99 protein-coding genes and 1 pseudogene (2 of these 100 only partly in view) are annotated in these 115343 nt (G+C 64.7%); 44 read left to right on the top strand and 56 right to left on the bottom strand.

The features are described 5' to 3' along the window. A protein-coding gene (locus J8F10_RS23445; RefSeq protein ID WP_210657986.1) for a sugar phosphate isomerase/epimerase family protein crosses the window boundary here: on the bottom strand, positions 1-450 show its 5' portion. The gene continues 432 nt to the left of window position 1, outside the view; 450 of the gene's 882 nt are visible here — the first part of the coding sequence; its start codon is at positions 448-450; its stop codon lies off the left edge, out of view. A 295-nt stretch (positions 451-745) separates the two neighbouring features. Beyond that, positions 746-2023 (bottom strand): nickel-dependent lactate racemase, encoded by a 1278-nt coding sequence (larA, locus tag J8F10_RS23440; RefSeq protein WP_210657983.1) that lies wholly within the window; start codon positions 2021-2023, stop codon positions 746-748. A 144-nt stretch (positions 2024-2167) separates the two neighbouring features. Here larA and J8F10_RS23435 point away from each other — a divergent pair, with 144 nt between their 5' ends. The 3 genes from J8F10_RS23435 (at position 2168) to J8F10_RS23425 (ending at position 4566) form a co-directional block, all read left to right on the top strand. Then, positions 2168-2407 (top strand): small basic protein, encoded by a 240-nt coding sequence (locus J8F10_RS23435; protein ID WP_210657981.1) that lies wholly within the window; start codon positions 2168-2170, stop codon positions 2405-2407. Positions 2408-2455: 48 nt separating this feature from the next. Continuing rightward, positions 2456-3802, top strand: a complete 1347-nt coding sequence (gene folK / locus J8F10_RS23430; RefSeq protein WP_315854152.1) for a 2-amino-4-hydroxy-6-hydroxymethyldihydropteridine diphosphokinase — start codon at positions 2456-2458, stop codon at positions 3800-3802. Positions 3803-4065: 263 nt separating this feature from the next. Continuing rightward, positions 4066-4566 carry a hypothetical protein gene (locus J8F10_RS23425; RefSeq protein WP_210657979.1) on the top strand — a complete coding sequence of 167 codons (501 nt, stop codon included), beginning with the start codon at positions 4066-4068 and terminating at the stop codon, positions 4564-4566. Positions 4567-4671: 105 nt separating this feature from the next. On the opposite strand, the gene J8F10_RS23420 is transcribed toward J8F10_RS23425, so the two are convergent. Continuing rightward, positions 4672-4854, bottom strand: coding sequence for a hypothetical protein (locus tag J8F10_RS23420; protein WP_210657977.1), 183 nt, complete (start codon positions 4852-4854; stop codon positions 4672-4674). Between the two features lie 45 nt (positions 4855-4899). Continuing rightward, complete coding sequence (locus J8F10_RS23415) at positions 4900-5865, bottom strand: DUF1559 family PulG-like putative transporter (RefSeq protein ID WP_210657975.1); 966 nt, start codon at positions 5863-5865, stop codon at positions 4900-4902. A 406-nt stretch (positions 5866-6271) separates the two neighbouring features. Here J8F10_RS23415 and J8F10_RS23410 point away from each other — a divergent pair. Next, a pseudogene (locus J8F10_RS23410) lies at positions 6272-6463 on the top strand (SDR family oxidoreductase); the annotation flags it as partial. Between the two features lie 65 nt (positions 6464-6528). Here the strand turns inward: J8F10_RS23410 and J8F10_RS23405 are convergent. From J8F10_RS23405 to J8F10_RS23380, 6 genes are all read right to left on the bottom strand, one after another. Further along, positions 6529-6732 (bottom strand): hypothetical protein, encoded by a 204-nt coding sequence (locus J8F10_RS23405; protein ID WP_210657973.1) that lies wholly within the window; start codon positions 6730-6732, stop codon positions 6529-6531. A gap of 50 nt (positions 6733-6782) precedes the next feature. Next, positions 6783-7751 carry a DUF1559 family PulG-like putative transporter gene (locus J8F10_RS23400; protein ID WP_210657971.1) on the bottom strand — a complete coding sequence of 323 codons (969 nt, stop codon included), beginning with the start codon at positions 7749-7751 and terminating at the stop codon, positions 6783-6785. A 316-nt stretch (positions 7752-8067) separates the two neighbouring features. Then, positions 8068-8583 (bottom strand): CBS domain-containing protein, encoded by a 516-nt coding sequence (locus J8F10_RS23395; RefSeq protein WP_210657969.1) that lies wholly within the window; start codon positions 8581-8583, stop codon positions 8068-8070. A 166-nt stretch (positions 8584-8749) separates the two neighbouring features. Further along, entirely contained in the window at positions 8750-9784 is a 1035-nt protein-coding gene (locus tag J8F10_RS23390) for a 2-oxoacid:ferredoxin oxidoreductase subunit beta (protein WP_210657966.1), read from the bottom strand. A 96-nt stretch (positions 9785-9880) separates the two neighbouring features. Continuing rightward, a complete protein-coding gene (locus J8F10_RS23385; protein ID WP_210657963.1) occupies positions 9881-11857 on the bottom strand; it encodes a 2-oxoacid:acceptor oxidoreductase subunit alpha in 1977 nt (658 codons plus the stop codon). Between the two features lie 293 nt (positions 11858-12150). Continuing rightward, a complete protein-coding gene (locus J8F10_RS23380) occupies positions 12151-12678 on the bottom strand; it encodes a CBS domain-containing protein (protein WP_246523533.1) in 528 nt (175 codons plus the stop codon). Between the two features lie 228 nt (positions 12679-12906). Here J8F10_RS23380 and J8F10_RS23375 point away from each other — a divergent pair, with 228 nt between their 5' ends. The 4 genes from J8F10_RS23375 to rplT all read left to right on the top strand — a co-directional run bounded on the left by J8F10_RS23375 (position 12907) and on the right by rplT (position 15493). After that, on the top strand, positions 12907-13755 hold the full coding sequence (locus J8F10_RS23375; RefSeq protein ID WP_315854151.1) for a metallophosphoesterase: 849 nt from the start codon (positions 12907-12909) through the stop codon (positions 13753-13755). Positions 13756-13856: 101 nt separating this feature from the next. Continuing rightward, entirely contained in the window at positions 13857-14561 is a 705-nt protein-coding gene (locus J8F10_RS23370; RefSeq protein ID WP_210657961.1) for a class I SAM-dependent methyltransferase, read from the top strand. 264 nt (positions 14562-14825) lie between these two features. Beyond that, positions 14826-15032, top strand: coding sequence for a 50S ribosomal protein L35 (gene rpmI / locus J8F10_RS23365; protein WP_162666221.1), 207 nt, complete (start codon positions 14826-14828; stop codon positions 15030-15032). Positions 15033-15115: 83 nt separating this feature from the next. Next, positions 15116-15493 carry a 50S ribosomal protein L20 gene (rplT, locus tag J8F10_RS23360; RefSeq protein ID WP_210657959.1) on the top strand — a complete coding sequence of 126 codons (378 nt, stop codon included), beginning with the start codon at positions 15116-15118 and terminating at the stop codon, positions 15491-15493. 83 nt (positions 15494-15576) lie between these two features. Here the strand turns inward: rplT and J8F10_RS23355 are convergent, their stop codons facing one another. The 3 genes from J8F10_RS23355 to J8F10_RS23345 form a co-directional block, all read right to left on the bottom strand. Then, complete coding sequence (locus J8F10_RS23355) at positions 15577-16182, bottom strand: Maf family protein (protein WP_210657957.1); 606 nt, start codon at positions 16180-16182, stop codon at positions 15577-15579. Then, the gene (locus tag J8F10_RS23350) at positions 16149-17198 is read right to left on the bottom strand and encodes a glycosyltransferase family 9 protein (RefSeq protein ID WP_246523531.1); all 1050 of its coding nucleotides are present in this window, start codon (positions 17196-17198) and stop codon (positions 16149-16151) included. Before J8F10_RS23350 ends, J8F10_RS23355 begins: the two co-directional genes overlap by 34 nt. 192 nt (positions 17199-17390) lie before the next feature. Next, entirely contained in the window at positions 17391-18722 is a 1332-nt protein-coding gene (locus J8F10_RS23345) for an MFS transporter (RefSeq protein WP_210657955.1), read from the bottom strand. A gap of 301 nt (positions 18723-19023) precedes the next feature. Here J8F10_RS23345 and J8F10_RS23340 point away from each other — a divergent pair, with 301 nt between their 5' ends. Next, entirely contained in the window at positions 19024-19803 is a 780-nt protein-coding gene (locus J8F10_RS23340) for a hypothetical protein (RefSeq protein ID WP_210657953.1), read from the top strand. Between the two features lie 161 nt (positions 19804-19964). On the opposite strand, the gene J8F10_RS23335 is transcribed toward J8F10_RS23340, so the two are convergent. The 7 genes from J8F10_RS23335 to J8F10_RS23305 form a co-directional block, all read right to left on the bottom strand. After that, the gene (locus J8F10_RS23335) at positions 19965-20579 is read right to left on the bottom strand and encodes an alpha/beta hydrolase (RefSeq protein WP_210662357.1); all 615 of its coding nucleotides are present in this window, start codon (positions 20577-20579) and stop codon (positions 19965-19967) included. Next, on the bottom strand, positions 20468-21502 hold the full coding sequence (locus J8F10_RS23330) for a carboxylesterase family protein (protein WP_210657950.1): 1035 nt from the start codon (positions 21500-21502) through the stop codon (positions 20468-20470). The genes J8F10_RS23335 and J8F10_RS23330 overlap by 112 nt, the downstream gene beginning before the upstream one ends. Before the next feature lie 8 nt (positions 21503-21510). Further along, entirely contained in the window at positions 21511-21981 is a 471-nt protein-coding gene (locus J8F10_RS23325) for a MarR family winged helix-turn-helix transcriptional regulator (protein WP_210657948.1), read from the bottom strand. 124 nt (positions 21982-22105) lie between these two features. Continuing rightward, positions 22106-22912 carry an ATP-grasp domain-containing protein gene (locus tag J8F10_RS23320; RefSeq protein WP_210657946.1) on the bottom strand — a complete coding sequence of 269 codons (807 nt, stop codon included), beginning with the start codon at positions 22910-22912 and terminating at the stop codon, positions 22106-22108. Further along, positions 22909-23379, bottom strand: coding sequence for a hypothetical protein (locus J8F10_RS23315; protein ID WP_210657943.1), 471 nt, complete (start codon positions 23377-23379; stop codon positions 22909-22911). Before J8F10_RS23315 ends, J8F10_RS23320 begins: the two co-directional genes overlap by 4 nt. A 126-nt stretch (positions 23380-23505) precedes the next feature. Further along, on the bottom strand, positions 23506-24021 hold the full coding sequence (locus tag J8F10_RS23310) for a hypothetical protein (protein WP_210657941.1): 516 nt from the start codon (positions 24019-24021) through the stop codon (positions 23506-23508). A gap of 29 nt (positions 24022-24050) precedes the next feature. Next, the gene (locus tag J8F10_RS23305; RefSeq protein ID WP_210657939.1) at positions 24051-25907 is read right to left on the bottom strand and encodes an Hsp70 family protein; all 1857 of its coding nucleotides are present in this window, start codon (positions 25905-25907) and stop codon (positions 24051-24053) included. 285 nt (positions 25908-26192) lie between these two features. Here J8F10_RS23305 and J8F10_RS23300 point away from each other — a divergent pair, with 285 nt between their 5' ends. Continuing rightward, positions 26193-28721 (top strand): fused MFS/spermidine synthase, encoded by a 2529-nt coding sequence (locus tag J8F10_RS23300; protein WP_210657937.1) that lies wholly within the window; start codon positions 26193-26195, stop codon positions 28719-28721. Between the two features lie 134 nt (positions 28722-28855). Here J8F10_RS23300 and J8F10_RS23295 read toward each other — a convergent pair whose 3' ends face one another. Beyond that, complete coding sequence (locus J8F10_RS23295) at positions 28856-30043, bottom strand: class I SAM-dependent rRNA methyltransferase (protein WP_210657935.1); 1188 nt, start codon at positions 30041-30043, stop codon at positions 28856-28858. A 210-nt stretch (positions 30044-30253) separates the two neighbouring features. Continuing rightward, the gene (locus J8F10_RS23290; RefSeq protein ID WP_210657933.1) at positions 30254-30682 is read right to left on the bottom strand and encodes a response regulator; all 429 of its coding nucleotides are present in this window, start codon (positions 30680-30682) and stop codon (positions 30254-30256) included. Positions 30683-30866: 184 nt separating this feature from the next. On the opposite strand from J8F10_RS23290, the gene J8F10_RS23285 reads away from it, so the two are divergent. Both J8F10_RS23285 and J8F10_RS23280 read left to right on the top strand, forming a co-directional pair. Continuing rightward, positions 30867-31892, top strand: coding sequence for a histone deacetylase family protein (locus tag J8F10_RS23285; RefSeq protein WP_210657932.1), 1026 nt, complete (start codon positions 30867-30869; stop codon positions 31890-31892). Between the two features lie 17 nt (positions 31893-31909). Then, a complete protein-coding gene (locus tag J8F10_RS23280; protein ID WP_210657930.1) occupies positions 31910-32821 on the top strand; it encodes a hypothetical protein in 912 nt (303 codons plus the stop codon). A 77-nt stretch (positions 32822-32898) separates the two neighbouring features. Here the strand turns inward: J8F10_RS23280 and J8F10_RS23275 are convergent, their stop codons facing one another. Continuing rightward, on the bottom strand, positions 32899-33249 hold the full coding sequence (locus J8F10_RS23275; protein ID WP_210657928.1) for an HU family DNA-binding protein: 351 nt from the start codon (positions 33247-33249) through the stop codon (positions 32899-32901). 299 nt (positions 33250-33548) lie between these two features. On the opposite strand from J8F10_RS23275, the gene J8F10_RS23270 reads away from it, so the two are divergent. Further along, positions 33549-34706 carry a WD40 repeat domain-containing protein gene (locus J8F10_RS23270; protein WP_210657927.1) on the top strand — a complete coding sequence of 386 codons (1158 nt, stop codon included), beginning with the start codon at positions 33549-33551 and terminating at the stop codon, positions 34704-34706. 161 nt (positions 34707-34867) lie between these two features. Beyond that, entirely contained in the window at positions 34868-36919 is a 2052-nt protein-coding gene (tkt, locus tag J8F10_RS23265; protein WP_210657925.1) for a transketolase, read from the top strand. A 56-nt stretch (positions 36920-36975) separates the two neighbouring features. Here tkt and J8F10_RS23260 read toward each other — a convergent pair whose 3' ends face one another. The 5 genes from J8F10_RS23260 to J8F10_RS23240 all read right to left on the bottom strand — a co-directional run bounded on the left by J8F10_RS23260 (position 36976) and on the right by J8F10_RS23240 (position 43105). Further along, a complete protein-coding gene (locus tag J8F10_RS23260) occupies positions 36976-37704 on the bottom strand; it encodes an ABC transporter ATP-binding protein (protein ID WP_210657923.1) in 729 nt (242 codons plus the stop codon). Positions 37705-37907: 203 nt separating this feature from the next. Beyond that, complete coding sequence (locus J8F10_RS23255; protein WP_210657922.1) at positions 37908-38675, bottom strand: hypothetical protein; 768 nt, start codon at positions 38673-38675, stop codon at positions 37908-37910. Positions 38676-38764: 89 nt separating this feature from the next. Continuing rightward, positions 38765-39910, bottom strand: coding sequence for a cyclic dehypoxanthinyl futalosine synthase (gene mqnC / locus J8F10_RS23250; protein WP_246523529.1), 1146 nt, complete (start codon positions 39908-39910; stop codon positions 38765-38767). Positions 39911-39923: 13 nt separating this feature from the next. Then, positions 39924-40763: a menaquinone biosynthetic enzyme MqnA/MqnD family protein gene (locus J8F10_RS23245; protein WP_210657920.1), complete on the bottom strand. Its 840-nt coding sequence runs from the start codon at positions 40761-40763 to the stop codon at positions 39924-39926. A 377-nt stretch (positions 40764-41140) separates the two neighbouring features. Continuing rightward, on the bottom strand, positions 41141-43105 hold the full coding sequence (locus J8F10_RS23240) for a hypothetical protein (RefSeq protein ID WP_210657918.1): 1965 nt from the start codon (positions 43103-43105) through the stop codon (positions 41141-41143). A gap of 367 nt (positions 43106-43472) precedes the next feature. Here J8F10_RS23240 and J8F10_RS23235 point away from each other — a divergent pair, with 367 nt between their 5' ends. From J8F10_RS23235 to J8F10_RS23220, 4 genes are all read left to right on the top strand, one after another. Next, entirely contained in the window at positions 43473-44327 is an 855-nt protein-coding gene (locus J8F10_RS23235) for a hypothetical protein (protein ID WP_210657916.1), read from the top strand. Between the two features lie 142 nt (positions 44328-44469). After that, complete coding sequence (locus J8F10_RS39215; RefSeq protein WP_246523527.1) at positions 44470-45144, top strand: hypothetical protein; 675 nt, start codon at positions 44470-44472, stop codon at positions 45142-45144. Positions 45145-45269: 125 nt separating this feature from the next. Next, positions 45270-45830: a thioredoxin family protein gene (locus tag J8F10_RS23225; protein ID WP_210657913.1), complete on the top strand. Its 561-nt coding sequence runs from the start codon at positions 45270-45272 to the stop codon at positions 45828-45830. A gap of 134 nt (positions 45831-45964) precedes the next feature. Beyond that, positions 45965-47788, top strand: a complete 1824-nt coding sequence (locus J8F10_RS23220) for a hypothetical protein (protein ID WP_210657911.1) — start codon at positions 45965-45967, stop codon at positions 47786-47788. A 335-nt stretch (positions 47789-48123) separates the two neighbouring features. Here J8F10_RS23220 and J8F10_RS23215 read toward each other — a convergent pair whose 3' ends face one another. Continuing rightward, entirely contained in the window at positions 48124-48609 is a 486-nt protein-coding gene (locus J8F10_RS23215) for a MarR family winged helix-turn-helix transcriptional regulator (protein ID WP_210657909.1), read from the bottom strand. A gap of 108 nt (positions 48610-48717) precedes the next feature. Between J8F10_RS23215 and J8F10_RS23210 the strand changes: the two genes are divergently transcribed. Beyond that, positions 48718-50493 (top strand): outer membrane protein assembly factor BamB family protein, encoded by a 1776-nt coding sequence (locus J8F10_RS23210; RefSeq protein ID WP_210657907.1) that lies wholly within the window; start codon positions 48718-48720, stop codon positions 50491-50493. Positions 50494-50796: 303 nt separating this feature from the next. Continuing rightward, a complete protein-coding gene (locus J8F10_RS23205; protein ID WP_210657905.1) occupies positions 50797-51177 on the top strand; it encodes a hypothetical protein in 381 nt (126 codons plus the stop codon). A gap of 482 nt (positions 51178-51659) precedes the next feature. On the opposite strand, the gene J8F10_RS23200 is transcribed toward J8F10_RS23205, so the two are convergent. Next, positions 51660-54026, bottom strand: a complete 2367-nt coding sequence (locus J8F10_RS23200) for a peptidylprolyl isomerase (protein ID WP_210657902.1) — start codon at positions 54024-54026, stop codon at positions 51660-51662. 1060 nt (positions 54027-55086) lie between these two features. Here J8F10_RS23200 and J8F10_RS23195 point away from each other — a divergent pair. Beyond that, positions 55087-55533 (top strand): hypothetical protein, encoded by a 447-nt coding sequence (locus tag J8F10_RS23195; protein ID WP_210657900.1) that lies wholly within the window; start codon positions 55087-55089, stop codon positions 55531-55533. A 135-nt stretch (positions 55534-55668) separates the two neighbouring features. Next, positions 55669-56622 (top strand): TIGR01777 family oxidoreductase, encoded by a 954-nt coding sequence (locus J8F10_RS23190; RefSeq protein WP_210657898.1) that lies wholly within the window; start codon positions 55669-55671, stop codon positions 56620-56622. A gap of 70 nt (positions 56623-56692) precedes the next feature. Here the strand turns inward: J8F10_RS23190 and J8F10_RS23185 are convergent, their stop codons facing one another. The 4 genes from J8F10_RS23185 to J8F10_RS23170 form a co-directional block, all read right to left on the bottom strand. Next, on the bottom strand, positions 56693-57109 hold the full coding sequence (locus tag J8F10_RS23185) for a response regulator transcription factor (protein ID WP_210657896.1): 417 nt from the start codon (positions 57107-57109) through the stop codon (positions 56693-56695). Between the two features lie 116 nt (positions 57110-57225). Beyond that, a complete protein-coding gene (locus tag J8F10_RS23180) occupies positions 57226-63216 on the bottom strand; it encodes a hypothetical protein (RefSeq protein ID WP_210657894.1) in 5991 nt (1996 codons plus the stop codon). Positions 63217-63332: 116 nt separating this feature from the next. Continuing rightward, the gene (locus J8F10_RS23175; RefSeq protein WP_210657893.1) at positions 63333-63761 is read right to left on the bottom strand and encodes a hypothetical protein; all 429 of its coding nucleotides are present in this window, start codon (positions 63759-63761) and stop codon (positions 63333-63335) included. Positions 63762-64496: 735 nt separating this feature from the next. Then, entirely contained in the window at positions 64497-65054 is a 558-nt protein-coding gene (locus J8F10_RS23170; RefSeq protein WP_210657891.1) for a hypothetical protein, read from the bottom strand. Between the two features lie 533 nt (positions 65055-65587). On the opposite strand from J8F10_RS23170, the gene J8F10_RS23165 reads away from it, so the two are divergent. Next, positions 65588-66388, top strand: a complete 801-nt coding sequence (locus J8F10_RS23165) for an SDR family NAD(P)-dependent oxidoreductase (RefSeq protein WP_210657889.1) — start codon at positions 65588-65590, stop codon at positions 66386-66388. A 76-nt stretch (positions 66389-66464) separates the two neighbouring features. Then, a complete protein-coding gene (locus J8F10_RS23160; protein WP_210657887.1) occupies positions 66465-66878 on the top strand; it encodes a hypothetical protein in 414 nt (137 codons plus the stop codon). A 273-nt stretch (positions 66879-67151) separates the two neighbouring features. On the opposite strand, the gene J8F10_RS23155 is transcribed toward J8F10_RS23160, so the two are convergent. Together J8F10_RS23155 and J8F10_RS23150 are read right to left on the bottom strand one after the other, a co-directional pair. Next, on the bottom strand, positions 67152-69494 hold the full coding sequence (locus J8F10_RS23155) for a WD40 repeat domain-containing serine/threonine protein kinase (RefSeq protein WP_210657885.1): 2343 nt from the start codon (positions 69492-69494) through the stop codon (positions 67152-67154). 100 nt (positions 69495-69594) lie between these two features. Further along, the gene (locus J8F10_RS23150) at positions 69595-70206 is read right to left on the bottom strand and encodes an RNA polymerase sigma factor (RefSeq protein ID WP_210657883.1); all 612 of its coding nucleotides are present in this window, start codon (positions 70204-70206) and stop codon (positions 69595-69597) included. A gap of 202 nt (positions 70207-70408) precedes the next feature. On the opposite strand from J8F10_RS23150, the gene J8F10_RS23145 reads away from it, so the two are divergent. Beyond that, positions 70409-70861, top strand: coding sequence for a hypothetical protein (locus J8F10_RS23145; RefSeq protein WP_210657881.1), 453 nt, complete (start codon positions 70409-70411; stop codon positions 70859-70861). Positions 70862-71296: 435 nt separating this feature from the next. Here J8F10_RS23145 and J8F10_RS23140 read toward each other — a convergent pair whose 3' ends face one another. Continuing rightward, entirely contained in the window at positions 71297-72448 is a 1152-nt protein-coding gene (locus J8F10_RS23140) for an AAA family ATPase (RefSeq protein ID WP_210657879.1), read from the bottom strand. A gap of 139 nt (positions 72449-72587) precedes the next feature. On the opposite strand from J8F10_RS23140, the gene J8F10_RS23135 reads away from it, so the two are divergent. Continuing rightward, on the top strand, positions 72588-73220 hold the full coding sequence (locus J8F10_RS23135) for an ATP-binding cassette domain-containing protein (RefSeq protein WP_210657877.1): 633 nt from the start codon (positions 72588-72590) through the stop codon (positions 73218-73220). Between the two features lie 156 nt (positions 73221-73376). On the opposite strand, the gene J8F10_RS23130 is transcribed toward J8F10_RS23135, so the two are convergent. Continuing rightward, positions 73377-74633 (bottom strand): tetratricopeptide repeat protein, encoded by a 1257-nt coding sequence (locus tag J8F10_RS23130; RefSeq protein WP_210657875.1) that lies wholly within the window; start codon positions 74631-74633, stop codon positions 73377-73379. A 361-nt stretch (positions 74634-74994) separates the two neighbouring features. Here J8F10_RS23130 and nagB point away from each other — a divergent pair, with 361 nt between their 5' ends. Then, positions 74995-76929, top strand: a complete 1935-nt coding sequence (gene nagB / locus J8F10_RS23125; protein WP_210657873.1) for a glucosamine-6-phosphate deaminase — start codon at positions 74995-74997, stop codon at positions 76927-76929. Between the two features lie 311 nt (positions 76930-77240). Here the strand turns inward: nagB and J8F10_RS23120 are convergent, their stop codons facing one another. The 3 genes from J8F10_RS23120 to J8F10_RS23110 all read right to left on the bottom strand — a co-directional run bounded on the left by J8F10_RS23120 (position 77241) and on the right by J8F10_RS23110 (position 81056). Continuing rightward, on the bottom strand, positions 77241-78824 hold the full coding sequence (locus J8F10_RS23120) for a vWA domain-containing protein (protein WP_246524426.1): 1584 nt from the start codon (positions 78822-78824) through the stop codon (positions 77241-77243). 333 nt (positions 78825-79157) lie between these two features. Beyond that, positions 79158-79961, bottom strand: coding sequence for an ABC transporter permease (locus tag J8F10_RS23115; RefSeq protein ID WP_210657868.1), 804 nt, complete (start codon positions 79959-79961; stop codon positions 79158-79160). Between the two features lie 57 nt (positions 79962-80018). Further along, positions 80019-81056: an ABC transporter ATP-binding protein gene (locus J8F10_RS23110; RefSeq protein WP_246523526.1), complete on the bottom strand. Its 1038-nt coding sequence runs from the start codon at positions 81054-81056 to the stop codon at positions 80019-80021. Between the two features lie 281 nt (positions 81057-81337). Between J8F10_RS23110 and J8F10_RS23105 the strand changes: the two genes are divergently transcribed. Both J8F10_RS23105 and J8F10_RS23100 read left to right on the top strand, forming a co-directional pair. Next, entirely contained in the window at positions 81338-83746 is a 2409-nt protein-coding gene (locus J8F10_RS23105) for an FG-GAP repeat domain-containing protein (RefSeq protein ID WP_210657866.1), read from the top strand. 122 nt (positions 83747-83868) lie between these two features. Further along, positions 83869-86934: a PQQ-dependent sugar dehydrogenase gene (locus J8F10_RS23100; RefSeq protein ID WP_246523525.1), complete on the top strand. Its 3066-nt coding sequence runs from the start codon at positions 83869-83871 to the stop codon at positions 86932-86934. Positions 86935-87007: 73 nt separating this feature from the next. On the opposite strand, the gene J8F10_RS23095 is transcribed toward J8F10_RS23100, so the two are convergent. Together J8F10_RS23095 and J8F10_RS23090 are read right to left on the bottom strand one after the other, a co-directional pair. Then, positions 87008-89038, bottom strand: coding sequence for a bifunctional serine/threonine-protein kinase/formylglycine-generating enzyme family protein (locus J8F10_RS23095; protein ID WP_210657864.1), 2031 nt, complete (start codon positions 89036-89038; stop codon positions 87008-87010). A gap of 34 nt (positions 89039-89072) precedes the next feature. Beyond that, a complete protein-coding gene (locus J8F10_RS23090; RefSeq protein ID WP_210657862.1) occupies positions 89073-89708 on the bottom strand; it encodes an RNA polymerase sigma factor in 636 nt (211 codons plus the stop codon). A gap of 333 nt (positions 89709-90041) precedes the next feature. Between J8F10_RS23090 and J8F10_RS23085 the strand changes: the two genes are divergently transcribed. Further along, complete coding sequence (locus J8F10_RS23085; protein WP_210657860.1) at positions 90042-91631, top strand: hypothetical protein; 1590 nt, start codon at positions 90042-90044, stop codon at positions 91629-91631. A gap of 91 nt (positions 91632-91722) precedes the next feature. Here J8F10_RS23085 and J8F10_RS23080 read toward each other — a convergent pair whose 3' ends face one another. Beyond that, positions 91723-91935 (bottom strand): hypothetical protein, encoded by a 213-nt coding sequence (locus J8F10_RS23080; RefSeq protein WP_210657859.1) that lies wholly within the window; start codon positions 91933-91935, stop codon positions 91723-91725. 21 nt (positions 91936-91956) lie between these two features. Between J8F10_RS23080 and J8F10_RS23075 the strand changes: the two genes are divergently transcribed. From J8F10_RS23075 to J8F10_RS23065, 3 genes are all read left to right on the top strand, one after another. Further along, positions 91957-92157 carry a hypothetical protein gene (locus J8F10_RS23075; protein ID WP_210657857.1) on the top strand — a complete coding sequence of 67 codons (201 nt, stop codon included), beginning with the start codon at positions 91957-91959 and terminating at the stop codon, positions 92155-92157. 207 nt (positions 92158-92364) lie between these two features. Continuing rightward, positions 92365-94467: a S9 family peptidase gene (locus J8F10_RS23070; RefSeq protein WP_246524424.1), complete on the top strand. Its 2103-nt coding sequence runs from the start codon at positions 92365-92367 to the stop codon at positions 94465-94467. A gap of 297 nt (positions 94468-94764) precedes the next feature. Next, a complete protein-coding gene (locus tag J8F10_RS23065; protein ID WP_210657852.1) occupies positions 94765-95661 on the top strand; it encodes a DUF1559 domain-containing protein in 897 nt (298 codons plus the stop codon). 115 nt (positions 95662-95776) lie between these two features. Here the strand turns inward: J8F10_RS23065 and J8F10_RS23060 are convergent, their stop codons facing one another. Next, positions 95777-96742 (bottom strand): hypothetical protein, encoded by a 966-nt coding sequence (locus tag J8F10_RS23060; protein WP_210657850.1) that lies wholly within the window; start codon positions 96740-96742, stop codon positions 95777-95779. Positions 96743-96806: 64 nt separating this feature from the next. Continuing rightward, positions 96807-97157, bottom strand: coding sequence for a YceK/YidQ family lipoprotein (locus tag J8F10_RS23055; protein WP_210657848.1), 351 nt, complete (start codon positions 97155-97157; stop codon positions 96807-96809). Positions 97158-97235: 78 nt separating this feature from the next. Between J8F10_RS23055 and J8F10_RS23050 the strand changes: the two genes are divergently transcribed. Together J8F10_RS23050 and J8F10_RS23045 are read left to right on the top strand one after the other, a co-directional pair. Beyond that, positions 97236-98900, top strand: coding sequence for an amidase (locus J8F10_RS23050; protein WP_210657846.1), 1665 nt, complete (start codon positions 97236-97238; stop codon positions 98898-98900). A 170-nt stretch (positions 98901-99070) separates the two neighbouring features. Beyond that, positions 99071-99616, top strand: coding sequence for a hypothetical protein (locus tag J8F10_RS23045; RefSeq protein ID WP_210657844.1), 546 nt, complete (start codon positions 99071-99073; stop codon positions 99614-99616). A gap of 3 nt (positions 99617-99619) precedes the next feature. On the opposite strand, the gene J8F10_RS23040 is transcribed toward J8F10_RS23045, so the two are convergent. From J8F10_RS23040 to J8F10_RS23030, 3 genes are all read right to left on the bottom strand, one after another. Next, on the bottom strand, positions 99620-100432 hold the full coding sequence (locus J8F10_RS23040) for an ABC transporter permease (RefSeq protein ID WP_210657842.1): 813 nt from the start codon (positions 100430-100432) through the stop codon (positions 99620-99622). 94 nt (positions 100433-100526) lie between these two features. Further along, positions 100527-101531, bottom strand: a complete 1005-nt coding sequence (locus J8F10_RS23035; RefSeq protein ID WP_052561085.1) for an ABC transporter ATP-binding protein — start codon at positions 101529-101531, stop codon at positions 100527-100529. Positions 101532-101924: 393 nt separating this feature from the next. After that, positions 101925-102281 carry a 2Fe-2S iron-sulfur cluster-binding protein gene (locus J8F10_RS23030; RefSeq protein WP_210657840.1) on the bottom strand — a complete coding sequence of 119 codons (357 nt, stop codon included), beginning with the start codon at positions 102279-102281 and terminating at the stop codon, positions 101925-101927. Between the two features lie 140 nt (positions 102282-102421). Here J8F10_RS23030 and J8F10_RS23025 point away from each other — a divergent pair, with 140 nt between their 5' ends. Together J8F10_RS23025 and J8F10_RS23020 are read left to right on the top strand one after the other, a co-directional pair. Continuing rightward, on the top strand, positions 102422-103393 hold the full coding sequence (locus J8F10_RS23025) for an ABC transporter ATP-binding protein (RefSeq protein ID WP_210657838.1): 972 nt from the start codon (positions 102422-102424) through the stop codon (positions 103391-103393). A 3-nt stretch (positions 103394-103396) separates the two neighbouring features. Then, positions 103397-104800 (top strand): ABC transporter permease, encoded by a 1404-nt coding sequence (locus tag J8F10_RS23020; protein WP_210657836.1) that lies wholly within the window; start codon positions 103397-103399, stop codon positions 104798-104800. A 55-nt stretch (positions 104801-104855) separates the two neighbouring features. On the opposite strand, the gene J8F10_RS23015 is transcribed toward J8F10_RS23020, so the two are convergent. Next, the gene (locus J8F10_RS23015) at positions 104856-105539 is read right to left on the bottom strand and encodes a 5-oxoprolinase subunit B family protein (RefSeq protein WP_210657834.1); all 684 of its coding nucleotides are present in this window, start codon (positions 105537-105539) and stop codon (positions 104856-104858) included. A 107-nt stretch (positions 105540-105646) separates the two neighbouring features. Next, positions 105647-106852, bottom strand: a complete 1206-nt coding sequence (locus J8F10_RS23010; protein WP_210657832.1) for a DUF6807 family protein — start codon at positions 106850-106852, stop codon at positions 105647-105649. Positions 106853-106934: 82 nt separating this feature from the next. On the opposite strand from J8F10_RS23010, the gene J8F10_RS23005 reads away from it, so the two are divergent. Both J8F10_RS23005 and pyrE read left to right on the top strand, forming a co-directional pair. Further along, on the top strand, positions 106935-107282 hold the full coding sequence (locus J8F10_RS23005) for a 4a-hydroxytetrahydrobiopterin dehydratase (RefSeq protein WP_210657830.1): 348 nt from the start codon (positions 106935-106937) through the stop codon (positions 107280-107282). A 25-nt stretch (positions 107283-107307) separates the two neighbouring features. After that, positions 107308-107856: an orotate phosphoribosyltransferase gene (gene pyrE / locus J8F10_RS23000; RefSeq protein WP_210657828.1), complete on the top strand. Its 549-nt coding sequence runs from the start codon at positions 107308-107310 to the stop codon at positions 107854-107856. Between the two features lie 378 nt (positions 107857-108234). Here the strand turns inward: pyrE and J8F10_RS22995 are convergent, their stop codons facing one another. Further along, the gene (locus J8F10_RS22995; protein WP_210657826.1) at positions 108235-109458 is read right to left on the bottom strand and encodes a DUF697 domain-containing protein; all 1224 of its coding nucleotides are present in this window, start codon (positions 109456-109458) and stop codon (positions 108235-108237) included. A 123-nt stretch (positions 109459-109581) separates the two neighbouring features. Between J8F10_RS22995 and J8F10_RS22990 the strand changes: the two genes are divergently transcribed. The 4 genes from J8F10_RS22990 to J8F10_RS22975 are packed head-to-tail and all read left to right on the top strand — an operon-like array spanning position 109582 to position 111701. Beyond that, the gene (locus J8F10_RS22990) at positions 109582-110211 is read left to right on the top strand and encodes a DUF6580 family putative transport protein (RefSeq protein ID WP_210657824.1); all 630 of its coding nucleotides are present in this window, start codon (positions 109582-109584) and stop codon (positions 110209-110211) included. Continuing rightward, the gene (locus J8F10_RS22985; protein WP_210657822.1) at positions 110208-110498 is read left to right on the top strand and encodes a YciI family protein; all 291 of its coding nucleotides are present in this window, start codon (positions 110208-110210) and stop codon (positions 110496-110498) included. The genes J8F10_RS22990 and J8F10_RS22985 overlap by 4 nt, the downstream gene beginning before the upstream one ends. Positions 110499-110555: 57 nt before the next feature. After that, the gene (locus tag J8F10_RS39210) at positions 110556-111350 is read left to right on the top strand and encodes a hypothetical protein (RefSeq protein WP_246523524.1); all 795 of its coding nucleotides are present in this window, start codon (positions 110556-110558) and stop codon (positions 111348-111350) included. A gap of 3 nt (positions 111351-111353) precedes the next feature. After that, positions 111354-111701 (top strand): hypothetical protein, encoded by a 348-nt coding sequence (locus tag J8F10_RS22975; protein WP_210657820.1) that lies wholly within the window; start codon positions 111354-111356, stop codon positions 111699-111701. A gap of 133 nt (positions 111702-111834) precedes the next feature. Here J8F10_RS22975 and dps read toward each other — a convergent pair whose 3' ends face one another. Together dps and J8F10_RS22965 are read right to left on the bottom strand one after the other, a co-directional pair. After that, positions 111835-112353, bottom strand: coding sequence for a DNA starvation/stationary phase protection protein Dps (gene dps, locus J8F10_RS22970; protein ID WP_210657818.1), 519 nt, complete (start codon positions 112351-112353; stop codon positions 111835-111837). 129 nt (positions 112354-112482) lie between these two features. Further along, the gene (locus J8F10_RS22965; RefSeq protein ID WP_210657816.1) at positions 112483-113406 is read right to left on the bottom strand and encodes a hypothetical protein; all 924 of its coding nucleotides are present in this window, start codon (positions 113404-113406) and stop codon (positions 112483-112485) included. Between the two features lie 369 nt (positions 113407-113775). On the opposite strand from J8F10_RS22965, the gene J8F10_RS22960 reads away from it, so the two are divergent. Then, positions 113776-114129 carry a hypothetical protein gene (locus J8F10_RS22960; protein WP_210657814.1) on the top strand — a complete coding sequence of 118 codons (354 nt, stop codon included), beginning with the start codon at positions 113776-113778 and terminating at the stop codon, positions 114127-114129. A gap of 83 nt (positions 114130-114212) precedes the next feature. Here J8F10_RS22960 and J8F10_RS22955 read toward each other — a convergent pair whose 3' ends face one another. Both J8F10_RS22955 and J8F10_RS22950 read right to left on the bottom strand, forming a co-directional pair. Continuing rightward, entirely contained in the window at positions 114213-114773 is a 561-nt protein-coding gene (locus tag J8F10_RS22955) for a hypothetical protein (protein WP_210657812.1), read from the bottom strand. 79 nt (positions 114774-114852) lie between these two features. After that, positions 114853-115343 carry the 3' portion of a PQQ-binding-like beta-propeller repeat protein gene (locus J8F10_RS22950; protein ID WP_210657810.1) on the bottom strand. The gene runs 730 nt beyond the window's last position, so the window shows 491 of its 1221 coding nt (coding positions 731-1221); its start codon lies beyond the right edge, outside the window; it ends in the stop codon at positions 114853-114855.

Raw genomic sequence — 115343 nt, 5'->3', positions numbered from 1 at the left:
TTTTTCGAGCGCGCCGGCGAAGATGCGCACGGTCGTTGCGCCCACCTTCGCCGCTAGCACGGTCCAGTCCTTCACCTTCTGAATTTCCAGCTTGTACTTGGCCTCGTCCCGCACGCAGAAATTGTTGCCAACCGGTACACCCGAGATCGCGAGTTTCTTTTTGGTCGCGTGTGCTTTCAGTTTCTCGGCATAAGCGTCGGTCGTTTCCGCCCAGTAGTAGGACGTGAGTTCGATCGCGTCGAGCGGCAGGTCGGCCGCGAGGTCGATAAACTCGAACAGGGTCATCGTCGGCTTTTTCAGGTCGAGGAACTGCCTCATGCTGTACGCGGCCAGTGCCAGTTTCAGGTCCGGCTTGTCACCGGGACGCTTGATCGGATCGATGGCGGCACCAAAGCCCGCGGACGCGACGGTGGCGGACGCGGCAAGAAACTGGCGGCGGGAAAGCGACATTGTGAACCTCCTGAGTAACGAGCCGGCGCCGCCAGTTTACACGCACGCGGAACTCAAGGTGTCATCCGTTTCGCCCTTCATCTTCAGGGAGACGCCGGTGCTACGGTTCTGTCTTGTGCGGGTGCTCGCGGTGGTCGCACTCGGCACGGCCACTGAATAAGCGCGGGCGATTTACTTGCGGGTCGAAACTGAAAAAGTGTCGGTCGAGCGGCTCGCGAAGACGTGAGTGGCCCAATGTCTTCGCGCGAATCCCTTCAATGGCGCCGGTCTTGTGAACCGGTGCCCTCGAATCCGGTCACACCGACGCGACGACGGGCAGCACATACGGCCCCTTTGGGATGACGGCGAGCGTCGCGTCGGGGCCGTACTCCGCCAGTGAATCGGCGACGGCTCGCTCCACGGATTCCACCGGTTCCACGCGGCAGCGGCGCAGCACATCGGCCGGGATTCCGCCACTGACCACTTTCACGCGGCAGTGCGAGAGCACCTTCTTCAGCATCACCAACTGCCATTCGTCCATCTCGCACGTTTCGGACGCCGACGGCCGATCGTATTCACCGTTGGCTTCGTAGCGCTCCAACTGTTCACGGAACTCGTGGCTCCCCAGTCCTTCCGTGAGGCTCGCGGCGAGAACAATCGTGCCGCCCTTGCGCACGATGGGTAGCGCACCGGTCAGCCCCTTCACCGCTTGGTACCACGTCGTATCGAGCGGGTAGCCGGCGCAGCTCGTCACCACCACGTCGACCGGCTCGGGCACGCCCGCGCGCACCACGTCGCGACAGAAGCGCACCCCCTCTTCCCAGGCCGCGATCATGTCGCCGGCCCACAAGCCCGTGACGCGGCGCTGACCGTCGATGCACACGTTCACGATGAAGTCGCACCCGGCCATGAGCGCGATTCGGGTGTTCTCCTCGTGGACCGGGTTCCCCTCGACACTGCCGCAATCGGCGCGCGGGTGTTCGAGGAACTTCGGGCCGTGCCACACCCTCACCGTTTCGAGCGCCGCGATACCCGGGCAGATGAGTTTCCGCCCGCCGCTGTAGCCCGCCATGAGGTGCGGCTCGATCAAGCCCGTGGTGATCTTGAGTTCCGCGCGCGTGTAGCGGTGGTCGATCCAGGCGGGCACGCCCTTTGGCGTGGTGCCCAAGTAGTCGTGCTCGTCCTTCACCTTGCCGTGGTGGTTCTCGCACCGATAGTTGGTGGCGACGAATTCCCCCACGAGTTCGACCAATTCCTCGCCCTCGTTCGGCCGGTGCAGACCGGTCGCCACGAGAACCGTGATGCCGCTTCGCGGAACGCCCGCCGCCTCGAGCGTGCGCAGGAGCGGCGGGAGAATGAGCTTGTTCGGTACCGGTCGGGTGATGTCGCACACCACGACGCACGCGGTCTTCTTCCCCCAGGCCAGTTCCGCCAGCGGGCGCGTGCCGATCGGGTTCGCGAGCGCCGTTTCGAGGGCCGCAGCCGGGTCCGGGAGCGGGGCCGCGGGCTTGATCGCCAGCGGCGGTGCAACGAGCCGGTTGTCCGGGAGCGTGACGGGAAGGCCGGTTTTGCCGTAGTCGAGTGTCAGTTGCATGGGCAGTGTTCGGGCCGGGGCCGCGGGAAGACGGAGAGGTTGGCTTGCCGTCTGAATGTAGGGGTTATAGTATCACATTTCGCGGTGGTCGATGGCCCTGTCGCCCCGACCCCGAACATTGAACACCGAGCACCGAACACGACAATGTCCATCGACAAGAGCTTGAAGCGCAAAGCCGGCATGTCCCGTCAGCGGTGCGTCCTGACCCGCGCCGAGCGCATCGCGAAGATGTTGGAGAACGGCCAATTCGGTTCCGACCGCAGCCCATACGGACTGCCGAAGACCCGCGTTCAGAAGGTCGCACTGAAAAAGAAGGTCAAGAAGGAAGCGGCCGAAGGCGACGCCGCCCCCGCAGCCGGTGCGAAAGCGGGCGGGAAGAAGTAGTTGCCGTTCCGGGGCGCCGGTTCCAGTTAAGGTACTACAAGGGCTCAAGTGCCCTTGTGGACCGTGTACCGACACTGGCACCCGCGAACTATGGCACTCGCACACATTGCGCTCGGCTCCAATCTCGGCGACCGCTGGGCCACACTCTCCGCCGCCGTTCAGCGCCTCCGTGCTGAACCGGGCTTGCGCGTGGTCGCGCGGTCCGAGTTTTACGAAACCGCACCCGTAAACTGCCCGCCTGGGTCCGGCGAGTTCCTGAACGCGGTCGCTATTGTCGAGACGGACCGTTCCCCTCAAGATTTGCTCCAGCTCCTGCACCGCATCGAACGACAGTTCGGCCGCGTGCGCGCGGAAACGAATTCTCCTCGTACACTCGATCTCGACCTCATCCTGTACGATAGTGCCGTTATCGACACCCCGGAACTGATCGTCCCGCACCCGCGGATGCACGAGCGCGCGTTCGTGTTGGTGCCGCTCGCGGAGATCGCGCCGGACGTGGTTCACCCGATATCAAAGAAGACGGTCCGGGAACTCGCGTCCGCGGTCGCGCGCGACGACATCCGCGTACTGGCGGCCCCGCGCGGGTCGGCGTCGCGCGAGCTGTCCGGGCTCCGCGCGCTCGTTACCGGGTCCACGTCCGGCATCGGCCGGGCGATTGCAACTGCGTTCGCGGATCACGGCGCCGACGTGGTCCTGCACGGGCGCGGGTTCATTCCGCCGTCACTCGACGAACACGAGAGCGACGTAATCGCATTTGGGACGGCTACGGACGCGGTGCTGCGTTCGTACCGCGACAAGGGTGTCCGGGTTACGGGCGTGGGCGAAGACCTGAGTACCCCGGGCGCAGTGGAGAGACTCGCGAACCGCGCCTGGGACGCCTTTGGCGGCTTGGATATCCTCGTGTGCAACGCGGGCGCGGACACACTCACCGGCGACGCGGCGAAATGGTCCTTCGACGAAAAATTGGACGCCCTGCTCGCCATCGACCTGAAAGCCACGATGCACCTCTCCCGGGACATCGGCGCGCGCATGAAAGAGCGCGGGCGCGGGTGCATCATTACCATCGGGTGGGATCAGGCCGAAACGGGTATGGAAGGCGACAGCGGGCAGTTGTTCGCGGCCGTAAAGGGAGCGGTAACGTGCTTCACGCGCAGCCTCTCACTTTCCCTCGCGCCGGAGGTTCGCGTGAACTGCATCGCGCCGGGGTGGATTCGCACCGCGTGGGGCGAAACGGCTTCTCCGGTGTGGCAGGACCGTGTGCGGGAGGAAACGCCGCTGGGGGTATGGGGGTTGCCCGAAGACGTGGCGGCGACTGCACGGTGGCTGGCGAGCCCGGGCGCCGCGTTCGTCACCGGTCAGACGATCCGCGTCAACGGCGGCGCCGTCCGGGCGTGATTGTAAAAGAAATGGCGAATGGCTCACACTTTAAATCTTATTCAGATAACGCTTGCCGGGACTACCTATTCGGGCTTGATTTGCACAAGTAGCGGCAGGAAAATTTATGAGTCGCCAGTTTTGATGAACCTCACCAAAACCAGTGACTGGGCGTGTTTGAAAGGCGCTCCGAGCACGAGTTGCGAAAAGATCATTTTCGGAGCGGCGAATACCAGCCTGATTGCTTTCACCACGCCTGTGGGCATTCCGATGCGGGGCCGAACATGCGGTTACAGCGATTGGCACACCGAAGTTCCGCTATTATCTTCGGCGTACTCACCACGGCGTTCGTCGTGTGGGTATGGGAGGGCTCTAGCGACGGTCAGCCGCAAATTGTCGGCCCCCGTCCGCCCGCGCTGGGCGTAGCCGGGGCGACACTGACGACGGACGAAGACACCGTCGCCCCGGTCGGCCACGAGGCGAAACCCGCCCCACAGGGTACGACCCAAATGTTATTCAAACTCAAGCCCGGAATGCTGCGAACCGAGGTCGAGTGGTTGGTCGGGGTGCCCGCTCCGCAGTGCGTACATCCAGCCACGATCACGGCCGGTCGGGTGACCTACCACACGAGTTACGAGGCGGACCTGACACCGCTCTCGACGGTGCGCCCGCCGGCAGGGCATGTTCCATTTACGCAGGAGCAAACGCGGGTGCGATTGGAGTTCGATGCCACGAAAATCGGCCACCCATTGCTCGATATTTACTACCCTGATCCTCTCTTTTGACCCATCGCGACCAATTATTTCAGTGATAGCCGGTAACGGGAAATGGAACCGGCGCGATTTTCGGCGCGCCGGTTCCATTTTTGTTTAACCGTGGCAGCCATGTCCTCAATCACTTTTGCCCTTCGGAGCAGATTTTCCAGCACCGGCAGGAGTTTTCATCTCCAGTTTCGGGGCATCTGCCGGTGCTTTGGGGTTCACTTCCTTGCCATCACTTCCGCAGCCCACGGTACTCATTACCAGCGCCAGGAGAAAACCACTCACCGTCACCCGTACCACACTGCGCTTCATGATTATTGATCCTGTTAGGCACCCTCGAACGGGAGCGAGGGAAAATCAGTTCTGGGGGACGACGACGCCATCGTTCATACCGCTGAGATAGACCCACGTGCTGAAATCGATGCTCGGGCTGAGGGAGCGCACGGAGCCGTCGCCGTAACAGATGTGGAGCCGGCCACCGGTGTGGGCCCCGCTAAAGACCCCCCACGCGCCTGCTGCACGATAATCTGCAGCCGGGCTGCCGAACCCGGTGTAATTGAACCCGCACGACCATGCCGCACCCATAATGCCGTCCGGGATGCCGCCGCTACCGCCCCACGCGTTGTACCCACCGGCGTACTCCGCGAACATCATCGTGTTGCTCGAACCGTCACCGATGGTCTCGATCTTGGTCTTCGACTTGAAAGTGAAGATGCCCGCCAGAGTCGGGTTGCCGGGGTAATAGCCGGCGACACCGAGGTAGTTCGAGTGCCCAAGCACCAACCGACCGGGGGCGGACGAGAAAACGTGACCGCCGTTAGAGCCGGCGTAGTCAGTTCCGGACGTCCCGTAGTTGACGGCCATGAGAACCGTCGTGACGCTGTCCGGGGTGGCCGGGCAGATCAGCGATTTAATTTTCGCTTGGGTTCCGTACATGGGCAGGGGGCTCGGCGGCGGCGGGATCGTGTCGGTCCCGGTGGAGGGGGGGCGGTTAGCCGGGTCGTTCCAATAGTTCGTGTAGGACGCCGGTTGGAACGAGAACAGCTTGAACGCGTTATCCTGTTCGAGATACGGCAGGAGGTACACAACGCACCCAGCGTTCTGGACATCGGCTCCCGGGGGCAGGACGCCGTTACCGCTCTGGTAATTGTGTGCCGCCAGACCGAGCTGTTTGATGTTGTTCGAGCAACTCATCCGCGCGGCCGCTTCGCGCACCTTCTGGACGGCGGGCAGGAGCAGCCCAATGAGGATCGCGATAATCGCGATTACAACGAGGAGCTCGATCAGCGTGAAGCCGACGCGGCTCCGAACGAGACGGAACATAGCGAGTCTCCAAAACGGGGCGCACGTCCGGCCGGAAGGGAATAATCGCAATCAATTCCCGCGCGACAGTGCGCTCCCATTGTCGGTCGAACCGACGGGACAAAAGAATGGAACAAAAAACGCCGGAAGAGTGGCGCGGGGTGGGAGAAGGAAGTTGACGGTAGAAATGGTGGTTGCGAGTACCACCGCATGCGAGTCGTCAACCTAGGGGTCCGCCCCGGGTAACGCACATCATTGCTAAATTCTCGCGAACGTCAATCCTATTTTTTCACATTTTCCACACACATGCGAGTTCGCGCAAGGAACCTATCGCACATGAACTCGTGGTGAGGTGGCGAAGAGTCTCGCAGACCAAAATGACTCGCACTGACTCACTTCACGCACGGTCTGTCCCGCCCTCGCGCCGGGGTGGATTCGCACCGCGTGGGGCGAAACGGCTTCTCCGGTGTGGCAGGACCGTGTGCGGGAGGAAACGCCGCTGGGCGTATGGGGATTGCCCGAGGACGTGGCAGCGGCCGTTCAGTGGCTGGCGAGCCCGGGCGCCGCGTTCGTCACCGGTCAGACGATCCGGGTCAACGGCGGCGCCGTCCGGGCGTAAAGCGAGCCCGAGTAACTCACTCTTAAGTGTGTTGCTCGGGCTTCAACGAACCGCCTTCGCGGAAGTTATTTTGGCGGCGGCGGGGGCGGTGGAGCCGGGGTCGCTGGGCCGCCGGTGCCAGCACCGCCGGCTTGTGGCTTCATATCTGGGCCGGGCGGCGGGATGAACTGCTTCGGTGGTTCGGCCTTGTCGCTCTTTCCGCACCCCTGAGCAGCAGCGAGTACGGTTGCGACGAGACAGCACACCTTGAGGACGCGAGAATATTTCACGAATTCACTTTCGTCTGAGGGTTTAGCGGCGGGTACTCGCGGCTAAGGGTTTACGGCCGGAAGGGGTTGCTGTTGGCCTTAACGTCGCCCTCGGCCCGCCCGCCCATCTGGTTGAACCCGTCCCACGGGCTCCCGCCGGCCCGCCGGAGCGACAGCACCGAGCCATCAAGGAGGGCACAGTTTACGATTCCAGTGTGCTTGCTCCCCGCGGTCCACCAGTTCAGCGAGGCGTCGTCGCTCGGGAGCCCCCAAGCGGTCGGGAGCCCGCCCACCGCGATCCAGGCGAAGGTAAAGTTCCGCGGGCGCGGGTTGCCGCCGAGCGTTTCAATAAAGGCGATCGTGTTCGACGTGCCGTCGGAAACGCTCACCAGCTTAACTTTCGAGCGATTGTGAAACGCCCCCGCGTAGGCGTTCCAGCCGCCTTCCGCGTTACCCATACCGCCCCCGCAGGAGACGTAGTTCGTCTTCCCGATCGACGCGTTGCCCTCCCACGTCCCGAAGCTGCCCACGGTCATGCTCCCGCTGCCGCCCGAGCCGTAGGCGTGAAGCGCGATCGCACAGGCGTTGCTGCCCGCCTCGTCTGGATTGTCGGAGGGGCAGAGGAACGTCTTGACCTTGTACTGTGCCGCGGACCAGGCGCCCGTGTTCCACCAGTTCGTGGTCGACGTCGAGTCCGGGTTCCAATCAATTCCGGTCATGAGTTTGAACAGGTTATCCTGTTCGACGAACGGGGCCAAGTACGCGAGCGTTCCCACGTATTGCCCGCTCCACGAGAAGCCGGTGTTGGTCGTCGGCCCGTGGTAGCCGGGCGGGAGGACGCCGTTGGCGCTCTCGTAGTTGTGCGCGGCGAGCGCGATCTGCTTGAGGTTGTTGCTGCACGACATGCGCGCGGCGGCCTCGCGCACCTTCTGCACGGCCGGCAGTAGCAGCCCGATCAAAATGGCGATGATGGCTATCACCACGAGCAATTCAATAAGCGTGAACGCGGTGCGGGCGCGCCCCAAGCGAGCATGGGACATCTTGCCTCCGAATTGGGACGCGCGTTTCGGCCGGAGAGAATGAACGAAATCGGTTCCGGCGAACCCGTGCGGTCCCGAGGTAATGCCGACATTGTCGGCGGTACAAAGAAAGAGAACGCAGCGCCAGAGAGTGGCGAACGCTTGTGGGGGTGGGAGAAGAAGGGTTAGTTTAAAGTCGGTGGGTATTGCGAGAGAGCCACCGACGCGAGTTACCAACCAGGATTGATCCAGCCCCATGTCATTGTCGTCAGACCGGTCCGGGTGGCCACCTTATTTTTTCACAGTTTTCACATGTTGCACCGGCGGGCCGTGGGCGCTAACCATCGGAGCAGAACGCGGTGAGGTGCCGGAGAACGTCGCGGACCGAGATGACGCCCACGGGGCGTCCCGCGTCCACGACGGGGAGGTGGCGGTAGCCGCCCGCGTCCATCTTGCCCAGTGCGAACGCGAGCACGTCCGCGGGCGCGACTGTTTCCGGGTTCGGGGTCATGAATTCAGCGATCGGAAGGGTCTCGAATCCCGGCGCGCCGGCGATCTTCGCCAGGAAGTCGCGCTCGGTGAGAATGCCGACCAGTTCGCCGCCCGCGCCGGTCACGAGAACGGCCCCGACGCGGTCCGTAATCATCCGCCGCACCGCGTCCCCGAGGGTCGCGTCGGCGGGAACGGTCAGCGGCGGGCGCGGGTCGAGGATCGACACCGGGTCGTTCATCAGACTGGTTTCGACCGGTCCGTTCGGTGCCGGTACGGACAAGTGCGCGAGCGCCAGTTCGCAGTTCGCGCACTTGTCCGCACCGGGCGGGTTCTTGTCGTGGCCGCAGGCGGGACAGTACATCGCTCGATCCGTTCGCGCGGCGTGCGCCGCGGTCAAAAGTCGCAAGGCTGAAGGTCGAAGGTCGTAAGGTCGAAATACAGAAAGCCGCGACCGCCGGGAAGCAGGGCCAGTGGCTTGCCTTCCGGCGGTCGCGACTTTACGACTTTCGACCGCGGCGCACGCCGCATTAAGAGACGGTCCACACGTCTTCGGCCTTGAAGAGATCCTCGATCTTGCCCGGCCCCTTCTTTTCGGTCGCGGTCTTGATGCGGGTGTCGAGTTGCTCTTCGTAGGTGGGCTTCTTGATGCTGCGGAACACGCCGACCGGTTCGGGGAACGGGTTCGGAACCCCGGCCTTCTGGTCGTGAACGAACCGGCTCAGGAGGTACGCCAGTGTCGGTTCCTCGCTGTGCTCGTCGTGCGTCAGCAGGTCGTCGAGCTGGCAGTCCTTGCCGATCGTGACCACTTCCGGCTTCAGCCCGTTCAGGCGAATGCCCTTGGACTTGTCCTTACCGAACACCATCGGCTTGCCGTGTTCGAGGTACAGGATGTTGTCGGCCTTCACCGCCTTGTCGGTCGCGTACTTGTACACGTCGTCGTTGAAGATCACGCAGTTCTGGTAGATTTCGACGAACGCGCTGCCCTTGTGCGCCGCGGCCTTCTGGAGCGTGGACACGAGGTGCTGCACGTCCACGTCGATGGTCCGCGCGACGAACGTGGCCTCCGCCGCGAGCGCGAGCGACAGCGGGCGCACGGGCGTCTCGAACGACCCGCCGGGGCTGGTCTTGCTCGGCGTCCCCATGCGGCTCGCCGGGGAGTACTGGCCCTTCGTGAGCCCGTAGATCTCGTTGTTGAACAGGAGCACCTTGAGGTCCACGTTTCGGCGCAGCGCGTGGATCAGGTGGTTCCCGCCGATGGAGAGCCCGTCGCCGTCGCCGGTGACGACCCACACTTGCAGGTCGGGGTTGGCCAACCGCAACCCGGTCGCGAAGGTCGGCGCGCGGCCGTGGATCGTGTGGAACCCGTAGGTGTTCATGTAGTACGGGAACCGGCTGGAGCAGCCGATCCCGGACACGAACGCGAGCTTCTCGCGCGGCACGCCCACCGTGGTGAGCGCCTTCTTCATTTGCGCGAGGATGGAGTAGTCCCCGCAACCGGGGCACCACCGGACTTCCTGGTCGGTGGTGAGTTCTTTCGCCGTGAGTGGGAGAGCAGTAGCCATTGGTATTTGTGGTGTTTGGTATTGAGTGTTGGGTTTTGGTGTTTCGTCTTCTCGCGTACCGGGAGCGGGGATCACTCCCGGTACGTCATGACGGCGTCAGGCGACGGGCGACAGCCCCAGCACCTTTTCGATCGCCGCTTCGATTTCGGAAACCAGGAACGGCTTACCCTGCACCTTGTTCAACCCCTCGGCGGGCACCAGGTACTTCGCGCGGAGCAGCCAGCAGAGCTGACCGGTGTTGAGTTCGGGTACCAGGATCTTCTTGTACCGCTTCAACACGGCTTCGGTGTTCTTCGGCATCGGGTTCAGGTAGCGGAAGTGCGCCTGCGCGATTTTCAGCCCCTTGCGCCGGGCGCGCTCCACCGCGGTCGTGATGCTGCCGAAGGTGCCGCCCCACCCCACGACCAGCAGGTCCGCGTCCGCGTCGCCGGTCACCGCGAGCTCCGGGATCGTTTCCGCGATGTTCTCGATCTTCTTCCAGCGCGTGTTGGTCATGTGCTCGTGGTTCGCCGGCTCGTAATTGATGTTGCCGGTGATGTCCTGCTTCTCGATGCCGCCGATGCGGTGCTCGAGGCCCGGGGTGCCCGGGATCGCCCACGGCCGGGACAGGTATTCGTCGCGCTTGTAGGGCAGGAACTTACTCGCCGCGCCTTCGCCGACTTCGTGAACGAGTCCCGTGCCCTCGCTGTTGTGCTCGGTCGGGTGCGTGATTTCGATTTTGGGGAGGCTCTCGACGCTGGGGATCTTCCACGGCTCGGAGCCGTTCGCGATGTACCCGTCCGACAGGTAGAACACCGGGCACATGAACCGCGTCGCGATGCGCACGGCCTCGACCGCCATGTCGAAGCAGTCCACCGGCGATTGCGGGGCGACGATCGCGACCGGGCTGTCCCCGTTGCGGCCGAACATCGCTTGCAGCAGGTCGGACTGTTCCGTCTTCGTGGGCAGGCCGGTGCTGGGGCCGCCGCGCTGCACGTCCACGATGATGAGCGGCAGTTCCGTCATCACCGCGAGGTTAATGGCCTCGCTCTTGAGGCACACCCCGGGGCCGCTGGTCCCGGTGACGCCGATCGCGCCGCCGTAACTGGCGCCCATCGCGACCCCGGCGGCCGCGATCTCGTCTTCCGCCTGGAACGTCTTCACCCCGAACCGCCGCAACTCGGTCAGCCCTTCGAGGATCGAACTGGCGGGCGTGATCGGGTAGCCCGCGTACACGATCGTCTTCTTCGCGAGCTGACCGGCCACGGCGAGGCCCAGGACCGCGGCCTCGTTTCCGGTGATCTTGCGGTAGGTGCCGGGCGCAATCTGGGCCTTCGCGACCTGGTACTGCACCGGGAGGATTTCGACCGTTTCGCCGTAGTTGTAGCCGGCTTTGAGCGCCTGTGTGTTGGCCTTCAGGACGGGCAGGTGCTCGGGCTTCTTGCCGAACTTCTCCTTGATCCACTTCAGAGTGGCTTCGAGCGGGCGCTCGTACATCCAGTACACGAGCCCGAGCGCGAAGAAGTTCTTGCACCGGTCCTGTTCGCGCGGCGTGAGCCCGCAATCCTTCACCGCTTCGATGGTGAGCTTCGCGACCGACACGCGGATCACGCGATAGCCCTTCAGCGAGCCGTCGTCGAGCGGGTTGACCTTGTAGTTGGCCTTCTTCAGGTCGCTCGTCTCGAAGCCGTCGGTGTTGACGACGAGGATCCCGCCGGGCTGTAAGTCTTTGACGTTCGTTTTGAGCGCCGCGGCGTTCATCACGACGAGCGTGTCGAGGTCGTCGCCGGGCGTGTGGATGTCGGTGCTGGAGAAGTGGACCTGGAACCCGGACACCCCGGCGAGCGTGCCGGCGGGCGCGCGAATTTCGGCGGGGAAGTCGGGGAAGGTGGCGATGTCGTTGCCGAGCAGGGCCGAGGTGTCGGTGAACCGGGTGCCCGCGAGCTGCATCCCGTCACCGGAGTCGCCGGCGAATCGGATGGTAATCGACTCGCGTATTTCGGTCTTTCGCGGGTGGCCGTTCACGTGGCCGTTGGTGCCGTTCGCGCCCGTTGTGGGCTGCGCTTCGGCGGGAGAGGCGTTCTCGGAACTCATCGCCCGATCCTTTGAATATTGGGAGGAGAGTTTTTGCGGGTAGCCCGGTGCGGTTGAATTTATCTTACACAGAGCGCCGAAAACGGGGACGGAACTTCGGCGCCGGACGCCCGACCATTTAAAAAGGAATACGCGGCACGAGGGGTGTGTTTGACGGGGAAACGGCGCGTGCGCTGGGGCTCAGAACGACCGAGCGGAAGCGCAGTAGATCGGGCTGTGCCCGACGCAACCTTCATAATGCCACAGATGTCGGGCACAGCCCGACCCGCGAACAGTAGATTCGTCCCGGGTCATTACGCCCCTTCGGGCGATTCGGGGTAGCGGTCCGGTTCGGGCGGGAGATTGAAAACCAGCCCCGGGAAGTGTTCGACGAGGTAGTGAACGACGCGCCGGGCCGAGAGCATCCCGACCGGGCGCCCGGACTCGTCCACCACGGGCAGGTGCCGGTACCCGCCCTTCTGCATCCGCTTCACGGCAGTGCGAACCGAATCTTTGGGGGCCACCGTGACCGGTGGCGCGGTCATGACCGCACGGATCGAGGCTTCGAGCGATCGACCGGAGGCGAGCACCCGCGTCAGCAGGTCGCGCTCGGTGAAGATGCCGACCACGCGCCCGCGCTCGGTGATGAGCAGGCAGCCGACGTTCCCGCTCCGCATCTCCTCGACCGCGTCGGCGACGGTCCCGGTCGCGTCGATGGCGCGCGGCGGCGCCGGGTCCAATCTGGACACGCTGTCCACTTTCAGATTGCGGGACAGCTCCATCGGGTACAGGCCGAGCGACGGGGCGAGCGGACGGCGACGCGGATTCGGTGCGAAACTCATTCGGCATTCCGGCGGGCGAAAGCGACGACCTCTCGCGCCGTGCGAGAAGCGAGGGGCACCGCCCCGGAGAGTAGTTGAATGCACTGCGAAGAACATTCTCCGAAAGTGAACTACTCGGACAAGAGCAAGTGTCCCAATGTTACGTCACGTTACTCTTCCGCGCCGGACTGATTTCGCACACGGCCGCGTGGTACAATGTGGGAATCACGCTCCAGCCGAGGACCGTTCGTGCCCGCGCCCGATCGCATGTTGACGCACCTCCGCCAGGCGGTCGCGCTGGTCCGCGCCACACCCGGGCGGCGCGGGCACACCGTGGCCCTGGAGGGGTGTACCGAGGTGCTCGTCGCCGGAGACCTGCACGGGCACGTCGCGCACTTCCAGACGATGCTGAAGTACGCGGACCTCGCGAACCATCCCACGCGGCACTTCGTTCTGCAGGAGATCATTCACGGGAAGTTCCGCTACCCGAAGGGCGGGGACAAGTCGCACCAGCTCGTCGATCTGTTCAGCGCGCTGAAGGGCCAGTTCCCGAAGCAGGTCCACTACCTGCCGGGCAACCACGAACTGGCGCAGTGGACGAACCGGCCGGTCATCAAAGCGGATGAGAACCAGAACGCGCTGTTCCAGGAGGGCGTGAGCGAGGCTTACGGCCCCGCGTTCGGGCCGAAGATCTACGCCGCGTACCTCGAACTCTTCCAGGCGCTCCCGGTTGCGCTCCGCGCGCCGAACGGCGTGCTGATTTCGCACAGCTTACCGGCCGCGCGGTTCCTGCCGCTGTTTGACCCCGCGCGACTCGATCGCGAGGCGTACCAAGACGAAGACCTGCAACCGGGCGGCTCGGTCCACAGTCTGCTCTGGGGGCGCGACACCAGCGCCGATGCCGTCGCAAACTTTCTCCGCAAAATGGGCTGCGACTTGCTCGTGAGCGGGCACATTGCCAGCGACACCGGGTTCGCGGCCCCGAACGACCGGCAACTGATCCTGGACTGCGCCGAGACGCCCGCCGGGTTCGTACTGTTCCCGGCCGATCGCAAACTCACGCACGCCGAACTGGTCGGGTGCGTGAAAACGATCTGAGCCGGCGTGTTCGGCGCTCGGTGTTTCGTAAGACTACGGCATGGTGAGCGTGCTGCACGAAGCGCGCTCATTCGGACACCGGAAACCAAGTACAACGCGCAATGCCACCACGCTTTCACTGCACGCCGCCCGAAGCGGTCGCCGAGACCGTTCGCGAAACGGTGTTCGTCGGCGATTACACCTTCCTCATCGATCGGCCCATCGACTCCGACAAGTTGCTCGATCTCCCGTGGTGCCGGTCCGCGTATGTCGCGGACGAGTACGTCCCGTACTGGCCGACGCTCTGGCCGAGCGCGCGGATGCTCGCGAAGGCGGTGGTGCGCGAACCGTGGGGGAACTACGCGCACCCGGTCGAGGTGCTGGAAGTCGGGTGCGGGCTGGGGCTCGCCGGGGTCGCGTGCCTCGCGCGCGGGCTGCGCGTGACCTTCTCCGATGTGGACGAAACCGCACTCACCTTCGCCGCGGCCAACGCCCGCCTCAACGGTTACGCGCACGGCTTCCGAACGCGGCCCATCGACTTCCGATGTCCGCCGGACGACGTGAAGTACCCCGTGGTGATCGGGTCCGATCTGATGTACGAGGAGCGGCTCGTCGGCCCGCTCGTAAACCTGCTCGAAGCCGTTCTCGCGCCCGACGGCGTGTGCCTGATCGCGGACCCGGACCGCCTGCCGGCGCGCGTCTTCCGGTGGAAGCTCGAAGAGGCCGGGTACAGCGTCACGCCCGACTTCGCCCGCGCCGGCGAACCCGGCGGCGAGCGCACGAAGGGCACCATCTACCGCATTAAAAGGAACGTCGAACGAGAGTGATCCCGTCCCAATCGGCCCACAGTGGCGCGAATCGGGGAACGGCTTCGGATCTCCGCTCGCGCCCCCAATCTACCCCTTCCCGGCCGTTCTCACGGTTCCTATAATCACGTTTCCGAGTTTTTTACCGGTCGCACCAGGCGCCCGGTTCCGCGAACCGCCACTCGGACCTTCGGGCGTTCCCGGAGGGGCGGTTCTAACCCCAGTGCCACGGGGAACCTAAGACGGAGGCTCGACCTCCGCTCCCCCGCACGGAGCATTCGGATCATGGCCACCAAGAACAAGACGAATAAGAGCGTCAAAAAGCGGGTCCGCGTGACCGCCACCGGCAAGCTGAAGTACGGCAAGGTCGGTCGGCGCCACTTGAACGCCCACATGAAGGCCAAGCGGAAGCGCCAGCTCCGTCGGGCCGGCATCATCGGCGACCGCCCCAAGGTGCAGAAGAAGTACAAGATCGCCCTCGGCGTTCTCTAAACTCGCACCGTCCGGCTCTCACTTCGCTGAGGAGAGCGCCAAACACTCTTATTCATCAACATTCTTCATAAGGGATCACGGTCATGGTTCGCGCTCGTAGTAAGGCAACAACGGCGGCCCGTAAGAAGCGGACGCGCAAACTCACCAAGGGCTTCCGCCTCGGTCGGCACAACCTGTTCCGGATGGCGATGACCACGCTCATCCGGTCGCGCGTGTACGCGTTCCGCGACCGCAAGACGAAGAAGCGCCAGTACCGCCGCATCTGGATCGTCCGCATCAACGCGGCGTGCCGCATGCGCGGGCTGCGGTACAGCGAGTTCATTCACGGGCTGCAACTGGCCAACGTGATGCTCGACCGCAAGTCGCTGTCGGAAACGGCCATCCACGACCCGGCCGCGTTCGATAAGCTGGTCGAACTCGTGAAGGCGACCCTCGCCGAACACGCGCCCAAGACGGCGTAAGTTGAAAACGACGAACCGGGGGCGCCCATCGCCCCCGGTTGTTTGCTCACTTCCCGACCGATAATCATTCAGCAACCAGCACTTTACCCCGCGCCGCGAATCGTGCGCATCCACTCCAGCGCCAGCCCCAGCGATTCCATCGGCAAGCCGACCACGTTACTCACGCTGCCGTCTTCAATTGTCAGGTACGGATCGTGCGGGAACTCGATCGAGTACGCCCCGCTGCACCCCTCCCACTTCCGCGTCTTCAGGTAGGCATCGATCTCGGCCCCGGAGAGCGCCTTCATGCGCACGAGGCTCCGCTCCTGCCAACAGATTTGTCGGTCGCCGGGGCGGAGCCAGAGGCACACGCCGGTCCAGAGTTCGTGAACGGTCCCGGCTAGCGCCGTGATGATGCGCCGGGCGTCGGCCTCGTCTTCCGGCTTGCCGATCACTTTGCCGTGCAGCCAGCCCACCGTGTCGGCCGCGATGATTAACCCATCGGGCTCGGCGAGCGCAACGGCTTCGGCCTTCAGCCACGCGAGTTCGCCGACGTAGTGCCGGCAGTCACCCAACCGGGCTTCCGTCGGTTCGTCGATGTTGGACGGTTTAACTTCAAAGGGGTAACCGGCCTGCTCCATGAGCCACTTGCGGCCCCACGAGCCGCTCGCGAGGATCAGGCGGAACGGGAACTGTGTGTTCGTTGCCATGTATCCAGTGTCTCCGCCAGGCGGGGCCAGAGCCGGTCCGCGGTGAGCTCCGGCATGCAGATCATGTTACCGCATTTCTTGAGGTAGCTCCCACCGCACGCGACGGTTGTTTCCACACAGTTCGCGGCTTGCTGGTACGGCCCGTGTCGCACCACCCGCGTACAGGTGTACGGCGCGACGCACGGGCGCCCGAGCGCCGCACCGAGGTGCAGCGGACCGGTGTCGTTCCCAACCATCACGTCCGCGAGTGACAGCGTTGCCGCAAGCCGCGGGAGCGAAGTCTTCCCGGCCAGATTCAGTGCCGGTCCGCGTAGGCTCGCGATCACCTCTTGCGAGAGCGCGATATCGTCACTCGCTCCTACGAATACCGCGGACCCGCCAAAGTGCGCCTGTGCGCGCGTGAGAAGCTCGGCGAAATGTGCCACGGGCCAGCGCTTCGTAAGCCACTTCGCTCCCACAGCGACCGCGATCCACGGCCGCGGCAGCGACGCGAGTTCGTTCCGTGCAGCGATCAGTTCCCCCGGCTGAAGGGGAACCCGGAACGTTTTCGACAGGTGCCCGACGCCGAATGCCTCCGCGACGGCCCACATCCGATCGACCGCGTGCGCCCGGGGCGAGGCCAGTTTGTGCGTGTACATGTACCGACTGCCTTCGCGGGCGTTGCGGAACCCGACCCGCACCGGTGCGCCGCTTGCCCACGCCATCAAACCGCTTCGCAAAAGCCCCTGCATGTCGATCACGAGATCGAACCGCCGCCGGCGCAACTCGGCCGCGAACGACCACGCGGTCGCGAACGCGCGCCGGCCCTTGAACGCGCCGCGATCAAAGGGGAGCGTGTCTGTCAGGTCGGGGTGGCCGGTGAGGAGCGACTCGTAGCCCGAGTTCACGACCCAGGTGATGCGGGCCGCGGGGAACCGCGTGCGCAGCGCGGTCAGCACCGGGAGCGAATGAACGATGTCGCCCAGTGCGCTCGGCTTGATGATCGCGATCCGTCGCGCATCGATCCGGTCCAGCATCAGAACCCTTCCGAAATGCCGGCAGAAGAAGAGCCGCGGATAAACGCCGATGAAGACACGATCAGACAAGAAAAGAGTTTTTGACAGGATCAACGGGATAGACAGGATTGAAAACTATGTTTCTCTTGATCCTGTCTATCCCGTTGATCCTGTCAAAAACTCTTCGCGATTTTGTCCTTTGCCTTCATCGCGTTATTTATCGGCGTTTATCTGCGGCTCTTCCTTCGCTTTCAACCGCGGGAGCAGCGCTGCGACGACGAACAGCGTGAGTACCGCGCCCAAGTACGGTAGTGTGCGCGAGGCGTGGGCGTCGAACAAGACCGATCCGAGGAACGGCCCGAGGATGCGCCCGAGCGACGCGAACGACTGGTTCACGCCCAGTACCTCGCCTTGCCGCGTCGGGTCCGACCGCTTCGACACCAGCGCCGATACCGACGGGTTCACGAACGCGAACCCGACCACTGCGACGGACATCGCGACGTAGAACAGGGGCTTCGCAATGTCGCTCGTGCTTCCCCCCGGAGCCAGCACGAGGTACGCCACGACCCCGATCCCGGCGAGACCGATCGTCATCGCCCCGACGCCGAACTTGAGCAGCCCGACTTCGGACCGCTTCTTCACCATCGGCCGGTACGAGCCGCCCGCGACCATCAGCACCGCGCCGACGAACGCGAACACCAGGAAGTTGTCGTCGTCTTTGAGCCCGAACACTTTGTCCGTGAACTGCGCGAGCGTGGCCTCAAAAGTACCGAACGCGAAGATCGCGAGGAAGTAGATGAGCACCAGCGTGCCCACGGTCGGCATCGCCAGCACCTCGCGCGTCTTCGCGAGACTGAAAAACTCCTTGGCCGCTTTGTTGTTCGAGTTGCGCGTTTCCTTAAAGATCGCCACTGCAACGAGTAACGCGATCAGCGACAACCCGGACGCGAGAGCCCCCACGCCCCACGGCTCCCGTGCGAACAGCGCCAACCCGAAGTACGCGATGAGCGGCCCGAGCGTGAACCCGGCCCCGAACGCGATCCCGATCAGCGCCATGCCCTTTGCCCGCTTATCGGGCGTGGTGCAGTCCGCAATAACGGCCGCTGCGGTGCCCACACTCGCCCCCGCAATACCGGCCCCGATGCGCGCGAACAGCATCAGACCGAGCGCGAGTTCCGCCTGACCCGCCGGCAGCGAGACCGCGAAGCCGTAAAGCGCGTAGAAGACGACCGAACCGAGCAAACTGATGAACAGAACCGGGCGCCGACCGATTCGGTCCGACACGCGCCCCCACATCGGCGAAAACACGAACTGCATCAGCGAGAACACCGAGAACAGCACGCCGATCACGGCCCCGCGAGAGACGTCCGAGAGCGCGAGCGCATCGAGGTACGGCTTCGCCTGGCGCGGGAGCACGGGCAGAACGATGCCGAACCCGAGCAGGTCGATAAATACGACCAACCACACGATCAGGAGTGCGGATTTCTTGGGCGCGTGGGGGGCGGGAGGCGCGGCACCGCCCGGTGGCAATTCGGTGGGATTCATGACGTGAGATTACGGCTTGTCGCGCCGCCCGACCACCAAGGCGGGCAATCGGTGCTCCCCCTCCGCCCGCTCACTATTTCCACCCGGAACCAACACGGCGCAGGATCGCCGGCCCGCGCCCGATCTTTCAACCCGTCGCGCCGATCCGCGCTGCGCCGTCCGCACAGTCCGCGCCGCCGGCGCCGGCGATATAAGTGGCGCGGGGACGTTGAGCCGGTAGCGGGGTTTGAGTCGGTTGGAGTTGACCACAATCCCTGTTTTGCCGACATTGCTAGATGAACCGCTGTTTAGGTGCCAACGCATGCCCCTCGCCGAAACGAATACGCGCCCGGTGTCCGCGGACACCGGGACCCGGACCGCGTTCCTTGTGGTGAACAGCGCGAGCGCTCCGGACGGGCGGTTACTCGCGGCCGTCAAATACCCCGGCGAGAATCTCTCGCCGGACGACGCGATCGCGCGCGCCCGTGAACCGGGCGATCCCCTGCCGGTAACCTTCCAGGTGCCGGTGTGCGTGTGCGTCCTCCGCGTGGGGCCAGATTTTGGCCTGCTCAACTTCAAGTGCCTCGACGAACCGCACTTCCGGCCGCGCGAGATCGTTAATCAGTTCTGGTTCGGGGTGACGCACTACAAGGCCCGGCTCGTGACCTTTAACGGGCGCGGGTTCGACCTGCCCCTTTTGGAACTGGCGGCATTTCGTTACGGCATCCAGGCCCGCGATTACTACCTCGCACGCGACCGCTACCGCGGTCCCATTGACTTGACCGACTGGTTCACGAACTTCGGCGCGTGCCGCTTGCCCGGCGGCCTCGACGTCCTCGCGAAACTCCTCGGCAAACCGGGCACGTCGGTGGAGCAAGGACCGACGGAGGGCACGGTTCAGGAGATCAACGACCGGTGCTTGTGTGACGCGCTCGATACCTACTTCGTGTTCCTCCGCACGCGGGTGCTGACCGGCGATTTGAGCACGGAGCAGGAAGCAGAGCTCGTTTCCAACGCGAAGACCCTGCTTCGCGACAAGGCGGCAGAAACGCCGGCCCTCCGGGGTTACCTCGATAATTGGACCGATTTTGCATCAATGTGAGCGCGCGTGCCGGGGGAACTTCTTCCGCCCCCGGCTTGCGCCCCCTGTTACCCGAGCGGTACCGGCTGGTGGCCGGACGAGTCCGGGTCAGGGAGTGGGAGTAACGGAGAGGGCTCGCCCGGCAACGCAATTCCACTCGGGAGTTGGGCAATTCGTTTTTGTCACCGCGTCTCGCGGAAGAGTTTCGGGGCGAAGTAGTACAGGTCCACCTTCCACACCGGCCACTCGTGCTTGCCCTCACTCAAATGCCACTCGTGCGGCACCTTGAGTTCGTCCAGGCTCGCGTGGACTCGCTTGCTCACATCAAGGATGAAGTCGGCGTCGCCACACGATACCCACAGGAGCTTGAGCTTCTTCGTGGTTTCGGACGGGCTCTTGACTAGGTCACCAATCGGCTTCGTATTCGGAGCCGAGGCGAACCCACCGACCCACGCGAACGTGTCCAGGTTCGTCAGCCCGAAGTTGAGTGACTGCCCGCCGCCCATCGAGAGCCCGGCCAGCGCCCGACTTTCGCGGTCGGACTTCACCGAGTAGTTCTTCTCGACGAAGGGAATCAGGTCTTTGAGCAGATCCTTCTCGAACGCCTCAAATGCCGGCCCCTGCTTGTCCCAGGGGGTTCGTTGGGTGACGTCCTTCGCGGCCCGGCCGTTGGGCATCACGACGATCATCGGAACCAGTTTCTTGTCGGCGAACAGGTTGTCGAGGACGACGTCGGCCGCGCCCAGTTTCGTCCACCCCGTTTCGATATCGCCGATGCCGTGCAGCAAGTAGAGCACGGGGTACTTCTTGTCCTTGGAATAGCCGGGCGGCGTGTAGACCACGCGTTCCGCTTGATGCCGACGGTCGTCGAATCGTACTCAACGGTCTCGGCCTTCCCGCGCTCGATCCCATCACGTTTCGCGTCGAACCCCTTCGGCGGGGCCGCGAGCCGCTCATCTTTTGCGGACACTTTTTCGTCCCTTCCTGCCGGCTTCGCGACCCGTTTCTGTTTGAGGAGCCACTCGAAGAGTTTCTGGTCTTCGTAGGTTTCGGTCCACGAGTCGTGTCCGGCCTCCGGGTACACCTTGAGTTCCGCGTCCACCGCACCGGCGTCCTTGAGCGCTTTAATCATCGCTTCGGCCGTTTGCAGGCGCACGATCGGGTCTTTGCCGCCCTGGAAGATGCGGATGGGCAGATCCTTGATCTTCTTCGCGTCGGTCGGGTTCCCGCCCCCGCAGATGGGGACGATCGCGGCGAACCGGTCAGGGCGCGACGCGGCCAGCGCCCATGTACCCATGCCGCCCATGCTCATCCCGGTGACGTAAATGCGGTCCTTGTCCACTTTGTGCTTGGTCGTGATTTCGTCGAGTAGCGCGTGGAGCGTGTCCGGGTCCCAACCGAACCGCCGCGTTTGGGGCGAAACGAGGATGAACGGGAACTCCTTGCCGGCCGCGACCAGTTTGGGCGGCCCGTGGATCTTGACCTTCTCCAGATCAGTGCCCGTTTCCCCGCCCCCGTGGAGGAACAGCACGAGCGGCCAGTCCTTGTCACCCTTCTCGTACCCCTTTGGCAGGTACAGCAAGTAATCCATCTCGACCTTGATCTTCACCTCGCGCTCGAACTTTTTGGGTACGAGCTTCTCCGGTTCCTTGTCTCGCGCCGCGACCGGGGCCGCCGCGCAGCCGAGGAGCACCGCCCAAGCCAAAAAGTGTCCGTGCATGGCTCACCTCACATCGGGGATGAAACTGTGCTCGTTACGAGTTCTGTTTTGTCGTCCGAACGGCCGATCTCGCGCGAAACGCGCCCGAGGAGCGCGAGTACGAGGGCCGCGTTCTGCTCGCCAATGGTCGCCAGCAACTGTTCTCGGATTCGTTCACTCGCGGCCCACAACTGCTCGTACACACGACGCCCCTTCGCGGTGAGGGCGACGGTGCGGGCGCGGGCGTCGGTCGGGTGCGGTGCCCGCGCCACGAGTTTCCGTCTCTCTAGAAGCAGGAGCATCGCCCGGACCGTGTTCGGGTCGGACGCGGCGCGCCGGGCGAGTTCGCGCTGCGTGGTCGCCTCGCCGCGCGCCAGCGCCGACATCAGAACAAACTGATCGGCGGTGATATCGTGCTGCGCGAGTACCGCGTCCGTGCCCCGGTGCATCGCCAGGTACGCGCTCCGAAGGGCCATCGCGAGATCGTGTCCGGTCGTCATGTGATCCCAGTGAATTTCATACGTATACGTTCAATGCGCGACTGAGTGTAGCCGCGAACGTGCGTGGGGACTAATGAGAAGGAGATGAGAGTGGGTTTTGGAAGCAAGCCCGCACCGAAGGCAGTTACCCGATGTGGGCTTCGATCGCGCACCGCGACGCGGCGCGGACAACGAGTTCAACGTCGCACGCATAAAGCCACGAGCAACTGAAGCTGTTCAGTTCGACGAGTCGCAACCCATCGACCGATTCGCACACATCGAGCATGAAAACATTATCCGGGCGCCATTCCACCGCGTCGAGCATCGCGCGTGCGAACGCGAGTACCTCGTCCGGGCACCCGGCCGCGACAGACTTCGCGCCGGCTTCCGCGTACCGGCTCGCGGCAACCACGTCACCATTCGCAATGACCAAGCGCCACTCCGAGCCGAGTTCGCGCGGTTCCGCAATGACGACCTTTGTTTCGGGGTCGTACCGCGTTGGCGCCAGTGCGGTCTCGAAATCGTCTTCCGCGATGAGCCGACCAACGAACAATTTGTGAACGCTCGTCGGCCGCGCGAACACGCACCCATTGTGGCCGAACGTATGAAACAGTCGCTTCTTCTCGCGGACCGCGTCCGCGCCCGTAATGATTTCGTGCCGCTGATTGAGCAAGAAATCAGCGAAGTGTGGGTAATACGTGGCGCAATCGAGATTCTCCGGTGAGCACCACCCGCCCGGAGTCCAGCCGAGTCGGAGCATCGCGTGCCGCACGGTGGGGTACGTGCCGTAGGTGATCGCGCAGGAACCGGGCGGTAGCGGAGTCGGCCCCTTCACGATCTCGCGGTACGCGACGAACCGGCACTCCATTCCCTGTCGCCGAACTTCGGCCGCGAGCGGCTCGATCTCGGAACCGTACACAGCGGACTCGATGAGCCATATGGGAAGAGTCATGGTATTGCCGACGGTAGTACGGGGTCTGCCCCGGCAATCGGTGGTGGTGGAGGCAAGATGAGTTCGAGGAACCTGCGGAGCCGATCGTGAGCGGTCCTGGGTTCGACTTTCGGAAGCACCTTCCCGCGCCGTCCGTGGGAAATCCAGTTGCGGTAGCGCCGAACTTGTCGAACTTGCTCGGCGATGTCGGCGTGACCGCCTTGCGAGTAAGACTTCAGAATTTCGGCGAACGATCGATGCTCTGCCGCCTCGACCGCATTTCTTGCCGCCGCTTTCAGCATCGGATGCGTTAAACTAACGGAAACAGCTCGGACCTGTTCGGCAATCAGAGTGCGAACGATTCCCTCGAAGATCGAGAACAGTTCGATAATCGCCAAATCATCGAGTCGGGATTCGGCGCTATTCGCGTCGGCTGAAACCGTTTCTCGTTCGAGTTGACCGAGGAGATTATCCCGTTCCAGTGCCACTTCGCCTTGCCAGGGCAGATCGTTCCAGTATTTCCGGGCCAGTCGGTCGAGCCGGCGCAGACTCGCACGAGCCGCTTGGTACCACTTCCACCCGTTATCGAGTTCGTCGAGGGGTGTCATGTGGGGTCACGTCACGATGCGCAGGATCGCGGCTTCAAATCCGTCTCGGTCGAGTTCCTCAACGCTACTGTCGCTGGGGTCGGCATTCCAGCGCGCCACGCTCTGAATGTACCAGTGATCTCCGTCTACTTCCCTCAGCCGAAAGAGGTAATAGTCGGCCATGTTGCCGTCCCGAAGTTCGATCATTCCGTCTGCGCGCTGGGGTTCTTTCCCCGGTGGTTTGATCGTTGCGATCACGTGTCGCGCGCGGGGTCTGATCTCGGCCCGGCGGCTGCTCGCAACGGCAATTTGGAGGCACTCCAGTTCGTACACGCCCAGGCGCGGTTCTTGGAACGTGGCGCGCGGCGCCCGCACAACCTTCAGGAGGCCCGCGCCCCCGTCGGCGTCTTTGACCCATTGTTCAATTTGACCGTACAATTTATAGATAGATGACGTCCACTCTCGTACCGATTCTTCGCGTTTGTAGATCTCCTTCCGCAGTTGCTCCGCTTCCTTCCGCACGTATTCACTCAGCACACCCATGATCGTACCTCCTCGGGTTGTCCCCCATTCTACTTCCCCTCGCGGGCGTTAAACTCCAGTTTCCAGCGGTTCTTGCCGTCGCGCGATTGGAGCCACAGTTCCAGTTGCCCCACCGCGGTTACCTTGCTGTGAAGGTGGACCGGTACCACCTGTCCGCCGGCTGCCGCGCCCTTCGCCTCCAGGGTGGTCTTCACCGGGGAGAGTTCGTCGACCTGGCCCTCCCACTCTTCGACAACCACGCCGGCGGCGTCGCGGCGCACCGTTGAACCGAGGAACCGGAACTCCGCCTCCGTACCCACGCGCACGCCGACTTCGTAGCTCGGGATGTCGGCTTCGGTGCCCTCTTCCATGCCGAACGGCGCGACGCAGATCGCCTTGATCGGTGGCGCGAACCCCGGAACCGCGGGCATGTTCGTTTCCACGCCGATGTAGTACGCGCGGGCCGTTCCCCCGCGGATGCGCACGCCCTTTCCGCGCTTCACCAAGCCGTAGTAGGCCGCCCCGCGGGCGACCGCGAGGTCGAGGTCCGCACCGGGGAGTTCGCGGGTCGCATCGGTCTTGGCGGATTTGGCCCAGGCCCCCAACACGCCCAGCAACCGTGTGCGGAGCACGTCGCCCTTGAACACGCCGCCGTTGAAGAGAATCGCGCCAGGGATACTGGCCGCGTCCGAAGTGGCTTTCTTCTTCTTGTTCGCGGCGGCCGGTGCTTCGCGGTTCGCAAGCGCTTCGGCTTGACGCGAGAGGAACGAGGCGAGGTGTTTAGTGATACCCGCATCTGCGACGTAGGGCAGGCCGAGTTCCTGAAGGCCCGAACTGCGACCCAAGCCCGGCGTTGCGTCACGTGCGCAGTCCGGGAAGAAGCCGTCGACCAGCACCTTCTCGACGTCGGCGCGCGAGAGTTCGTGCTTGATCGTGCCGCCGACGATGGACCGCCCCTTGCCCAGTACCGTTACTGGCGCGCTCTGGAGCTTGGGGCGCGCGAAGAGTTCTTCCTTCGCGTTGCGGCAGGCGTAAGTCAGTTGCACCATCTGGCCCGCGTCGAGCTTCGTGCCCTTCGCGGCCAGCGTTTGGGCCGCGTGGTGGGCGAGCGTGAGGTCCATGTTGTCGCCGCCGAGCAACAGGTGATCGCCGACCGCGAGGCGCGTGAGCGCGAGATTGCCGTCTTCCTCGCCGACTTCGATGAGCGTGAAGTCGGTCGTTCCGCCGCCCACGTCCGCGACCAGCACCAGTTCGCCGACGGCCACCTGTTTGCGCCACTCGTCGCCGGTGCGGTCGAGCCACGCATAGAACGCGGCTTGTGGTTCTTCCAGAAGTGTGAGGTGCTCGAACCCCGCAGCGCGGGCGGCTTCCACTGTGAGTTCGCGCGCTCCTGCATCAAACGACGCGGGTACGGTCAGCACGATGTCCTGGGCTTCGAGTCGGTTCGTCGCAACGTCTTTCGCGATAACGTGGTTCCACGCTTCCGCGATGTGCTTCAGGTAGCGCGTCGTGGCATCGACCGGCGACACCTTTCGCGCGCCGGTATCTGGGGCGCGGTGCGGAAGGATTTGGGCTTTGCGATCTACGCCGGGGTGACATAACCACGACTTCGCGGACGCGACCAACCGCGTCGGCACCTGCGACCCGAATACGCGGGCGAACTCGCCGACGCAGTAATCGCGCTTGGCGTCCCAGGGGAGCTTCATCGCGCCGGCCGGCTGTTCCCCGTCGCCGGGCAGGTACAGAAACGATGGCAGCAGCGGCCGGTCCTCGACCGAGCCTTGCGCAACGACTTGCGGGACGGGGAAGGGCGTCACCTTCGCGTCCTTGCCCGCGCCGGTGTCCACGTAGGCCAGTGCGCTGTTGGTGGTGCCCAGGTCGATACCGACGACGAAGCGGGAAGACATGGGTGTCCTCAGTGTTTGGTGCTCGGTGTTTAGGACTTGGTGCTGAATGGTAGGGCGCTCGTATTCTTTGGTCGCTCATCCGCCGGCGTGGGGGCCGGCGGGCGACAGGAGAGGCGCTGCGACATTGGAGCGCCGCAACGAGAAACAACACGAAACACACCACTAAACACCAATCACTACCCCAACATTCTACCGTTCCGCCGGAACCTAATGGCCGTTCGGTGGTTCCAAACGTAGCTTTGCGTGCAACATACCACCCGCACTACCGGACTTTGAATAACCCCTATGAGTAGCGCACCCGCTCCGGTCCGCGCCTCGATCTCACTGCCGGTCGGCCGGCTCGTGGGTGTCGGGGCGGTCGTCTTTTTTGCGAATGCCGCTCTCCTCGTGCTCCAGTTGGTCGCGGGGCGCTTGCTTAGCAAGTTCTTCGGTTCCAGTTTGGAAACATGGACGTCCATCATCGGCGTGTTCCTTGCCGGTATCGCTATGGGGAACGCCTTCGGCGGCCGACTCGCGGACCGTTACCCGACCCCGAAGGCGCTCGCGGTGCTACTCGGCGTCGGCGCGGTCGCGGCATTGTGGATCTACTTTTTCCCGCAAATACTAGTGTCCACAGAGATTTATAAGTCGATCCCGCTCGGGCCGCGAATCCCGATCCTTGCCGCCGTTTTGTGCTTGCCTGCGAGTTTGGTTCTCAGTCTTCTTACTCCACTCGCAATTAAGCTCGGGTTGCCGGACGTGGCTCACACTGGGCGCGTCGCGGGGTTGATCTTCGCACTCAGCACGCTGGGCAGCCTTCTCGGTAACTACGTCACTGGCTTCTATCTGATCCCCACGTTCACTCTCAACATGCTCATATTGGTCTCCGCCGGTTCGCTTCTGGTATTGGCAGTGGTGGCGCTGGTCGTGGTGAAACCTCCTCCCCCGTCCCCCCTCCCTGAAGGGAAGGGGGAGCTGGCGCGCCCATCCGCTGTGCAAGCGGCGTCCGCGCCCGATGATTCTTTCTCCCCCATTCCTTCAGCGAGGGATGCGGGGGTAGGTTCTTCCAACCCCCATGCGTTCCCCGACATCCGCCAGGCGTACCTGATCGTCTTCCTCGCGAGCTTCTGCGGGATGACGCTCGAACTCACCGCGTCGCGGGTGCTCGCGCAGTACCTCGGCGTGTCGCTGTTCACCTGGACCGGGATCATCGGGGTGATGCTGGCCGGTACCGCGCTGGGGAACTTTACCGGCGGGCAGATCGCCGACCGCGCGGCGCGGCCCGAGGCCAAACTCAGCCCGCGCTTCTTTCTCGCGACCACGCTGATCGTCGCCGCGGCCGTAACCGTCCTCCTGTTGGTGACGATGGCCCTCGTGTCGCGCTACGAGGTGTTCGAGGGCTGGGACCCGATCTCGCAGGTGATGGGCTGGACGTTCAGCATGTTCTTCCTGCCCATGTTCATGCTCGGGCTGGTGTCCCCGCAGGTGATCCGGCTCGCGGTCCCCAACGTGGCGCACGTCGGCGAAGTCGCCGGGCGCGTGTACGCCTGGAGCACCGCGGGGGCGATCGTCGGCACGTTCGCCGCGGGGTACGTTCTGCTCTCCACGCTCGGCATGTACCGCACGGTCCTCTGTACGGCCCTCGTGCTCGCGTGTACCAGCTTCCTCGTCGTGAACATCTGGAAGGACACCCAGAGCGCGATCCGCGCGGACGACAAGACGATCGCGTACAACTCCGCCGGGGCCGGTTCGCTGCTCTACCTGTTCAGCATCGTTCTCGGCGGGATCTTCGGCGGGTTCATCCTCACCTCGCGCCCCAACCGGGACGAGGGGTTCGTGGCGCAGGTGGAGTCGAACTACTACACGATCAAGGTGAACCGCGAGAGCCCGGACAGCCCGCGGTTGAAGCTCACCCTCGACCACCTCGTTCACTCCAGCGTCGACCCTTACGACCCCGAGTACCTGTACTACCGGCACGAGCACACCCAGATGGAGTTTCTGCGACTCGCCCGCACCGGAGCCGCTGAACCCAAAGCGCTGGTCATCGGCGGCGGCGGGTACACGTTCCCGCGGTACGCGGTAGAAATGATGCCCGAGGCCCGGGTGGATGTTGTGGAGATCGACCCGAAGGTGACTCAGGTGGCCCGCGACTACCTCGGGCTGAAGGACTACCCCGGCCTTCAAGCGATTCACATGGACGGGCGCCAGTTCGTGGCGGAGAAGGCGCAACCCGGTTCCTACGACTTGGTCATTCAGGACGCGGTGAACGACCTCTCGGTGCCGGCGCACCTGATGACGAAGGAGTACAACGACGCGGTGAAGGCGTCGCTGAAGCCGGGGGGCGCGTACCTGCTCACCATCATCGACTCGATCGCCTACGGCAAGCTGTGGAAAGCGGCGATGGCGACCCTGACCAAAACGTTCCCGGCGGAGAACGTCGTGCTGCTCACCGCCGAAGAACCGGAACCGGCCGGCACCCCCGCCGGGACCGCATGGGACCGGACCCGTCGGGTGCTGGTAATTTACGCCTCTGACAAACCCTTCAATCTCGACGCGGTTCGCGACGCGGTCGTGAATCAGGCGTCGTTCGAGCGGCGCATGAAGTGGACGGGGGCATCCGTCGCGATCGGCGCGTCCGGACTCCAACCCGACGAGGACGACGGCCCGCCGCCGAAATTGGGGATCGCACGGTACCTGCACACGGTGTACACGATCGAGGTGCCGGCCGCGCGCCTCAAGCCGTACACCGACCGTGAACCGGGCGTCATTCTCACCGATCAGTTCTGCCCCATCGACAACCTCATGGCCGAAGTTTTCCGCCAGCGCTACAAGTAGCCGGGTGGTAAAGCAGCAGAAGCGCCGCAGATGACGCGGATAAAGACACGATCAGATAAGAAGAATTGAATTAAAACAATCTTCGGTTCTGATCCGCGTTCATCCGCGTCATCTGTGGCGCTTTCTGAATCCTTCTACAGTACGCGACTGATGAGGCACTTGAGGTACCCGGATTCGCGGCACGTCACCGCGACCGGGTGGTCCGCGGCCGGTCCGCGGCGCTCGATGATTTGCAGATCACGTCTCGCTTCGACCGATACCTGCGCGAGCAACTCTTCCAGGTCCGCCATCGCGATCAGTCCGGTACAGCAGCACGAGACGAGGAGCCCGTCTTTCGCGAGTAGCTTCATCGCGAGTTGGTGCAGCCGGCGGTACCCTTTGAGCGCTTCTGGGACCGCGGCGCGGTTGCGCGCGAACTTCGGCGGATCGAGAACCACCACGTCGAACTGGCGCCCCGCAGCGACCAATTCGCTCAGGTGCTTAAATACATCGGCGTTGGCGAAGGTGATGTTGCTCAGTTCGTTGGCGGCGGCGTTCCGACGGGCCAGTTCCAGCGCCGGTTCGGATGCGTCCACACCGAGGACTTCGCTCGCGCCGGCCTTCGCCGCGTACAGCCCGAACCCGCCGGAGTAGCAGAACGCATCCAGAACGCGCTTCCCGCTACACAGTCGTGCGACCGCGGCGCGGTTGTCGCGCTGGTCGAGGTAGTAGCCCGTCTTCTGGCCCTCGGTGAGGTTCACGAGGAACCGCATTCCGTTTTCCGCGATGCTCAAATCTGCGGGCGGCGGTTCGCCCCAGAGCAGTTGGTCGTGCAGCTCGACGCCTTCAAGTTTGCCGATGCCCTTTTCGGTGCGGAGGTAGATCCCTTTTGGGTTCAGCAGTTCGCGCAGCACGTCAATAATGATCTCGCGCCGCTTCGCCAGACCCAGCGCGGTGAACTGCACCGTGAGCCAGTCGCCGTAACGGTCCACCACCATGCCCGAGAGATAGTCCGATTCACTGAAACAGACGCGGTACCCGGCTCCCGGAGCGTTGAGTTTCAGGACGTCGTGGCGGAGCTGGACCGCGCGCGAGATCCGGCTGTGAAAGAACGCCCGGTCGAGCGGGACGTCGGCCTCCCAGCAGTAGAGGCGCACGTTGATTTTGGATTGCGAGTTGTACAGCCCACGGGCAACGAAGTTCCCCCCATGCGAGACGAGTTCGACTTCGTCGCCGTCCGCGGGGGCGCCCTCGACGCGCTCGATCGCGCCCGCGAACACCCACGGGTGTCGCCCGAAGAACGGCTGGGCGCGCTTGGCTTTGAGAATGACTTTGGCAGACATGGTGGTCCTGGCGAACGGCCGGTGTGAGCCGGCCGGTAACGCATTTGGAGTTGAGACTGTTGCGGAGTTTGGTCGAAACGTCTTCTCGCCGGTCGGTGCGCCGGGCGCTCGCCGAGTCCTTGTGACGAGCCGCGACCGCAAGGGAGCGGTGACGCCTCCCGCTCCCTTGCGGTCGCGGCTCGTCAGGCCCGCTACGATCACGAAACGAGTCTAAAGGCCCTGTTGCACCCGCCCGATGTACGCGAGCGCGCGGTCGGTGGTCGTTGGCTCGTGGCGGCTGGCGAGCATGGCGTTCACGCGGAGCACCAGCTCGCGCCCGCTGATCGGCTTCGTGATGAAGTCGTCGGTGCCCGCGTCCACGGCGGCTTCCACGTCGTTGGCCTGATCGAGCGCGGTGACCATCAGCACGGAGACGTCGCGCGTCGCGGGGTCGGCGCGGAGCCGGCGGCACACCTCGAACCCGCTCATCTTCGGCATCATGACGTCGAGGAGGATGAGGTCCGGCTTCCAATCGCTCGCCGCGGCGAGTGCGTCCACGCCGTTGTAAACGAGCTTCGTCTCGAACCCGGTGCCGTCGAGGTGGGCGTCGAACAGGTCCGCGTTGGACGGGTTGTCGTCGGCAATCAGAATCCGCGGCATGATGCCCTCTTGTGTACCTTTTGCTTGATGAGCATTATACGGAAGCCCCGCGCCGCCGGTCGGCGGAGTTTCGGGTTCCGCGTTGGCAGTCAACGAGTATTGACGTAGTGGGCTACTGGCTCGGCTTCGATTAACTTGGAACGCAGAACACGGAACTTGGAACGAATTGAGCCGGAGGCGGTTGATGCGAGTGATTCTGAACCCGAAACACGCGGAGCACGTCCCGCCCGGTGAAGTGGAGGGCGGCGCGGTCATCCCCTCTTACGAGGCGCCGGCGCGGTTCGAGGTGATCCGCGCCGCGCTGGAGGCCGCGGGCGGGTTCCGCTTCGAGGAGCCGCCGAAGCCGAACGAGGAGTGCGTCACCGCGATCCACCACGCGGCGTACATCGCTTACTTGCGCGAGGCGAGCGCGGAGGCAAGGCGCGCACGCGACCCGGCCGCGAAACAGCTCTGGCCCACGGTGTTTCCGTTCGGCCCGAACCCCCGCGCGACCGGCGCGCGCGCCCTCCGCGGGCAGTTCTGCTTCGACACCTACACGCCGATCCTGCCGAACACGTTCGCCGTGGCCCTCGGTGGCGCGAACGCGGCCGCGCGCGCCGCGGACCTGATCGCGGACGGGGTCGAGCGGCATGTGTACGTGCTGACGCGCCCGCCCGGGCACCACGCCGAACATGATCGCTGCGGCGGTTACTGCTACTTCAACAACGCCGCGGTCGCGGCCGAGCGCTTCTCGAAACGCGGACCGGTCGCGGTGCTCGATCTCGACGTTCACCACGGGAACGGCACGCAGCACATCTTTTACTCGCGCGCGGACGTGCTCACGGTTTCTGTCCACGGCGACCCGGCCGGGCTGTACCCGTTCTTTAGCGGATTCGCGGACGAGACCGGGACCGGGGCGGGGCTCGGGGCGAATGTGAACGTGCCGCTCCCACCCGGTACCGGCGTCAAGGAGTACCGGCCGGCGCTCGCCGCCGCGATCGAAGTGGTCCGCCGGTTCAAACCCGCGTTCCTGGTATTCGCCTTCGGAGCGGACGCGCACGAATCCGATCCCATCGGGGGATTCAAGTTGCCCACGAAGTTCTTCGCGGAGATGGGCGCGGCCGTGCGCGAGCTGGGTTTGCCGACTGTGATCGTACAAGAAGGCGGTTACAATCTCACAACACTCGGCGCGTGCGCGGCCGAAGTGCTGAAAGCGATCGACGCGACCTGACCGGCGACGGGGGTACGATGGCGTTCCAGTTCAACTGTCCGACGTGCGGAACCGGGATGATCGGGACCGCCGATCGGGTCGGGCGCGACGTCCGGTGCCCGAGTTGCCTCAACACCTTTCCGACCCCGGAACCGCCGCAGTTCGACCGGCACGAGCCGGCCCCCGAGGACGATCGGCGATTCGACCGCGAGCCGCCGCGCGAGCCCCGGCGCCGGGAACCGCGTGGCGACTACGAGCCCGATTACGATCGGAACCACGACGACCGTCGTGAATACGACCGCGATTACGACGAGGAGCCGCGCCCGCGTCGGCGCCGCCGGCCCCCACCCCCTCCGCCCGGGCGCGGGCCGCTGTTCTGGATCGTCATCATTTTCGGCGTTCTTTTGCTCGGAACTTGCGCGTGTTGTGGGGGCGGGTTCCTGCTCCTGCCGGGCGAGAAGTGGCACAAGCACCAATCGCCCGAAGGCGGCTTCGCGGTCGATCTACCCGTTCCCGCGAAAAAGGGTTCGCCGATTCCGGGAATGAAGCTGGAGCCGGGCCAGCAGGCCGAGGGAGCGGTTCTCTGGAAGCGCGGGGAGGTCTATTTGATTTCTTACGTGCCCGTTCCCCCGGTCGGTCAACGGGCGGCGACCGAAGAGGCGCTGCTCGATCAGGCCGTGCAGGAGATGAAAAACGATCGGAATATTAAGCGCGTCGTGCGGAACGAGCGAGTCGCCGTGTCCGGGTTCCCGGGGCGCGAGGTCGAGTACCTTTACGAAGACAACGGAACGTATGTGGGGCGCATCATCATCTCCAACCGGAGGCTTTACATCGTCGTCGCGGGCGGGCGGTTCGTGAGTCCCGGCAACGCCAATGTCCGCCGGTTCCTCGACTCGTTTGAAATCACCGATCCGGCCCCTCAACCGAAGGGTAAGTTCGGGCGGCCGTAAGGGAATGCACCGGCAGTACAAACGCCGACGCCCGGCTCTCGCCGGGCGTGAGTGGTCGTTGCGCGGGCTCCGGTGCCTTACGCGAGGGCGCTCTTGATCGCCTTGATCGGGCGGATGTTCACCTTGTTGAACGCGGGGCGCGACTTCGTGGTGTACTCCTTGCCGTTGAGCGGGTTCTTCTTCACTTCGCCGCCCGGCCGCGCCTTGACTTGCGTCAGCGACATGCGGGCCAGACCGGGGAACACGAACTTCTTCGGCCCGCCCGAACCGAGCTGCTCCGTGACCGCGTCGACGATCGCGGTCAGCACGGTCTCGATCTGCTTCTTGGTCAGTTCCGTCTTTTCCGCGAGCTGGCCGACGAGTTGCGACTTCGTCAGTGCCTTCTTCGCAACGGCCTTTTTCGGCGCGGCCTTCGCAGCCTTTGCCATGACAACACTCCAACACGGGTAGAGGGGAAAATCTGAAACTGCTTGAAAACTAAGTGCTTTTGCAGTGTGTTGTCAACAAGACAACGCAAATTCCCTAGAAATATCCAGCATTTCCCATCATCGGACCCTTACGGGGGCGATTTTCGCCAGGATTTTCAGGCTTCCGCGACGCTACATGCGCTATTCGCGCCACTCCTGGACCCGCCGAACACGAACCGCCGGCCCCCGGCCCGCGTCACCATTCGGGGGAACCGCGCGTGCGGTTGTTCCGGTTATTTGGATTGTGCGGAGTGCGCCGGATGAACCTGATTTCGCGCGTGTCGCTGTTGGCGCTCGGCCCACTGGCCGCGGCCGCGTGCCGGGCCGCGGGTGCCGCCGCGGTTTCGGACGGCGTGTCCGCCGTTGCGCGGGTGCTCACGGAGCGCCTGACGGACCAGAGCCGGCGCGTCACGGACGCCCTCGGCGCCGCGTCGGACCGGGCGTGGCGCGCGCTGGAACTCGCGCTCGCGGGCGACTCGGTTCTCGCGCTCGCGGACCGCGCCGATGACCGGGCGTTCCGCGAGCAGGTGCGCCTGTTCCTTCTGAGCGCGCAATTCGACGGCCGGGCCGCACGCGATTCCGACTTCGCCGCGCGCTGCCTGGACGAACTGCGCACGGCGCGCATGTCGGGGGCGTTCGGGGGCGAAGCGGACCCGAACGCGCTCGCGGCGCGCCTCGGCGACCTCACGCACTTCAGCGACCCCGCAGCACTCGTGCGCGGGCAGTGGGCGCTGGCCGATGAAATTGGGGCCGAACTCCGCGCCCGTGGGTTCGGTACGCTCGCGGCGTTCCTGGTGCTCCGCCCGGCGGCGGACCCGAACGCGGACCCGCTGCTGGCGGTCGCGGTGCGGTACTACTTTCGCCGCGCGGTGGAAGACGACCCGCGGCTCTTCCAGGGGCTCGCGTTCTCGCAGTTGGAGCGCATCGGGCGGGCACAGGAGGACGCCGCGAGCGCCCTGGTGGGAGTGATGACGCGCCTCGACGCGCTGCACGCGACGCTGCGCGATCAGGATCTACCGCTGGCCGAGGAGTTCGTGGAGGTACCGGTGCCGTCGGTCGCGGATCGGTTCCGCGACCAGACGAACGGCGTGCTCGCAGTGTCGCCGGACCAGTCGCGCGTGCTCGGCGGCTCACTTTACGATGGCAAGTTGCGCCTGTTCGATGCACGCACGGGCAAGGAACTCCGGCGCTTACCGGGGCACGCGGGCTGGGTGACGTGCGTGGCGTTCGTGCCCGATGGTTCGCGCGCGCTGTCCGGCGGCGAGGACGGCGCGGTGAAGTTGTGGGACGTGACGAGCGGGAAACTGCTCCGCACGTGGCCGCAAAAGGGCACGAAGCCGAACGCCATCGCGTTCACGACCGACGGGCGCGCCCAGATCCGCGGGGCGGACGGAGCCGTGTTCGTGTGGAAGGTGTGAAACTGACAGTTCGGAGTTTTCGGCGGGGTAATCGGATGAACGGGATCGGACGGGCTGATTGCGTTTATCCCGTTATCCTGTTGAAAACTCTTTTGCTTGCGCCGCGGGTCACCTCGTATCATCCTCGGTAGCGCTATTCCCCCCCATCACGAGAGACTCCCATGAGCCAATTCACCGCGCTCGATGTGACCGCCATCAACACCATTCGCACGCTCGCGATGGACGCGGTGCAGAAGGCCAACTCCGGGCACCCCGGTGCGCCGATGGGCCTGGCCCCGGTCGCGTACACACTGTGGAACAAGTTTCTTAGCTACGATCCGGCCGACCCGATGTGGCCGAACCGCGACCGGTTCGTGCTCTCCAACGGGCACGCCTCGATGCTCATTTACTCGCTCATTCACCTCGCGGGTATCAAGAACGTCGATCACCACGGCAAGGTGCTGGACGAGCCCTCGCTGCCGCTGGACCAACTCAAGCAGTTCCGCCAACTGAACAGCAAGACGCCGGGCCACCCGGAGAACGAGTACACCGCCGGTGTGGAGACCACCACCGGGCCGCTCGGCCAGGGCGTGGGCAATGCGGTCGGAATGGCGATCGCGCAGAAGTGGCGCGCGGCGCACTACGGCCGCCCCGGGTTCGAGGCGCTGTTCGAGCACCGCGTTTACGCGATCTGCGGCGACGGCTGCATGATGGAGGGCGTCGCCAGCGAAGCGGCCTCGCTCGCCGGGCACCTGAAGCTCAACAACCTCACGCTCATCTACGACGACAACGGCATCACCATCGACGGGCACACGCACCTCGCGTTCAGCGAAGACGTGCCGGCGCGGTTCGCGGCTTACGGCTGGAACGTGCTCCGCGTCACCGACGGCAACGACCTCGACGGCATGGCGAAGGCGATCGAGGCCTCGAAGTCGGCCGACCGGCCCACCCTCATCGCGCTGAAGACCGTCATCGGGTACGGCTCGCCGAACAAGGCAGACACCCACGCGGCCCACGGCGAGCCGCTCGGCCCCGACGAGATCAAGCTCACCAAGAAGGCCTACGGCTGGCCGGAAGACTCGTCCTTCCTGGTGCCGGACGGCGTGTACGACCGCTTCAAGGACGGCATCGGGAAGCGCGGCGCGGAAGCCCGGGCCGCGTGGCAGAAGCTGTTCACGGACTACAAGTCGAAGTTCCCCAAAGAAGCGGCGGAACTCGAAACGATGGAGGCGCGCGACCTGCCCGCCGGGTGGGACAAGGACATCCCGGTGTTTCCGGCCGACGCGAAGGGCCTCGCCACCCGCGAGAGCTCGGGCACGGTGCTGAACGCGATCGCGAAGCACGTGCCCTGGATCGTCGGCGGGTCGGCGGACCTGAACCCTTCGACCAAGACGTTCATGAAGTTCCCGGACGCGGGCGTGTTCACGTCGAAGACCCCGGGCGGGCGCAACGTTCACTTCGGCGTGCGTGAGCACGGCATGGGCGCCGTTATGAACGGTATGGCGCTCTCGAAGCTGCGCTCCTACGGCTCCGGGTTCCTCATCTTCTCCGACTACGGGCGCCCGCCGATCCGCCTCGCCGCGATCATGGGCCTGCCGGTGGTGTACGTGTTCACGCACGACTCGATCGGCGTCGGCGAGGACGGCCCCACGCACCAGCCGATCGAACAGATCATGTCGCTGCGGGCGATCCCCAAACTGATCCTGATCCGCCCCGGCGACGCGAACGAAGTGGCCGAGGCGTACAAGATCGCGTTCCGGGAAAAGCACCACCCCGTGATCCTCGCGATGACGCGGCAGGCGCTGCCCACCCTCGATCGCACGAAGTACGCGCCGGCGTCCGGTCTCGCAAAGGGCGGCTACGCGCTGAATGATGTGCCGAGCCCCGACGTGCTGCTCATCGGTACGGGTAGCGAGCTCTCGATGTGTGTGGACGCGGCCGAGAAGCTCGCGGCCGAGGGCATCAAGGCCCGCGTCGTCAGCCTGCCGTCGTGGGAGCTGTTCGAGAAGCAGGACCAGGCGTACCGCGACAGCGTGATCCCGCCGGCGGTGACCGCCCGCGTGTGCGTGGAGATGGGCGGCGCGTTCGGGTGGGAGCGGTTCGCGGGGAGCACCGGCGCGATCATCGGGATGCGGTCGTTCGGCGCCTCGGCCCCGCTCAAGGATTTGCTCAAGCACTTCGGCTTCACCGTGGAAGCCGTCGTGAAGGCGGCGAAGGGACAGGTCGGGAAGTAGGGGCGACTTTTCCCCGGGACCGCGGGCGGGTTGTCCGCGGTCCCGGGGAAGATCGGTCAGGACACCAGATCGAAGAACAGTTCTTCCAGATCGTCTTGCTTGTACATCTCGCGCAGCTCGTTGAGCGTTCCACAGACGATGACCCGGCCCTTCGCCATCACCGCGACGCGGTCGCACAGCTTCTCCACCTCGCGCATGATGTGCGTGGAGAAGATGATCGTTTTTCCGCGCTCGCGGAGCTGCTTGATGTTGCTCAGCACCGCCCGCTGAACGAGCACGTCCAGGCCCGCAGTCGGTTCGTCGAAGATCAGCACGGGCGGGTCGTTCACCAGCGCCCGGGCGATCGACAGCTTCTGCTTCATGCCCGTGCTGAGCTTGCCGCCGCGCACGTCGCGGAAGTTCGTCATCTGGAGCGTAGTGAAGAGTTCTTCCATCCGCGGGTACAGCTCGTCGGGCGGCACCTGGTGCAACCGGCCGTAGTACTCGACCAGTTCCCACGCGGTCATGCGGTCGTACACGCCGGTGTTCGCGGAGAGGAACCCGACGTGGCGCCGGACCTCACCGGGCTCCGTGACCACGTCGTGCCCCGCGACGGTCGCGGTCCCGTCCGAGGGCCTGAGCACGGTGCAGAGCATCCGCAGCGTGGTCGTTTTGCCGGCCCCGTTGGGACCGAGCAGCCCGAACACCTCGCCCGGGTGAACCGAGAACCGCACGGCATCGACGGCGGTGACGCGCTGACCGTTCGGCCCGCGGAACCACTTCGACAGGTCGCGTACTTCGATCATGGGTGCCTTGTAGTGCCTTGTAGGGTGGGTCCAGGCTTTGCGCAGGCCCACCAGCCGGCCTTCGGCAGCCGGGTTGGTCGGTGGGCCGTGTGCGGTTTTCGTTCGCGCTCACGTTACCCGGGGAGTTGGTGGGCCTGCGCAAAGCCTGGACCCACCCTACAAGAATTCCAAGTGCCTTGATCCGACAAGAATTCCGAGCGCAATCACGCCGGGTGCGGGGCAGCGAATTCGGCCATCCAGCGCGCGTAGTTCGACCAGCTCGCGTCGTCGAGGGTGAACTCCGGGTACGCTTCACCGTAGATGCGGAGCAGCGCCTTTCGGCGCCCGCCCCCGCGGTCACTTTTCTCGCGCACGAGCGTGAAGTCGTCCGGCCCCGCGACCCACACCGCGCTCCCGTTGTTCGCCACGAAGAAGGCCGTGCTGCCGAGCAGTTTCACCCGCCAGTGAGGGGTCGTCGGCAAATCGAGGGCGAGCGGGTCCGCGTGCGGGTCGGACGTCAGGATGTCGTGTACCAGCTCGTCGAACCACGCGATGTGTTCCGGCGCGGGGCGCTCCGCGAACAGCCGGCGCAGGTTCGTGTAAGCTTTGAACCGATTGAACGCCCCGAACAGCATGTACAAGCCGAAAAATATAAAGGCCGGGTTCGGTCGGCCCCCGCCGACCGCGATAAGGCCCTCCCAGCCGAGGTTCCACCCGGCGAACAACAGCAGGACGATCGCGTCGAGCAGTACCCCCTCGGCCGATGGCGCGGCCCACTTGATTAACCCGACGAGCAGCTCCCCCGCGGCAAGAAGGCTGTAGAGCAGGATCGCGAGCCAAAAGGCGCCGGCGGTGTGACTGAAGTACGCGAGGCCGAACATAATGAGCGCGAACACGACGTTCTCGCGCCCGCTTCTTTGCACGCTGCGGCGCAGCTCGCGGTAGGCGGCCACGGTTTGGAGCCGCAGCCGCATGGTGGCTTCTTCGGTCATTCACGTCTCAGAATGGCACGAGGGGACCCGCGCCGCGCGCTCTTGCCCTTCAGCGCGAGGGCGCGGCGGAACACACCCATTGTGCCGACTCAGTTCAGTACCGGCAATGACGTGTGTGGAACTTGGGCGCTGCCCCCGGTCGGGCGCGGTTCGCTGTGCGGAACGGACCCCTCGTCGATCAGTTGGTAGAAGACGTTCCGCTGGCGCGGTTCCCAGCCGGCCTCGCGGATGCTGCGCTTGATCTCTTCGAGCGTGAGGTAGTGGACCGTCCCGGCCGACGCGACCACGTTCTCCTCGATCATGAGTGAGCCCATGTCGTTGGCGCCGAAGAAGAGCGCGACCTGCCCGATCTTCCCGCCCTGCGTGACCCACGACGACTGAATGTTCGGGATGTTATCGAGGTACAGCCGGCTGATGGCCTGGGTGCGGAGGTACTCGAACGCGCCCATTTCGGGGAAGTCGGCCATCTTGTGCCCCGGCTGCATGGTCCAGCAGATGAACGCCGTGAACCCACCGGTTTCGTCCTGGAGGTCGCGGAGCCGCGTCAGGTGCTCGACGCGCTCGGCCTCCGTCTCGATGTGGCCGAACATCATCGTGCAGGTGCCCTTCCCGCCGAGCGTGTGCCACACGCGGCACACGTCGAGCCACTCGGACGCGAGCGCCTTGCCCTTCGTGAGTTCCTTCCGCACGCGATCAACGAGGATCTCGCCGCCACCGCCAGGCAGCGAGCCGAGCCCCGCGTCCTTCAGGCGCTTCAGCACGGTTTCGAGCGGCAGCTTGTTGATCTTGTGGAAGTGCCAGATTTCCGGCGGGCTGAAGGCGTGCAGGTTCACGGTCGGGAACCGGGCCTTCAGGTCGCGGAGCAACTCTTCGTACCATTCGAGCTTGAGCGACGGGTGCATCCCCCCCTGCATGAGCACCTGATCGCCGCCCAAAGCGATGGTCTCCTCGATTTTCTTGTACAGCTCCTCGCGCGACAAAACGTAGGCGTCGGAATCGGCCGACTTGCGGTAGAACGCGCAGAAGTCGCACACCGCCGCGCACACGTTGGTGTAGTTGATGTTCCGATCAATGTTGAACGTGCGGTACGGCTCCGGGTGCAACCGCGTCGTGACCGCGTGCGCGGCCCGACCGAGCTTGTGCAGATCGCGACACGCGAAGAGCGCCAGGCCCTCGTCGGGCGTCAGGCGCGTGCCCTCAACGGCTTTCGCGAGGATGTGGTCGATGGTGTTCATGGGGTGCCCTTGTCTAGCGAACCCCGGCCGCAAGGCCGGGGGTGCGGCGTTGGAGGCTATCAGCGCCTCCGACCTTACGGTCGGGGTTCGCCAAAACACCAACCCCTTCGGCCAATTCGCGGTACTTCTGCATCCCGGCCAGTTCCACGGGGCCGAGATCGTAACGAAGCACGTTACTCATGTACCGGCGGCAGAAGCCCGGATCGAGTCCGAGTGCCGGCGCCTCGCGCTGAGCGATTAAGCCCGCGTTCGCGAGACCGTATTCTTTTGCTTTGTGAAAAGCGAGTTCTGCTTCGCCCAGATCGACGCCGCTGCGAACCGCCCACACCGCGAACACCATTGGCAGGCCGGTCCACGCGGTCCACTCTTCGCCGAGGTCGTAGGCGAAGCGGTAGCCCGGTAAACACGCCCGCATCGCGCGATCGCCGATGAGTAAAACCGCGTCCGTGGTGAGATCGTCCGCCGGGGTGTCGATGGGGAGTTGCTGAATGACGGGTTCGATGCCGTACCGCTTTTCGAGGATGATCCGCGTGAGGGCCGCACTCGTGCGCGAGCCCTCATCCAGTGCGACGGTGCGAATCTCTTCCCAGGGCACTTTGCTGAACAGCGTGACACTCAGCACGGGGCCGCGCGAACCGATCGCGATGTTCGGGACGAAGGTGTAGTTGTCGCCGCGAAAGAATTCGACTACGGGAATCAGCCCGACGTCGAGGTCGCCCGCGGCGAGTTGGTCCGCGAGCCGACTCGGGAGATCGAGCGACAACTCGATCCCGGGCGCAAAGTCCGTGAGCCGCTCGATTAGCGGCTTGGTGTTCAGGTAATTGACCGCGCCGACGCGGAGTGTGGTGGACATCGGCCCTCGCGTTTCCGACGGCGTTTGCAGCCGTCGTTATAAGAACCGCGAAGGGGCGGGCAAAGGCAACAGCGGCCGGTGCGGGGCCGTCTAACACGTGGATGTGGCCACTTCCTCAAGAACTAATCTCGTTTCGAGATCCACATAACGTCCGAACGAGCCGCGACCGCAAGGGAGCGGGGCTTCCGGTGCGTGGAACCGCGACGATAAACGGGGGCGCCTCCGCTCCCTTGCGGTCGCGGCTCGTTACAAAGAAACGGAAACGGGACTGAACGACTCTGCGCACGGGGCGGGGGCGATACTGCGACGTGAAACGACTCGCGCAAAATAAAAACACCCCCGGCACTGCGGGGGTGTTGAGTGGTTGACTCGATCGCTTACGGGCACGGGTTGCACGTCGGGACGCACACCGGCACGTAGCGCTTCACGCAGTAGCTCACCGTATACGGTTCCATCTGGCAGGTAGTGTGCGGCACCATCTTGCAGTGCGTTTCGGGGATCACCTTGCAGGTGGTGTGCGGCACGCAGCGGACGCGCTCCTCGCACACGTAGTTCACGCGGCACTGGCGAACCACTTGCTGCCGCTCTTCGCACACCATGCGGCAGGTGGTCACGGGAATGTGACGCACGCACACTTCGGGCACCTTCTCGACCACGCACCGCGTTTCGTACCGCACGTGATCTTCCTTCACGAGCCGGCACGTCGTGTAGCACACCTGCCGCGTCACCGTTTCGGGGATCATGGTGCATTGACGGCGGGTCACGTAGCGCACGTGCTCTTCCTTTTCCCACCGGCAGGTCTTGTACGGGATCTCGCACGTCTTCACTTCGGGTACCGTGTAGCACCGGGTGCGGTTCACCATCTTCACGTGCTGCTCGGGGACCATGCGGCAGGTGGTGTAGCACACCTGGCGGACGTGGTGCTCGGGCACCGTGTAGCAGCGGTACCGGGTTTCGGTGCGGGTGTGCTGCTCGGGGACCATGCGGCAGGTGGTGTAACACACCTGACGGACGTGGTGCTCGGGCACCTTGTAGCAGTTCGTGCGGGTCTCGTACCGCACGTGTTGTTCCTTCACGAGCCGGCAGGTGGTCCGGGTGCAGGCCTTCATTTCGGTCTGAGCGACCTTCCGGCACACCGGCACTTGCACCGTGGTGCAGACCGGCTTGCACACCATCCGGCAGTCCTTCACCACGCGGCACTCTTCGTGCGGCACCCACACCTTCTTGCACACGGTCCGGCCCGGGCACTGCACGGTTTGCTGCGTCAGGCAGCCCGGAACGTAGCGGCTCGTGCAGGTGCAGGGGTCGAAGACGCACGAGCCCGGCGTGCGGACCGCGCGGGTCACAACGGGACCGGGGATGTACTCGGTCACCGTTTCGTACCGGCCGCTGCACACCTTCTCGACGCGCTCCGTGACCACCGGCTCGGTGACGTAGCTCACGCGCTGCTGCGTGACGTAATCCACTTCCGTGCGGTAGGTGGTAACCGGCGTGTAGTAGGTCTGCGTCTCGTACTCCGGGCGCACCGTGCAGTACGGGATCGCGACCTGGTACTGCTGCGTCTCGGTGCGGTAGGTCGTGTACGGGATGTCCTTGACGTGCTGCTCGTACACCGGCTTCATCACGCAGTACGGGATCTCCACGCAGTACGGCTCGCGCACTGCGCGGTAGGTCGTGTACGGGATGTCCTTGACGTGCTGCTCGTACACCGGACGGTTCACACAGTACGTGACCGCCTCCTGGTAGTTCTCGACCACCGGGCGGTTCACGACGTAAGTGTGTGTGCGGACGTGCTGTTCGACCACGGGGCGCATCGTGCAGTACGGCACCGCGACCTGGTACTCTTCGACGTGCGGCCGCATGACCGTGTGCGACACGTCCTTGACGTGCTGTTCGTACACCGGGCGGGTGGTGCAGTACGGGATCGCCACCTGGAAGGTGCGCGTGACCGGCTTCATCACCGTGTACTGCTGCTCTTGCAGGTGCGTTTCGTACACCGGGCGGTTCACGGTGTAGTTGCGAACGGTGTCGAAGTGCTCGACGACCGGGCGCTGCACCGTGTACTTCTCGGTGGTGTAGTTCGTTTCCTGGACGGTGCGGTACGTGGTGTACGACTCCGCACGGTATTCCGTCTTGTAGACGGGTCGGTAGCACACCTGTTGGTGCTGTTCGATTACGGGCTGGTACTGAACGGTGCTGGTCACGACGGGCGTCACGCACTGGTCGGGCGTGACGCACCCGCGCGGGTAGCGGCAGATCCCGCAGTGCCCGGCGAGGGCCGGCTCCGCCAACCCCATCAGTCCGCCGAACGCGAGTAACCACAATCCGAGTTGGTTTCTCATTGGCTGCGTGCTCTTGTCTCGGTGCAAATCATGGTGACGCGGAACCGCGAACGGCCCCGCGTTATGAGAAATGTGCGCGACGGAGGGGCACTGTAACAGCCGGCTTACGCGGATCACCCCAACCTTCTGTCACCCGGAACCCGCGGGACCGATTCAAAGGCGCTAATCGGCTCGAATCTCGCAGTCGGCACCACCGGGATAATCCGGCGAGACGCGCTAGCCCCACCAGATTTAGGAGGAATGAAGGCCCGTGAGGGGCGTTGTGGTAACGAAGGTGGGTAAAAGAATTCTCGTTCCGCCTTCATCACTTCGGGGCGAAAGCAGGACGTACCACACAACACTTCACCACAACGTTACACTGAAACCCATGAGCACCGCGACCATCCTCGACCGCGAAGAGTACATCGAGCAGGCGTACCTGTTCCGCACCGTGCGCGAGCGGGTCGCGGACAACCAGCCGGCGCAAGAAGTGTTCCAGCGGGTCGGCGAGGAGCTGCTGTCCAGCACGCGCCTGCCGTATGCGGTGCAGTTCGTGGCGTCCGAATTGAAGCACACGGGGCTGGTCGCGAACGGGTTCGCGAAGCTGCCGCACTACTTCACCGCGTTCCAGGCGTTCGTCGTGCGCCAGGCCGAGAGCGAGAAGTCCCGGCTCCCGATGCCCACGGCGTTCCTCATCCTGGAGCGCGAGGCCACGTATCGGGCGAACAACCCCACGAAGCCGGGGCTGTTCGTCTACCAGTTCGAGACGATCTCGCGCAACCGGCTCGGCTACCTCGACGGCCTCGAAGCGCTCGCGCTCGACCCGTTCTACGACGCCAACTGGCACGCCTACTTCGACGATTTGCGGAAACAGGTCGGCGAGATCGACTTCAGCGACCTCGTGTACTTGAGGTCCGAGCTGTACGTGATCGAGGAGCGCCGGCGGAACCCGGCGTTCGAGCCGGGCCTTCCCCCAATCTTCGGCGAGAAAGAGGGCAAGATCGCGAAGGCCAGCCGCAAGCGCGACCCGTTGTACCTGTTCGCCGCGCTCCAGCGGCAGTTGGGCTATCCCGAGGTGCCGCGCTACCACGTCCGCAACGACGCGACGACGAAGCTGGAGCAGATCCAGACGAAGCTCCGCGAACTGGAACTGCGGATCAAGCTCACCGAGGGCGAGTTGCGCGGAAGCGTGGACCTCAGTCAGTTCGGCAAGCCGGACCTGCTAAAAGATGATGACGATTAATTGCGGAAGTACCGACATCGAAGAGGCCGAAGCAGAAGCCCGCCAATCGCAATAGGACGCTCGCCACGGGCCGAACGGCGTCCGGTAGTTTGCACCGTGGCCGAGGACCGGTCATGCTGGGAGCGGTTCCAGGGGGCGACCGATGACCGAAGCGGAGTGGCAGGAGGGTCGCGACCTTCACCCGATGCTGTTGTTCACGGCTGAACGACTGACTGGGCGGAAACTCCGGCTGTACACGGTCGGGTGTTGCCGCCGACACTGGGAGTTATTCAACCGGGACGAGGCGAAGCGACTCGTCTCTGATGCGGAGCAACTTGCCGACGGCATCGGAGACGAAGACGCGGTGCGGCAACTCGCTTGGGACGCCCTCCGGACCTACCTCGACCTCACGCTCCCCTGGGTCCAGCGAACGCTGACGCAGGCGGCTCGGGGATGTGTGACTTGCTCCCCGCCGGATTACTGGGGCCATGCGTGGTCGGCGCTACACAACCTGGTCGATGTCGTCGCATTCCTCCGAGGAGGGGTTCGGGACGAGGCCTTCCGTGAACCGGAGCGGGACGCGCATCGACAACTGTTCCGGGACGTCGTCGGCAACCCCTTCCGCCCCGTCACCTTCTCCCCCTCCTGGCGCACCTCCACCGCGGCTTCGCTCGCGTCCCAGATGTACGACTCCCGTGACTTCAGTGCGATGCCGATTCTGGCCGACGCGCTCCAGGACGCCGGGTGTGACAGCGCCGACGTGCTCGACCACTGCCGCGGACCGGGGCCGCACGTGCGCGGGTGCTGGGTCGTGGATCTGGTGTTGGGCAAGGAGTAGCGCCCACGTCCACTCTGGATCACTGACCCTGAAGAGGCCGTAAGTCAGAGCTGCTAAAAGACGACGACGAGTAGGGCGGTATCCCTCAATAGCCCCGTTTGAAACTGAGACCGGAACGAGCACCAATGAACCTCTTTTCCAAGTTCGAGGCCGGGTTACCCATCGCGGAATTCCTCGCGAAGTACGGCAACGAATCGCACCGCGCCCGGTGGCAGTCCGCGACCGCGCAAACGCTTCTTACCGACGAGCAGCAGAAGTTGCTCCGCACGTTCACGCGCCGCACAAACGTGCTCGTGCTCGCCGGGGCGTGGTGCGGGGATTGCTCGTCACAATGTCCCATTTTCGAGCGAATCGCGGAAATTGCGCCCGTCGTCGTGACGCGGTACCTCGACCGCGATGAACACGCCGACGTGCAGGCCGCGCTGCAGATCAACGGCGGGAACCGCGTGCCGGTCGCGGTGTTCTTTTCCGAGGACGGCCAGGAGGTCGCCCGGTACGGCGAGCGCACGCTCGCGCGCTATCGTCAACTGGTGTCGCAACTTACGGGCGAGGGGTGCGCGACCGGCTTCGTGAAGGGCACGGACCCGGTTCAACAAGCGGTCGTTCAAGAGTGGATCGATCAGTTCGAGCGCGTGCAGTGGATTCTGCGCCTGTCCCCGCGACTTCGCCGGTTGCACAACGATTGAGCCCTGAATTCGTGGGCGATTTGGGGACGAGTTTTCGCTTGAGTTGTGGTACTTCGAGCCTGAGCATAAGCTAGGATTGGTCTCGGACGAACGCCCGACCAATGCCAGTGCCGTGCGCCCGCCCGGAGTTGTCGATGATTCGGTACCGCTGCCCGCACTGCGCCGCACTGACCGTCGCTCACGAGCGCCGGGCCGGTCAGTCGAGCGTGTGCAAAGCGTGCCTGAAACCACACCAAATCCCCGCCGATACCGCACTCTGGCTGACGGAAACGGGCGAATTGCTGAACCCGCCCGCGCCCGCGATACCGGTCGAAGTTCGCTCCGCATCGTTTCCCGAAATCGAATTACCGCTCACCCCACACGAAGACGCGCCCGCAGAAGTCGAAGTCGCGCCTGTGGAGGAGCCGATTGCTCCACCGACGGAGCCGATTTACCAGGATGTCGCGCATCCGGCCGAAATTGAGCCGGTGCGGGAACTGGTCGCGTCGGCTCCCGTTGTGGACGAACCGAACGAACTCCCGCAAATCCCCGATCTTCACATGCACGGGCTGACCCCCGTGGATGTCGAGCACGAGCCGGATGGGGCTCCCGAAGAACCGCCGGCTCCCGTACCGGTCGTATTCGATCCCGAACCCGTTGCACCGCGAATCGCGCGCCCCGCTCCGCGGCTGCTACAGAGTGAGCCCGAACCGGTTCACGAACCCGAGCCGGAGCCCACCACCGCGATCGCGATCGCGACCCCGCCGCCGCAACCGGCCCGCAACGTACCCTCCGCGCCCGCGCCAACTCCGCGTGCCCCTGAGCGGCCCGCTCCCCCAGCTCCCGTCGCACGTGCGGTCGATGCCCCGTCGCGCGCCCCACGCGCTGAACCGGTGCGGTTGCAAACACAGGTTGACATTGCTGTTGCACTCACCGCCGCGCTCAGCAGCCGGATGCGGCCGCCGCCCGCGCCGCGGCGCGACTTGCGCCCGTCAACGGCCGCGTGGATGTTACTCACCGGCATCGGTGTCGCGTGCGTACTGGTCACGCTGTTCACCGACCCGAGTTTGTGGGTGTCGGGGTTGGTGGTCGGAGTTTTGCAGATCGTCATCGGGTACGCATGGATCGTCTTCTTGACGTACATGCGCGACCCGCAGCGCGGACTCGTGTGTGCGATCCCACCGATTACGCTCTACTATCTCACGCAGTACAAGTACGCGAAGTTTCGCCCCCTCCGGTTCGTGCTTACCGGTGTTGTGCTCGTGGGGCTGGCTTTCGCAGCAGCAGCTTTCGCGACCGTCGCGCAGTCGTTTTTGGCGAAAAACGATCAGAAGGCCGCACCGGACCCGGTCGCGGAGTCGAAGCTCGCGCAACTGCGCACGTTCCGGGACCAGCGCGCCTACGATTCGCTCATCAAGCTCCTGGAAATCCTTGCGAAGACCGACCCGATTCGGTCCGCGGACGCCAACGACCGCACGGAACTGGCGGCCGAATTAAAAGCGTTGTGCGCACACCAGTTAACCGATGTGCGGGTCGCGGCGATGGCTGCGCTCACGCAGTGGGACCCGGACCCGAACGCGGCGAGCGCGCGGGCGGCGTGCCTCGCGGCGATCCGGTCGCCGACCCAGGAGGAGCGCGTCCGCGCGCTGCGGTTACTGCCGCGGTGGAAGGACCCTGAGTCCGCGCGCGCGGTCCAGTCGCTCATCGGGCGGGCCGGCGAGGAAACGAATCAGGCGAAGATGTCGCTCCGGGAAATCGGCGGCGCGCCGGCGGAACAGGCCGCGCTCGCGCTCCTGAAGCGCGCCGACGACCAGACCACGCGGTTGACCGCGATCGGCATTCTGGAGGCCGTTGGAGGGGGCGAGTCGGCGGAGGAGTTACGCACCTACGCGATGGCGACGGACGACCCCGTGGTGCGCACCCGTGCCCTGGCTGCTGTCACCGTGATCGAGGCCCGCGTGCGCAAATCGTCCCCGTGAAGTGGTGCCGGTGTCATGCCGCTTGCCTGGGCGATTTTCTGTAACTGCCCTGTCACACAACGGATTGCAAACTTGGGCTTTAGTCGGCTTCGGATTTTTGCCCTCTCCCCTTGCGGGAGAGGGTGGTGAGGCTTTGCGAACCGGGTGAGGGGTAACCTCCTGTATCGGGAAGCAACCCCTCACCCCGCCGCGAAGCGCGGCGACCCTCTCCCGCAAGGGGAGAGGGCACAACCAATACCCCGCTCACGGCCCAGCGCTATCCGCGTTTGCAATTGGTTGACAGAGGCCGGCTACGGACAGGTAGCTTTTCCATGCGATTAGATGCCGTTCACCAGTCACTCGGTGGCGGTCACGGGGCCGCCCGTGAAGCCACGCTGGGCGAGTAAGCCCTGAAGCTTCGTGACAATCGAAAGCATTTGGCCCTGTTCCTCTTCCGTCAGATCGCGGAACAGGGCCGCGATCATCTCCAGGTGCGCGCCGCCCGCCATCAGGCACCCGTGCCGGGCGCCGGTTTCCGTCAGTTCGACCACGGTCGCGCGCCGATCGGTCGCGTGTGGTACCCGGCGAACGAGCCCGTCCCCTTCCAGTGCGTCTACCAGTGCCGTCACGTTGCGCGCTGTGACCCCGAGTTCGTCACTCAGGCTGCTCATGATTTGCGGCCCCAACTTGTGGAGCACAGCGAGCAATCGCATGCGCGCAAAGCTGACGCCGCACGCAGCGAATTGACTTTGGACCCACTTGAAGTAAGCGGGGCCGAAGTTGGCGAACGCACGGGCCAGTCGCAGCGCGCCGTCCCCCGACAGCGCAGTCTCACTTGACATTGCTGAACCTATACAATATCCGTAATTACAGAATCGAGTCCGATCGCAGATCGTTCGCTGTCACATTGTTGCATCCCGTCGCCCGAACTCAATGCCAATGAGGGAGCTATGGCTGATCCAACCGACTGGGCGCCCGAGCCCGCACCGGTCCGGGCCGGGTGGCGGCGGGCGCTGGTGGTGGCGATCGTCTTCGGGGCCAGCATGTACGGCCTGGGCCGGCTGGCGGGACGGAACGACTCCATCCCGATCCCTTCGCAAATGATGATGCTGATGGTGATGCTCGGCCCGGTCGTGGCGCTGCTCGGGTTCGCGCTGTGGTGGGTGGCACTCGGCGACGGAAAATTCGGGCGGCGCGTTCTCGGGGTACTGGTAGTGGCGGCGGGTATCGCGATTGCGGTCGTTGGCGCGGACTCAAAGATGCGCCCGTTCGCGGGCATCTGGGGGATTCCGCTGACCGCGGCGATCACCGGTTCGGTGCTCGCCGTTGTCCCCGCCGCCCGGCGGTGGCCGGCGGCCGGACTGATCTCGCTGGCGGCGGTGTCGCCGTGGTTGGCGCTCCGGCTCGACGGGGTGACGGGGACGTTCGAGATGGACACGTCGTACCGGTGGGTGCCGTCGGTTGCCGAGAGCGCGGCCGAACAACTCGCGGACCGTGCGACCGTGGTTCCGACCGGTACGGTTGCGGAGTTGGTTCCCGTGTCACCGTTGGATTGGCCCGGGTTCCGGGGCGCGCACCGCGACGGTGCGGTGGCGGCGGCAGCGGTGCGTGGATGGGACGGGACCGCGCCGCGCGAACTCTGGCGAAACACAACGGTCGGGCCGGCGTGGTCCTCGTTCAGCGAGGTCGGCGGGTTCATCTACACGCAGGAGCAGCGGGGCGATTCCGAATCCGTTGTGTGCTACCGGGCCGATACCGGTGATGTGGTCTGGGCGCGCGGCGAGCCGGGCAAGCACGCCGATGCGCCGAGCGGCGTCGGCCCGCGCGCGACTCCGACGTATGCGAACGGGCGCGTGTTCGCCGCCACCGCGAGCGGCGCAATCATGTGCCTCCGCGCGACCGACGGTGAGCCGGTCTGGGTCGTGAATTTGGCCGACCGGTTCGGAGCAACGAAGCCGACGTTCGGGCACTCCGCGTCGCCACTTGTGGTCGGTGATCGGGTCATCGTTCACCCGGCGTCCAAAACCGGTCCGCGCCTCGCCGCACTCGATGCCGCGACCGGGGCGACGCAGTGGGCGGTGGAGGCCCAGGGGACGGAAGGCTATTCGTCCCCGCACCCGGCAACGATCGCGGGCGCGTCTCAGGTGCTGATCTTCAACGGTGCCGGGCTGTTCGGCCACGACTCGGAAACCGGTCGGGAGTTGTGGAAGTACGACTGGGTGACGGCCCAGAACGAGCCGACCACGGTTCAGCCGCTCGTGCTCCCGGACGGGCGGATCGTGATCGGCGGCGGGAACGTCGGGATCGGTACGCGGTGCGTGAAGGTGAAGAACGAGGGGGGCAACTGGTCCGCGTCGGAGGTGTGGAAGGCGTCCAAGTTCACCCCGAAGTTTAACGACGTCGTGCGCGTGGGCGAGCACCTTTACGGTTTGGACAGCGGGTGCCTCGTGTGCCTCAAACTGGCGGACGGCTCGCGCGCGTGGAAGGACGGCCAGTACGGGGCGGGGCAAGTGCTCCTGGTCGGCGACAACTTGCTCGTCGTGTCCGAAACGGGGCAGTTGGCGTGCGTCGCGGCCAAACCGGACGAGTTCGAGGAACTGTGGAAGGTCGACGCGGTGAAGGGAAAGACCTGGAACCACCCGATCGTCGCCCGCGGGCGGTTGTACCTCCGCAACGCCACGGTGATGGTCGCGTTCGACCGGCCCGGGTGGACCGCGGGTAAGTGATACGAGCGACTGAAGACCGTTTGTTTTGAATGTGGCCCGCTCGCTCCGTGCGCGGGCTTTGTTGTTTGGCCGAATCGTGAACACTGTTAAGGGTTACGAGCGACTTTCTGATCCCGCTCGTGGAGCGCGCGGACCACACTTTCTAAGCTCTTCTCGCGCGATTATCTGGCCCGAATATTGAGGCTCGATCTCGCGCTAAAGTGGCGGTAGCATATCCGGCACAGCGCCCGACCCGTGAGTCATTTCTGTGAGCGCGTAATTCGCTCACACGGGGCGGCGAATTCGATCGCGAGGCGGTCTTCGATGAACGTTCAAATCCCCTGCGGGTGCGGGCAACACGTCGCGGCCGATTCGTCGCAAGCGGGGCTCGCGGTGCGGTGCCCGTGCGGGCGCGAGGTCGAGGTTCCCGCCTGGCGAAGACCGCCCGGGGGCGATGATCGCGAGCGCGCCGGTTCGAGGCCGTCGCGTTTAACGGAACTCGGTTGGGTGTTTGTGATTCTCGCCGTTGTTGTCGTTCTCGTTACGGGTGCCGCAGCGGGCTCGGTCTGCGAGTTTATCGGGTTGCAAGGCACTCGGGACGCGAAGAACTTCCGGGTGATTATGAGCGGCGGCGCGCTGGTCCTCGTGTGCGCGGCGGGTGCCGTTCTCCGCGTCGTGTTCGGTGTGCGCTTCTACCGGGAGTAGAACGGGGCACGGGGTATTCATCGTCGGTGGGCGCGGCGCGCGGTTCGTGTGATTTCACCCCACTCCGGTGGCGGAGATTTTTTCGCGTTGTGCTTCGCGCGGCGCGGAGATTGGGTATAATGTATTCAAGTTCACTAGTGGCGGGCCGCGGCATTCGTCCGGTGTTTTGTGCGCTCTCGTGCTGTTGTGGGTTAAAAGCGGCGTGGACCCGGGCGGGAGCCCGAAAATGTTAGCGAATGTTAGTCGCGCTCGCCCCCCAGAGGAGAAAAGTCCAGCAATATCGCAGAATTGACCCGGTCCGCGACCGGCTCCGCTCGACGAAAAAGCCGTTCGCAGAGGTGGGAATGTTAGTGATTGTTAGTAATCAGTGACCCGCGTCGATGTGCTGGGCATCGATTGATCCGAGAAACGGCTTGAGCCCGCACCGCAATGAACGGTACGGGCTCGATTGTGTTCACTGTAACAACAAGTTCGGCTGCAGATTAGGGCACGGTCACCGTGAACTGGATCTGGGTGGCCGAGCCATCGAGGTCGGTTGCGGTCACGGTGATCGTCGTCGTACCGCTCGCGACCGCGTGGATCGTCAGTTGGCCCATTGGGTTTACGCTGGCCGTCGCGACACCCGGGGCCGAACTCGTGGGCACGAAGCCCATCCGATCGACCGCGGCCAGTTCGCGCACGGTGGTCACAATCGCGATATCGGTCGCGTTGACGTTGGCCGGGAAGTTGGTCGTGTCCGCTCCGCTCCGAATCGGGAACGGCGAGGCTTCCGCCCCCGCGCCCGGGGAATTGAGGCTCCGGAAGACGGAGAGCCCGGCGATGGCGTCCACCACCTGTTGACCGCCGTGCATGACCTGCCCGAACACCGTGAACCCGCTGTTCTGGGCGTCGAGGTTGCCCGAGTTGTCGCCCAGGTTGAAGAAGAACTGGTTGGTCGCACTGTTGGGATCGCTACCGAGTTTGGCCATCGCGATCGTGCCGCGCGTGTTCGAGACGTTCGGTTCGTTCACAACGGGCGGGGACGTAGTGATCGGCGGGAACGCCGTGGCCGTGGTCGTTCCGCTGTCGTTGAACGTGAACCCGCCGCCCTGAAGGACGAAGTTCGGTTCCAGTCGGTGGAAGACCGTACCGTCGTAGTTGTACGACAGGAAGTTCGCCACGGTCGCGGGCGCGGCGCTCGCGAACAGATTGATGTCGATCGCCCCGGTCTGGCCGGTCGGGTAGGTGGTCGTCATCCGGACGACCCGCTCCGCGTCGGCGAACCTGGTGGTGAGATCGAACATCAGGTCGGGCGCGCCGACGCCCACCGTTTGCGGGGCGATCGGAGAGGTAACGGTCGGCGCGGTGTTCCGCGTGAAGGTCTGGGCGAGTGCCGTACTGGTGTTACCAAAGCTGTCCACGGCGCGAACGGCCAAACTGTTGGGGCCGACGTTGAGCGCCACGTTGGTGAAGCTGTACGTTCCGTTCCCCGCGGCCGTTACCTCTCCGATCTGTGTACCGATACCCGATACACCGGAAGCAATGCGGTACAGGCGGACGATTGTTCCGGCCGGGGCCGTGCCGGTGAGGGTGACCGTGCTCGCATCGGTGCGGAGGTCCCCAACCGTCCCACTGTCGGACGCGGCGGCGAGATCGAACGTCGAAACGGCGGCCGGTGCCGTTGCGTCCAGTACCAAGCCCGTGGGGGATGCGGCCGTGCCGATGTTCCCGGCCGTGTCGGTGGCCGTCGCAGCGACCGGGTAGGTGTTATCGGCGAGCGCGTCGGTCACGGTCGCGCTCCAGGTCGTCCCCGTCACGGTCGCGGTGTACGTCCGGTTGTTGACCGTTATCCGCACGATCGCCGTCGGATCGTCCACGGTGCCCGTCAGGGTCGGGGTCGTGTCGTTGGTCGACAGGGTGTTGATCGTGATCGCCGGGGCCACGTCGTCGAACGTGAGGACCACCGTGTTCGACGCCAGGTTCCCGTTACCCGCCGCGTCGCTCGCGCCGTTCGCGTCGACCGTCACGGTGATGGGCCCTTGTCCCGCGGGGGTGACCTGGACCGAGTACGTTCGCGCGTCCTGCGCCGTCACCGACGCGACCGTGCCGTTGGTCACGATCAGGTCCGCTGCGTCGAACCCGGTCACGTCCTCGTCGAAGGAGACCGTCAGCGCGATCGGGTTCGTGTTGGTTCGGGCCGAAGCCGTGGTCGTAACGGTGGCGGTCGGCGCGGTCGTGTCCGGGGCAGGGGCGGGGCCGTTGGTGACCGTACCGACCGTTACCGGGCGCGTGATGGTGGAATTCTGGTTGTCGAAGAAGTCGTTACCCGACGGGTTGAGCATCCCGAAGTTGATGACGCCGATGCGCGAGGCCGTCACGCTGTCGTCCCCGGCCCCGGTGTCGAGGAACAGGTACTTGCGGAAGATGGACCCGTTCAGGATCACGTTGTCGTTGCCGGCCCCGGTGTGCAGGATCGTCGCGCCCCGTTGCCCCGCGTCGGAGACGCCCAGGATGTCGTTCCCGTCGCCCGTATCGACGTCGAGCGTGCCCCGGTTGCGCATCCCGGTGACGAGCAGTTGGTCGTCGCCGCCGTACAGCCGAACGTAGAGGTCGTGCCTGATCCCGCCCACAGAGATGGGGCCGGCCTGCCCGTTGATCGTGGTCGTCGCGTCGAGCGCGCGGATCGTGGCCCGGTCGCTGCCCGCGCCCGCGATCCAGATCTTGTTGCCCTGATCGTCGCCCGCGACGTAAAGGGTGCCGTCGAACACGGTGACTCGCACGTTCCCCGCCGGGACCGTGCGGTCCTCAAGTCCCTCCACGCGGGGCACGAACTGGCGGGGGTTGGGGGGCGTGCTTCGGCGCGAACTCATGGCACTACCTTCAATTCAAGAACGCGCAATCGCGCAGTTGGATCGACCGCAGTTGTGAGGGATCAACTACTATGGTCGGCCAGAATTATCGTAGAGAGTCGGTGATATAACTTCGGCAATCGTACTTGTTGGTTCGAGATACCGACTATACGGGGGCTTAAGTCGCAGTGCAAGAAATTGCACCGGAACGGTTCGTGGTGGGCTTACAAACAGGGCGCGTTTTGTGCTCAACGAATCGATTATCCGGTTTGTGCGGCCTGATCTGTGTGTGGAAACGAAACTGCCCGCGTCGAGCGGTGGGCGAACGGGCGCTCGACGCGGGCAGCGTTCCGAGGGCGAACCGGAACGGAATATTGATAGTGTGGGTGTCCAAATGAAACCCGGCCGTGGGCGTGCGGCCGGGTTATCGCTGGGCGAGGGCGACGCTCGTGGGCGGGCGAACTTTGGGCGAACCAGGGCGATGGTGGGCGACTACCGGCGGGCTGGGCGAACCAAGTTTGGGCGAAATTGGGCGATTCTTTTTGGGCGATCCTGGGCGACGCGGTGATGCAAAGCACGACTCGTACCACGAACGGGAAATTTCCGGATGATTGGTGCAAAGTAATAGTAATAAACGATTTGTGATCGACGAATTTGTTCGGCACCACTACTGGGGGCGCTGCTTGAGTCGTCGTGTAATCCGACACGTGCGGAAAATGAGTCCGACTTTCCGCCGCCCGAAGTTGACCAACTGTGGAACGCGGAGTAAAGATAGAAGAAGACCGGCCGCGAGTTTTGAACTGAATGGGCGACAGTTCAGGACATCGCGGCCGGTTCTTTCATTTCTGCTCATCAACTCCCACACTTAATCAACTTCCACACGACACTCCGTCCGACCTCATCACGATCGGCACGCCGGAATACATTGGTCGCGGGGCGGTCGAAGTTCATTCGCGACATCCGGTCTGTGTCGTCCCGAACATACGACAGCGGTTCACCGTCGGGTGTCGCAATTGTGAGTTCGGGCTACACGGCCGGGGTACAATTCAAGACGTGTCCCTACCCGTTCCCGAGGTGACCCGTGTCCAGCCCCGTTCCCGATCTGCCGCCGATCAAAGAGTACAAATCGCAGCAGTACGAGTTCAACGACGAACACAACCGCGAGATATCCGCTCTCGCGGACGCCATGCGGGTCACGTCCGGGCTCATGCTGTTGGTCGGGCTGGCGTTCGTGGTGCTGGCCGCGCTGACGACCATGCAAACGGTGAACTCCGGGGGGAACTACGGTCCCGCGATCGGCCTCGGGTCCGCGGCGCTGTTGTGCCTGTGCATCGGGTTCTGGACCGGCGGCGCGGCCACGTCGTTCCGCAAGGTCGTGGAAACGAAGAACGAGGACATCTGGCACCTGATGAACGCGCTCGGCTCGCTGCGGTCGATGTACGGCTTGCTTCGCACGCTGATCTTCGGTGCGCTCGTGCTCACGGTGATCGGCCTGGGCTTGGCCGCTTTCGCGCTAATCGGTAAGTGAAACGCTTTTCGATGGAACGAGGCTCCTACTTGGCGTTCGGGCGCATGGCATCAAGCGGCTGGCGCAATTTCTGTTGCCGGCTTCTACCTCTCGCGGTTGATACCCCGGAGCGATTCTCCTCCGGGGCATTTCCCAATGAAGATCGTTATTCCCGGTGGATCCGGGCAGGTGGGCACGATCCTCGCGCGGCACTTCCACGCAACGGGGCACGAGGTCGTTGTCCTGAGCCGCAAGCCGGCCCCGACCGCGTGGCGCACCGTACCGTGGGACGCGCGAACGATGGGGTCGTGGGCGGACGAACTCGAAGGCGCGGACGCGGTCATTAATCTCGTCGGGCGCAGCGTGAACTGTCGCTACACGCCCGCGAACCGGCGCGAGATCGTCGAATCGCGCGTGCGGTCCGTGCAGCTCGTCGGGGACGCGATCGGGAAGTGTAATCGCCCGCCCCGCGTGTGGCTGCAATCGAGCACCGCGACCATCTACGCGCACCGCTTCGACGCGCCGAACGATGAAACCACGGGCACCATTGGGGGCACCGAGCCGAACGCGCCCGACACGTGGACGTTCAGTATCGATGTGGCCACTTCGTGGGAAAAGGCACTCGATTCGGTCCAAACGCCGCACACGCGAAAGGTCGCGATGCGCTCGGCGATAACCCTGAGCCCGGACCGCGGGGGCGTCTTCGATGTGCTCCTGGGACTGGTGCGCCGGCGCCTCGGCGGGCGCGCGGGCGACGGTCGGCAGTTCGTGTCGTGGGTCCACGAGCACGATTTCATCGCGTCGGTCGAGTTCCTCATTCAGAACGACACGATGCGCGGGCCGGTAAACATTGCCGCACCGGAACCTCTGCCGAACGCGGAGTTCATGCGGGCGCTCCGCGAAGCGTGGGGCGTGCGGTTCGGGCTGCCCGCCGCGAAGTGGATGGTGGAACTCGGCGCGTGGGCGCTGAGAACGGAATCGGAACTGGTGCTGAAGAGTCGGCGCGTCGTACCGGGGAAGTTACTGGAGGCGGGGTTCGCGTTCCGGTTCCCGTCGTGGCCGGAGGCCGCACGCGATCTCTGTACCCGGTGGCGCCAGCGGGTGCGATAGTTCCGGCACTTCACTGCTCGTGCGCGGTTCGCCAATTGTGAGGCGAACCGCGCACGAGCGGACAAGGCACTCACTCGGCTTTTGGCTTCTCTTCTTCCTTCTTTTCTTCTTTCGGCTTACCCGTGCCCAGAGCCCTGTTTACCGTATCGAGCAGGCGCTCCATCGCGAACGGCTTGCGGATGTAGTCGATGACGCCGAGGTACTCCGCGTACACTTTGTGCCGGCTGCCCTCGTTGGCCGTGACCATGATGATCGGCGGCGCGTCGCCCTTGTCCTTGAAGTGCTCGAGGACCGGGTAGCCGCCCATACGCGGCATCATCATGTCCAGGATCACGAGGTCGGGCCGCGCGTTGTAGATCGCCTGCTTACCCTGGTGCCCGTCGTGGGCCTGGATCACTTTGAAGCCCTGGCGCTCCAGGACCGCGCGCATCGCGTCCACCAGCTCGCGGTCGTCGTCCACCACCAGGATCAGCTTTTGCTCGGCCATGTCCGGCCCTCTTCTTTCGGTCGCGGTTTTGCAACGTCCACAATACCAATTGCGCTGCGCGGTCACAAGCAGCGTGGGCGTCTCAGGGGTGCCGGCGCTCGGGCGCGCCGGCGGGATCACTTGACCCAGGGGGCGATGCGCTGCCAAACGGCCCAGAGTTTCGCCGTGAGCGCGCTGGCCTCGCCCGCCACGCACGACACCACGCGGCGGTACGCGCGGGCCGCCCCCGCGGGCACGTCCTTCGCTGCACACGCGGCCGCGGCCACGCGCAGCGTGTCCTTCGCTTCCTTGAAGGCCCCGGCCTTGCCGTCCGGCCCGGCCTGCTTCACCATGACCACCGCTTGCGCCATCGCCAGAATCAGGCGCGTGCTGTCGGGCACCGTGACGGGGTCGATCTTCGCCGTGTGCGCGGTGGCTTCCGCTGTTTGGCCGCTGAGCGCCAGATCGAGCGCGAGCCACGCGCGGAAGTCCGCGAGTACGTCTTCGGTGCCGCCGAGCTTCACCGCGGCGCGGCACACATCGGCCGCGCGCTCGTCCTGGTCCAGCAGGCGGAACGCCATTGCAAGCGGGCGCAGCATCCACGCTTCCACGTTCGGGCGGTCGCGCCAGTCGGCCAGCCACGCGGACGCCATGCCGTGGTGCCCGGCCGCGACCAGTGCGGCGCCCGTTCGTGCCCAAGCGGTATCGTCGGCGCGCAGGATTTCATTGTGTTTTTGAACGGTGCCCTGCACCGGCTTGCCGGCCTCGGCGAGTGCCCACAGGTACGCGAGTACGACCTCGCGTCCGGCCGTCGGATTCTGCACGAGCAGGTCCGGGAGGCGCTCGGAAACCGCGTCCGACGTGCCCGCCGCGACCGCGCGGTCGGCCCACAGTCCGGCCACGTCCGCGTTCACATCTGCGGTGAACGCGAGTTCTTTGAGTTCATCGGTGAGTTTCGCGCCCCACCCCTCGCTGTCGAACGCGAGGACGGCTTCGCGGAGCGTGCCGCGCGTCACCTCCGGGTCGGACGCGAGTTCGCGGAACTGGGACACCGCGAGTTCGAGTGCCCCCTGGCGACACGCGACCTGAATCCCGCGCAGGCGCACGAGCGGGCCGCTCGCGTGCTCCTGGAGCGCGGCCAGCGTGCGCGCTGCGGAATCCGTATCGCCCGCGGCGAGTTGCTCGGTGATGAGGTTCAGGCCCGCCGCTTCAAACGTCGGGTCGAGGTCGAACGCCTTCTGGAAGTCGGCCAGCGCGCCGCGCCGGTCCGCGACGCTGCGCCGCGCCTCACCGCGATAGATGTACGCGAGCGGGTTGGCCGGTTCGAGCTTCACGAACTGCTCGCTCGCTTCGAGGCAGTCGCGGGGCCGCCCGGTCGCGTCGAACCACGCGGCGAGTTGCCGCCAGCCCAGAACGAAGTGCGGGTGCTCGGACACCAGTTGCCGCATGATAGAAATGGCCTTCGCCCGGTCCCCGCGGCGCGCCTCGATCCAGGCGCCGCGCCCGCGCAGTTCCGCCGGTAACGGGTCGCCCATCTCGGCGGGCTTGCACGCGGCGAGCGCCTCTTCGTACCGCCCTGCGAGTGCGAGTTGCTCGGCCTTGCAGTCGTGCCCGGGCATGAACTTCGGGTACGCCTTAATGACCGCCTCGGCCGCGCGGAGCCGGTCGCCGGGGTCCGCGTCCTGGCCCTCGGGCGAATCGATCCAGAAGATCGGTACCCACGGGTGGAACGGCCCGCCGCTCTGCCACGCCTCGCGCAGCACGCGGTGCGCGCGGTCCTCCCAGCCCGACCCGCGCAGTTCATTGAGCGCGGCCTGAATGGGGAACGCGGACGTTCCCGGCCCCTCGCAGATTTCGCCGAACGCGCGCGTGGCAGTTTCCGCGTCGTCGGTGCGGCACGCGAGCTGGATCTGTTTCACCGCGACTTCCGGCCCGCCCGCGTGCTCCTGGAGCACGGCCAGCGCGACCCGAGCTTCGCGGAACTCTTCGTCCGCCAGGTGCGCATCGAACAGGATGGCGGCCGCCGGCGAGTAGGTCGCGCTGATCTTCAGCGCCTCGCGCAGGTCGCTCTTGCCCCCCTCGCGCTCGCCGGTCTGGAGCTTCGCCTCGCCGCGCATGGTCCAGCCGGTCGGGTGGTGAGGTTGGAGCCGGACCAGTTCGGACGCGGCCTCGAGGTAGTTCTCCGGGCGCCCGGTCTCGTTGTACCAGTCGGCCAGTTGGTGCCAGCCCCACACATACGACGGGTCGACCGCGACGAGCGCCTGCATGGGCGGGATCGCGGCGGCGTAGTTCCCGCGGCGCGCCTGGACCCACGCCTCGCGGCCCTGCAGGATGATCGGCCGGTCCTCGGCGAACTGCACCGGTTGCGCGGCCTCGAGTGCGGCGTCGAATTTACCCATCTCCGCGAGCCGCTCGGCCTTCAGGTCGTGTGCTTCCACGTTTTTCGGATCGAGCGCGATGGCGCGGTCGAGCGCGGACAGCACCTCGTCGTTGTGCCGCGGGTGCCCGAGCATGCGCGCGAGCCGCAGCCACACGCGCGGGTCGCCGGCCCGGTCGCGCGCGAGTTCGCGCGTGAGGTCCGCCGGCTCGTCGGGCTCGTCCAGCCGGTCGGCCCACATCTGGACCGCGTGCCAGGCCCAGTCGTAGCCCGGTTCCAGGCGCACCGCGGTCTTCGCGCGGTCGAGCGCCTCGCGCGACCGGCCCTCGTCCCAGAGCCGCTCGGCCAGGAACCCGTGGGCGAGCGCGTCGAGCGGGTTGCGCACGGTCGCGCGCTCGAGCACGGTAATGGCTTCCCCGCGCAGCTCGGCGTCGTCGAGCGCGTCGGCCAGTTCGCGCGCTGCCAGCGACCACCCCGGCGACACCGCGACCGCTTGCCGCAGCGCTTCGAGGCGCCCCTCGGCGTTGCCCATCGCGTGGCACACCTGGGCGAGATCGAGCCACAGTTTGCCGAGTAGGGGGAAGCGCTCGGTCGCTTCCAGGGCAAGGGAATGGGCCTCGTCCAGGCGCCCCATCCCGGCCATTTGCTGGGCGACGACGGACCAAGCGTGCCAGAGATCGGGCCGGTCGTCGAGGACGTGCTCGAGGGTTTCGAGTAAGCGGGCGTGGTCGTCCGCGTCGCCGTTGCTCTGCAGCACGTGGTGCGAGGTGCCGACGAACGCCATCAGCCCCTCGCCCGTGTGCGGTTGCCGGCGCAGTTCGGTCTCGATGAACTCGAGGGCCTCGCGCTTCTCCCGGCGCCCGCGGCTGAGTTGCACGAACTCCGTGATTAGCGGCTCCTGGTCGATGTTGCGCCGCAGCCCGTCGCGGATCGCGGCGAGCGCGTCGGCGGTGCGGTCCGCGCGCTTGTAGACCTGTGCGAGTACCGAAAAGTACCACGGGTGGTTGGGCTCGATTTCGCCCGCGCGCGTGACGTCCTGAAGGGCCTCGTCGGTCCGCTTGCGGTCCGCGAGCACGAGAGCACGCTGGCGGAGCGCCCAGGCGTCGTTCGGGTACTCCGTGAGCACGTCCACGAGCGCGCGGTCCGCGTCGCCGTCGGTATCGCCCGACAGGAACTCGGCCCGGAGCTTCAGGAGCGGGTAGTGGTGCGGGAACCGCTGGCACACTTGCGCGAGGTGCGTGCGCGCCGCAGCGCGCCCGTCGGTGTCGGCGAGCAGAGCCGTGAGCGTGCGGTGCGCGTCCATTGAAAGCGGTTCGAGTTTAACCGCTTCGAGGTAGTGCGCGCCGGCGCTGGCGATGTCGGGCTTGGTGCGCGCGACGCGGGCGGCCGCCTTGTGCCACGCAACGGGCGGAACGAGCGGCTTCGCGGCCGTGAGGTCGGCATCGGCCTCCGCGAACCGGTCCGCGGAGGCGTGGCACTCCGCGCGGAAGAGGAGCAGTTCGCCGAGTGCCTGGGAGCGTTCGGAAGAACCTACCCCCCCGGCCCCCCTCCCTGAAGGGAGGGGGGAGAAAGAACCGGCGCGATCTACCGGCGCAGTTCCTGTTACGGAGGTTTCGCGCGCCGGCTCCCCTTTCCCTTCAGGGAGGGCCGGGGGAGGTTCCTGCAACTTGCGGATCGCCTGGTCGACGGCGGCTGCGGCCTGCTGCGGCTCGTCGCGGTCCATGAGCGCCTGGAAGAGCGCGCGCGTCGCGGCGGGCACCGGGACCGCGGCGCGGCCCGCGCGCTGTTGGAACAGCCGGAGCGCTTCGGGCACCTGCTCTGTTGCGCGGGCCGCACGGAAGTAGGCGTCCGCGAACTGGTCCTCGCGCTCTTCGAGCGTACACGCGAACCGGTACAGTTCCGCGGCCTCGTCGAAGTTTCGTTCTTCCCACCACTGCGTCGCGAGCAGGTAGTAGCCCGCCGCGGCCGTCGGCCGGTCCTGCACCGATCGGCGCAGGAGGCGCGTCGCGTCGGCCTGGCGGTGCGGGTACGGCAGGATCGCCTGTGCGAACGTCTGCGACACCATCGGTTCGGCGTCGAGGCGGGCGCTCTCGGCCCCGAGGAGCGCCTCGCGCTCGGACATCCGGTTCAGTTCGCGCAACACGTTCGCCTTCGAGAGCACCCACGTCGATTCGTGCGGGTGCTTCGCGAGGAGCGCGTCGTAGATTTCGAGGAGGCGCAGCGGTTGCGCGTCGAACCGGGCGAGCGCGAGTTCGCCGTAAGTGGTGAACTTGCTGTCGGTGAACTGGTCGCGCATGACGCGCAGGGCGCTTTCGGCCGCGCCCCGATCGTGCGCGATCAGCGGCTTCTGCACCTGGTGCAGCGCTTCGCGCTCACTCGCATCTGTAAACGGCACGTCGTCGAGTTTGCCCGCTTCCGCCGGCGGTACGAGCGCGAGGCAGCGCGGGCCGAATGGTCCGAACCGCTTCACGAGGGAACCGACCGGTGCATCGACCGGCCTGCGGTCGGAACCGTCCACCACGGATACCGATCCGCGCATCGCGTCCGCACCGACACACAAGCGGGGTTGCGAAAACCCGGCCTCGACCAGCGTGATGATGAACGGCACGCGGCGCTCGATGAGCGCGACGGCGGCGCCGAGCGAGAGCGTGAACTCGCGCGCGACCCAGCCGGCTTCTTCCACCCGCTGGCGCTCTTGGGCGTCCGGGAGCCCGTCGGCCGGCGAACCGCCCTCGCTCGTTCCCGGGAGCGGGTGCTGCCAGAACCGGGCCAGTAACTCGTACACGCTCGGCGCAGCGGGCGCGGGCGGGAAATCGAGTTTGATGATCGTTCTCGGGGGCTCTTCTTCCTTTACGGGAGCGGCGGGGGCACTCGCTCGCGCTTCCAGTCGTTCCGCGAACTGGTTGTAGAACTCGTCCTTCACCTCGCGGGCGAAGCGCGCTGCGACTACCGGTTCACCGAGGAAGTACGCGGAATCCGCCCGGCGCGCGGCCAACCACTTCGACACTTCCGGCTCAATCAACGGCGACAGTTCCACGTAGCGGTCGAGCGTGCGCCGGGCGTCGGTGTAGTGGCCGAGGTCGGTCTGAAGTGCTGCGAGTTGTGCGGAAACTAACCCGCTTTCGAGGTTCCGGTCCGCTTCCGTGAGGAAATCGAGTGCTTCGCGGTCCCGGCCCTGTCGGAGCAGCAGGTGCGCAACGGATTGCACGCCGGGCCGGAACCACGGGTGGAGCTCCAGTGACCGGCGCGCCGCGACCATCGCGTCGTCGAGGCGGTCGGCGAACTCGTAGGCGCTCGAGCGCTCGATGCACGGCCACGGGCGGTCCGGGGTGATCGTCTCGGCGCGGTTCAGCAGGCGCTCGGCGCGGTCGAAGTCGCGCAACCGGGCGACGATGAACGCACTGAGGGCGAGCCAGTCCGCGTGCAGTTCGGGCGGCGCGTCGGACCAGTCGGGGTTGTTCCGCATGAACCGCCACGTGGACAGCGGGCCGAAGCGCTCCATGCGGTAGCGGGCGTGGTAGTAGATCGCTTCGGGGTACGCGGGCGTGGCGCGGAACGCGGCGAGGTGCATCCGGCGCCCGAGCTTCGGGGCGGCGAGCTGGATCGCGAGGCGCCCGCCGATGAGCCGCGCGGTCGTGCCGGACCACTCCCGTAGGGGTCCGAGCGCGGTCGCCGCGTCGTGCGCCTGGCGGTAGCGGCCTTGTGTGTACAGTTCGCGAACGCGGGTCAGGTCGGCGGGTGCGATTTCCATGCAGCGAGTCCGGAAGGATGGAGCCAGGGTAAACCGGTCAGCGGGTGAAGGGGTAAGAAAAAACGGAGCGCACTGTTACCAGTGCCGCCTCCCCACCCGTTCAATCCCGGTCTCGGTCACCCTTTGTCCGTCGAAGAGGCATCGGCCAGCGGCGTGAGTTGGTTCACGATGTTTCCCATCTGGGCCAGCTTCGTGCCGTAGCGGTCGAGGAATTCGGCGAGTACGAATTCGTCGGTCAGTACCTCGGCATCGTCAGTGAGCTTATCCGTCACTTCGCGAACGAGTCCCAAATACGCGCGCTCGATCGCCGGGAGCACCTGCTTACACGCGCCACCAATATTGGGGAACTCACCGGTCCACCGCGCGAGGAGCGCGCGCCACCGACTCGACGGGTCGTGGTTGGTGCTTTGCGCTTTGAGCAGCGACACCTGTTCTTGTTGCAACGCGATCAGTTGTCGCAGCAGGTCCGTCAGCTCGGTGGGGGCGGGGGCCGTCTGAGCCGGGCCGGTCAACAGCGGCGGCAGCACGTAGACGGGGGCACTCATAGGTGCGCTCGCGAGGGTAATGGGTACACTGACGTGATTATACGGAGTCTACCGGTGTGAAAGATAGCTGTTGCGTGTCCGGTCGTGAACTCGTGTTGAGGTGAAACAGGCAGGGAAAAACGAGCAAGCCGCCCGGTTGGGGGACCGGGCGGCTTACTTGGGGGGATGGAGGCAAACCGGATGCGGAGGCGGCGGTGTATTTGGGGGAACCACTCGGCCTCTGTCGGGGTTCTGGGGGAGAACCGTTTCGACGAATCAGGTTAAAGCACGACCCGTGCCAGATCGGAGTTTGTTTCCAGTGATTTGTCGCAAGTCGTTTCTGAATAAGACGAAATGGCTTATCAAGCTACTGAATTGATGTCGAATGCGGCTCGGTAGCTTTTAACGCGCTTGCAATTTCTCGCGGTCGCGTTGCAACTCTTACCGGTAAGGATTACCCGGCCGGAAAAGATGACACCCTGTTTGGATGGCAGACGACTGGGCTGGAAGTCCGTCCGTGAGGCTTTTGACTTCACGGGTAACGGGCGGTTGGTAGCCGAAGTGGAAGTCAGAAGCAGAACGAGTCCCGTGGGGGCGACGGACCGGCTCGAAAGCCTCCATCGCCCTCACGGGGCTCGTTCTGCTTTTAACGGGACCAGAGTTTAGCTCGCTGCGCCCCATCAGGGGTTCAACACGCCACAGGCGTTTATATTTCTGCCCTTTGTTTTCGGGCTTTCCGTTCGCCACTGTCCCCGATCACGGGGCGAACGCGAACCGCCATTCGGGAACGTAGGACGGCATCACCCCGGCCAGGAACGCTTCCTCGCCGATGGCCTCGCGGAGCTTCTTCAGGGCCGCCCGGCGCACCGTCACGTAGTAGAAGTCGCACTGCGCGTCGCGGATCGCGTCCCAGTGCTGGTAGAGCCGATCGGTTTCCTGCATCGTCTGGGTGAACAGGTCGCTGCGGTCCTGCTCCCACACCTCGCGCTCTTCGAGGTGCTTGCGGAACGCGCGGTTGAACTTTATCAGTTCGTTCACGGTTCTGCGGTCCGGCAGGCGCTGGCACTCGATGAGCTTCGGCGCGTCGCTCAGTTCCACGTACCGCTTCCGCAGCAGGTTCAGATCCGGTTCAAAGTCCTCGCGCACGGCCAGCAGGTACCGCTCCTCGCGCGGGTCCATGATTTCCCAGCGGACGGCGGTCTTGTGGATCGCCTCGCGGACCGCGGGCCACCGCTCCGGTACCGGCACTTGCTCGGGCGTGCCGACCGGAGCGGACAGTAATATCGCGGCCAGAACCAGATCAGAAGGGGACATAGGCGCACCGTAAGTTGGAACGCGCGCACGGAGGGCGTTGCCGCGTGTGCGGTTGGTAAAAAGACCCGTGTAACGACACCTGTGAGTGTCGGGTCGGGGAGGTGCGGGCGGCCGATGTGGAAAGGGGCCGCTTCGTTATTCACGTCGCGGCAATCGGCCCGGGGCCTCGGCGATCCGGCTACCCACCGCGAAATGCACCTCGGGACACCTCGCACTTGGGTGGTGCGAGTGGTCGGCGTCGGGCTTCCGCGGCGTAGTGACATGCCTATAAGCAAGTCACCAGAATTATACAATACTTTTTGTGAATCAGGGTTGCCGCTGAGTCAGGCACTTCCTAAAACGCGGCCGCTCACACCTGAATAATCGAACGTTGCGGCCGCAAAGTTGCTTCAAATTGCCGCGTCATCTGCAAATGAGACGCCCGATTCGCGCACACTTGCCCGCGCCTTGCACATTTTTCCGGCAGCACCTCTTTATTCCGCGCGATCCATAAACTGCCCGCAACAAACCACGTGTCGAGTCGAGGGGAGTCGATGGCAGGAGCATTCGCGGGGAAGGTGGCGCTCGTCACCGGGGCGTCGAGCGGTATCGGCCGGGAACTGGCGAAGCAACTCGCGGCGGAAGGGGCAAAAGTCGGCGTCGTCGCGCGCCGGGCAGAACCGCTGAACGAACTCGTCTCGCAAATCAGCACTGTGAACGGTCGGGCACTCGCCGCGCCCGCGGACGTCGGGCACCGCGAGCAAGTCGAATCGGCGTTCGCCCGCGTGCGCGCGCAACTCGGCCCCATCGATCTCGTCATCGCGAACGCGGGCGTCGGGCGCCCCACGCTCCGCGACCCGGTGAACATGGGCGACGTCGAGGACACGTTCCGCATCAACCTGATGGGCGTGATCTACACCCTCTCCGCCGCGCTCCCCGAGATGCTCGCGCGCAAGAGCGGGCACCTCGTGGCGGTGTCCAGCCTGGCCGCGTACCGCGGGTTGCCGGCCGAGTCCGCGTACTGCGCGAGCAAGGCCGCCGTCAACGTGTACATGGACGGGCTGCGAATGCACCTGCGCGGCACCGGCGTGCGGACGACCACCATCTGTCCCGGCTTCATCAAGACCCCGATGACCGAGACGAACAAGTTCCACATGCCGCAATTAATGGAAGCCGACTACGCGGCGCGAAAGATGATCCGCGCGATTCGGGCCGGTAAGAAGGTGTACAACTTCCCCCGGGCGCTGCACCTGCTCATCAAACTGAGCCGCTGGATGCCCGACCGCGTGATGAACTGGGCGATGGGCGACTACGACAGCGAAGCCCAACAAGCCGTCGCGGACCGGCAAAAGTAGCAATCCGAGCACGGGGCCGATACGTCTTTTTGGGGTGCGGGCAATTGCTCGCGTCGCCCCATTTAAGGGTTCAACCATGCGAAGCGCAATTCTGGCGACACTGTTTCTGGCGGCTCCGGTTCTGGCAGCCGAAGAGAAGTCGGTGGTGAAGGAGATCCCCACCAAAGACCTCAAGGTGAAGGTGCCCGATGGCGGGAAGGCGAGCGAGCCGACGGAGATCAAGACCGCCGATGACCTCGCCAAGTCCCCGGTGCTCAAGGACGCGGCCGACGACGTGAAGAAGTCGGTGGACTTCTCGAAGGAGAAATTGTTAGTGTTCGCGTGGGCCGGGTCCGGCGGGGACAAAGTGGCCCTCACCGGCGATACGAAAGACGGCAAAACCGCGCTGGCGGTGACCTACACGCGGGGCCTCACCCGCGACCTGCGCCAGCACGTCAAGTTGTTCGTGGTCCCGAAGGACGCTGAGGTGAAAGTCGCACCCGCGAAGTGACACAATTGCAACGTGAAGGCGCGGATAATCAGTACGGCTTGAGGCGCACGGCTGGTGTGAGCCGGCCGGTGTGAACCACGAAGAGTTTTGGACAGGATTCACAGGATCAAAAGTACCACCCGCTCGTTAACACTCGCGGTTCGCCAAGCGACTCCAGGCGAACCGCGAGTGTTAACGAGCGGGTGGAGTGGGCAACTGCTCTGCGCGCATCTAAAAAACGGTAGCGGGCCAGAAGCACAGTGACTTCTGGCCCGCTACCGTTTATCGCGCATCTTACTTCTTGAGATCCCATACCCGAACGGTGCCGTCGCGCCCGCCGGCCGCGAGCGTGGTGCCGTCCGGTGCGAACCGAACTACATGAAAAGGCCGCGACCCGCGGTACGCGAACGCTTCCTTACCTGTTTCGATTTCCCACACCTTCACGAAGCCGTCGGACCCGGCACTCGCGACCCACTTCCCGCAGTTGCTGAAGGCCACCGACCAGGCGTCGCCGTCGTGCCCCTTGATGGACTGGAGCTGCGTTCCGGTGGTCGCGTCCCAGATCCGGACGTACCCGTCCCAACCCGAGCTGGCGAGTTTCGACCCGTCCGGGTTGTACGCGACCGAATAGACCGCCCCCCGGTGCTCACTCAGTTCCATCAGCAGCTTGACCGGCGCGTCGCGCGTCACACCGACGTCCTTCACGTCCCACACGCGCACCTTACCGTCGGACCCGGCACTCGCGAGCCGCGAACCGTCCGGGTTGTACGACATCGAGTGGACCGTTCCGCGGTGGCGCAGTTCGACGAGCGGGACCTGACCCGCCCAGTCCCAAATGCGAACCTTCGAGTTCCGGTTCCCGGTCGCGAGGTGCCGACCGTCCGGGCTGAACACGGCCGTCTTGGTCGAAACCGATTCCGGGAACGACAGTTCAACGGACAGCGTTCGGAGGTTCCAGAACGTAACGGCCGAGTCGTCGGACGCGGTCATCAGGTACTTCCCGTCCGGAGACAAAGACGTCGACCAGATGTTCCCGCCGTTGCTCTCTTTGTGATCGAGTGTGTTCCGCACCGTGGACTTCTGCCAGTCCCAGATTTTGACCACACCGGACTCGAGGCCCATCGCGAGTCGTTCATTGTCGAGGAACGTGAGCCCCCACACCGGTCCGCCGTTGCCGTTAAGCACGACGCGCGGTTCAGGTCCGGATTCCACCGGCATGACGGAGGCCACGGGCGCCACCGACGGGGGCGGCTCCACGACGGGGGCGGACTTGCTACCCGTGAAGCCCCAAAGTAACCCAACGGTCAATCCCCCGAGGATCGCCCCTCCCACCCACGGTTTGGCGCGGTAGCCGACCGCCTTCCAGCAGATCGGTTGGCGCGGGGCACGAGTGGACGACGTTCGCGACCCGGCACACACTTCTGCCGGCACGTCCAGTGGCGAGAGCAGGTGCATCTCGGCCAGCCCGGACGCGAACACTTCGGCCACTTCGGACGCGGTCTGGTACCGATCGGCCGGTTCCTTCTGGAGCAGTTTGTCCACCGCGTCGGAGAGCCACTTGGGGATCGAGCGGTTGATCCGCATCAGCGGCATCTGCGTTTCGTCGGACACGCGCCGGAGCACGGCGAGCGGCGTCTTCGCGTCGAACGGCGCGGTACCGGTCGCGGCCTCGTAGAGCACGGTGCCGAGCGAGAACAGGTCGGCGCGGGCGTCCACTTCGTCCCCGCGGGCCTGTTCCGGGGCCATGTACAGCGGCGACCCGGCCACGAATCCCGTGCGCGTGAGTTTCACGTCTTCTGCAGCGCGGGCGAGCCCGAAGTCGGTCAGCTTTACGCGATCGACGGGCGATTCCAACAGCATGTTCGCGGGCTTGATGTCGCGGTGAATCAGCCCGCCGGCGTGCGCGGCGGCGAGCCCGGCGGCGGCCTGCATCCCGAGCCGCGCGACTTCGCCCGCGGTCAGTTTTCCGGCGCGCCGGATGCGCTGTTCCAGCGATTCGCCGTTCACGAGCTGCATCACGAGGTACGGCAGCCCCGAGGGCTCGTCCTCGTTCACCTGGTGGACCGCGACGAGGTTGTCGTGCGTGACGGCGGCGGCGGCGCGGGCTTCGCGGCAGAACCGCTGGCGCGCGACCTCGTTGTTCGCGAGTTGCGGGTCGATGACCTTGATGGCGACGTCGCGATCGAGCGACGGGTCGTAGGCGTGCAGTACGACGCCCATGCCCCCGCGCCCGACCACGCGGATCACGTCGAACTGCGCCAACTTGCCGAGGCGCCCCGATTTTTCGGGCGGCTGAAGGAAGTCGAGGTTCAGTTCGTCTTGCGGAACCGGGGTGTCGGCCAGCCCGTTGTCCGGGAACGCGACCGTGCGCCGTAACTCTTCTTCGGCATTGGCCAGGGCGCGCCAGTACGACGAGTCAGTGGGCGGAGTTTCCTTGTCCGCTTCTCGCAGGTGGTCGGTGAGGCCGGAGCCGGACCCGGACCCGGTGAGCGCATCGAGCCGCTTCTGGCACGCGGGGCACGCACCGACGTGGTCGCACAGCGCCGACGTGCGGGCGTCGGTGCAGCGCCCGCGCATGAGCCGTTCCAGCTCATTCAGCGGCGGGCACTCGGTGGTCGTCGTCGTGTTGGTTGTCATATGTTGCTTCCGGGCGAATCCGGCTGCGGAACCGGTGGGCCGGGCGAACCCCGGCCGCGGGCCGGCGGATGATTGTACCGGGCGGTCGAGGGGCGCTAAATCAGGCCGCGTCTTCCTCGACCATGATTTTCTGCACCTCGTCGCGGAGCCGGGCGAGCACCCGGCTCTTGGCGACGTACACGGCGCCGGGGCTCATCTTCAATTCGGTCCCCACTTCGGCGGCGGACTTGCCCTCCACCGCCGTCTGCCAGAACGCGGACCACGTGTTGGGCTGGAACTCGCCCTTAACGAGTTCCATCGCGCGGGCGCTGAGCCGGCGCTGGTACTCTTTTTCCCAGTCCGCGTCCGGTCCCTCTTCCTCACGGGCCGGGGTCGCGTCCAAGCGCTCCTGGGCGTCCGCGTCTCCGGTCCCGCGGGGGCGGTTCCGCTGGCTGCTGAGGAAGTTGTAAATCTTGTTCCGCGTGACCGTGTACAGCCACCCGCGAAAGGTGCCGCGCTTGGGGTCGTATTCCATGCGGTGGGCGTTGCGAGCGACGCTCCGCAGCACGTCCTGCATGAGGTCGGCGGCGTCGGCGTCCTGGAGGCCGCGGTTGCGTGCGAACCGGTACACGACCGGGCCGTAGAGCTGCACGAACTCCCGCCACGCATCGGCGTCGCGCCCGTCCTTGAGACGGGTGAGCAGCGTGACGCGAGTGAGCGGTGGCTCGGCCATGCGTAGACTTCCCAACAATTGATACAGGTTCGTGGCTGGCGACTTACGCGCTCCTGGGGGCGGTTGTGCGCGGAAGGGAATACGGACCCGGTTGTCACTCATTTTACGACTCGTGTGCCCGGTTGCGACATCGGTCCTCGTCGAACCCGCCATTGCGACGTATCGTTTCCTTCGATACCTCACTTCGCAAAGGCGTAACTCCATGTTCGGCCGCCTCATCGCGTGTGCCGCAATTCTGTTCATCGGCGCCACGATTGCGCGTGCCGAAGACAAAAAGGACGACACGACTACGAAGGTCACCGTTACGGTGATCGTCCCAAAAGATGTCGCATCGTTCGACGGGCGCGTGTTGGAACTCCGGCTCTATAGCATCGATAAACGGATTGCGGACAAGGCCGCGGACCTGGTGGAGAGAGTGGAGATCAAGGATTTTACGCACGCGACCGGCAAAGAGACCAAGAAAGAGTTCACCATCGGCGCGAAGGGCGAATTAAACGCCAACAACCGCTACTACGTTACCGCGTTCGTGCTGAAGGGCGAGGAACGCACGCACATCGGTCAGGCCGACCACGTGAAGGAACCGTTCAACAAGGTACTCACGGACGGCAGCCCCCGTGAGGTGACGATTCGGTTCAAGGAAGTCGGCAAGAAGTGAGGCCGAACGCCTCCGTTTAGGGGCACCGAATTCGGGTGCTCGGGTACGTCGAGGTGGCGATTCAAACGTGTTCTCCGGCATCGAGTTGGCACCCATTGAGAACGCTGGCTCCATTTTCTAATTTTACTGGATTTCCGTTCACAAATTGGTCATAATTACATTATCTATCAAGACCGACCGGCCGGGCGTGCCGGGAGCACTTTGATGCGATCCGTTGCGGAAGTTAGCGTGGGCTGGCGGAGAACGTTAGCGTTCATTAGCAATTGTTAGCCGTGTTCGTCGTTCAATGCAGAGGCGAAATAACGCGGTCGAACTGGAAATGTCAGCAGTTCGTATTACACCCAGCGGAGGCGATCCCTCCGCCGGGCCAAAATGTTAGCAAATGTTAGCCTCCGTACCGGTGGGCGAAGTTTGAGGGCGGTTCGAGTGCCGTCATCAAACTTCACCCACCAGATATTCGACCGCGTGGCATTCCGCGGGAGTCGGCACGTCGAGCTTGTCGAATAGCCGCTCCCAAACGCGCTCGGGAACGCGCTTCGTGCGGCCGGTGTTGCGCGAACGGATCGATGGAATCGGCGGTTCCAGGTACACCACGCGGATTCGCGCCTTGTACGCCGCGCTCAGGTCGATCACTTTGCCGCGCAGCATGCGGGACACGTTCGTCGCGTTCCACACAAACGATTCACTGCGACGCAGTAGCACTTTCGCCCGATCGTAAGCCGCCGCGACCACCGCACTTTGGTTGTCGCCCGGTTCGACATCGAGTTCGCGGCGAATGTCGTCGAGCGAGATGACTTCGTGGCCGTCCGCACGTTCGCTCACCCACGTGTCCTTTCCGCTACCGGGCAGGCCGCTGAGAACTGTGACTTCGCATTTCGAGTCATCGAAGAGGTGCAGTGTCGGGTGCTCGCTCGGCGTGCGGAAGTAGTGGAACCGCGACACATCGTTGGCGAACGCACGCGGACCGTCCCACGATTCGCACTCTTCACAGAAGTCGCGGAACAACTCGATCCGCGTCATCGTGTCGTCGGCCTTCTTCACGATGCGCCCGCGGTGGTCGGCTTCGGCGAGAATCGTGAGCAGATCCATGCGCGTCGTCAGGCCGGTGAGGATCACCGCGCGCTGCGGGTCCGGCTTATCGAGGTAGTTCGCGGGGAGTCCGTGCCAGCGCACGAGCGCGAGAATTTGCTCACGAATCTCGAACGGTGTGCCGAGCGGCGCAAACGCTTCGTCGTCCGTGAGTATTCGCCGTGCCTTGTACACGCCCTTCACCGCGTGCCCGGGCGACCGCACGCGACCGTCGTCTTCGATGCGCGTGCATTCCGGCTTCGAGATGTCGTGTAGCAGCGTGCCGGCGAAGACAATGTGCCGGTCTTGCTCGGTCAGCGCGCGAAATGCCGGGAGTGCGGCGAGTTCCGTGAGCACCATACCCAGGTGCGTGAGTACGTCGCCTTCCGCGTGGAAGATCGGGTCTTGCGGGCACTCGCCGAGCGGTTCGAGCCACGGGTAGAGTTCGCGCAGCGCCGCTAAGTCCACCGTCCAATCGGGTGGCTCCGGGCAGCCCGGAATGCGCCATATCTCGGCCATGACAGAACCTCGTTTGGACCCGCGCCGCGAAGATGAATGGAGATGGTGCGACGCGCGAAGGTTCACCCAATTGCGAGTTCGGGCCGGTTGTACGCATCGGGGCTCAGACGGCGGACGCGGCCGGCCCTACAACAGTCGCGTGATCGACATCCAGAACCTATCCATTCGGCAGGGCACGTTCGCGCTAAAAGGCGTGGCGCTCACCGTCCCACAGACTCAATACGCGGTGCTGATGGGTAAGAGCGGGTGCGGTAAAACGACCGTCCTCGAATCGATCGCCGGCTTGCGAAAACCGCAAACCGGCACGATCGTCCTCGCGGGCCGCGACGTAACGCACCTGCGCCCGGCCGCACGACACATCGGCTACGTTCCCCAAGACGGCGTGCTTTTTTCGACGATGACGGTGCGCGATAACATCGGGTTCGCCCTCGCGGTTCGCGGAGACGCTGCGGCCGATGTCGCGAAACGGGTCGCGGAACTGGCGGAGCGGCTCGAAGTCGCGCACCTGCTCGACCGCTTCCCGTACTTTCTGAGCGGCGGCGAGAAGCACCGCGTGGCGCTCGGGCGGGCACTGGCGAGCCGCCCGCCGGTGCTGCTGCTCGACGAGCCGCTCGCGTCCCTCGACGACGACACGCGCGATCACCTCGTTTCGGTGCTGGCGCGCGTGCGCGACACGCGAGAAGTGACGGTGCTGCACGTCACGCACAATCGCACAGAAGCGGAGCGCCTCGCGGACGTAGTGTTTCACTTGAAGGACGGGGCCGTGAAGTGACTGGCGACCGGCCGGTGCTGGCACAGGGGGTACAGGGCTTCCGCCCGGTGCTACGTCAGACGGCCCCTCCGGGGCGAAGACCAGAGCCTTCAACGCCTTTCCGCCGCGGAGCGGCCGGCGCTCGTAGCACAGGGCGGAAGCCCTGTGCATTATTGGCTATGCTCCTTCACCACCACCGACGACGCGGACGGGTTTGCCGTCTTCGTAAAGGTCGAGGCGCGTTTGGTAGTCGGCCCGGCGCTCCGAGTCGCTCAGGAGATCGATCGCCTTCTCCTGCCACTTGATCGCGTCGTCGAACTCGCCGCACTCGGCGCACGCGGCAGCAAGGGTGTCGAGGTAACCCGGTTCGCTCCATTCGGTGAGTTCGCACGCGCGCGTGGCGCACTCGCGTGCCCGGTCACCGTTGCGCACGTCCGGGTCCGGGCAGGTGGCCCAGATCCACGCGAGCTGGTTGAACGTGCCCGAACTCCGCGGGTCGCGCTTCAGTGCGTCCATGTGGTCGCGAACCGCCGCGGTGTACTTCTTCATCGCGTAGTTCACGCCGGCGCGAAAGTTGTACGGCATGACCGCGCTCGGTGCGAGTTTGATCGCTTCGTTGAAGTCCGCTAGTGCGCCATCGAGGTCGGCGAGCGCCTTGCGCGCGTTCCCGCGGATCTCGTAGGCCTTTACCACGCCCGGCAACTGCTTAATCACTTCGTCGCCGTCGGCCGTGGCCCCGACGTGATCGCGGAGCAGGAACCGGCAGATCGCGCGGCCCAAATGCACGAGCGGGTCGCCGGGTTTCAGTTCGAGCGCAGTGGTAAAGTCGTCCGCTGCTCTCGCGTAGTCGCCCCCCTGCTGGCGGATCGTGGCCCGCAGGCGGAACGCATCCGCGTTCTTCGGGTCGGCTGTGATGACCGCGGTCACGTCCTCGGTCGCGGCGAAGTAGTCTTCGATGTCGAGGTGCAGTTGCGCGCGCCACAACCGGTAGCGAGGGGCGTTCGCGTGGTCCGCGGTGATCGCGGTCTCGAAGTCTTGAAAAGCGGACGCACTGTCGCCGCGGTCCGCGTGGCACCGCGCCCGGAGTGCGATCAGTCCGGTCCGCGTGGAATCGAGCTTCAGCGCGCGGTCGCAGTCCGCAATGGCCTGATCGTACTGCGTTTGCGCGAACAGTTCGGCCGCGCGATCGGCGAACAGTTGCGCGTCGTCCGGTTTGAGGCGAATGGCGTGGTCCAGGTCGTTGAGGGCGCGCACGCGGTCGCCCATTTCGAGATAGGCGTGCGCGCGGTACCGGTAGCCGGCGGAATCGCCGGGCCGCAGCCGGATCGCGCGCGAGTAGCACTCGATGGCTTCCTGGTAATCACCGGCGGTGAGCGCTTTGTGGCCGCGTGTGAACAGGTCTTGGGCGTCGTCGGTGGCGCGGTCGCGTGACATAGCTACCGTGGGTGTCCTGGGGCGGTACGGCGAACCGGAATCGCGCGAACGGGTGCCGGAGCGGGCCGGTGGCGCGTGCAGCCGGTTCGGGTATCTTATCCGAGACGCACCGCACAGTGAAACCGAGATGCCGCGCCGCGCGTGTTCGGGCCGCACCCGTTCGCTTCTGGCCCGGTGCGCGACTTCGGGCGGGCGCTCAAAATTAAGCTCTTCTCAGTGTAGCACTTGTACGTCCGCGGTTCCGCCGGTGGCACCTCATCCGTTCTCGCGATCGGCATACCCGCTCGGTGCGCACGCTGCTAAAACACCCATTCACAACACCCACGGCGCGGAACGTTGGTTCCCACAGAAGGCATCACGCATGACTGCCCCGCAAACACTGCCACACACGCGAACACGGACCGTCAAGTTCCCGACTGCTGCGGTCGCCGCCCGATACGTCGCGAAGGAGATCGACAAACTCGTCCGCGCGCGGAACGCCGCCGGCAAGCCCACCGTGCTCGGGCTGGCTACCGGGAGCACGCCCGTCGGGTTGTACCGCGAACTGATTCGGATGCACAAGGAAGAAGGGTTGGACCTGTCGCGGGTCGTGACGTTCAACCTCGACGAATACTACCCGATGCCGAAGGAGAGCCAGCACTCGTACTTCCGGTGGATGCACGAAACGCTCTTCGGGCACGTCAACATTAAGTGGGAAAACATCCACATTCCCGACGGCACGCTCAAGCCGGAAGAAGTGGACGCGGCGTGCGCCGAGTACGAAGAGAAGATCAAGTCGTTCGGCGGGATTGACATCCAGATTCTGGGCATCGGCCGCACCGGGCACATCGCGTTCAACGAACCGGGGAGCCCGCAGAACAGCCGCACCCGGCTCGTGACCCTCGACAGCATCACCCGGCGCGACGCGGCGGACGGGTTCTTCGGCGAAAAGAACGTACCGCACCACGCGCTCACGATGGGCGTCTCCAGCATCCTCGAGGCCCGGCGCATCTTCCTGATGGCGTTCGGCGAACACAAGGCCGGCATCGTTTACAAGGCACTGGAACAGGCGCCCACGGAAGTCATTTCCGCGAGTTTCCTGCAGGACCACAAGGACGCGACGATCGTTCTCGACGAGGCCGCCGCCGCGGAACTGACCGCGATCAAGCGCCCGTGGGAAGTCGGGCCGTGCCAGTGGGCGCCGGAACTGGTCCGCAAGGCCGTCGTCACGCTCGCGCTGACGGTGAAGAAGGGGCTGCAAAAGCTCAACGACGACGACTTCCGCGACCACCACCTGTACGAACTGCTCCGCGAAAAGGGACCAGCCGAACAGATCGGCGAAGCGGTCTTCCTCGACCGCATGGAGACGATCAAGCCGTACCCCGCGGGCCGCGTCGCGCCGGTCTCGAGCGTGGACGGTGACCCGCGCCTCGGCCGGCGCAAGGGCGACATCCAGGCGCCGAAGACCGTGCTCGTGTTCTCGCCGCACCCCGACGACGACGTGATCTCGATGGGCGGTACGATCATCCGGCTCGTCGAGCAGGGGCACAAGGTCCACATCGCGTACATGACGAGCGGGAACGTCGCGGTGTTCGACCACGACGCGCGCCGGTTCGTGGACTTCGTGGACGAGTTCGTGCAGTCGTTCGGCAGCGCCACGGAGCAGACCAGCGCCGGCACCATCAAAGAGCGCGTGTACCAGTTCCTCGACGCGAAGAAGCCGGGCGAACTGGACAGCGCCGATGTGTTGAAGGTGAAGGCCGTGATTCGCACCACGGAGGCCCGCGCCGGGGCGCTCGCGTGCGGCATCCCGCCGGAGCAGTTGGAGTTCATGAACCTGCGGTTCTACCACACCGGGGCCAAGACCAAGAACCCGATCCACCCGCAGGACATTGAGGACGTCGTCGAATTGCTGAAGCGACTGAACCCGCACCAGGTGTACGTCGCGGGCGAGTTGAGCGACCCGCACGGTACGCACCGCGTGTGCGCGGAAGCGATCTACGCGGCCACGCGACGGGTGCGCGCGGAAGGTTTCGACCCGGACGTGTGGTTGTACAAGGGCGCGTGGGAAGAGTGGGAGCCGCACGAAATCGAAATGGCGGTGCCGCTCAGCCCGGAAGTGCTGGAGCGCAAGAAGCAGGCGATCTTCCGGCACCAGAGTCAGAAGGACAAGGCGATGTTCCCCGGCGGCACGGACCGGCGCGAGTTTTGGCAGCGCGCCGAGCAGCGGAACATCGCCACCGCCCGCACTTACGACGCACTGGGGCTGCCCGAATACTACGCTCTCGAAGCGTTCGTGAAGTGGAGCGACGAGTGAGGCAGGAACTGGCGACGTGTTTGTAGTTCCGGGGGCGTGTAGGCGAGGATTAACCCTTGACTACGCGCCATCATCATCTCTTCGGGCCTTGTGCGCTCGGCACCTGGGTTCTTCTTTCCTCGCCGGCGCGCTCATCGGCGCGTTCCCGTCGTACTTTTGGCGCTTCTGGATATCGCGGGCCGCGCGGCATTGGCCGATTGCTCGACTACTGCGCGGATTGTGTGGTCTTCAAACAGGTTTTGACAATGTTCGGTGGGGGGCACCGAAGCCGATCCCGAACCGCGGTGGATCTTGATCGACCCCTGATCTGGTTAGTCGTTCGCGCCGATGCCTTTCGGGTCCGGGTTCTTCTCTTTCAGGGCCAATTCCTTCGCGAGCGCCACCAACTCGGCGAACTGCTTGCGGTGCCCGTTCGGGTCGACACCGATACATCCCTGGGCTTCCTCCAAGACTCCCGCATAGGTCATCACACCGCGGAACTTCGAGTCGCGGAGCAGCATGCCGAACGACGCGGCGGTCGCGGCGAACCGGAAGTCGTCGCTGAGGTCTTTCGCCACCTCGCCTGTGTGCAGTTTCGCGAGTTCTTTGCTCGCGTCGGCTTCGGGCTGTTTGTACCGCATTCTCACCGTGAGCCACTCGTCGGAAACGTTCGCGGGCACTTCCTTCGGCTTCTGGTACTTGCTCGGATCGACTTCCGGCAAATCGATCTTCACGCCAACGGGGACGATTTCGTAGAGCACAGTTACTTGGTGCCCGCTGCCCATATCACCCGCGTCCTTCGCATCATTCTTGAAGTCTTCGTCCTTCAGCAACCGGTTTTCGTACCCGACGAGCCGGTACGCATTCACTTTTTCCGGGTTGAAGTCCACCTGGAACTTCACATCCTTCGCGACGCACACCAGCGCGCCGCCTTGCTCCACGAACACCTTTTTCGCTTCGTCGATGGTGTCGATGTAGGCGTGGTGCCCGTTGCCGTGGTTCGCGAGTTCCTTGAGCCGGTCGTCCTTGTAGTTGCCCATCCCGTAACCGAGGATCGTGAGGAACACCTTGCTCCGCCGCTGTTCTTCGATCAGCTTTACCAGCTCACCGTTATCGGTGACGCCGACATTGAAATCGCCGTCGGTGCAGAGAATGACGCGGTTCACGCCGCCCTCAATGAACGTGTCGCGGGCCGACTGGTAAGCCTTCTTGATCCCACCTTCGCCGTTGGTACCGCCGTTCGCGTCGAGTCCCGTTACCACGTCCATGATGGTTTTCTTGTCGCTGCCCTTCGTGGGGCCGAGGGCCACGCGCGAGTCGCCCGCGTAGGTCACAATGCTCACGCGATCCCGCTCGGTGAGTGTGCCCACGAGCAGTCCGAGCGATTGCTTCACGAGTGGCAGTCGATTGAGGGCTTGCATGGAGCCGGACGTGTCGATGAGGAACACGAGATTCCGGGCTGGCAGTTTGTCCGCCGGAATTTGGTACGCCTGCACCCCGACGCGCACGAGGTGGTGCTGCCGGTTCCACGGGCACGGACCCATTTCGACGTGGAACGCGACCGGATCGTCGCCTTTGGGTTGCGCGTACTGGTAAGGGAAGTAGTTCACGAACTCCGCGAGGAACACCGCGCTTGCGGGCGGCAACTTGCCCTCGTTGAGCATGCGCCGAACGTTCGAGTACGACGCAGTGTTCACGTCGGCAGAGAACGTGGATAGCGGCGCAACAAGCGGCGAGCGGAACTCGTTCTCGCGGTACACGCCGTAGGCTTCTGCGTTCTGCGCGTTGTGCCCGCCGCCGACTTCGGGGGCGCTGTTGTTGACGGGATTCGGTCGTTCGTACCCAAAGGCTGAATTCGTAGGCTTCGCTACATAGAGGCTTCCGCGTGCTGAAGACTTTAGTTTTGCCAGAAGCATGTCGCGCGTAATTGATTGTGCCGAGGAATTGGGCTTTGAGCCATTGGCGGAGAGGTTCTCATCCGTGGGTTCGCGCTTACTTTCGATGCGCGCCGTTTCTTGAGCGATTTCGGCGTCTCGCTTTCCGCACCCAACCAACAGTACGAGAAGCAGCGCTGGGATTCCTGCGGTGAACGACCGCCGGCCCCACACCGTGAAACGGGACATGGTGGCACTCCGGTGATTGGATGTGTGTGACGTGTCGCAAGTACCAACGCTACCCGACCGGCCGGCGTTGGCGAAGAGATGAGCGGAGGTCGTTACGAACGTGAAGTAACTGCGGGAATTGTTTGCTCACTGCCACCGGACCGTGAGCTTCCCCTCTTCACGGGCGCGGCGCTCCAGGCGGCGCAGGCTCCAGCGCGCGATGAAGAAGAACACGACCGCGAGCGAACCCAACACACTCAGCTCGGTCCACACATCGAACAGGCCGGCCGAGCGGAACAGCACCTGGCGCATCGCGTCCATGCCGAGTGTGAGCGGAATCGCACTCGCGACGAGTGCCACCGCGCGCGGCAGCACCGACACCGGGAAGTTCGTGCCGCTCATCAGGTAGATCGGCTCTTGTAACAGCGCGACGAGGTGCCACGCCTCGCGCCCCCACATCAGAAACACGGACGCGAACAGCATCCCCAAACCGTACAGCGCCGCGAGCGTGATGACGAAGCCCAACACGAGCAGCCACCAGCTCGATGGGTCGATCGGCACATCGAACAGCAGTATCCCCGCGACCGTGATCGCGGTGGCGCGAATAATGGTCGTGGTCATACCGCCGAGCGCCATGCCGGTGAGAATGGCGATCATCGGGGCCGGCGACATCACGTAGAGTTCGAGGTTCCCGGAGTCGCGCTCCCAGTAGAGTTGAGCCCCCATGCCCCACAGCACGTTCAGCCAGAACGTCGTCATCGCGGCGCCGAGCACGAGGAACCCGGTGTACGCTTGCGGCGCCTCCATCGCGCGGTACGCATACGCGAACGCGGACACCGCCAGAACCGGCAGCACGGTTTCCTGAATCATCCAGGAGTTGCTGCGGAACAACCACGCCAACCGCGGATAGGTTCGCGCCTGAACCACTTGAAGGAAGAGCTTGGCTGACACCGCGAACCCTCTTTCCGCATTCGAGACGATGACCCGTTCCCAATCCCTTTCGTCCGCTCAGCCCTTCGGCCCTTCGTCTTCCGTCAGCCCGTGGCCGACCAGTTCAATGAACACGTCTTCGAGGGTCGGCTCCACTTTCTTCATGGTGAGAATGCGTCCGCCGGCGGTGACGAGGGCCTGCACCACCGCACCGATGGCCGGTTCTTCAATCAACGACACCTTAAGTTCCACCGTCGTGGGTGTGGTGGTTGTCGTGGCCTGGTGGACGCCGGGGAGTTTGCTCACTTCGCCCCAACCTTGATGCCCCGGTGCGAGGCTCAGCTCATAAATCGGGTACTTCTGCACCTGGCGCTTCAGGTTGGCGGGCGTGTCGCACGCGAGCACCTTGCCCCGATCGATGATCGCGAGCCGGTCGCAGAGTTCGTCCGCTTCGGCCATGTAGTGCGTCGTAAGGAGCAGCGTGCGGTCCGGGCGCTCCTTCATCCAATCTTTAACAAAAGTGCGAATTGCGCGCGCACTCGTCACGTCGAGCCCGAGCGTCGGCTCATCAAGGAACAGGATTTTGGGATCTGTGATGAACCCGCGACAAAAGTTCATTTTCTGTCGCTGGCCGGTCGAAAGGTAGCTGATACGGCTCGTTGCTTTGTCGGTTAACCCGACGACGCCGAGCATTTTGTCGATGCGTTCTTCCGCAACGGCCGTGGGTACACCGTAAATGCGCGCGAAGAGCCACAGGTTCTCGCGCACGTTCAAGATGCCGTACCCGCTCGACTCGCCGCCGGACACCATGTTGATGCGCGGGCGGAGCAGCTCCGCATCGGCAATCACGTCCAAACCGTCCACGCGCGCGGAACCGGATGACGGCGCGAGAAGGGTCGTTAGGATCTTGATGAGCGTGGTCTTCCCGGCACCGTTCGGCCCAAGTAGCCCGAACAGCTCACCCGGGCGGACCTCGAGGGACACTTGGTCGAGGGCAACGAAATCGCGCTCCTCGGCCCCAACAGGTTTTGATTTGGACCACCACCAGCGCCGCTTGCGGGGCTTGCGGTACGTGCGGGTCAGACCTTCGGTGCGGATCGCCAGGGGTTCCATCATCGCATTCTACGCGCAGCGGTGCCGGTCAGGGAGCGGTGGTAATTCGGGTAACCCGCCCCAGTACGTGCGCTGCTGGCGGTCGATCGGGTCAGGTACGAGTCGATTCGCATTCAGGGAGGGGATGAAGTGTAAGGAGATCTTCACTTCGGCAGTAATGCGGGGTTAAACTTCCTCGTTCACTGGCGAAGCCGTATTGACCGCCCGTCGCAACGCCGGTAAATACGCCCGGAATGTAAACGTTCGGCTCCCCCGTTCCGAACCTCGCACACATCAGGTGACTGATGCTCCGACGCGCGTACTCGCCCGCGCTTCAGGTTGAGCTACTGGAAGACCGGCTGAACCCAGCCGGTTCCATTATTCCCGCCGGAGAGTTCAACTGGACCCAGTACAGCCCCACGGGCGAACTGGGTCAGTTACTCTGGAACGGCGGGAACCTCGTCTACCAGTCCCGTGTAGCGGGCGCTTGGTCGGCCCAAACTGTTGCCACGTCCGGCGCGTTCACCGCGGCCGAGTACAACTCGGCCGATGCCGTGGAGCGGGCGTCGCAAACGGCGCAGCTCGTGTTCACGTCCGACGGCACCCCGCACGCGCTCTTCCTCGAGAAACAGTGGAACGGGGGCGCGGGCCGGTACCAGACGCTGATCCAGCACTACGCTCGCACGTCGGCCGGGTGGCAGAAGGTCGAGACGATCACCCCGAACTGGATGAGCCAGTGGGGGCCGAACAACCTCGTCGCGGAAGCCGGGGCGAACAACTCGATTCACCTGATCTTCACCGAGACCAACGCTGCGGCCACGGGCGTGGGCAATTTCGGCACGGGCACGCTGATGTACGCCACCAACGCGGGCGGCGCGTGGGGCTTCGCCAAGATCGCGGACACGGCCGACCTGAGCCAGGACGTGTGGTTCACGGGGGGCCGGTGGACCCCGCGGTTCCTGTCACTGGCGGTCGATTCCACGAATCACGCGCACGTGACCTACACACCGCAGTTCTACATCGCGGGCGCGTTCTCCACGGTGAACAGCACGCTGATGTACGCCACCAACCGGGGCGGTGCGTGGGCGTCGCAAACGGTGATGGCCCCACTGGACAGCACCGCCGACGCGGGCCTGGGGGCGAGCGTGGCTGTTGGACCGGGCGACCAAATCGCGATCGCGAGCTACTACGTGGACCGGTACAACACCGGCTCCCCCCAGAGCTCGAAGCTGATGTACCACACCCTCACCGCGGGCGGGTGGACGCACGCCACGGTCACGAGCACGCCCGACGGGTACGTTGCGGGGGACGGCGCGCGGTTCACCGGATTCGCGCCGCAACTGTATTTCGATGCCTCCGGGCGCGCGAACATCGTTTTCTCTGACGAAGCGGGCGAACACCTTCCCGTGAGTTACGCGAACGAGTTCGCGGGCCAAATTCGGCTCGCGACGCTCAACGGCTCGGCGTGGTCGCTCTCAACGGTGTTCCGCCAAACCGACCCGATCCGCAACCAGCTCTTCTTCCCGGTCGCCGCGACATTCAAAGGGCAGACAACGTTCGCCGGCTTGCAAGCGACCAGCACAGTTGATGGGAACAAGAACCCGGTCCGCACCGATTTCGCGGTGGTTGACGTGAACGCGCCATACGGGTCCGCCTTGCCTCCGGTCTCGAACTCTCCGCCGGTTGCGCCCTCGCCACCGATTGTCACTTCCCCACCGGTCGCGCTGCCCGTATCGTCGGGCACCTCAACAGCCTTGCCGACCGGGTGGGCGGTCGCGTCCGGCGCCGGTGTCACGACGACGCAGGTGCTCGTGTACCGGCCGAACGGCAGCCTGGCGATGACCGTGAAGCCGTTCGGCGACGGCTACCGCGGCGGGGTGCGCATCGCGCGGGCGGATATCAACGGCGACGGGGTCGCGGACCTCATTACTGCCAGCGGCGCGGGCATCGCCGCGCGCGTCCGCGTGTGGGACGGCGCGACCGCGGCCATGATCGCGGACTTCGACCCGTTCCCCGGGTACCAGGGCGGGCTGTGGGTCGCGGCCGGCGACCTGAACGCGGACGGCGTGCCCGATATCGCGATCGGTACTGATCTGGGCAACGTGCCGCACGTGAAGGTGTTCAGCGGGCGCGGAATGACCGAACTGGCGAGCTTCTATGCCTACGCGCCGGGGTTCCTCGGCGGGGTCCGTGTGTCAATGGGCGACCTGAACCGCGACGGGTACGCGGACCTCGTCACTGGCGCCGGGTACGGTGCCGGACCGCACGTGGCCACGTTCGATGGCCGGTCACTCGCGCTAGGGCAGGGGCCGCGGAAGTTGGTGAACGACTTCTATATGTATTCACCCACCATGACCGCCGGGTTGAACCTCACGGTGGGCGATGTGGACGGCGACGGGTTCGCGGACATCATCGCCGGGCCGGGCAGCGGCCCCGCGCACCTGCGGATCGTCAGCGGGCGAGCACTTACCACCGGGCAGGGGCAACTCGACCTGGTCAGCACGATCGCCTGGACCGGGGACACCAGCGGCCTGCGCGTGACCGCGGTGGACGCGGACGGCGACGGGCGCACCGACGTCATGCTCACCTCGGGCAACTCGACCAACGGGCGCGTGGGCCTGGTTACGTCGGCGAACCTGATCCCGCCGAACCCGACCGGGGTCCAGTGGATCGATGCGTTCCCCGGACTCACCACCAGCGTGTTCGTCGGCTGAGTAAGTTGTCAAAGACCGGACATTTGGGGCGCCCCCGCTCATCCTGAGCGGGGGCTTTTTTGCGCACCCTCGTGCGGGTACCATGTGCGAATCTGCCACTCACCCGTGTTGAGTTTTCGCACATGCCTCCTCACGCTCGACTCCTCCGTGTGGCTCTCGCGTTCGTCGCGCTTGGCTCTTTGATTCTCGCAGTGGGCTCTGGCAGTTCGTCCCGTTCACAAACCGACGCAAAGCCCGAACGCCCCGTCCCGGAACCGTACAAGCAGGCCCCACCGAGTCACTTCGAGTGCCGCTGGGCGGATACCCCCATCGCCCTTGATGGCGTTGCGGACGAGGCGGCCTGGAAGCACGCACAATCGATTAACGCATTTCACGTGCCGTGGCTCGGGGACGCGGCTCGCATGGCCCGCACTGCGACCACGGCGAAACTCCTCTGGGACCGCGAATACCTATACTTCCACGCCGAGATGGAAGACTCCGACCTCTTCGCGGACATCACCGAGCACGATGGCGATTTGTGGAAGAACGACGTGTTCGAGCTCTTCTTGCGCCCGGATTTTGAGAAGACCGGTTACTACGAGTTCCAGGTGAGCGCTGCGGGCACGCGATTCGATGCCTTTTACCCAAAGTACGATCTGGACTCGATCGCGAAGCAGTCGAAGGTGGGCACGTTCCGAATGGAATCGAAGGTGAAGTTAAACGGCACACTTAACAAGCGCGATGACGTCGACAAGGGGTGGAGCGTGGAGGGCCGAATCCCGTGGACGGACTTCCTGCGCACCGGGGGCCGGCCGGTCGCGGGCGAGAAGTGGAAACTGAATCTTTGCCGGTTCGACTACAACACGAACTGGAAGAACGAAGAACTATCGTGTGTCGCGCCGATCACGAAGAAGAAGATCCCGCCGTTCTTCCACCAAAGTGAAGACTACGCGACGCTCGCGTTCGTCGGCCCGGACGCCACCACCGCGAAACCGTTCGGGATCGAGAATCGCGCGCCGCTCACCACGTCCACGGTCGTTGGTTTTCCCGATCCCCCGCCGCCGTTCATCGCGGTCCGTGCCCTCGACAAGTACCGACCGGAGTTCCCGATTCGCGTGGAGCCGATTCCGGGTACCGCGGATCTGCTCCTCATCACGCAACCGCAACCCTACGGGCCGACGCAGATGTGGCGTGCCGCGTATGGTGCAGCGACGACCAACAAGGACGCGGTGAAGCTGATGGAGACGCCGAACGGCGGGACCGCCTATGACATCGCGTTCCACCCGAAGTTCGCGGAGAACCGGTACGTCTACATCGGCTGGAACGGAGCGACACCCGGGCGCAAGGGCAAGTGGAGCACGATCACCCGCTACACGATGAGCAAGAACGCGCCGCACGATCTCGATCCCAAGAGCGCGAAGACCATCATCGAATGGGAGTCCGACGGCCACAACGGGTGTGCGGTGTGTTTCGGGAGCGACGGCACGATGTTCGTCACCAGCGGTGACGGGACTTCCGACTCCGACACGAATCTGACGGGACAGCGCACGGACCTGCTTCTCGCGAAGGTGCTTCGCATCGACGTCGATTCACCCGCTGAGGGGAAAGCGTACAGCGTACCGAAGGACAACCCGTATGTGGGCAAGAAGGACTTTGCCCCCGAGACGTGGGCATACGGGCTGCGCAACCCGTGGCGCATCACCTTCGACGCGAAGACGAAACAGCTCTGGGTCGGCCAGAACGGGCAAGACTTGTGGGAACAAGCCTACTTGGTGGAGAAGGGCGACAATTACGGGTGGAGCGTGATGGAGGGCAGCCACCCGTTCTACCCGAACCGCAAAGCCGGCCCGACGCCGATCAGTAAACCCACCGTGGAGCACCACCACTCGGAAGCGAGATCGCTGACGGGTGGGGTGGTGTATCACGGCGCCAAACACCCCGACTTGAAGGGCGCGTACATCTACGGCGACTACAGCACCGGGCACATCTGGGCCGTGAAGCACACCGGGACGAAGATCGAGTGGCACAAGAAGATCGCGATCACCACGCTGAAGATCACGAGCTTCGCACTCGATCCCGACGGCGAACTTTTAATCTGCCACCACTCCGCGGCCGGTGACGGCGGGCTTTACACGCTCGCACCCAACACGGCCAAGCACGCGGGCACGTTCCCCAAAAAACTGAGCGACAGTGGGCTGTTCGATTCGGTGAAGGACCACGCGATGAAGCCGGGCGTGATCCCGTACTCGGTCAACGCGCCGTTCTGGTCCGACGGGGCGCACAAGGAGCGCTTCCTGGCGGTGCCCGAAGGCACGATCCAGTTCAAGCGCAACGGCGGGTGGGACATGCCCGACAAAGCCGTGCTCGTGAAGAGTTTCGCGCTCGAGCTAAAAGAGGGCGACCCGAGCACCCGGAAGTGGATCGAAACGCGGTTCATGACGAAGCAGGACGGCGAGTGGTACGGCTATTCCTACGTGTGGAACGAGGCCGGGACCGACGCCACCCTTGTGGACTCCCCGGGGCTCGATCGCACGTTCACGGTCGCCACCGCGACCGGTGCGCGCCAGCAGGCGTGGCACTACCCGAGCCGGGCCGAGTGCATGGTGTGTCACAGTCGCGCTGCAAACTACGTTCTGGGGCTGTGCGAAGTGCAGATGAACAAGGACTACACCTACCTCAGCGGGCGCACGGACAACCAGCTCCGCGTGCTCGAGCGCCTGGGCCTCTTAAACGTGGCCTGGGCCGGCGAGGTGGAGGGGGCAATAAAGGACGCTACGAGCAAGCAGCAGCCGAACCAGCGCGAGCCGAAGCCGACCGGGATGTTACCGGCGCCGCCCGCGGGGCTGAAGAAGTTGGCCGACCCTTACGACAAGACGCAAGACCTGACCGCCCGCGCGAAGGCGTGGCTGCACACGAACTGCGCGACCTGCCACGTCGAAGCCGGCGGCGGGAACGCCCAGATGCAACTCGACTTCCCCACCGAGTGGGACAAGATGCGTCTCATCGGCGCGACCCCGGTTCACCAGACGTTCGACCTGAAGGGCGCGAAGCTCATCGCGCCGGGGGCACCGGAGAAGAGCGTGGTGATTCACCGCATCGGCCAGCGCGGGCCGAACTCGGGTCAGATGCCGCCACTGTCGTCGAGTCGCGTGGACGCGCTCGGGGTGGAACTGATGACCGAGTGGTGCAAGAGTTTGAAGAAGCCGTAAGTGCGGCTCTTCGCGCTCCTTTCCGTGTTTGATCGGGTGACCGAGAGCGAGTAGAGGGGCACCGCACCGTTCATTACGGTGCGGGGTCGAGCGCCACGCGGAACCCGGTGTCGAAGGTGTGCGACTCCAACCGCCCGCGGTGCTCCCGCAGCGGAAGTCGGGGCGAGTAATAGCAGCCCCCTTGAATCACGTGAAATTGGTGGTGCGTGCCGAGCTTCACGTAATCGGTCCACGCCCCCGCGGGGAGCGCGTCGAATTCATCACGGCAGATCTCGCGGACGTTTCCGAGAATGTCGTGTACGCCCCATACGTTCGCGCCGCGCCCGCCCACCGCTTTCGGCGCGGGCGGGGTGCCCGCGTTCGCGCGGGTCCACTCGTCCACCTGCCAGGGCGCGTCGAACGGCTTGGCCCTCAGCACCGGTTCCCCGACCTCGCTCTCGTTCCCGCACCGCGCCGCCCAGACCCACTCGGCCTCGGTCGGCAAACGGTACCGGCGCCCGTCGGTGCGCGACAACCATTCGCAGAACGCTACCGCGTCGTCCCAACTCAGGTGAACCACGGGGTACCGGTCGGTCGCTTCGGGGTGCCCTGGCGTGCGCCAATTGAACTGCGGGCCGCGCTGGAACTTCTTGCCCGCGGGTGCGGCAAAATCGAGGAAGTAGCCGCCCTTTTCGTCCACCTCGGCCGCGGTGCGGTGCCCGGTCGCATCGACGAACCGCCGGTACAGCCCGATCGTCGTTTCCGTCGTCGCTAGGTAGTACGGCCGGGTAATTGTCGTGCGGCACTCGGCCGTCAGCCCCAGTTCGCCGGGCGGGATCAGCACGAAGTTCATTCCGTGCTGGTTGGCGAGCCGGACCGGAACCTGAGAATGATCGGCCCACACGTCCTGTAATCGTTTCGCGGTTCCTGCGTCGAACGGCAACCGGCCGATCGCGGGAGCCGGGGCCGGTACGGGTGGAGAGGTTTCTGGATGGTGCGGCGCGCGGAGCGCCATTCCCGCGGCCCCCGCGACGAGAGTCGTAACGAGTACCCCGACCACCCGAATGACTTTGCGCCGGCGCGGGACCGGCCGAAACAAGCGCACCGTGACGGACCGAGCGGACGGCAGGCGCGCCCCCGGGTCGTTCGCGAGAAACTGGTGCCACACCTCGCGGGACAGTGCCCCAGGGAGTGACCCGTGTGGCAGCCCGTGGCGCGGCGGCGGCGTGCCGGTGAGCAAGAACCAGAGCGTCGCGCCGAGCCCGTACACGTCCGCCCGCGCGTCCACCGCCCCGGGCGCGGTCGCCTGTTCGGGGGCCATGTAATCCCGGGTACCCATCGCGCGCCCGGTCCGAGTCAGGCTCGATCCGTCGACCGCCGTCAATTCGGCGCCCTCCGTCGAGGTGCGCTCCGGTGCCGCGTCCGGCAGCGCCGCCAGTCCCAGGTCGAGCAACTTCACCGTTCCGTCGGGCGTTAGGATCGCGTTCGAGGGTTTCACGTCTCGGTGGACGATCCCGGCGGCGTGGGCGACCGCCAGCCCGGCGGCCAGTTGGGTGATCGCGGCGCGCGCCCGGTCGAGCCCCATCGGGCCGCCGGACCGCACGACCTGTGCGAGCGTTTCCCCCGGAACGTACTCCATGACTAGGAAGTGAACGCCGTTCGCCTCGCCCGCGTCGGAGGCGCGCACGATGTTCGGGTGGTCGAGCCGACCGACCGCGCGCATCTCGCGATCGAACCGGGCGACGGCGGCTGCGTCCCGCGCGCCCCGAATGACCTTGAGCGCAACGACTTTGCCCAGCCGCACGTGAACCGCCTTGAAGACCGTTCCCATGCCGCCCTGCCCCAACCGTTCCATGACGCGGTAGCCCGGGATTTCCGGCGGCACGTCCGCGGGAGCCGGTGGCGCCCCCAAAACGCGCCCGACCGCAGCGGCGAGTGCCGCCGGCGCGCCGGAAGAAGGGTCGCGCGCCGGGCACCGCGGGCCGGGACGCGCGAGTCCGTCCAGCCGGTCGAGGCACCGGTCGCAGTGACCGAGGTGCTCGACCAGTTCCGAGGCGCGCGCGTCGTCACAGTCCCCGGCGGCGTACCGGGCGAGTTCGTTGGGCGGGGGGCAAGGTGTTGGCATCGTGGGCCTCTCCCCTCCACTTAACGCGGACCTCTTACGCGACTGGGAAAAGATTCGTGAACGACGGGTCGTCGGCCGCTCCGATGAGCTCGAGCTCCTGGCGCAACCGCTTGACCACGCGGAACTTCGCTTGGTGTACCGCGTTCGGGGCCATGCCCAGGGCTTCGGCCACGTCGCGCGCCGGTTGCCCCTGCACCACCATCCGCCAGAACGCCTGCCAGGTGCTCTCCTCGAAGTCGGGGCGCACCAGGTCGAGCGCCCGGTTCAGCCACTCCGCGGAATCGGCGTCGACGGCGTCCGGCGGTTCCGCTTCGGGAACGTGGTTGAGTATCTGTTGCGCGTCCGTGCCCCCGGCCGCTGCCGCGGACTCTTCGCGGCGCCGCGCGAGGTCACGCACCTTGTTACGGGTCACCGTCCAGAGCCAGCCGCGAAAGGTGTCCGTCCGCCGGTCCCGGCGGAACCGCTCCAGGGCGGAGCTGACCGAGGCCCACACGTCCTGAACGATGTCGCCCGCGTCCTCGTCACTCAGGCCGGTGCGCTTCGCCCAGCGGAAGATCGCGGGGCTGTAGAGGTGAACCAGTCGGCGCCACGCCCCCGGGTCGCGGTTCCGCGCGTCGTGCAGCAGTGTTGGAGAGGTCGCGTCGTCGGACGCGGGCGCGGACTCGCTCATGGCGTGAGTATACCGATCCGATTTCTGTGGAACAATTCTCGCGCCCGGTGACATGGAGTGGTCCGGTTATTGGATCGGCGCGCCCGTGCGCCGGGTAGGGGTCTCGGTGCTCCTGAACACTCGCCCGTGCGGTACTTGCGCAAGCGAATCGCCCCGCGCCCGCCGGACACGAAATTATTCGCGTAAGGCCCTCGCGTTGGTACCGGTGAGCGGTTCGCCCGTCGCCGCTCTGCCCGTCAGGTAGGAACTGTCCCATTTCACTACGGCCCGGTTCCCGGTCCCGCCGCGCGTCGCGGCCCCGGTCCCGGTGCGCCTGGATTACGGAGGAACGACATGACCCGCTCCGCAGTTACGTTGATTCGCGCGGGCACGCTGCTCGCGCTGCTCGCCGCGGTTCTGCTCATCGGTACGGAGGCGGCCCCGGCCGGAGCCACTCAGCCCCCGGCCCCGCCGGACGCGGCCGCCGCCCACACTTTCGTTGGCACCATCGCCGGCGCGCCCGAGTCGGCGCGGATCGGCGTCGTGTGCGACGGGAAATCTTTCTTGGTTTATGCGTGCAGCGACGACAAGGGGTTCAACGCCGACCACGCGGCGTGGTTCAAGGGGGCGTCGGCGGGCGACAAAATCGAAGCCGTCAACGGCGCCCGCACGCTCAAGGCCACGGTCACGGCCGACACCGTGAGCGGCGAACTCAGGTCCGGCGACACGGCGCTGACGTTCACCGCCAAGCGGTGCGACGATCACGTGGTGGCCGGGTTGTACCGCGCCGAAGACGGCGACGGCCTGTTCGGGTGGGTGATCGACGAGGACGGGTTCGTCGCCGGCGGGGTGCAGCGCCCGAACACGAAAGGGGCCGGTGTAGTTCCGAATAATGGGGTGATCGGGGGCGTGAAGGCACCGGCGGGCAAGAACGGGGCACAGGTCGCCGGGCAGCGCGTGCAGAACCCGGCCCAGCCGCCCAAGGGCAAGAAGGTGAAGGGGTTCTCGCCAGCGCGCCGGGCCGAGTTCCTCGCCCGCATCCAGACCAAGACGCCGCAGAACGGCAACCCGCTGCTGCCCGCGCTGATTCATATGGTTAAGCGGTTCAACACCGGGGCCAAGCCCGAAACGAAGGTGGAAGAGGCCGCGTTCGCCCAGCTCCGCAAGCTCCCCAAACAGGCGATCATCGACTACGAGAAGAACTGGGAAAAGATCCCCGTCGCGGTGCGCCAGCGGCTCGCCGGCCCGGAACTTGCGAAGATGGACCCGACGAAAGCGCTGACGGTCGAGCGCATGGGCGAACTCGTGAAGGCCGCCGGGATCCAACCAGCCGCGAAGACGCCGCGGTCGAACACCGCGCCGACCGTCTCCCAGGTGTCGATTAAGGAGCTCCGCGCGCTGGACACGACCGGTGAAGTCAAGGACGAGATCTTCGCCATCTACGTGATTGGTGCCGATAATCAGGTGTTCACCAAGACGACGGCGGTACTGACGGGGATCGGTAACGGGGACACCAGGACCTTCGCCGCGGCCGACCGCGTTGTGTTTCCCCCGGCCGAGCAGCCGAACCTGACCTCCGCCGGGGACGTGCTGGTGACGGCCACGCTGTTCGAGCAGGACAACAACATCGGCCTGGTGAAGACGCTGGTGAAAGCGCTCGTGGACGTGGTCATTGTCACGGTCGCGATCGTCACCGCTCCAGCGGGGGCCGCGGCTGGCGGGTTCGTGGTGCCGGCGAATCTGCTCATCGACCAGATCGCGGCCGGGTTGCCGGATGCGCAAACCCTCGACACCGACACGTTCCGCGCCACCCCGGACGGAAAGCTGCTGGCGATCGGGAACAACAACGTGAAGAGCGAACTGAAGTTCAAGACGGCCGAGAAAAAGGGGCCGGGGCCGTTCGACTTCCGGCTCACCGGGCTCGACGTGAGGACCAAGAAGTAACGCCCCGGTTCGCCCCGGGCCGGCGCTCCAAGCGTGGCGCGCCGGCCCGCACCGAGCACCCACGTTGTTTCCCAACTCGCGCGACGTGCGGTTACGCGAGTTGGGGGACAAGCGGTCCGCCGGGCGCATCGGCAGCAGGAGCGAGTATTTCAGGGGTTTCGCTCACCGCGGCCGGGGGCACCGGCCCGTTCGCGCTCGACAGTACCAGCACCGCCGACGGGTGCCGCCCGCGCCCGCTCCGGGTGCGGACATCGCTGTGACCGGCGTGCGGCGGAGCCCAGCGCGCTTCGCCGCTAATTTCCATGAACAGTTTGAGGGGAGCACCGTGCCCATCGTCGCCGACCGCATCATGATTGACACCCCGATCGTTCTCCAACTGGGGCCGATCATGGAGCTCGCGAACCTCACCCAAATCCGCGACATCGCCGCGTACACCGTCTTAAACGTGTTCGAGAAGCTCGAGATCCGTTACGACCACATCTGCCTAGCAATCGGCCCCACGGGTGCCGTGCTGATGATCGAGTGAGGAACCCCGATCTGAAGTTCCCAATTACTTCGGTAGACCGGTTTCACCGACCGGGAACGAGCAAGGGCCGCTCGTCGCCCGACCGCGACTTCTTTCCGGCTTCTCATTTGACCCGGACCGGCGCCCGATGAATCATGGACACTCGGCCGCCCGAGTCTCGCCGGGCGGCGCCGTCCACTCCGCTCGCACTGGGGGACCGTCGTGAAGATGTCGGGTCAGACGATTTCGCTCGCTGTACTGTGTGCCGTCACCGTTTCCCTCGCGTGTCGCGAACTCGCCGCACAGGACCGGCTCGCGACGATGCCGGGGTACGACAACTACCAAAAGGTGAGCAAGGAGCTCCCGGGTGCGGTGAAGTCCGGCGCGGTCTCGGTCACATGGAAGGACGAGGGGAAGGCGTTCGAGTACCGGCACGAGGGGAAATTCCTCCGGTTCGACATCGCCACGGGTAAGATTACCCCGGTCGCGGACGCGAAGGACGCCCCGAAAGGGCCGGGCGGGCGCGGGCCGTTCGGTGGGGCACCCCAAGGCGGGGCACCGCGCGGGCGACAGTCCACCTCGACCACGTCCCCGGACGGCCAGTTCAAGGCGTTCTACCGCGACCGGAACCTGTGGCTGTCGGACGCCAAGGGGCTGATCGAAATGGCGGTGACCACCGACGGGAGCGAGAAGTCCCGCATCAAGAACGGCTCCGCGAGCTGGGTGTACGGCGAGGAACTGTTCCAGCGCTCGGCGATGTGGTGGTCCCCGGACAGCAAGAAGGTCGCGTTCTACCGGTTCGACGAGACGAGCGTCCCCGATTATTACCTGGCGCTCGATCAGACGGCGCTCATGACGAAGCTCGACGCCGAACCGTACCCGAAGCCGGGCGCCCCGAACCCGGTCGTCGATCTGCTCGTCTACGACCTCACCACCAAGAAGACGACGAAGCTCGACGTGCGCGACGGTAAGCCGTTCGCTAACGATGTGGTCGGGCACTACGCGTACCGGGTTTCCTGGGCGGCGGACGGCAAGGAGTTACTCTTCGAGCGGACGAACCGGCGCCAGAACGTGCTGGAACTCGCCGCCGCGGACCCGGTGGGTGGGAAGTGCCGGGTCGTGGTCCGCGAGGAGTGGCCGGCGAGCTGGGTCGAGAACCTGCCGCCGATGCGGTTCCTCAAAGACGGGCGCCGGTTCATCTGGACCTCGGAGCGCACCGGCTGGCGCAACCTCTACCTCTACGACCTCGGTGGGAAGCTCCTCGCCACCCTGACGAATTACCCGTTCGAGGTGGCGAACGTCGTCCGCGTCGATGAAGAGGCGGGCGTACTCTACTACACCGCCCGCAGCGGCGACAACCCGATGAAGCTCCAACTCCACCGCGTGGGGCTCGACGGCACGGGCGACACGCGCCTGACCGATCCCGCGTTCCACCACGCCGTCGACTTCGCCCCGGACGGCAAGCACTTCATCGACGTGTACCAGACGCACGCCGTTCCCCCCGCGAGCCGGCTCGTCTCCGCGGACGGGAAGGCGGTCGCGGACCTGGCGAAGAGCGACACCACGAAGTTCGAGAAGCTCGGACTCCGCGCACCGGAACTGCTGAAGTTCAAAGCCGGGGACGGCGCGACAGACCTGTACGGACTGCTGCACTTCCCATCGAACTTCGACCCCGCGAAAAAGTACCCGCTGCTCGTATCAGTGTACGCCGGGCCGGGAACGAACGGCGCCCGCGAGACGCACGCCGCACCGTCGGCGCTGGCCGAGTACGGGTTCCTGGTCGCGTCGTTCGATTCGCGCAGCGCGGGCGGGCGGGGAAAGAAGTTCCTCGACGCGATCTACGGGAAACTCGGTGTGGTCGAGATCGACGACCAGGCAGCCGGGGTGAAGGCGCTGTGGGAGCGCCCGTACCTCGATAAGACCCGCGTGGGCATCTACGGGGGCTCTTACGGCGGGTACGCATCCGTTATGTGCCTACTGCGGCACCCGGACGTGTTTCAAGCCGCGTGCGCCTCGTCCCCGGTGACCGACTACCGGCTATACGATTCGATCTATACGGAGCGGTACATGGGGCTGCCGCAGGACAACAAGGCCGGGTACGACGCGGGCAGCGCGGTGGTCCACGCGGCGAAACTGAAGGGCCGGCTGATGATCTACTACGGTACCGCGGACAACAACGTCCACCCGTCGAACTCGCTGCAACTGATCCGCGCGCTCCAGCGCGCGGGCAAGAGCTTCGACCTGCAGGTCGGCCCGGACGCGGGCCACTCCGGGATCTCGCAGCCGCGGATGATGGAGTTCTTCATCGAGAATCTGGTACTGCGCAAGTAACCTCGATCGTTTTCGGCGGGTTCCGTTGTTGGGAACGGCCCGCCGGCTACTCGATCCACATTTCTGCCGGCACCGGGCGCCCGAGCGCCCCGCCGGTTCTGCCCACGGGAGCGGACACGTCACCGACCGCGTGTAACCCACTCTTGCACTGCGCATCACGGCCGTATCAGCCTGGTCGCCTTCACATTTTCAACACGTGATATTCATCGAATATCAATGAGACTTTCTTACCCGTGGCGGTAAGAATTCTACACCTCTTCAGTTCTCATTCGATCCCGATTCCGAACAAGGTGCTTCATGCTCCAGCGCCCGCGTCGCGCTTTTACACTCATTGAATTGCTGGTGGTGATCGCGATCATTGCCATCCTCATTGGGCTGCTTCTCCCCGCGGTGCAGAAAGTGCGCGAGGCCGCGGCCCGCATGAGCTGCCAGAACAATTTGAAGCAGTTCGGACTGGCGATCCACAACTTTGAAAGCTCGAACGGATTCTTGCCTCCCAGCCGGACGACCGTTCCGGCCAAGCGGTCGTGGACGACGCTCGGGCTGCCCTACGTCGAACAGGACAACGTCGCTAAGCAGTGGGATCTGAACGTGGCGTGGAACAGTGGGACAAACGCGGTCGTGTCGCAGACCTCGTTCAAACTGTTCAAGTGCCCGTCGGCCCCGGACAGTCGGCGCGCCACGAGCCTCGGCACGTTGGGCGCTGGGGACTACGGCTCGGTCAACGAGGTGAAGCCCGACTTCTGGCCCGCCAACGGGCTGACGTATCCCGGGGCGGGCGCGGCGGTCGGCGTGCTGGAAAAAGAAACAGCGTCGAACTTCCCCCTGCGGGTCCGGATCACCGCGATCACCGACGGAACGTCGAACACGATCATGCTCGCGGAGGACGCCGGGCGCCCGAACGTGTTCATCCTGGGCAAGGACCAGGGAACCAACACGGCCGACGGGTGGGGGTGGGCGGACCCGGACACGGGGTTCAGCATCAGTGGGGTGACGAGCGGCACGAACAAGACGCCCGGTACCTGCGTCGTTAACTGCACAAACGACAGTGAAATGTACAGCTTCCACACGGGCGGGGCGAACGTGGTTCTGGCGGACGGGAGCGTGCGGTTCGTTCGGTCGTCGGTTTCGCCGGTCACACTCGCCTACGCCTGTACGCGCGCCGGCGGCGAGGTTCTGAGCAACGATTGGTAACCCATTTGTTCTTCGCTCACCCCGGTTACGGTGCCCCACGAGTCGCCGTAATCGGGTCACGTTTTTGCGCTATTTCGGTTGCCAGCACTTCGACTTCTGGCACGAATCACCGAACTCAGTTCCGCCCCCGCACGGCATCGAGCGCCCAGCACCCGGGAACGTGCAGGTGCGGCTCGCGACAGTGGCGCAACAGTTCCTCATCGCAACAACCCGCGTCTTCGAGTGCGTCACTCAGAATGGGCAAATCGGTGAAGTCACCGCTCGTCGCGATTCGTTCCGCGATGTGGTGGACCGCGCCGTGATTCCACTGAAGCCACCCGGGGTCGATCACGGGCGGGCTAAACGGATTGCCGAACACTTCGCGCACCAGATCACAAGCCCGTGCGGTCAGTTCGGCCATCTGCTGTTGGGTGTGCTCGTCGACGAGGCGGTACGCTTGTGTTATTGCGGCCGTGGTATCTGTGATCCCGGACCACGTCGCACGAACTGCCTCTTGGCGATCTGGGGACACACGCGACACAATTTCGTCCCGGAGCTGTTGAGCCGACAGGTTTGGAGCTGGTTTGGGAGGCACAGGAGCACCCAACAATCGCCTGAACCAGCCGGGCACCGCGGGTTGCCGCCCGGGGACGAGGCGCGCGGTTAGTGCCCGTACCTCGGTAGCCGTATCCGTCCGGGTGCGATATTCGACTTGAGAGAATGCCGAGTCGAATACCACGTTCACGTCCGCCGCGCGGATCTGTGATAGCGCGCCCAATCGGTGTTCCAAAACGCGCAGCCAAGTGCCGTTAGCTGAAAGCCCCGAGCGCGATGACGGGCCGGAGATTTGCGGGATCGCACGCTGAATCACATCCCGCCAGATGTGCGTCTGAACGCCCTTGCGGGGCTGCGCGACCGCGAACCGTTCGATTTCCGTAAGAACCCGGTTCGCGATCCCGGTCTGCGGACCGGGCATCAGGTGACGGACTGCGGCGCACACAAGAAGCAGATACTTGCGGCCGTTGGGTCGAATCCGCGACAGTTTCAGGAGGTACCGCGGGTTCGTTGTGGTGCGCCAACTTTCTTCGTGTGAAGCACCCATCGAAGTGTCCCGAACCTCGGTTTCCCGTGCGACAAACACGGGACACGCGGCGCGGGAGTTTGGTTCAGGGGGCGGTCGGTGGCTTGTCGGTTGCGGGAGCGTCGGTGCGCGGTTCGTTCTGGCTTACTGGCGTCTCGTCTTTCGGGAAGTAGTAGTCGCTGATCCCGCGAACGATCGCGAGCGAAACGGTAACCGGCAGAGCGACCGTATCGCCGACCGCGGAAAGCCCCAGATCGGTGGTCCAGAAGGGTAGCATCAAGGCGACCGCAATGGGGTCTTCGTTGAACCGGTTCGCCGCGATCTGTACCCCGCCATAGGGCTTCGTCTGACCCTTGTAGCCGCGCGTGAAATTCTCCACAGTGCCACAACCGGCGAGCACGAACGCGAGCGCTGCAATCGCGGGAATCCGCAGCATACTCAACTCGCAACTGAGGTAGAATCGTCGGGCGAATACCATTCACACTCCGCGTCGTCAATCAAGGAAAGGCCCCAAATGTCACCCGACGTTTCGCGCCGCGAACTCTTCGCCACCGTTGCCGCGGTCGGCGTTGGTAGCGCCACGTTCCAGCGCGCGGTCGCGGCCACCGCAGCGCAACCGAAGATCGAAACGGTCACTGCAGAAATGGTGCAGAACGCGGAATGGGTTGCCGGCGTCACACTCACGGACGCGGAACGAAAGACCGTAGCCAGCGCGCTTACCAACACACTGCGGAGCGTCTCGGCGTTCAACAAACTCGACCTCGGGAACGCGGTTCCGCCCGCCATTCACTTCAACGCGGTCCCGTGGGAATCGCCCTCGAAAGACGGGCGCGGGAAGACCGAGCTTCGCGCACGCCCCGCCGTACCGAAGAAGCCCGACACCGACGATGACCTCGCGTTCTTACCACTCGCAACACTGGCGGAACTGATTCGCCTGAAGAAAATCACTTCCGCCGATCTCACGAAGATCTATCTCGCGCGGCTGAAGAAATACAATCCGGCGCTCTTATGTGCCGTCTCGCTTACGGAAGAACTCGCACTGAAGCAGGCGGCGGAAGCTGACAGGGAGATTGCCGCGGGGAAGTACCGCGGAGCGCTCCACGGCATCCCGTGGGCCGCAAAAGACCTGATCGCGTACCCTGGTTATCCGACCACATGGGGCGCGGGGCATTTCCAAGAACAAAAGCTCGACGAGAAGGCGACGGTCGCCGCGCGCCTGGACGATGCGGGGGCGGTGCTGGCGTGTAAATCGACGCTCGGCTCGCTCGCGTGGGGCGATATTTGGTTCGGCGGCACCACCCGCAACCCGTGGAACATCAAACAGGGGAGCAGCGGGTCGTCCGCGGGGACCGCGTCGAGCGTTGCGGCGGGGCTGGTCGGGTTCGGGTTGGGCAGCGAAACGCTCGGCAGCATCGTTTCGCCGAGCACGCGGTGCGGCGTGACCGGGTTGCGCCCGACGTTCGGGCGCGTGAGCCGGCACGGGTGCATGGCGCTGTGCTGGTCGCTCGACAAGATCGGCCCGATGTGCCGCAGCGCCGAGGACTGCGCACTGGTGTTCGGGGCGATCCACGGCTTCGACGGCAAGGACGCGACCGCCCAGGACCGGCCGTTTAACTGGCCCTCGCAAGTGAATCTGAAAGAACTGAATGTGGGCTTCGTTGAGGGCAATTTGTCCGAAACGGACCTGAAGGTGCTCAAGGAATTGGGTGCGAAGATGGTGCCGATCAAGTTGCCGCAACAGGCCGCGGGACAGATCGTGAGCATGATTCTGGACGTGGAAGCAGCGACGGCGTTCGACGACATCACCCGCGCGGACGTGAAGGAGGGCATCGGCCTGTGGCCGAACACGTTCCGCCGCGGGCGGTTCGTGTCGGCCGTCGATTACCTCAAAGCGCAACGTGCGCGCACGCTCCTGATGCGCGAGATGGCGAAAGTGATGGAGAAGGTCGATCTGTACGCCGGCGGAAACGATCTGCAAATCACGAACCTGACCGGGCACCCAACTGTCTGCTTGCCGAACGGCTTCCGCGGCAACTCACCCACGGCGCTCACCTTCACGGGCCGGCTCTTCGGCGAAAGCACACTGCTCGCGGTCGCCCAAGCCTACCAGGAGGCCACCGGCCACCACCTCAAACGCCCGCCGCAAGATACATGGGTCGCTGAGAAGAAAGACAAGTAAGACAGTTGAGGGTGCGACCGCCGGCACTCGATGCGGTTCGCGCGGTTGCGCCGATTTCACCGGCGCACTGTACTGCTGCCCGCCCCGGCCGGGTGCGAAAACTAGATAAGCCGCGCAAGAAGTGCCGATCCCGTTGACACACCTGGATGTGTCAACGCGGAGATATGGCAATGACATGGAACATTCGCCGGGCGGCCGTCCCCGGCTTCGCGGGTCTCGCGGTACTTGCGGGCGTGTTGGCCGCAGTACCGGCTGCTGCAGCTAGCGATGCCCCGGCAATCGCCCCGCGGCGCGAGATGAGCGATTTGGTGCGGATGCCCAAGAGTGAATTGGAGGCACTGTACCTCGCCTCTCCTCCTGCTTCGGCGCCGAGCGGATTCGTGCCCGGCCGGGCGATCAAGTCACCCGGTTCGCGCCTCACCGTGCCGAACTCTCGTATCACGCGCCTCGCGTGGCAGGGGAAAATCTTCCGCAACGACGGCACCATGATTAACCGCGTCTTCGGCGGCGCGAAGGCGATTCCGGCCGACGTGTACCAAGGCGAAAGTCTGCTCGACGGGCAACCGTCACTGATCCTGGATTACTCGCGCTCGAAGCTCTGGCCCGACGTGCGCGACGAAGTGCGGGAGGTCGAACCGGGCCTGTACCTCGGCGTGATGTACAAGGGCAAGCCGGCCCAACAGAAGATGTTCTTCACTCTCGATGCGCGGAAGTGATCCTTACACGTCGCGCTTGCTGAACCCGAACAAGCCCACGGTGGCCGCTGCTGTGCATAGCACGAACGACGTTATGAGTAGTTGCGTGAGTGCCGCGGGGTTGTACTGCCCCTGGAGGACGAACTTCAGGCGGGCCAGTTGCCGCTCCGGTGAGGGCCACGGTTCGGGCATCAGCGTGAGCAGGAACCCGGCACCGTACAGCACGAGCCAGAACACCGTGATGCCCAGCATCGTGCTGTTCGCCAGTGCCCCGATGGTCACGCCCCACGACACGATCACCGCGAGGATCGCACACACGACCAGCACCGCGGCGCACGAACCACCGAACGAAAGGTCGGTTTGCGAGTCGTCTTTGAAGAGGAAGTAGCTCGCCAGAACCACCCCGAGCGCGAGCACCGCGAACGTCGCCGTGACGACTACTAACCGCGCGTGCCACTTCGCCAGGAAATACTGGTACCGGCTGATTCCGCGACTCAGCACCGAATCGGCCACCGTTCCGCGCTCGGAACTGACGCTCGACACCGCCAGCACCACCACGAGCGCGAGGCTCCCCAAAATCATGAGGCGAAACAGGTCGCCGGTTTGGGCCGCGGCACTCTGGAACATGCCGGCCTCTTTGTGGAGCCCGACGCGATAGAGCAACAGCCCCGCCGCCGCGAGTACCATCGTCACCACCCAAAGGCGGTAGATCCAACTGCGCGCGGTTTGCCGCAGGTCGGTTTGGAACACGGCCCAGTACGGTAAGAACTTGTTGAACCGCACCGTGACGACCGGCGGTGGCGCGTCCATCTTCTTTCGTCCTTTATCCTTCGACATTGGTCGCCAGTCCTTCGTCGTTCGTCATGCGGTCGAACACGGGGTAAAGTGATTCACGAGAAAACGACAAAGGCTGAGGGCCAACGACCAATAACTACGCCGCTTCTACGTCCTTGTACAAGCGCGCGAACCCGCGACTCTCTTCTCGCTCGACCAGATCCAAATAAGCCTGCTCCGTCTGCATCCCGACACTGCGCACGGTAATCAGCGTGATCTTGTGGTCCGCGAGCGTCTGGAAGATTTGGGCCAGAACGAGGGCGTTGGGCGTTTCGTCCCCGAGCTTCACTTCCAATCGGCGGAGCCGCAGAACCGCGTGCGTCACGTCCTTCATCGCGCGGATCACCTGCACGCTCTTCGTGATCGCCTTCTGTTCGCCGTCCAGATCGAGTTCGTAGTGGTTCTTGCGGATGCGTCCCTTGAGGTCTTGCAGGCTCCCGTGGAAGATCATCTGCCCTTTATTCAGAACGCAGGCGTGATTACACACCTCGTCGACGTCACTCAAGTTGTGGCTGCTGATGATGAGTGTTTTTTCCGCCGCGAGCGACTTGATGAGTTCCAGCATCGACCGGCGTGCCTCGATATCGAGGCCGTGCGTCGGTTCGTCCCAGATCAGGAGATCGGGCTCGTTGATGAGGCTGGCCGCGACCGCGAGCCGGGCCGTCATCCCCGGCGTGAAGTGCGCGATGGAATCGCCGGAGTGCGGCAGCAGGTCCACCGCGCGAATGAGCGTGGCGAGCCGGGGCTTCCGCACGTCCGCGGGCAGCCCGAAGAGGCGCGCGATGTAGTCCAGGTAGACGATCGGCGTCATCCCTTTAGGGAACTGCGGGTTCGTGGGGATGTACCCGATCCGGCGCCGCAAGTCGGCCGCGTTCGGCGACATGGTCTGCTTGAACACCTTCGCCCACCCCGCCGTCGGGCGGTGTAGTCCGAGGATCAGACGCAGGAACGTCGTCTTGCCCGCTCCGTTGGGACCGAGCAGACCGAGGACGCACCCCGGCTCGATGGAGAGGGACACGTCGTTCAGCGCGATCTGCCGGTTTTGGTAGATCTTCGTCAGGTGTTGAGTCTCGACCACCAACTCGGTCGCGTCGTCCGCCACGGTCGCCTCCCCACAAAGACATTCGCACCCATATAGCGCGTATAACCGCGGGGCTTTAACGAATCCAGGGCAGTTGTAAAAGCGACAAACGCGAGTTGGTAAACTGTGCCGACGGGGTGGTGCGAAGGTGATGATGGGAGCGATTGCGCGGGATGAGGCGTCGGTATCCGGGTTTGAAACACCCGGGCTATTTCCGGTGCCCCATTCGGGGACATAAAGGCAACTCTATGGACACGCGCTCGGGTACCTGGGTTTGAAACCCCGGGCTATTCCCGGTGGCCCCGTTGGGGCCGCAAACGCACCCCGGCTTGTGGTTTTTGGACCCCGAATGGGGTCACCGGGAATAGCCCGGGGTTTCAAACCCGGGCACTATTAGGGAGCGTCGCCCTTATTTCATTTCGCGACCCACACCGGCGGTGGCTCGATGGCGTCCGCCGGGCGCGCACCGGAGTTCTTCCGGCCGCTGCCCGCGAACCGGCTCACGCACCGCACGGTCATGTCCGCGGTACACGCGATCTGGCAACTCAGTCGCACGCCGGTCAGTCCCTTCGCGGCCAGGACCGTCTTTTCGGCCTCCGTCATCTGGTCCGGTTCGCCGGCCACGAATTCGACCCGGCACGTCGTACATGCGGCCCTCCCGCCGCAGGCGTGCAACTGATCGACGCCGGCTTCGTCCACGAGCGCGAGTACGAGGCGCTTGTCGGCGGGCACCTCGAACGATCCGACTCCTTCAACGGTCAGTTTGGACATGGCCAGTTACTCCGATTGGAACGACGGGGCGATTCGTATCTACCCAATCCATTGCTCCCACAGGTAATTGTCAATATCTTCTGCGAGACAGCGAATCCGATTCTAACAGGTTCCCAACGACCCCAGCCCCGGAGGCGCCCGTGTCGGTGATCGAGACGGTGGAGCTTCGCAAGTCTTACGGCCGGCTCGAAGCCCTCAAGGGTGTTTCGCTCCGCGTCGAGAAGGGTCAGATCTACGGTCTGCTGGGCCAGAACGGTGCCGGCAAGACCACACTCATCAAGATCCTGCTCGGCATCGTGCGGCTCACCGACGGTGAGGCGTCGCTGCTCGGCGCACCGGCCGGCGCCGCGTCGGCGCGCCGGCGGGTCGGGTACCTGCCCGAGGACCATGCGTTCCCCGGGTACCACACCGGCTATTCGCTGATGGACTTCTACGGCAGCCTCTACGGGATGGCGGCTTCGGAGCGGAAGAAGCGCATCCCCGAGACACTCGAACTGGTCGGGATCGCGGGGCGGATGCACTCCAAGATCAAGGCGTATTCGAAGGGCATGAAACAGCGGCTCGGTATCGCTTGCGCGATGATGCACGAGCCGGACCTGATCGTTCTCGACGAGCCGACCGACGGCGTGGACCCGATGGGCCGGCGCGAGATCCGCGAGGTCATGGCGCAGCTCAAGGCGCGCGGGCACACCATTTTCTTGAATTCGCACCTCCTCGGCGAAGTGGAACTGGTGTGCGACCGCGTCGCGATCCTGCAACAGGGGAAACTGGTCCGCGAGGGAACGATCGCGGAACTGACCCAGACGAAGGGCACGTTCGTCATCGGGCTGATGCCCGGGCAGACGTTCCCGGTGGACGCGGTCATCAAGTTCGGGTTCGCCGTGCGCCCGCTCGCGGACCAGCCGGGGCTGTTCGAGGTCACGCTGTCCGGCGGGCAGACGATCGAGCCGGTAATGAAGCAATTGTTCGAGCGCGGGCTGACTCCGACGCACGTCGTCGAGAAGAAGCAGTCGCTCGAAGACGTGTTCATGACGACCGTGGAAGGGGCCGAACCCGGTGTCGATCGCAAACCGCGGCGCGGGGCCGCCCGCCCGGTCGGGGGGAGGGACTGAGCCGTGTTGCAATTTATCGCCATCCTGAAGGACTCGTTCCGCGAAGCGGTGGACGGGTTCGTCATTTACGCGATGCTCGTGATGTCCGCCCTGGTCATCGCCCTTTTGGGGAGCATCTCCTTCACCCCGGAGCCGCCCAAAGAGGCGCTCGATCAGATCGTCAAGCAGTTCCCCCTGGTGTTCCCGGACAAGGGGCTCAGCCGGGCGATCACCCCGTCGTTCGAGAACTCCTTCAGCGCCGCCGACGTTCAACCGGCCGCGGGCGGGTACAAGTTGCGCGTGGCCGTCAGCGCGCAGCGCAAGGGGGTGAAGGACGATCCGGTGGAGATGGCCGGTGGCAAGTCCGACAAGCCCGCGGGCGACTCGTTCCGCGAAACCGTTCTCCTGTGGAGCCGGCCCGCGGAGCGCGTAAAGGACGTGGAGGCAAAGGGGCAGAAGATCCAGTTGGCCCAACCCGGGAGCACCTCGATTGCGGACCAGCGCGCGGTTCCCGACGATTTGCTATGTGACTTCATCAAGAACCAGTTCGCGATCCACGCGGGCATGAGCGCGACTGTTACGCGCGTGATGGCCGGGGTGGAGGAGCCGCGGTACGAGTTCGACGTCACCACCACCGGGGGCAGCGCCGTTCGCGGGTGGCCGCACAAGGTCAGCCTGTTCTTCGGGGCCTGGACTCTGCCCGTCCCGTTCAACCTGGGCTCGACACTGTTCTGGATTCAGGACCGGCTGGTGAACGGCCTCGGTGCGGTACTCGCGCTGCTCATCAGCATCGTCATTACCGCGTTCTTCATCCCGAACATGCTCCGCAAGGGGAGCATCGACCTGCTGATTTCCAAACCCATCGGGCGCAGCCAGTTGCTCGTCTACAAGTACATTGGCGGGCTGACGTTCATGTTCCTGGTTACGACGTTCACGGTCGGCGGCGTGTGGCTCGTTCTCGCGCTACGGAGCGGGGTGTGGGATCCGAAGTTCCTGGTCGTCATCCCCGTGCTGACGTTCACGTTCGCCATCCTGTACGCCGTGTCCACGTTCGCCGCCGTGTTCACGCGCAGCGCGATCGTTTCCATACTGCTCTCGGTCGGGTTCGCGTTCTTCTTGTACGTCGTCGGACAAGTGAAATCCGTCTTCGATGCGATCAAAACCGACGAGAAAACCAAGAACGAGCTTCCGGAGTGGTCGTTCACGCTCGTCGATACGCTGAACAACATCCTGCCGCGCTACAAGGATTTGGACAAACTCACGACCAAGGTGCTCTCGGAAGGTACGCTCACGCCGGCCGAGCTGCGCATGCGGGCGCTCGATTTGATCGACTACCCTTCGTGGGGCGGCACTTTCGGAGTATCGCTGGCCTTCATCGTGCTGATGTTGGCGCTGTCGTGCTGGCGCCTGAGCCGCCGAGATTACTAATCGGTGGGAAATGAGCACGGGCGCCGGGAGCATAAATGGCTCCCGGCGCCCGTGCTCATTTCGTCTCTGTCGAAAGCCGCTCGCCTTCCAGTTCGCGATACCGCTGTTCATCAATTCGCTCGAACCGCACCGCGTCGCCTACGCGGAGCGGGAAGAAACCGCTCGCGACGTCCACGATCGTGAGTGGCGTGCGCCCGATGAGGTTCCACCCCCCCGGGCGCGCGAGCGGGTAAATGCCCGTCTGTCGGGCCGTCAGACCCACGCTTCTGGGTTCCACACGCACACGCGGACTCGGCAAGCGCCCCACGCCACACAATTCTTGCGGCAAGTACCCTAGGTACGGGAACCCTGGCACGAACCCGATCGCGTACACGGTGTAGGTGGTCGCGGTGTGTAGCCGGATGACCTCGTCCGGAGGCAGCCCGGTGTGCTCGGACACGCGCGCTAAATCGAGCTGCATCTCGTAGCAGACGGGAATCGCGAAGTGCCGGGGCGCGAGCGCCGGGGACTGATCGGAAGGTGTGGGCTCGGCACGAACCAGTGCTTCCAACCATGCGATGACGTCCGTTGTGCCGGTTCGGTCCGCGTCGAAGAAGACGCCGACGCTGGCGTAGGCCGGCACCACATCGAACAACCACGCCGGGTTCGCCGCGCGCACGCGGTTCGCGAACTCGACCGCGGTCGGTTCGTCCGCGTGGTGCACCAACACCGCTTGGTCACCGAGGGGCGCGAGTTTCATCCGGCTTCGCTTCGCGGAAGTGGAAATGAACCGTTGGTGTCGCGTGTGGTCGCACAAGCGCCCCGCACGCGACAGCACGAGTAGCCAGAATCAGCGCCGAAGGGTGCTTACTTGGTGGTTTTCGTCTCGGGCGGGTTCACGAACGCATCGGCCAGTGACTTGCAACCGGCCACTGTCATTTCGCCCTCTTGCACCCACACGCGGTACTTCAGCTTGAGCGGCTTCGTGGGCGTCAGTTCGTACTCGAAGTAGTCCCCGAACCGGCCGTAGTCGCGCTCGCTTCCACGGGTCTCTTTTGGATTGTCCGGGTGATTGATGCGGACGACCGTGTAGCGCTTCCCGCCTGTCACGAAGCTGCAAGCGTTCCACGGCAGGTTAATCGTTTTTTCGTCCTTGCTCTTGGGCTCCCAGTTCCGCGTTTCACCGACCTTCCCCTGACCGTCCGGCCGCAGATAGTAGGTGTTCTCCTTGCCGTTCTTGGCAACCTCTTGGTTCGCGCGGAAGTGGAACCCCGCGTGCTGCGGGTCGCCGTCGAGCTTGACCTTATCGAGCTTCGTGGAAAGCACCGTGCTCCAGTCGATGAGCGTGCCGCCGGTGGTCGCGTAGACGGTTACGTCCCGTTCCTCGTTAGCGATCCCGGCCCCGTCCTTGCCGTGCCACGAGATCGCGGACCGGTGCCGACCGAACACTTCGCCCGCTTCGGTCGCGAGCATCTTGTCGTGTTGGGAGAACACGTTGTTCGTGCCGTGCCAGATGTCGGCGGACTGCTTGTCGCCGTAGGTGACCTTGTTGAAGCCGAAGAACAGCCCGCGGTGGTGCGGGAACTGGCCGTCCTTGTCGGTCTTCGCGGACGTGTTGGTGAGCATCGTCCCGCCCGTCGCCGGGTCGTAGACGTTGTGGAACGGCTTGAACGTGTAGTAGTGGTCCTTCGGGTCGTGTGGCAAATTGAAATACTGGAGCACCTTCCGCCCGTCGAACGCGAGTAGTGTCGTGCCGTCCTTCTCCTCGGAGAACTTGAACTGCGGGGGAGCTTTCACGTAGTTCAGCGTCGTCGGGGTGACTTCGATCGTTTCACCGGCCTTGAGCTTCGGCAGCACGAACACGAGCGCCTTGCCGTCGTCGGTAACCTGGGCCGCGGTGTGCAATCCGTCCGGCAGCGTGACCGCGTTCGGTGCGGTGGCTCCGGCCGGGAGCTTCGCGGTAACGACCACGTTCGTGTCGTCCAGTTTGCCGCCTGTCACGACGATCTTCTGGGCGGGCGCGGGGGCAGTAAGTGTGAGCAACAGGGCGAGTGCGGGCAGCGCGCGAATCATGTTGGCACTCGGGGAAGGGGGCGCGGAACGGTTCTTGCGTAAGATAGAACCGGCCTCGCCCCAATTTCGGGAGGGAACACCAATGAGCGTATCCGCCGCCGAGTTGACCGCCAAGAAGTGTACCGCGTGCGAGGGCGATACCCCGGCCTTTACCAAAGATCAAATCACCGAGCACCTCACCGCCGTACCGGAGTGGAAACTCACCGAGGACGGAAAATCGATCCGCCGCAAGTATAAATTCAAAGACTTCGTGACCGCGATGGCGTTCTTGCAGAAGGTCGCGGTGCTGGCCGAAGAGGAAGAGCACCACCCGGACCTACACCTGACCGGGTACAAGAACGTCGCGATCGAACTCAGCACGCACGCCATCGGCGGGCTGTCCGCGAACGACTTCATCGTGGCCGCGAAGATTGACAAACTGCCGGTGTAAGTGATCCCATTATTTTGAGGCACGCATGTCAGCCCGCGATCGACTCAAGGAACTGTTCCGCGAACGCGCCCTCCAGTTCGGCGATTTCACGCTCGCGTCCGGGAAGAAGAGCACCTACTACGTGAACTCGAAGAAGGTGCTCTTCCACGCGGAAGCGATCACGCTCTTAGGCGACCTCCTGTTCGACGCAACGCGCGATCTCGATTTCCAGGCCATCGGCGGGCTGGAAGTCGGCGCGATCCCGATGGCGGCGGCGGCGCTGACGGCGTTCCACCGCAACGGGCGGCATTTGGAGGGTTTCTTCGTCCGCAAGAAGGTGAAGGAGCACGGCGGAAAGGAGCAGCTCGAAGGGCAGGTCAATGCGGGCGACAAGGTGGTCGTGATTGACGACGTACTGACCACCGGCGGGAGCGTGGTTCAGGCGATCGAGGCGGTCGAAGCGAAGGGCGCGACGGTCGCTCGCGTGGTGTGCATCTGCGACCGGCTTCAGGGCGCGCGGGAGGCGCTCGCGAAGTACGACTTCCGCCCGCTGTTCACCATCCGCGACTTCGGTATCGAACCGCCGAAGGCGTGAGGTAGAGAACGCGCCACGGATAAACACAGGTAACGCAGATCAAGACAGAAGGCGGATTGGCCACAAAAGGCACAAAGGGCACAAAAAAGAGATCAGGAGGCAGAGGACAGAGAGCAGCGTTCAAGCAAGAAGGCAGAACCGCGGATCACGCAGATTACGCGGATCAGACACGAGAATGATTTCGAGCCCCGATCGAGTCTCAATCAATGCTTTCGACCGTACTGTCTTCTGCGTTCTATTCTTGATCTCTGCCCTCTGCCTTCTGATCTCTTTTTTGTGCCTTTTGTGCCTTTTTGTGGCCAATCTGCCTTTATTCCTGCCTTCTCGTCTGATCCGCGTTATCTGCGCGATCCGCGGCGCATTCCTTCTTTCCCTCACCTAATCCTTTGTCACTGGGCGCAGGAGTCGCGTTGCGTAGCGGCCGAGGCGGATGAGTAGCACGCGGTTCAGGTAACCCGTCGTCACCTTCGCGCCGACCTTGCCCACGATCTTCCCGACCACGTTTGCACTCACGCCCACGCCGACCGCGTTCATCGCTTCGTTGAACAGTTGGTCGTACTGGTCTTCCGCGAGTTTCTCCCACTCGGTCCCCTGGCCCGCCAGATACGCATTGAAGAACGTGCGCCCCATCAGCACCGCGGTGCCCGCGCGCCCGGCACGCAGGTTGTAAAGCTGGCATAGATCCGAGAGCATCGAGAACGTGTAGAACAGGGTTGCGCCCGAATCGACGACCGTGTTCGGGGCCACGGCCGTTACTACCCAGATGCGGCTCGCCCAGTATTTCGTGCGCCCGTCCGCGGCTTCGTCGATCACGCTCTGAAAGGCATCGCGGAACCGAGCGAACCATTGCTCCGTGGACGCGAACCGATCGTGATCGAGCAGTTCCGTGCGCACCGACTTCAGTCGAGCTATCGCTTCGTCCGTGATGCCGAGCTTCGCGAGCGCCCGGCGGTCCTTCTCGGTATCGATCGGGTACGTTCGGAGATAGGTCTCGATCTGGTTTCGTGCTTCCGTGGACTTGGCCGCGGCGAGCCACCGGAGTCGCGTGCGGTTCGATAACTCTTTGATGCCCTTCACGCGCAATTGTCGGTTCTCGCGGAGCCGAACGTACAGCACCATGAGCCGAATGAACGAGTACAGCACGCACGCGCCGAAGAGCCCGAGGCCGGTATAGCCGACGTACTGTGCCCACTCTGGTTGAGCCGCGAGCGTCTGGAGCAGCGACGCGGTCTGGTTGAACAGGAAGATCCCGATCACGCCGGTCATCCCGAGCATGAACGCGAACGCGAGCGGCGACCCGAACCAGCCCAGCCACCCGAGACCGGTCGGGTCGGAGGCGAGGAGCAACTCGGCCTCTGCAATGTCGCGCGCGGCCTGTTCGTCGTCGAGCAATTTCAGCGCGGCGAGATCGTGCGTAGAAAGCGGTGCGAGGTCGGATGGAACTTGCGGCGGGCGGCCGAGTTCGGTTTCGCCCGGGCGCAATTCCGGGGCCGCTTCGTCTGTTTCTTGGCGAACCACCGGCGGCGACGCGAGGGTCGGTGCAATTGCCGCACGCCCCAAGCCCGGCACGCCGATTCGGAAGTCGTCGTCATCGGACTTCATGAATTGAGCCTCCCTCAATGACCATGACCGCGGGCGGTTCGCGGCGCGGGACCATTGTACCCGACTTGCGGCCGAACCGCGCCGTACCTACATTGAAGCCGACAATCGTATCGGAGAACGCACATGGCCGCGCCAACGCCCCGACCCGCTTCGCCCTACTACAAACCGATGACGCTCGCGCTCGCCGGGGTGGGACTGGCACTCACCGCGCTGCTCACGCTGACGTTCGCTCAGTTGCCCACGGAATACAGCATGTGGAACGCCTCGGTGATCGGGGCACTCGCTCTGTTCACCGCGGGGCGCCTGGGCTTCTGGCCCGGCGTCGGGGTGACCGCCCTGGCCATCGCGCTGAAGGACGTGTGCCTCTATTTCACCGCGGCTTGGTGGCAGCCGTACCCCCTCTCGTGGGTGTACTTCACCGGGTATGTGGTGATGGGCTGGGCGTTCCTCCAGCGGTCCGAGTCGATCAGCCGCATCATGACTGTGGCACTCGGGTCCGGGTTGCTGTTCTTTTTCGCCAGCAACTTCGTGAGCTGGTTGGAAAAAGCGCTACCCCAATACGAGCATTCGCTCGCCGGACTCATTGATTGCTACGTTTCGGCGATTCCGTTCTACCGGGGCACGTTTGTCGGCGACGTCGCGTTCAGCGCGGCGTTTTTCAGTGCCCATGCGGTGCTGAGCCGGGTGTACTTCCCCGCGGAGCGAGTGAACGCCGCCCCTGAACAAGTTGGTGCCACGGAGAACAACTGGTGAAATACGCAGCCCTGATCGAATACAGCCAGGACAAGGCGCTCGTCGAATCGCACCGCCCCGCACACCGGGCGTACCTGACGAGCCTCATCGAGAAGAACCAGCTCTTCGCGTCCGGCCCGACGGAAGACGGATACGGCGCGCTCATCATCTACGAGGCCGATTCACCGGAAGGGGTCGAGGCGCTGATGAAGGCCGACCCGTTCCACGCCGCGGGGGTGTTCCTGAAGTGGACCGTCCGCCCGTGGAAGATGGTGTTCTTCAACGCGAACCTCGCTCCGAAGGCGTGAGCTGCAAGCGGTGAGCGACTGTCCGACCTGAAGGCATTTTCCGAGCCGGGGGCGGATATGGCGAAGAAGCGGAAACCGCGCGTTTCAGCTCAACTCATTGGAGACCAGCAACAAACGATACGTTGCTGGTTCGCCGAAGCGGATTGGATGAGGTGTATTGGAGCACGAGACTTCTACAGCATCCAGCTCAGCTTTCAAAGTCTTATCCTTGATGGCTGTCCGATCGTTACTGATCGCAAGATTTTCCTATACGACATCGCCTGCGCTCGGCATGTTTTACCCCTCCGCGACAATGAACTCCTTCGGCGAACCGTGGAACTTGCAACGGAGGCAGCAGAAGGGACTGAGTGGTTAAAGACCCGTTTCTTATCGACGAGTGGGTCGATTAGGGAAGCGCTCAGAGAGTACGGGCCTCCTCCTGAATGTCTCCCCCGACCGCCGCTGGACGACCTCACACGTGCTGCACTGGAACTCGCTTCAGCCCTGGCCCACCAAGAAAATCCCGGGGCACGTGTCAGGTGGATGGGTGGTGCGGCCGCCGAAGTTGCCTCTGTTGCCTCCGGTGATCCAGGCTCGAACCCGATCGCTGATACACAAATCACGTTTCTGCGCGACGTATTTGAAAATGTAGTTTGGTTAGCGAGTATCAAACGAACTTGGAGCACATCGACAGTTCTCGCTTTGGCGAAGCAGATGTACGACTCGCGTGATTTCAGCGTGATGCCGATTTTGGCAGACGCGCTTCAGGACGCGGGCTGCGACAACGTCAACATTCTGAACCACTGTCGCGACGCCGACCAGATTCACGTGCGCGGGTGCTGGGTCGTTGATCTCCTTTTGGGTAAGAAATAGCCCATGAGTGACATCGAACTGGCCATCACGCGGACCAAGGCACTGGAAGCACTTCTGGAGCAAGCCTTCCACGCGACCGGTAAGGGGCTACACGAGAAAGTGACCAGCGCGCAGAACCGGCTCCCTCAACCCCTGGTGAGGAAGATCCGGTTCGTCGCCACCGTGCGGAATAAAATCGTCCACGAATCGGACTACAAGCACATCGACGACCGCGACGGCTACATCCGCGCCTGTGACGAAGCCGAAGCCGAACTGCGGGCGCTAGCCGCTCCACCGAAGGTCATCAACAAGGGATGTTTCGGGCTGGTGCTATTGGTCGGAGTTGTGGGTGCGGTCTGGCGATTGGTGTGAGTCGCGAAGAGAAAATTCGCCGCGGATGAACACAGATTAGCACAGATCAAAACTGAAAAGACCGAAGACCAATCTGCCTTCGGTCTTGATCCGTGTTATCTGCGTTTATCCGCGGCGGATTTTGCTTTTCCCCCTACCCCTGCAAGTGAGCTTCGAGGAAGTACAGCGACTGGTCGAGGTCGCGTGACACCTGCGTAAACAGGTCGGCCGTGTTCTTGTCGCCCAGTTCGTCCGCGGTGTCGATGGCTTCGCGGGTCGTTTTGCCCAGCGCCGCGAACCGTTCGGCCAGCGCGGTGACGACGTCCAACCCCTTGTGTGTGCCGGACGGGAACTCGGGCACGCGGCTCGATGCCGCGGCTTGGCGCGCGGTACCCGTCGCGACCCCTCCCAGAGCGGTCGTGCGCTCCGCAATCTCATCAATGTGTTCTTCCAAGCCTTCCGCGAGTTCATCGAACAGTTTGTGCAGCGCGATGAAGTTCGGCCCCTTCACGTTCCAGTGGGCGAACTTGGTTTGCGACATCAGGTCGAACGTGTCCGCGAGGTGCTGGTTTAGCAGCGAAATCGCCTTCGTCCGGGTTTCGGCGGCGAGGTCGTTTCGCGTGGGAAAGCTCGTGCCCGCTTCGGCCTTCTTGGTGGCGGTGTTGGCGCTCATGTTCGTCTCCTTCGGTGGCGAGTTTCCGTCCCACAACACGGAAGTGTACCCGATGCGGGGCGGTATCTAACGCACTTTTCGACCGATAGAGAGCAACGGGCGTGCCGATATCGCGGTTCGGCGCCCCCTCTACTTCTGCGGGCTCAGGACGACCACTGGGGGGACCGGCACGGGCGCGAACTGGAACGGGATCACGGGCACCTCACCCAGAAAAGAGGGCGCGGACGCACCCGGCGGCGGGAGAGGTACGTTCGGAGTCGGCGCGGGTGGCACCAGCGTGCCCGGCGGCGCGGGCACGGGCAGCGGGTCCGGTCGTGAAGAGGGCGGCACGGGCAACGGCAGTCGATCCGGTGCGGGGGGCACGGGCAGCGGCGCGAGCTTCGTGTCGCCCGGCAGGGTCGGGGTAAACGGCTTGATGACCGGTAGCTCCGGTTTCGGGAGCGGCGGAACCGGCTTGCCCGAACCTTCCGGGGACCAGGAATCGATCGTGTCGAACTTGCCCGTATTGGTCCCGGGGGCGCTCGGCCCCGAGTGCGGCAGCGGGGCCGGTGTTGGCTTCGAGTTCGGGTTCGACCAGGCCGGCGGCACGTAGGGAACGGTCGGGGTAATCGGAGCCGGGCGGACCGGTTCGGTCGGTAGGGTGATCGGCGCCGGTCGGCGGACGTTCGCGCCCGCGACCTCGCCGCCGTACTGGAAGCCGATGTAGTAGTCGCGGATCAGTCCGCCGTCTTCGGAAGAACTAGAGGTCTTGTTCTGCACGAAACTGGCCGGTGACACGGCCGGCGGTTGGGCGGCCTCACCGCGATCGAGGTAGGCCGCGTAGCCGTCCAGGAACCCGTCCCGGAACTCGGTACTGAAGGCGCGGTCCGTGTGCCGCGCGCCCACCGCCTGCCACGCGGCGCGGGCGTCGCGGCGCTGGTCGCGCTCGATCCCGAGCCGGGTTCGGCTCGGTACGTTATCGTCCGATACGCCGGGTGCGGCGTGACGGAGCGCGCCGCACCCGGCGAGCGCCGGGACGAGCAACCCCGTCCACGCGATCGACTTCCAGCCCATGACAACCTCGTCCGCGGAAGTTTCGGCTCCGGGTGATCGAGTCCCAAATCCGTGACTCGGCGTGCCGCTCGACCCCGAATGCACCCGTTTTTGGGTGAACTTGGACTAGATCGGCCGAACATACCGGCCGTGTTCAGCAGTTGGGTGAAATTCCGCGCCTGCGCCAGTTGCGCGGTTCGCGTCGTGTGCCAGAGTTAACACAGAGAGTGTGGCGGCGCCGGTTGGCGCGGCGGGTATGTACAAGATGTCCCGCAACTCGGCTTGATTCGCTGCCCGCCGATCTCGTCGCGGTCGATGAGTGCGACACCGGTTTGATTCCGGGCACGGTCGAACCGCCCCATTCCCCCCCAAGTTCAAGGAGTCCGCATCGTGGCAAAGGCACCCGCTAAGAAACCCGCACCCGCTAAGAAACCCGCGCCGAAGGCGGCGGTGAAGAAGGCCGCGCCCGCGAAGGCCGCACCGAAACCCGCAGTGAAGAAGGCCGCGCCGAAGGCGGCGGTGAAGAAGGCCGCGCCCGCGAAGGCCGCACCGAAACCCGCAGTGAAGAAGGCGGCCCCCAAAGCCGCGCCGAAAGCCGCGGTGAAGGCCGCCCCCAAGAAGACCGCGACCGCCGCGAGCAAAGTTACCAAGAAGAAGCCCGCCGCCAAGAAGCCGGTCGCGCCGGCCCCCGCGCCCGTGACGACCCCGGAACCGGCGCCCGCGCCGGCCGCCCCGCCCGCGTAAGTTCGCGGAACGGTTGGCAGGTTTCGGACGGGGTGGGCTTCGGCTCACCCTTTTTCATTTTTTGTGATTGGAAGAACTGCGGATCACACCGGCGGTTCGTCGATCGCGGTATCGTCGGCCACGGAGGGGGGCTTCAGCCCGGGGGCACGTGCGTTTAGCTTCTGCTGCCGGTACACGGCTAGGTCGCGCTGCAACTTCACATCGTGGTCGGCCTTCAGCTCTTTGTAACGCGCCATCCAGTATTTCCGCGTGGCCCAGAAGTCGACCACCGCGAGGCACACGGCAACGAACACCAGCCCCATTACGCCGATCCAGTAGAAACCGACCAGCCTCGTGAACTGGCGGTCCGAATCCGAACGCGGCTCGGGATTGGCATCAGGTTCGGCGCCGACCTTGTTCTGGTCCGGGATCGCGTCCATTCGCGCGTCCATACCGGACAGGTAGTAGTTCGCGATCAGTACGCCGAGGAGAACGAGCAACCCGGACGTGGCCGCCCGGCGCCGGGCCTGACCGCGCCGGTACGCGCGGTCTTCGTCCGGGAGGAAGGGCTCGTCCGCCAGCGCACGGAGTGCCTTGCGCTGGCGGATCACTGTGGCCGAGCCGACCAGCACCAGAGCCGCCGCGAGTATCAGGCCGTAAACCACGGGGCACCTGGGACGTAGGGGTGCGGGGTATGGCACTTGGAGTGCGCGCCGAAGCAACACGCAGGCCCGCACTCCGAGGTCACTTCTTCTCGCTCAGGTCGAAGCAGAACAGTTCCTTCTCGTCGCGAAGGTAGAGCTTACCATCGACGAGGGCCGGGTGCGCCCACGTGGTGCCGCACACCTTCGAGCGCGCGAGCTCCTTGAACTCCTTCGGGTTCGCCTCGAACAGCGACAGGAACCCGTTGTCGTCGAGCATGAGGAGCGTTTCCTTCCCCGCGGGGCCGCAGCGCAGGATCGCCGCGTGGTACTTGCCGACGTTCTTCTTCTCCCACGCGACCTTGCCCGTCTTGAGATCGACGCACCGCAGGGTGATGCTCGCGTTCGTCAGCGAGGCCATGCCGTTCACCATGTAAAGGTAATCGCCGACCACAACGGGGGTCGAGAAGTAGCAGGTGAGCGCCTTGTTCTCCCACGCTTTCGCGGCCTTGTTGTCGGTCACCTTCACCGTGATGCTCCCCGCCGTGACGGAGCTGGCGAAGATCAGCCCGCCGGCGGAGAGCGGGGTGGTGG

It is taken from the genome of Gemmata palustris (assembly GCF_017939745.1).
In the GTDB taxonomy this organism is placed as follows: Bacteria; Planctomycetota; Planctomycetia; order Gemmatales; family Gemmataceae; genus Gemmata; species Gemmata palustris.
Note: the sequence above shows the minus strand (reverse complement) of the source record. Positions and strands in the feature narration are given on the sequence as shown.

What these genes read in the sequence shown, in the direction of transcription:
- larA (WP_210657983.1), bottom strand. Translation starts at nt 2,023, where the DNA reads ATGCAACTGACACTCGACTACGGCAAAACCGGCCTTCCCGTCACGCTC.
- J8F10_RS23435 (WP_210657981.1), top strand. Translation starts at nt 2,168, where the DNA reads ATGTCCATCGACAAGAGCTTGAAGCGCAAAGCCGGCATGTCCCGTCAG.
- J8F10_RS23425 (WP_210657979.1), top strand. Translation starts at nt 4,066, where the DNA reads ATGCGGTTACAGCGATTGGCACACCGAAGTTCCGCTATTATCTTCGGC.
- J8F10_RS23420 (WP_210657977.1), bottom strand. Translation starts at nt 4,854, where the DNA reads ATGAAGCGCAGTGTGGTACGGGTGACGGTGAGTGGTTTTCTCCTGGCG.
- J8F10_RS23415 (WP_210657975.1), bottom strand. Translation starts at nt 5,865, where the DNA reads ATGTTCCGTCTCGTTCGGAGCCGCGTCGGCTTCACGCTGATCGAGCTC.
- J8F10_RS23400 (WP_210657971.1), bottom strand. Translation starts at nt 7,751, where the DNA reads ATGTCCCATGCTCGCTTGGGGCGCGCCCGCACCGCGTTCACGCTTATT.
- J8F10_RS23395 (WP_210657969.1), bottom strand. Translation starts at nt 8,583, where the DNA reads ATGTACTGTCCCGCCTGCGGCCACGACAAGAACCCGCCCGGTGCGGAC.
- J8F10_RS23390 (WP_210657966.1), bottom strand. Translation starts at nt 9,784, where the DNA reads ATGGCTACTGCTCTCCCACTCACGGCGAAAGAACTCACCACCGACCAG.
- J8F10_RS23385 (WP_210657963.1), bottom strand. Translation starts at nt 11,857, where the DNA reads ATGAGTTCCGAGAACGCCTCTCCCGCCGAAGCGCAGCCCACAACGGGC.
- J8F10_RS23380 (WP_246523533.1), bottom strand. Translation starts at nt 12,678, where the DNA reads ATGAGTTTCGCACCGAATCCGCGTCGCCGTCCGCTCGCCCCGTCGCTC.
- J8F10_RS23370 (WP_210657961.1), top strand. Translation starts at nt 13,857, where the DNA reads ATGCCACCACGCTTTCACTGCACGCCGCCCGAAGCGGTCGCCGAGACC.
- rpmI (WP_162666221.1), top strand. Translation starts at nt 14,826, where the DNA reads ATGGCCACCAAGAACAAGACGAATAAGAGCGTCAAAAAGCGGGTCCGC.
- rplT (WP_210657959.1), top strand. Translation starts at nt 15,116, where the DNA reads ATGGTTCGCGCTCGTAGTAAGGCAACAACGGCGGCCCGTAAGAAGCGG.
- J8F10_RS23355 (WP_210657957.1), bottom strand. Translation starts at nt 16,182, where the DNA reads ATGGCAACGAACACACAGTTCCCGTTCCGCCTGATCCTCGCGAGCGGC.
- J8F10_RS23350 (WP_246523531.1), bottom strand. Translation starts at nt 17,198, where the DNA reads ATGCTGGACCGGATCGATGCGCGACGGATCGCGATCATCAAGCCGAGC.
- J8F10_RS23345 (WP_210657955.1), bottom strand. Translation starts at nt 18,722, where the DNA reads ATGAATCCCACCGAATTGCCACCGGGCGGTGCCGCGCCTCCCGCCCCC.
- J8F10_RS23340 (WP_210657953.1), top strand. Translation starts at nt 19,024, where the DNA reads ATGCCCCTCGCCGAAACGAATACGCGCCCGGTGTCCGCGGACACCGGG.
- J8F10_RS23330 (WP_210657950.1), bottom strand. Translation starts at nt 21,502, where the DNA reads ATGCACGGACACTTTTTGGCTTGGGCGGTGCTCCTCGGCTGCGCGGCG.
- J8F10_RS23325 (WP_210657948.1), bottom strand. Translation starts at nt 21,981, where the DNA reads ATGACGACCGGACACGATCTCGCGATGGCCCTTCGGAGCGCGTACCTG.
- J8F10_RS23320 (WP_210657946.1), bottom strand. Translation starts at nt 22,912, where the DNA reads ATGACTCTTCCCATATGGCTCATCGAGTCCGCTGTGTACGGTTCCGAG.
- J8F10_RS23310 (WP_210657941.1), bottom strand. Translation starts at nt 24,021, where the DNA reads ATGGGTGTGCTGAGTGAATACGTGCGGAAGGAAGCGGAGCAACTGCGG.
- J8F10_RS23305 (WP_210657939.1), bottom strand. Translation starts at nt 25,907, where the DNA reads ATGTCTTCCCGCTTCGTCGTCGGTATCGACCTGGGCACCACCAACAGC.
- J8F10_RS23300 (WP_210657937.1), top strand. Translation starts at nt 26,193, where the DNA reads ATGAGTAGCGCACCCGCTCCGGTCCGCGCCTCGATCTCACTGCCGGTC.
- J8F10_RS23295 (WP_210657935.1), bottom strand. Translation starts at nt 30,043, where the DNA reads ATGTCTGCCAAAGTCATTCTCAAAGCCAAGCGCGCCCAGCCGTTCTTC.
- J8F10_RS23290 (WP_210657933.1), bottom strand. Translation starts at nt 30,682, where the DNA reads ATGCCGCGGATTCTGATTGCCGACGACAACCCGTCCAACGCGGACCTG.
- J8F10_RS23285 (WP_210657932.1), top strand. Translation starts at nt 30,867, where the DNA reads ATGCGAGTGATTCTGAACCCGAAACACGCGGAGCACGTCCCGCCCGGT.
- J8F10_RS23280 (WP_210657930.1), top strand. Translation starts at nt 31,910, where the DNA reads ATGGCGTTCCAGTTCAACTGTCCGACGTGCGGAACCGGGATGATCGGG.
- J8F10_RS23275 (WP_210657928.1), bottom strand. Translation starts at nt 33,249, where the DNA reads ATGGCAAAGGCTGCGAAGGCCGCGCCGAAAAAGGCCGTTGCGAAGAAG.
- J8F10_RS23270 (WP_210657927.1), top strand. Translation starts at nt 33,549, where the DNA reads ATGAACCTGATTTCGCGCGTGTCGCTGTTGGCGCTCGGCCCACTGGCC.
- tkt (WP_210657925.1), top strand. Translation starts at nt 34,868, where the DNA reads ATGAGCCAATTCACCGCGCTCGATGTGACCGCCATCAACACCATTCGC.
- J8F10_RS23260 (WP_210657923.1), bottom strand. Translation starts at nt 37,704, where the DNA reads ATGATCGAAGTACGCGACCTGTCGAAGTGGTTCCGCGGGCCGAACGGT.
- J8F10_RS23255 (WP_210657922.1), bottom strand. Translation starts at nt 38,675, where the DNA reads ATGACCGAAGAAGCCACCATGCGGCTGCGGCTCCAAACCGTGGCCGCC.
- mqnC (WP_246523529.1), bottom strand. Translation starts at nt 39,910, where the DNA reads ATGAACACCATCGACCACATCCTCGCGAAAGCCGTTGAGGGCACGCGC.
- J8F10_RS23245 (WP_210657920.1), bottom strand. Translation starts at nt 40,763, where the DNA reads ATGTCCACCACACTCCGCGTCGGCGCGGTCAATTACCTGAACACCAAG.
- J8F10_RS23240 (WP_210657918.1), bottom strand. Translation starts at nt 43,105, where the DNA reads ATGAGAAACCAACTCGGATTGTGGTTACTCGCGTTCGGCGGACTGATG.
- J8F10_RS23235 (WP_210657916.1), top strand. Translation starts at nt 43,473, where the DNA reads ATGAGCACCGCGACCATCCTCGACCGCGAAGAGTACATCGAGCAGGCG.
- J8F10_RS39215 (WP_246523527.1), top strand. Translation starts at nt 44,470, where the DNA reads ATGACCGAAGCGGAGTGGCAGGAGGGTCGCGACCTTCACCCGATGCTG.
- J8F10_RS23225 (WP_210657913.1), top strand. Translation starts at nt 45,270, where the DNA reads ATGAACCTCTTTTCCAAGTTCGAGGCCGGGTTACCCATCGCGGAATTC.
- J8F10_RS23220 (WP_210657911.1), top strand. Translation starts at nt 45,965, where the DNA reads ATGATTCGGTACCGCTGCCCGCACTGCGCCGCACTGACCGTCGCTCAC.
- J8F10_RS23215 (WP_210657909.1), bottom strand. Translation starts at nt 48,609, where the DNA reads ATGTCAAGTGAGACTGCGCTGTCGGGGGACGGCGCGCTGCGACTGGCC.
- J8F10_RS23210 (WP_210657907.1), top strand. Translation starts at nt 48,718, where the DNA reads ATGGCTGATCCAACCGACTGGGCGCCCGAGCCCGCACCGGTCCGGGCC.
- J8F10_RS23205 (WP_210657905.1), top strand. Translation starts at nt 50,797, where the DNA reads ATGAACGTTCAAATCCCCTGCGGGTGCGGGCAACACGTCGCGGCCGAT.
- J8F10_RS23200 (WP_210657902.1), bottom strand. Translation starts at nt 54,026, where the DNA reads ATGAGTTCGCGCCGAAGCACGCCCCCCAACCCCCGCCAGTTCGTGCCC.
- J8F10_RS23190 (WP_210657898.1), top strand. Translation starts at nt 55,669, where the DNA reads ATGAAGATCGTTATTCCCGGTGGATCCGGGCAGGTGGGCACGATCCTC.
- J8F10_RS23185 (WP_210657896.1), bottom strand. Translation starts at nt 57,109, where the DNA reads ATGGCCGAGCAAAAGCTGATCCTGGTGGTGGACGACGACCGCGAGCTG.
- J8F10_RS23180 (WP_210657894.1), bottom strand. Translation starts at nt 63,216, where the DNA reads ATGGAAATCGCACCCGCCGACCTGACCCGCGTTCGCGAACTGTACACA.
- J8F10_RS23175 (WP_210657893.1), bottom strand. Translation starts at nt 63,761, where the DNA reads ATGAGTGCCCCCGTCTACGTGCTGCCGCCGCTGTTGACCGGCCCGGCT.
- J8F10_RS23170 (WP_210657891.1), bottom strand. Translation starts at nt 65,054, where the DNA reads ATGTCCCCTTCTGATCTGGTTCTGGCCGCGATATTACTGTCCGCTCCG.
- J8F10_RS23165 (WP_210657889.1), top strand. Translation starts at nt 65,588, where the DNA reads ATGGCAGGAGCATTCGCGGGGAAGGTGGCGCTCGTCACCGGGGCGTCG.
- J8F10_RS23160 (WP_210657887.1), top strand. Translation starts at nt 66,465, where the DNA reads ATGCGAAGCGCAATTCTGGCGACACTGTTTCTGGCGGCTCCGGTTCTG.
- J8F10_RS23155 (WP_210657885.1), bottom strand. Translation starts at nt 69,494, where the DNA reads ATGACAACCAACACGACGACGACCACCGAGTGCCCGCCGCTGAATGAG.
- J8F10_RS23150 (WP_210657883.1), bottom strand. Translation starts at nt 70,206, where the DNA reads ATGGCCGAGCCACCGCTCACTCGCGTCACGCTGCTCACCCGTCTCAAG.
- J8F10_RS23145 (WP_210657881.1), top strand. Translation starts at nt 70,409, where the DNA reads ATGTTCGGCCGCCTCATCGCGTGTGCCGCAATTCTGTTCATCGGCGCC.
- J8F10_RS23140 (WP_210657879.1), bottom strand. Translation starts at nt 72,448, where the DNA reads ATGGCCGAGATATGGCGCATTCCGGGCTGCCCGGAGCCACCCGATTGG.
- J8F10_RS23130 (WP_210657875.1), bottom strand. Translation starts at nt 74,633, where the DNA reads ATGTCACGCGACCGCGCCACCGACGACGCCCAAGACCTGTTCACACGC.
- nagB (WP_210657873.1), top strand. Translation starts at nt 74,995, where the DNA reads ATGACTGCCCCGCAAACACTGCCACACACGCGAACACGGACCGTCAAG.
- J8F10_RS23120 (WP_246524426.1), bottom strand. Translation starts at nt 78,824, where the DNA reads ATGCTTCTGGCAAAACTAAAGTCTTCAGCACGCGGAAGCCTCTATGTA.
- J8F10_RS23110 (WP_246523526.1), bottom strand. Translation starts at nt 81,056, where the DNA reads ATGATGGAACCCCTGGCGATCCGCACCGAAGGTCTGACCCGCACGTAC.
- J8F10_RS23105 (WP_210657866.1), top strand. Translation starts at nt 81,338, where the DNA reads ATGCTCCGACGCGCGTACTCGCCCGCGCTTCAGGTTGAGCTACTGGAA.
- J8F10_RS23100 (WP_246523525.1), top strand. Translation starts at nt 83,869, where the DNA reads ATGCCTCCTCACGCTCGACTCCTCCGTGTGGCTCTCGCGTTCGTCGCG.
- J8F10_RS23095 (WP_210657864.1), bottom strand. Translation starts at nt 89,038, where the DNA reads ATGCCAACACCTTGCCCCCCGCCCAACGAACTCGCCCGGTACGCCGCC.
- J8F10_RS23090 (WP_210657862.1), bottom strand. Translation starts at nt 89,708, where the DNA reads ATGAGCGAGTCCGCGCCCGCGTCCGACGACGCGACCTCTCCAACACTG.
- J8F10_RS23085 (WP_210657860.1), top strand. Translation starts at nt 90,042, where the DNA reads ATGACCCGCTCCGCAGTTACGTTGATTCGCGCGGGCACGCTGCTCGCG.
- J8F10_RS23080 (WP_210657859.1), bottom strand. Translation starts at nt 91,935, where the DNA reads ATGGAAATTAGCGGCGAAGCGCGCTGGGCTCCGCCGCACGCCGGTCAC.
- J8F10_RS23070 (WP_246524424.1), top strand. Translation starts at nt 92,365, where the DNA reads ATGTCGGGTCAGACGATTTCGCTCGCTGTACTGTGTGCCGTCACCGTT.
- J8F10_RS23065 (WP_210657852.1), top strand. Translation starts at nt 94,765, where the DNA reads ATGCTCCAGCGCCCGCGTCGCGCTTTTACACTCATTGAATTGCTGGTG.
- J8F10_RS23060 (WP_210657850.1), bottom strand. Translation starts at nt 96,742, where the DNA reads ATGGGTGCTTCACACGAAGAAAGTTGGCGCACCACAACGAACCCGCGG.
- J8F10_RS23055 (WP_210657848.1), bottom strand. Translation starts at nt 97,157, where the DNA reads ATGCTGCGGATTCCCGCGATTGCAGCGCTCGCGTTCGTGCTCGCCGGT.
- J8F10_RS23050 (WP_210657846.1), top strand. Translation starts at nt 97,236, where the DNA reads ATGTCACCCGACGTTTCGCGCCGCGAACTCTTCGCCACCGTTGCCGCG.
- J8F10_RS23045 (WP_210657844.1), top strand. Translation starts at nt 99,071, where the DNA reads ATGACATGGAACATTCGCCGGGCGGCCGTCCCCGGCTTCGCGGGTCTC.
- J8F10_RS23040 (WP_210657842.1), bottom strand. Translation starts at nt 100,432, where the DNA reads ATGTCGAAGGATAAAGGACGAAAGAAGATGGACGCGCCACCGCCGGTC.
- J8F10_RS23030 (WP_210657840.1), bottom strand. Translation starts at nt 102,281, where the DNA reads ATGTCCAAACTGACCGTTGAAGGAGTCGGATCGTTCGAGGTGCCCGCC.
- J8F10_RS23015 (WP_210657834.1), bottom strand. Translation starts at nt 105,539, where the DNA reads ATGAAACTCGCGCCCCTCGGTGACCAAGCGGTGTTGGTGCACCACGCG.
- J8F10_RS23010 (WP_210657832.1), bottom strand. Translation starts at nt 106,852, where the DNA reads ATGATTCGCGCGCTGCCCGCACTCGCCCTGTTGCTCACACTTACTGCC.
- J8F10_RS23005 (WP_210657830.1), top strand. Translation starts at nt 106,935, where the DNA reads ATGAGCGTATCCGCCGCCGAGTTGACCGCCAAGAAGTGTACCGCGTGC.
- pyrE (WP_210657828.1), top strand. Translation starts at nt 107,308, where the DNA reads ATGTCAGCCCGCGATCGACTCAAGGAACTGTTCCGCGAACGCGCCCTC.
- J8F10_RS22995 (WP_210657826.1), bottom strand. Translation starts at nt 109,458, where the DNA reads ATGAAGTCCGATGACGACGACTTCCGAATCGGCGTGCCGGGCTTGGGG.
- J8F10_RS22990 (WP_210657824.1), top strand. Translation starts at nt 109,582, where the DNA reads ATGGCCGCGCCAACGCCCCGACCCGCTTCGCCCTACTACAAACCGATG.
- J8F10_RS39210 (WP_246523524.1), top strand. Translation starts at nt 110,556, where the DNA reads ATGGCGAAGAAGCGGAAACCGCGCGTTTCAGCTCAACTCATTGGAGAC.
- J8F10_RS22975 (WP_210657820.1), top strand. Translation starts at nt 111,354, where the DNA reads ATGAGTGACATCGAACTGGCCATCACGCGGACCAAGGCACTGGAAGCA.
- dps (WP_210657818.1), bottom strand. Translation starts at nt 112,353, where the DNA reads ATGAGCGCCAACACCGCCACCAAGAAGGCCGAAGCGGGCACGAGCTTT.
- J8F10_RS22965 (WP_210657816.1), bottom strand. Translation starts at nt 113,406, where the DNA reads ATGGGCTGGAAGTCGATCGCGTGGACGGGGTTGCTCGTCCCGGCGCTC.